The sequence below is a fragment of the Maridesulfovibrio frigidus DSM 17176 genome, assembly GCF_000711735.1.
Classification (GTDB): domain Bacteria; phylum Desulfobacterota; class Desulfovibrionia; order Desulfovibrionales; family Desulfovibrionaceae; genus Maridesulfovibrio; species Maridesulfovibrio frigidus.
In genome coordinates this window covers 115,343-230,685 of the sequence record NZ_JONL01000008.1, presented here as the reverse complement: position 1 = coordinate 230,685, position 115,343 = coordinate 115,343, and the positions used below count along the sequence as shown (strand labels likewise).

General features: G+C 43.4%; 100 protein-coding genes, 1 tRNA gene and 2 other RNA genes (2 of these 103 running past the window's edge). 31 read left to right on the top strand and 72 right to left on the bottom strand.

What is annotated here, in order from left to right:
* From cysS to rfaE2, 8 genes are all read right to left on the bottom strand, one after another.
* A protein-coding gene (gene cysS, locus BR06_RS0115930) for a cysteine--tRNA ligase (RefSeq protein ID WP_031484829.1) crosses the window boundary here: on the bottom strand, positions 1 to 1,057 show its 5' portion. Its footprint begins 401 nt before the window's first position; only the first 1,057 of its 1,458 coding nucleotides appear in the window; it begins with the start codon at positions 1,055 to 1,057; the stop codon falls past the left edge of the window.
* A 94-nt stretch (positions 1,058 to 1,151) separates the two neighbouring features.
* Complete coding sequence (locus BR06_RS0115925; RefSeq protein WP_031484828.1) at positions 1,152 to 2,051, bottom strand: hypothetical protein; 900 nt, start codon at positions 2,049 to 2,051, stop codon at positions 1,152 to 1,154.
* Between the two features lie 2 nt (positions 2,052 to 2,053).
* On the bottom strand, positions 2,054 to 3,313 hold the full coding sequence (gene ispF / locus BR06_RS0115920; protein WP_031484827.1) for a 2-C-methyl-D-erythritol 2,4-cyclodiphosphate synthase: 1,260 nt from the start codon (positions 3,311 to 3,313) through the stop codon (positions 2,054 to 2,056).
* A 78-nt stretch (positions 3,314 to 3,391) separates the two neighbouring features.
* Positions 3,392 to 3,760: RNase P RNA component class A (gene rnpB, locus BR06_RS19880), an RNA gene on the bottom strand.
* A gap of 59 nt (positions 3,761 to 3,819) precedes the next feature.
* Positions 3,820 to 4,740, bottom strand: coding sequence for a zinc ribbon domain-containing protein (locus BR06_RS0115910; protein ID WP_084154205.1), 921 nt, complete (start codon positions 4,738 to 4,740; stop codon positions 3,820 to 3,822).
* Between the two features lie 162 nt (positions 4,741 to 4,902).
* Positions 4,903 to 5,712: a Nif3-like dinuclear metal center hexameric protein gene (locus BR06_RS0115905; RefSeq protein ID WP_031484824.1), complete on the bottom strand. Its 810-nt coding sequence runs from the start codon at positions 5,710 to 5,712 to the stop codon at positions 4,903 to 4,905.
* Positions 5,713 to 5,914: 202 nt separating this feature from the next.
* A tRNA-Ile gene (locus tag BR06_RS0115900) sits at positions 5,915 to 5,990 on the bottom strand.
* 142 nt (positions 5,991 to 6,132) lie between these two features.
* Positions 6,133 to 6,600, bottom strand: coding sequence for a D-glycero-beta-D-manno-heptose 1-phosphate adenylyltransferase (gene rfaE2, locus BR06_RS0115895; protein ID WP_235727744.1), 468 nt, complete (start codon positions 6,598 to 6,600; stop codon positions 6,133 to 6,135).
* Positions 6,601 to 6,799: 199 nt separating this feature from the next.
* Between rfaE2 and BR06_RS0115890 the strand changes: the two genes are divergently transcribed.
* Positions 6,800 to 7,453: a CPBP family intramembrane glutamic endopeptidase gene (locus tag BR06_RS0115890; protein WP_031484820.1), complete on the top strand. Its 654-nt coding sequence runs from the start codon at positions 6,800 to 6,802 to the stop codon at positions 7,451 to 7,453.
* Complete coding sequence (locus tag BR06_RS0115885) at positions 7,454 to 7,780, top strand: hypothetical protein (RefSeq protein ID WP_031484818.1); 327 nt, start codon at positions 7,454 to 7,456, stop codon at positions 7,778 to 7,780.
* Positions 7,781 to 7,950: 170 nt separating this feature from the next.
* Here the strand turns inward: BR06_RS0115885 and BR06_RS0115880 are convergent, their stop codons facing one another.
* The 6 genes from BR06_RS0115880 to BR06_RS0115855 form a co-directional block, all read right to left on the bottom strand.
* On the bottom strand, positions 7,951 to 8,721 hold the full coding sequence (locus tag BR06_RS0115880) for a YkgJ family cysteine cluster protein (RefSeq protein ID WP_156952723.1): 771 nt from the start codon (positions 8,719 to 8,721) through the stop codon (positions 7,951 to 7,953).
* 26 nt (positions 8,722 to 8,747) lie between these two features.
* Complete coding sequence (locus tag BR06_RS0115875; RefSeq protein WP_031484814.1) at positions 8,748 to 10,406, bottom strand: glycosyltransferase; 1,659 nt, start codon at positions 10,404 to 10,406, stop codon at positions 8,748 to 8,750.
* Positions 10,407 to 10,543: 137 nt separating this feature from the next.
* Entirely contained in the window at positions 10,544 to 12,619 is a 2,076-nt protein-coding gene (locus BR06_RS0115870; RefSeq protein ID WP_031484812.1) for a glycosyltransferase, read from the bottom strand.
* Between the two features lie 70 nt (positions 12,620 to 12,689).
* A complete protein-coding gene (locus tag BR06_RS0115865) occupies positions 12,690 to 14,471 on the bottom strand; it encodes an amino acid ABC transporter permease (RefSeq protein ID WP_031484810.1) in 1,782 nt (593 codons plus the stop codon).
* Positions 14,472 to 14,572: 101 nt separating this feature from the next.
* Complete coding sequence (locus tag BR06_RS0115860; RefSeq protein ID WP_031484808.1) at positions 14,573 to 15,394, bottom strand: ABC transporter substrate-binding protein; 822 nt, start codon at positions 15,392 to 15,394, stop codon at positions 14,573 to 14,575.
* Between the two features lie 74 nt (positions 15,395 to 15,468).
* Positions 15,469 to 16,197: an amino acid ABC transporter ATP-binding protein gene (locus tag BR06_RS0115855; protein WP_031484807.1), complete on the bottom strand. Its 729-nt coding sequence runs from the start codon at positions 16,195 to 16,197 to the stop codon at positions 15,469 to 15,471.
* Between the two features lie 460 nt (positions 16,198 to 16,657).
* On the opposite strand from BR06_RS0115855, the gene BR06_RS0115850 reads away from it, so the two are divergent.
* The gene (locus tag BR06_RS0115850; RefSeq protein WP_031484805.1) at positions 16,658 to 18,112 is read left to right on the top strand and encodes a sigma-54 dependent transcriptional regulator; all 1,455 of its coding nucleotides are present in this window, start codon (positions 16,658 to 16,660) and stop codon (positions 18,110 to 18,112) included.
* Between the two features lie 317 nt (positions 18,113 to 18,429).
* Here the strand turns inward: BR06_RS0115850 and serS are convergent, their stop codons facing one another.
* Together serS and BR06_RS0115840 are read right to left on the bottom strand one after the other, a co-directional pair.
* The gene (gene serS, locus BR06_RS0115845) at positions 18,430 to 19,710 is read right to left on the bottom strand and encodes a serine--tRNA ligase (RefSeq protein WP_031484803.1); all 1,281 of its coding nucleotides are present in this window, start codon (positions 19,708 to 19,710) and stop codon (positions 18,430 to 18,432) included.
* 91 nt (positions 19,711 to 19,801) lie between these two features.
* Positions 19,802 to 20,209, bottom strand: a complete 408-nt coding sequence (locus BR06_RS0115840) for a hypothetical protein (RefSeq protein ID WP_235727741.1) — start codon at positions 20,207 to 20,209, stop codon at positions 19,802 to 19,804.
* Positions 20,210 to 20,447: 238 nt separating this feature from the next.
* On the opposite strand from BR06_RS0115840, the gene BR06_RS0115835 reads away from it, so the two are divergent.
* The 4 genes from BR06_RS0115835 to thpR are packed head-to-tail and all read left to right on the top strand — an operon-like array spanning position 20,448 to position 23,550.
* Complete coding sequence (locus BR06_RS0115835) at positions 20,448 to 21,167, top strand: substrate-binding periplasmic protein (RefSeq protein WP_031484799.1); 720 nt, start codon at positions 20,448 to 20,450, stop codon at positions 21,165 to 21,167.
* 57 nt (positions 21,168 to 21,224) lie between these two features.
* Positions 21,225 to 21,701, top strand: coding sequence for a CinA family protein (locus BR06_RS0115830; protein WP_031484797.1), 477 nt, complete (start codon positions 21,225 to 21,227; stop codon positions 21,699 to 21,701).
* Between the two features lie 14 nt (positions 21,702 to 21,715).
* A complete protein-coding gene (locus BR06_RS0115825) occupies positions 21,716 to 22,954 on the top strand; it encodes a carbohydrate porin (RefSeq protein WP_084154201.1) in 1,239 nt (412 codons plus the stop codon).
* 29 nt (positions 22,955 to 22,983) lie between these two features.
* Positions 22,984 to 23,550, top strand: a complete 567-nt coding sequence (thpR, locus tag BR06_RS0115820; RefSeq protein WP_031484793.1) for an RNA 2',3'-cyclic phosphodiesterase — start codon at positions 22,984 to 22,986, stop codon at positions 23,548 to 23,550.
* A gap of 82 nt (positions 23,551 to 23,632) precedes the next feature.
* Here thpR and BR06_RS0115815 read toward each other — a convergent pair whose 3' ends face one another.
* From BR06_RS0115815 to BR06_RS0115805, 3 genes are all read right to left on the bottom strand, one after another.
* Positions 23,633 to 25,000 carry a trypsin-like peptidase domain-containing protein gene (locus BR06_RS0115815; RefSeq protein ID WP_031484792.1) on the bottom strand — a complete coding sequence of 456 codons (1,368 nt, stop codon included), beginning with the start codon at positions 24,998 to 25,000 and terminating at the stop codon, positions 23,633 to 23,635.
* A 12-nt stretch (positions 25,001 to 25,012) separates the two neighbouring features.
* Positions 25,013 to 25,861, bottom strand: a complete 849-nt coding sequence (gene htpX, locus BR06_RS0115810) for a zinc metalloprotease HtpX (RefSeq protein WP_031484790.1) — start codon at positions 25,859 to 25,861, stop codon at positions 25,013 to 25,015.
* Positions 25,862 to 26,020: 159 nt separating this feature from the next.
* Positions 26,021 to 28,339 carry a cache domain-containing protein gene (locus BR06_RS0115805; protein WP_031484788.1) on the bottom strand — a complete coding sequence of 773 codons (2,319 nt, stop codon included), beginning with the start codon at positions 28,337 to 28,339 and terminating at the stop codon, positions 26,021 to 26,023.
* A gap of 254 nt (positions 28,340 to 28,593) precedes the next feature.
* Between BR06_RS0115805 and BR06_RS0115800 the strand changes: the two genes are divergently transcribed.
* A complete protein-coding gene (locus BR06_RS0115800; RefSeq protein ID WP_031484787.1) occupies positions 28,594 to 32,133 on the top strand; it encodes a FecR domain-containing protein in 3,540 nt (1,179 codons plus the stop codon).
* Between the two features lie 95 nt (positions 32,134 to 32,228).
* Here the strand turns inward: BR06_RS0115800 and BR06_RS0115795 are convergent, their stop codons facing one another.
* The 9 genes from BR06_RS0115795 to BR06_RS0115755 form a co-directional block, all read right to left on the bottom strand.
* Positions 32,229 to 32,477: a hypothetical protein gene (locus BR06_RS0115795; RefSeq protein ID WP_031484785.1), complete on the bottom strand. Its 249-nt coding sequence runs from the start codon at positions 32,475 to 32,477 to the stop codon at positions 32,229 to 32,231.
* Positions 32,474 to 32,719, bottom strand: a complete 246-nt coding sequence (locus tag BR06_RS0115790) for a hypothetical protein (protein WP_031484783.1) — start codon at positions 32,717 to 32,719, stop codon at positions 32,474 to 32,476. Before BR06_RS0115790 ends, BR06_RS0115795 begins: the two co-directional genes overlap by 4 nt.
* A gap of 68 nt (positions 32,720 to 32,787) precedes the next feature.
* Positions 32,788 to 34,116 carry a tetratricopeptide repeat protein gene (locus BR06_RS0115785; RefSeq protein WP_031484781.1) on the bottom strand — a complete coding sequence of 443 codons (1,329 nt, stop codon included), beginning with the start codon at positions 34,114 to 34,116 and terminating at the stop codon, positions 32,788 to 32,790.
* 250 nt (positions 34,117 to 34,366) lie between these two features.
* Positions 34,367 to 35,251, bottom strand: coding sequence for a signal peptide peptidase SppA (gene sppA, locus BR06_RS0115780; protein ID WP_034603071.1), 885 nt, complete (start codon positions 35,249 to 35,251; stop codon positions 34,367 to 34,369).
* Positions 35,238 to 36,986, bottom strand: a complete 1,749-nt coding sequence (locus tag BR06_RS0115775; protein ID WP_031484777.1) for a 30S ribosomal protein S1 — start codon at positions 36,984 to 36,986, stop codon at positions 35,238 to 35,240. The genes sppA and BR06_RS0115775 overlap by 14 nt, the downstream gene beginning before the upstream one ends.
* Before the next feature lie 629 nt (positions 36,987 to 37,615).
* Positions 37,616 to 37,765 carry a hypothetical protein gene (locus tag BR06_RS20365; RefSeq protein ID WP_156952722.1) on the bottom strand — a complete coding sequence of 50 codons (150 nt, stop codon included), beginning with the start codon at positions 37,763 to 37,765 and terminating at the stop codon, positions 37,616 to 37,618.
* Between the two features lie 15 nt (positions 37,766 to 37,780).
* The gene (gene phoU / locus BR06_RS0115765; protein WP_031484775.1) at positions 37,781 to 38,461 is read right to left on the bottom strand and encodes a phosphate signaling complex protein PhoU; all 681 of its coding nucleotides are present in this window, start codon (positions 38,459 to 38,461) and stop codon (positions 37,781 to 37,783) included.
* A gap of 113 nt (positions 38,462 to 38,574) precedes the next feature.
* Complete coding sequence (gene pstB / locus BR06_RS0115760; protein WP_031484774.1) at positions 38,575 to 39,336, bottom strand: phosphate ABC transporter ATP-binding protein PstB; 762 nt, start codon at positions 39,334 to 39,336, stop codon at positions 38,575 to 38,577.
* Between the two features lie 300 nt (positions 39,337 to 39,636).
* Positions 39,637 to 40,416: an AMIN domain-containing protein gene (locus tag BR06_RS0115755; RefSeq protein WP_084154199.1), complete on the bottom strand. Its 780-nt coding sequence runs from the start codon at positions 40,414 to 40,416 to the stop codon at positions 39,637 to 39,639.
* A gap of 125 nt (positions 40,417 to 40,541) precedes the next feature.
* On the opposite strand from BR06_RS0115755, the gene BR06_RS0115750 reads away from it, so the two are divergent.
* Positions 40,542 to 41,960, top strand: a complete 1,419-nt coding sequence (locus BR06_RS0115750) for a metallophosphoesterase (RefSeq protein ID WP_031484770.1) — start codon at positions 40,542 to 40,544, stop codon at positions 41,958 to 41,960.
* A 27-nt stretch (positions 41,961 to 41,987) separates the two neighbouring features.
* Here the strand turns inward: BR06_RS0115750 and BR06_RS0115745 are convergent, their stop codons facing one another.
* Positions 41,988 to 44,471 carry a glycogen/starch/alpha-glucan phosphorylase gene (locus BR06_RS0115745; RefSeq protein WP_031484769.1) on the bottom strand — a complete coding sequence of 828 codons (2,484 nt, stop codon included), beginning with the start codon at positions 44,469 to 44,471 and terminating at the stop codon, positions 41,988 to 41,990.
* A 278-nt stretch (positions 44,472 to 44,749) separates the two neighbouring features.
* On the opposite strand from BR06_RS0115745, the gene BR06_RS0115740 reads away from it, so the two are divergent.
* On the top strand, positions 44,750 to 45,151 hold the full coding sequence (locus BR06_RS0115740; RefSeq protein WP_031484767.1) for a MucR family transcriptional regulator: 402 nt from the start codon (positions 44,750 to 44,752) through the stop codon (positions 45,149 to 45,151).
* Between the two features lie 105 nt (positions 45,152 to 45,256).
* Here the strand turns inward: BR06_RS0115740 and BR06_RS0115735 are convergent, their stop codons facing one another.
* The 5 genes from BR06_RS0115735 to ald form a co-directional block, all read right to left on the bottom strand.
* The gene (locus BR06_RS0115735; RefSeq protein ID WP_051677135.1) at positions 45,257 to 46,009 is read right to left on the bottom strand and encodes an OmpA/MotB family protein; all 753 of its coding nucleotides are present in this window, start codon (positions 46,007 to 46,009) and stop codon (positions 45,257 to 45,259) included.
* Positions 46,010 to 46,119: 110 nt separating this feature from the next.
* Complete coding sequence (locus tag BR06_RS19375; protein WP_051677134.1) at positions 46,120 to 47,970, bottom strand: PAS domain-containing sensor histidine kinase; 1,851 nt, start codon at positions 47,968 to 47,970, stop codon at positions 46,120 to 46,122.
* Entirely contained in the window at positions 47,967 to 48,509 is a 543-nt protein-coding gene (locus BR06_RS0115725) for an MASE1 domain-containing protein (protein ID WP_031484762.1), read from the bottom strand. The genes BR06_RS19375 and BR06_RS0115725 overlap by 4 nt, the downstream gene beginning before the upstream one ends.
* A 55-nt stretch (positions 48,510 to 48,564) precedes the next feature.
* Positions 48,565 to 49,965 carry a hybrid sensor histidine kinase/response regulator gene (locus BR06_RS19875; protein WP_051677133.1) on the bottom strand — a complete coding sequence of 467 codons (1,401 nt, stop codon included), beginning with the start codon at positions 49,963 to 49,965 and terminating at the stop codon, positions 48,565 to 48,567.
* Between the two features lie 401 nt (positions 49,966 to 50,366).
* Complete coding sequence (gene ald, locus BR06_RS0115715; RefSeq protein WP_031484759.1) at positions 50,367 to 51,473, bottom strand: alanine dehydrogenase; 1,107 nt, start codon at positions 51,471 to 51,473, stop codon at positions 50,367 to 50,369.
* 364 nt (positions 51,474 to 51,837) lie between these two features.
* Here ald and BR06_RS0115710 point away from each other — a divergent pair, with 364 nt between their 5' ends.
* Positions 51,838 to 52,947, top strand: a complete 1,110-nt coding sequence (locus BR06_RS0115710) for a response regulator (RefSeq protein ID WP_031484757.1) — start codon at positions 51,838 to 51,840, stop codon at positions 52,945 to 52,947.
* Between the two features lie 72 nt (positions 52,948 to 53,019).
* On the opposite strand, the gene BR06_RS0115705 is transcribed toward BR06_RS0115710, so the two are convergent.
* Positions 53,020 to 53,547, bottom strand: coding sequence for a rhodanese-like domain-containing protein (locus BR06_RS0115705; RefSeq protein WP_031484755.1), 528 nt, complete (start codon positions 53,545 to 53,547; stop codon positions 53,020 to 53,022).
* Positions 53,548 to 53,567: 20 nt separating this feature from the next.
* Positions 53,568 to 54,059 carry a MauE/DoxX family redox-associated membrane protein gene (locus tag BR06_RS0115700; protein ID WP_034603070.1) on the bottom strand — a complete coding sequence of 164 codons (492 nt, stop codon included), beginning with the start codon at positions 54,057 to 54,059 and terminating at the stop codon, positions 53,568 to 53,570.
* A 212-nt stretch (positions 54,060 to 54,271) separates the two neighbouring features.
* Here BR06_RS0115700 and BR06_RS0115695 point away from each other — a divergent pair, with 212 nt between their 5' ends.
* Complete coding sequence (locus BR06_RS0115695; protein WP_031484752.1) at positions 54,272 to 55,831, top strand: DEAD/DEAH box helicase; 1,560 nt, start codon at positions 54,272 to 54,274, stop codon at positions 55,829 to 55,831.
* A gap of 24 nt (positions 55,832 to 55,855) precedes the next feature.
* On the top strand, positions 55,856 to 57,046 hold the full coding sequence (locus tag BR06_RS0115690) for a pyridoxal phosphate-dependent aminotransferase (protein ID WP_031484750.1): 1,191 nt from the start codon (positions 55,856 to 55,858) through the stop codon (positions 57,044 to 57,046).
* 343 nt (positions 57,047 to 57,389) lie between these two features.
* Here BR06_RS0115690 and BR06_RS0115680 read toward each other — a convergent pair whose 3' ends face one another.
* Positions 57,390 to 58,103, bottom strand: coding sequence for a M48 family metallopeptidase (locus BR06_RS0115680; protein WP_031484748.1), 714 nt, complete (start codon positions 58,101 to 58,103; stop codon positions 57,390 to 57,392).
* Positions 58,104 to 58,414: 311 nt separating this feature from the next.
* Between BR06_RS0115680 and BR06_RS0115675 the strand changes: the two genes are divergently transcribed.
* A complete protein-coding gene (locus BR06_RS0115675) occupies positions 58,415 to 59,545 on the top strand; it encodes an MFS transporter (RefSeq protein ID WP_034603079.1) in 1,131 nt (376 codons plus the stop codon).
* 115 nt (positions 59,546 to 59,660) lie between these two features.
* Here the strand turns inward: BR06_RS0115675 and BR06_RS0115670 are convergent, their stop codons facing one another.
* Entirely contained in the window at positions 59,661 to 60,257 is a 597-nt protein-coding gene (locus BR06_RS0115670; RefSeq protein WP_031484744.1) for a hypothetical protein, read from the bottom strand.
* A 270-nt stretch (positions 60,258 to 60,527) separates the two neighbouring features.
* Between BR06_RS0115670 and BR06_RS0115665 the strand changes: the two genes are divergently transcribed.
* From BR06_RS0115665 to BR06_RS0115645, 5 genes are all read left to right on the top strand, one after another.
* Positions 60,528 to 60,863: an STAS domain-containing protein gene (locus BR06_RS0115665; protein WP_031484742.1), complete on the top strand. Its 336-nt coding sequence runs from the start codon at positions 60,528 to 60,530 to the stop codon at positions 60,861 to 60,863.
* A gap of 15 nt (positions 60,864 to 60,878) precedes the next feature.
* Positions 60,879 to 61,667, top strand: a complete 789-nt coding sequence (locus BR06_RS0115660; RefSeq protein WP_031484740.1) for a DsbA family protein — start codon at positions 60,879 to 60,881, stop codon at positions 61,665 to 61,667.
* 157 nt (positions 61,668 to 61,824) lie between these two features.
* Positions 61,825 to 62,376 carry a chemotaxis protein CheD gene (locus BR06_RS0115655; protein ID WP_031484738.1) on the top strand — a complete coding sequence of 184 codons (552 nt, stop codon included), beginning with the start codon at positions 61,825 to 61,827 and terminating at the stop codon, positions 62,374 to 62,376.
* A 54-nt stretch (positions 62,377 to 62,430) separates the two neighbouring features.
* Positions 62,431 to 63,225 (top strand): acetolactate decarboxylase, encoded by a 795-nt coding sequence (gene budA / locus BR06_RS0115650; protein WP_031484736.1) that lies wholly within the window; start codon positions 62,431 to 62,433, stop codon positions 63,223 to 63,225.
* A 64-nt stretch (positions 63,226 to 63,289) separates the two neighbouring features.
* Positions 63,290 to 63,601: an Hpt domain-containing protein gene (locus BR06_RS0115645; protein WP_031484734.1), complete on the top strand. Its 312-nt coding sequence runs from the start codon at positions 63,290 to 63,292 to the stop codon at positions 63,599 to 63,601.
* 104 nt (positions 63,602 to 63,705) lie between these two features.
* Here BR06_RS0115645 and uvrA read toward each other — a convergent pair whose 3' ends face one another.
* The 4 genes from uvrA to BR06_RS0115625 all read right to left on the bottom strand — a co-directional run bounded on the left by uvrA (position 63,706) and on the right by BR06_RS0115625 (position 69,834).
* Complete coding sequence (gene uvrA, locus BR06_RS0115640) at positions 63,706 to 66,453, bottom strand: excinuclease ABC subunit UvrA (RefSeq protein WP_031484733.1); 2,748 nt, start codon at positions 66,451 to 66,453, stop codon at positions 63,706 to 63,708.
* Positions 66,454 to 66,684: 231 nt separating this feature from the next.
* Positions 66,685 to 67,863 (bottom strand): hypothetical protein, encoded by a 1,179-nt coding sequence (locus BR06_RS0115635; protein ID WP_031484731.1) that lies wholly within the window; start codon positions 67,861 to 67,863, stop codon positions 66,685 to 66,687.
* The gene (locus BR06_RS0115630; RefSeq protein WP_031484729.1) at positions 67,850 to 68,968 is read right to left on the bottom strand and encodes a polysaccharide deacetylase family protein; all 1,119 of its coding nucleotides are present in this window, start codon (positions 68,966 to 68,968) and stop codon (positions 67,850 to 67,852) included. Before BR06_RS0115630 ends, BR06_RS0115635 begins: the two co-directional genes overlap by 14 nt.
* Before the next feature lie 11 nt (positions 68,969 to 68,979).
* Positions 68,980 to 69,834, bottom strand: a complete 855-nt coding sequence (locus BR06_RS0115625) for an HD-GYP domain-containing protein (protein ID WP_084154195.1) — start codon at positions 69,832 to 69,834, stop codon at positions 68,980 to 68,982.
* A gap of 233 nt (positions 69,835 to 70,067) precedes the next feature.
* On the opposite strand from BR06_RS0115625, the gene queC reads away from it, so the two are divergent.
* From queC to BR06_RS0115605, 4 genes are all read left to right on the top strand, one after another.
* Positions 70,068 to 70,772, top strand: coding sequence for a 7-cyano-7-deazaguanine synthase QueC (gene queC / locus BR06_RS0115620; RefSeq protein WP_031484725.1), 705 nt, complete (start codon positions 70,068 to 70,070; stop codon positions 70,770 to 70,772).
* Positions 70,772 to 71,410, top strand: coding sequence for a 7-carboxy-7-deazaguanine synthase (gene queE / locus BR06_RS0115615; RefSeq protein ID WP_031484723.1), 639 nt, complete (start codon positions 70,772 to 70,774; stop codon positions 71,408 to 71,410). The genes queC and queE overlap by 1 nt, the downstream gene beginning before the upstream one ends.
* Before the next feature lie 9 nt (positions 71,411 to 71,419).
* Positions 71,420 to 71,776, top strand: a complete 357-nt coding sequence (gene queD / locus BR06_RS0115610; protein WP_031484721.1) for a 6-carboxytetrahydropterin synthase QueD — start codon at positions 71,420 to 71,422, stop codon at positions 71,774 to 71,776.
* Positions 71,777 to 71,958: 182 nt separating this feature from the next.
* The gene (locus BR06_RS0115605; RefSeq protein WP_031484719.1) at positions 71,959 to 73,146 is read left to right on the top strand and encodes an iron-containing alcohol dehydrogenase; all 1,188 of its coding nucleotides are present in this window, start codon (positions 71,959 to 71,961) and stop codon (positions 73,144 to 73,146) included.
* Positions 73,147 to 73,416: 270 nt separating this feature from the next.
* Here the strand turns inward: BR06_RS0115605 and BR06_RS0115595 are convergent, their stop codons facing one another.
* The 5 genes from BR06_RS0115595 to BR06_RS0115575 all read right to left on the bottom strand — a co-directional run bounded on the left by BR06_RS0115595 (position 73,417) and on the right by BR06_RS0115575 (position 79,192).
* The gene (locus BR06_RS0115595) at positions 73,417 to 73,911 is read right to left on the bottom strand and encodes a hypothetical protein (RefSeq protein WP_051677132.1); all 495 of its coding nucleotides are present in this window, start codon (positions 73,909 to 73,911) and stop codon (positions 73,417 to 73,419) included.
* A 63-nt stretch (positions 73,912 to 73,974) separates the two neighbouring features.
* Positions 73,975 to 75,867, bottom strand: coding sequence for an RHS repeat domain-containing protein (locus BR06_RS0115590; RefSeq protein WP_051677131.1), 1,893 nt, complete (start codon positions 75,865 to 75,867; stop codon positions 73,975 to 73,977).
* Between the two features lie 236 nt (positions 75,868 to 76,103).
* The gene (folD, locus tag BR06_RS0115585) at positions 76,104 to 76,961 is read right to left on the bottom strand and encodes a bifunctional methylenetetrahydrofolate dehydrogenase/methenyltetrahydrofolate cyclohydrolase FolD (protein WP_031484712.1); all 858 of its coding nucleotides are present in this window, start codon (positions 76,959 to 76,961) and stop codon (positions 76,104 to 76,106) included.
* A 109-nt stretch (positions 76,962 to 77,070) separates the two neighbouring features.
* Positions 77,071 to 78,363: a phosphopyruvate hydratase gene (gene eno, locus BR06_RS0115580; RefSeq protein ID WP_031484710.1), complete on the bottom strand. Its 1,293-nt coding sequence runs from the start codon at positions 78,361 to 78,363 to the stop codon at positions 77,071 to 77,073.
* 43 nt (positions 78,364 to 78,406) lie between these two features.
* Positions 78,407 to 79,192, bottom strand: a complete 786-nt coding sequence (locus BR06_RS0115575) for a type III pantothenate kinase (RefSeq protein ID WP_031484709.1) — start codon at positions 79,190 to 79,192, stop codon at positions 78,407 to 78,409.
* A gap of 431 nt (positions 79,193 to 79,623) precedes the next feature.
* Between BR06_RS0115575 and BR06_RS0115570 the strand changes: the two genes are divergently transcribed.
* The 4 genes from BR06_RS0115570 to BR06_RS0115555 all read left to right on the top strand — a co-directional run bounded on the left by BR06_RS0115570 (position 79,624) and on the right by BR06_RS0115555 (position 83,319).
* On the top strand, positions 79,624 to 80,256 hold the full coding sequence (locus BR06_RS0115570) for a MerR family transcriptional regulator (protein WP_031484707.1): 633 nt from the start codon (positions 79,624 to 79,626) through the stop codon (positions 80,254 to 80,256).
* 124 nt (positions 80,257 to 80,380) lie between these two features.
* Positions 80,381 to 82,279 carry a molecular chaperone HtpG gene (htpG, locus tag BR06_RS0115565; protein ID WP_031484704.1) on the top strand — a complete coding sequence of 633 codons (1,899 nt, stop codon included), beginning with the start codon at positions 80,381 to 80,383 and terminating at the stop codon, positions 82,277 to 82,279.
* A gap of 224 nt (positions 82,280 to 82,503) precedes the next feature.
* Positions 82,504 to 82,863, top strand: coding sequence for an Hpt domain-containing protein (locus BR06_RS0115560; protein ID WP_031484702.1), 360 nt, complete (start codon positions 82,504 to 82,506; stop codon positions 82,861 to 82,863).
* Between the two features lie 90 nt (positions 82,864 to 82,953).
* Positions 82,954 to 83,319, top strand: coding sequence for a response regulator (locus BR06_RS0115555; protein WP_031484700.1), 366 nt, complete (start codon positions 82,954 to 82,956; stop codon positions 83,317 to 83,319).
* Between the two features lie 25 nt (positions 83,320 to 83,344).
* On the opposite strand, the gene BR06_RS0115550 is transcribed toward BR06_RS0115555, so the two are convergent.
* The 7 genes from BR06_RS0115550 to BR06_RS0115520 form a co-directional block, all read right to left on the bottom strand.
* Positions 83,345 to 83,971 carry a LysE family translocator gene (locus BR06_RS0115550; RefSeq protein WP_031484698.1) on the bottom strand — a complete coding sequence of 209 codons (627 nt, stop codon included), beginning with the start codon at positions 83,969 to 83,971 and terminating at the stop codon, positions 83,345 to 83,347.
* Positions 83,972 to 84,106: 135 nt separating this feature from the next.
* Positions 84,107 to 84,604, bottom strand: coding sequence for a 5-(carboxyamino)imidazole ribonucleotide mutase (gene purE, locus BR06_RS0115545; RefSeq protein WP_031484696.1), 498 nt, complete (start codon positions 84,602 to 84,604; stop codon positions 84,107 to 84,109).
* Positions 84,604 to 85,872 carry a phosphoribosylamine--glycine ligase gene (gene purD, locus BR06_RS0115540; RefSeq protein WP_031484694.1) on the bottom strand — a complete coding sequence of 423 codons (1,269 nt, stop codon included), beginning with the start codon at positions 85,870 to 85,872 and terminating at the stop codon, positions 84,604 to 84,606. The genes purE and purD overlap by 1 nt, the downstream gene beginning before the upstream one ends.
* A 139-nt stretch (positions 85,873 to 86,011) precedes the next feature.
* Positions 86,012 to 87,688 (bottom strand): methyl-accepting chemotaxis protein, encoded by a 1,677-nt coding sequence (locus tag BR06_RS0115535; RefSeq protein ID WP_031484693.1) that lies wholly within the window; start codon positions 87,686 to 87,688, stop codon positions 86,012 to 86,014.
* 23 nt (positions 87,689 to 87,711) lie between these two features.
* On the bottom strand, positions 87,712 to 90,258 hold the full coding sequence (locus BR06_RS0115530) for a [protein-PII] uridylyltransferase family protein (protein ID WP_031484692.1): 2,547 nt from the start codon (positions 90,256 to 90,258) through the stop codon (positions 87,712 to 87,714).
* Positions 90,258 to 90,596, bottom strand: coding sequence for a P-II family nitrogen regulator (locus BR06_RS0115525; protein ID WP_031484691.1), 339 nt, complete (start codon positions 90,594 to 90,596; stop codon positions 90,258 to 90,260). The genes BR06_RS0115530 and BR06_RS0115525 overlap by 1 nt, the downstream gene beginning before the upstream one ends.
* A gap of 23 nt (positions 90,597 to 90,619) precedes the next feature.
* Positions 90,620 to 91,822, bottom strand: a complete 1,203-nt coding sequence (locus BR06_RS0115520; RefSeq protein WP_031484689.1) for an ammonium transporter — start codon at positions 91,820 to 91,822, stop codon at positions 90,620 to 90,622.
* Between the two features lie 647 nt (positions 91,823 to 92,469).
* On the opposite strand from BR06_RS0115520, the gene BR06_RS0115515 reads away from it, so the two are divergent.
* Positions 92,470 to 93,375, top strand: coding sequence for a metal ABC transporter solute-binding protein, Zn/Mn family (locus BR06_RS0115515; protein WP_031484688.1), 906 nt, complete (start codon positions 92,470 to 92,472; stop codon positions 93,373 to 93,375).
* 236 nt (positions 93,376 to 93,611) lie between these two features.
* On the opposite strand, the gene BR06_RS0115510 is transcribed toward BR06_RS0115515, so the two are convergent.
* Entirely contained in the window at positions 93,612 to 93,845 is a 234-nt protein-coding gene (locus BR06_RS0115510) for a hypothetical protein (protein ID WP_031484687.1), read from the bottom strand.
* A gap of 324 nt (positions 93,846 to 94,169) precedes the next feature.
* On the opposite strand from BR06_RS0115510, the gene BR06_RS0115505 reads away from it, so the two are divergent.
* From BR06_RS0115505 to BR06_RS0115495, 3 genes are all read left to right on the top strand, one after another.
* Positions 94,170 to 95,717: a sigma-54-dependent Fis family transcriptional regulator gene (locus BR06_RS0115505; protein WP_031484685.1), complete on the top strand. Its 1,548-nt coding sequence runs from the start codon at positions 94,170 to 94,172 to the stop codon at positions 95,715 to 95,717.
* 293 nt (positions 95,718 to 96,010) lie between these two features.
* Positions 96,011 to 97,675 (top strand): hydantoinase/oxoprolinase family protein, encoded by a 1,665-nt coding sequence (locus BR06_RS0115500; RefSeq protein WP_031484684.1) that lies wholly within the window; start codon positions 96,011 to 96,013, stop codon positions 97,673 to 97,675.
* A gap of 12 nt (positions 97,676 to 97,687) precedes the next feature.
* On the top strand, positions 97,688 to 99,007 hold the full coding sequence (locus BR06_RS0115495) for a histone deacetylase family protein (RefSeq protein WP_031484682.1): 1,320 nt from the start codon (positions 97,688 to 97,690) through the stop codon (positions 99,005 to 99,007).
* Positions 99,008 to 99,141: 134 nt separating this feature from the next.
* On the opposite strand, the gene BR06_RS0115490 is transcribed toward BR06_RS0115495, so the two are convergent.
* From BR06_RS0115490 to BR06_RS0115415, 17 genes are all read right to left on the bottom strand, one after another.
* Positions 99,142 to 100,719, bottom strand: a complete 1,578-nt coding sequence (locus tag BR06_RS0115490; protein ID WP_031484680.1) for a methyl-accepting chemotaxis protein — start codon at positions 100,717 to 100,719, stop codon at positions 99,142 to 99,144.
* A 291-nt stretch (positions 100,720 to 101,010) separates the two neighbouring features.
* Positions 101,011 to 102,318 (bottom strand): mechanosensitive ion channel family protein, encoded by a 1,308-nt coding sequence (locus tag BR06_RS0115485; protein WP_051677130.1) that lies wholly within the window; start codon positions 102,316 to 102,318, stop codon positions 101,011 to 101,013.
* A 22-nt stretch (positions 102,319 to 102,340) separates the two neighbouring features.
* Positions 102,341 to 103,156 carry a 4-hydroxybenzoate octaprenyltransferase gene (locus BR06_RS0115480; RefSeq protein WP_051677138.1) on the bottom strand — a complete coding sequence of 272 codons (816 nt, stop codon included), beginning with the start codon at positions 103,154 to 103,156 and terminating at the stop codon, positions 102,341 to 102,343.
* A 99-nt stretch (positions 103,157 to 103,255) separates the two neighbouring features.
* Complete coding sequence (locus tag BR06_RS0115475) at positions 103,256 to 103,699, bottom strand: DMT family transporter (protein WP_031484674.1); 444 nt, start codon at positions 103,697 to 103,699, stop codon at positions 103,256 to 103,258.
* Between the two features lie 157 nt (positions 103,700 to 103,856).
* Complete coding sequence (tyrS, locus tag BR06_RS0115470) at positions 103,857 to 105,125, bottom strand: tyrosine--tRNA ligase (RefSeq protein ID WP_031484672.1); 1,269 nt, start codon at positions 105,123 to 105,125, stop codon at positions 103,857 to 103,859.
* Between the two features lie 63 nt (positions 105,126 to 105,188).
* A complete protein-coding gene (locus BR06_RS0115465; protein ID WP_031484671.1) occupies positions 105,189 to 105,980 on the bottom strand; it encodes a TIGR00282 family metallophosphoesterase in 792 nt (263 codons plus the stop codon).
* Positions 105,981 to 106,081: 101 nt separating this feature from the next.
* Complete coding sequence (rny, locus tag BR06_RS0115460) at positions 106,082 to 107,638, bottom strand: ribonuclease Y (protein WP_031484669.1); 1,557 nt, start codon at positions 107,636 to 107,638, stop codon at positions 106,082 to 106,084.
* A 192-nt stretch (positions 107,639 to 107,830) separates the two neighbouring features.
* Positions 107,831 to 108,013, bottom strand: a non-coding RNA gene (ssrS, locus tag BR06_RS20165) — 6S RNA.
* Between the two features lie 39 nt (positions 108,014 to 108,052).
* Positions 108,053 to 108,301 (bottom strand): cell division protein ZapA, encoded by a 249-nt coding sequence (locus BR06_RS0115455; RefSeq protein ID WP_031484667.1) that lies wholly within the window; start codon positions 108,299 to 108,301, stop codon positions 108,053 to 108,055.
* 94 nt (positions 108,302 to 108,395) lie between these two features.
* A complete protein-coding gene (locus BR06_RS20570; protein ID WP_169738254.1) occupies positions 108,396 to 108,572 on the bottom strand; it encodes a hypothetical protein in 177 nt (58 codons plus the stop codon).
* 31 nt (positions 108,573 to 108,603) lie between these two features.
* Positions 108,604 to 109,986, bottom strand: coding sequence for a bifunctional UDP-N-acetylglucosamine diphosphorylase/glucosamine-1-phosphate N-acetyltransferase GlmU (glmU, locus tag BR06_RS0115445; protein ID WP_031484665.1), 1,383 nt, complete (start codon positions 109,984 to 109,986; stop codon positions 108,604 to 108,606).
* Positions 109,987 to 110,344: 358 nt separating this feature from the next.
* A complete protein-coding gene (locus BR06_RS0115440) occupies positions 110,345 to 110,749 on the bottom strand; it encodes a F0F1 ATP synthase subunit epsilon (RefSeq protein WP_031484663.1) in 405 nt (134 codons plus the stop codon).
* A 14-nt stretch (positions 110,750 to 110,763) separates the two neighbouring features.
* On the bottom strand, positions 110,764 to 112,167 hold the full coding sequence (gene atpD / locus BR06_RS0115435) for a F0F1 ATP synthase subunit beta (protein ID WP_031484662.1): 1,404 nt from the start codon (positions 112,165 to 112,167) through the stop codon (positions 110,764 to 110,766).
* A gap of 21 nt (positions 112,168 to 112,188) precedes the next feature.
* Positions 112,189 to 113,067, bottom strand: a complete 879-nt coding sequence (locus BR06_RS0115430; protein WP_031484660.1) for a F0F1 ATP synthase subunit gamma — start codon at positions 113,065 to 113,067, stop codon at positions 112,189 to 112,191.
* A 15-nt stretch (positions 113,068 to 113,082) separates the two neighbouring features.
* Positions 113,083 to 114,591: a F0F1 ATP synthase subunit alpha gene (gene atpA / locus BR06_RS0115425; protein WP_031484658.1), complete on the bottom strand. Its 1,509-nt coding sequence runs from the start codon at positions 114,589 to 114,591 to the stop codon at positions 113,083 to 113,085.
* Between the two features lie 4 nt (positions 114,592 to 114,595).
* Positions 114,596 to 115,147 carry an ATP synthase F1 subunit delta gene (gene atpH, locus BR06_RS0115420; RefSeq protein WP_031484656.1) on the bottom strand — a complete coding sequence of 184 codons (552 nt, stop codon included), beginning with the start codon at positions 115,145 to 115,147 and terminating at the stop codon, positions 114,596 to 114,598.
* On the bottom strand, positions 115,144 to 115,343 hold the final stretch of the coding sequence (locus tag BR06_RS0115415) for an ATP synthase F0 subunit B (RefSeq protein ID WP_407637431.1). Its footprint extends 373 nt past the window's final position; only the last 200 of its 573 coding nucleotides appear in the window; its start codon lies beyond the right edge, outside the window; it ends in the stop codon at positions 115,144 to 115,146. Before BR06_RS0115415 ends, atpH begins: the two co-directional genes overlap by 4 nt.

Here is a 115,343-nt window from a genome sequence, read left to right as displayed (position 1 = left end):
CTTTCTCAGCTTCATCAAGTTCAGCAAGAACTTCTTCAGGAAGAGCGGCTTTAGACCACTTCGCTTTTCCAAGTGACTCTTCCATCTGCTGCATAGCGGAATAAACGCGGCGAATACCCTTTTCAGCTTCTTCAAGGGCTTCAAATGAGAAATCGAGCGGACTACGGTAATGCATTGTTAGCAAGAAATAACGCAGCGTTTCCGGTAGAAATTTAGCAATAATATCTCTGATGGTAAAAAAGTTACCAAGAGATTTTGACATTTTCTCGGAATTGATCTGAACAAAACCATTGTGCACCCAAAAACGGGCCATTGGTTTTCCTGTGGCAGCTTCACTTTGCGCAATTTCATTTTCATGATGGGGAAAACTCAAATCCTGCCCGCCACCATGAATATCAAATGGCAATGACAAGTATTTTTCGCTCATGGCGGAACATTCAAGGTGCCAGCCGGGACGTCCCTGTCCCCAAGGACTTTCCCATGAAGGCTCACCTGGCTTAGCAGATTTCCAAAGAGCGAAATCAAGAGGATCTTCTTTTTCTTCACCCGGCTTGATACGTGCTCCGGACTGAAGATCTTCAATGTTTCTACCAGAAAGCTTTCCATATCCTTCAAAAGAACGGACCTTGAAGTAAACATCACCAGAAGGAGTCGAGTACGCATGCCCCTTATTAATAAGGAGCTCAGTCAAAGTCAGCATTTCAGGAATATGCTCTGTACACTTAGGTTCAATGTCCGCCCGCAAAATATTAAGCCTGTCCATATCAACGTAAAATTCGCCGATAAACTTTTCTGCAAGATCGGCAGGAGAAACGCCGGACTCATTTGCGCGATTGATAATTTTATCATCAATATCGGTAAAGTTGCGGACAAATGTCACATCATACCCTTTGTATCTCAGGTAACGCACCAGAACGTCAAAAACAACAGATGACCGAGCATGCCCGATATGGCACAGATCATAAGCAGTGATTCCACATGCATACAAACTGACCTTGTTACCGTCTTTTGGAACAAATTCCTGCTTCTTGCGTTCAAGTGTATTATAGAGGCGCATAGCAACTCCTTTCTCTATTTCTTAATCTAATATTTTAATTTATATGACTTTCTTATTTATAAAATACAATTAAAGTCACAAACAATTAGCAGTACTAATTCAACTGGGCAGGTTTAGCATGGGCTGTTACACCGTATAAACTCAGCAGTTCTTCAAAACTATTTCCCATGAACAGATAAAGCAATGAAACCGGATCTGCCGGATCGACTTTCACCTGTATATTGTCAGGATTCGCAATAAACTCAATCAGCTCACCGTAAAAATCTTCAGCATGACCATTTCCAAGACTTCTGGATTCCTGCATTTTGAGTTGCAGATTTTCAAGGACCCCTTCCAGATAAGTTTCTGAGGTCATCTTCGCTGAAAATGCAGAAAATTCGATCATCCGCGAAATTAAAGAATTGTCGTGTAAAACAAAATCACCGTTCAAAACTTTAACTCCGATTAAACCGCTTAACCCCGGACTGTCCAGCTTAACATCACTTAGATTGAAACCAACGTTAAGCTTACAAATATCTTTCCCATCAAAATCAAGCTTGCGGACCGAAATTAGTTTAGCAGCCTCTTCATAAATATAGTCGGCAGATAGATCAAAACGTAAGTTATTGTATCCCATCTTACCAAAATCACGCGAGAGAGTTCCTAAATTCATAAAATCAACAGGAACGTTTATTCCTTTCACATCTCCCTCGAAATAGTGCGGAATAGCATGCTTATCATCAAATCTTTTTATTACAACGAACTCAGCCGAACAAGTACCACCAACCGCAAAGTCGAGCTGGACATTCCAAACCATAATATTCTGATTCAACGGATTAACCAAAGCGCGGTCAAAGGATATTTCAACTGCATTCGAATATTTTTCAGTAAATTCTTTAACTTTCTGCTGTGAATAATCCTGTAAAACAAAATAACCTACAACTCCGGCAATTATAATCACCGAAACAAATACAACTAGCCATCTCAGAAATGAACCACCGCGCTTGCCACTCATGATTAACCTTTCTTAATTCTCTTAAGTCCAGTCACCGCAGCAACAGCCTTAATGCCTTTCTTTTCTCCGGTAAAGCCGAGCCTCTCTTCAGTGGTGGCCTTCACATTAATCTGCGATTTATCAAGCCCCATAAGAGCGGCAATATTCTTTTGGATAAGATTTCTATGCGGTGAAAGTTTTGGAACCTGCGCAATAACGGTCAAATCGACATGAACAATTTCAACTCCAGCTTCTTCAGCCTGAGACAAAACTTCTGTGACAATGATACCACTCGCCATGTTTTCACAGGCAGCACTCGTATCAGGAAAATGAAATCCAATATCCCCGCCGCCAAAAAGACCTAAAATGGCATCCGCTAAAGCATGCAAAAGAACATCGCCATCAGAGTGAGCTATAACTTGCGGCCCTCCGGCAATAGGCACTCCGCCCAAAACCATGGGACGTCCGGGACCGTACTTATGAACATCATATCCCCATCCGACACACGGAACAGGCTGAGCATTTTCTTCGATACGTTTTAAGTCTTCTGGATTTGTGATCTTCACGTTGGTTTCCTCTCCGGCGCAAATGTGAACCTTTACTTTTGATGATTCCATTCCCGCGATATTATCTGCATACTCATCAGCCCCGCGAAGTTCACTTCCAAGCATTTCTACCATAGAAGCATCGTCGGTTACATCCCATCCTTTCTCGTCTGCCATTTTGTGGGCAGCAAGCAAAATAGGAAGATAAAAGCCCTGCGGAGTTTGCACAGCACGAAGATTTGATCTGACCAAAGTCTGTTTGACGGTATCGCCCTCAACTTCTTTAATCGTATCAGTAACTTCTACAGCCGGAATAACTGCCGGAATTCCACTAACTAAAGTATCAATAATATTTGTAACAAGAGGCCCGGAGGCGAAAGGACGAGCTGAATCATGAACGAGGGTATGCGTGCATTTAGCGGGTAAAACGCTAAGCCCGTTAAAAACGGAATCCTGCCTGCGTGCTCCACCAGCTACAACCTTAAAAGGAAGTCCAAGCGAATCTGCGCCATCAAGATCAGCAACAACTGTTTTCATTTCTTCCACCTGATCCGGCGGAAAAACAAAAACAATCCCTGAAATTTTGGGAGTATGTGAAAAGGTAATTGCGGAATGCCAGAAGAGCGGAAAGCCCTTCCATAAAAGAAACTGTTTTTTTACCCCGCCGACAGATGCGGCAAGGCGTGTACCACTGCCTGCGGCTAAGATAACAGCCCAGACTTCGGAGGATGTGCTCATAAATATCCCTGCAACCGCACTCCTCCCGCGACCGCAGGAAAAACAAAATCATGGCCGGGGGAAGAGTTAAAATAATAAAGATGGAGTCGGACTATAAGCCGGGTCTTGTACTAGGTCGAAACCAAGTGACCATCATTCCTCTAGGATGCACGTTACCATACACCTCAAGCAACCTACCCGAAAGTATCGGCCGGGCCGGCCTCAAACACTTTCCTATTTGGTCTTGCTCCGGACGGGGTTTACCTAGCCGGACATGTCACCATGCCCGCTGGTGGGCTCTTACTCCACCGTTTCACCCTTACTCCAGTGACAAGTCATCGGAGCGGTCTATTCTCTGTGGCACTTTTCCCGGAATCGCTTCCGCTGGGAGTTACCCAGCGCCCTGCCCTACGGAGCCCGGACTTTCCTCCCCGATATAAATATCGCGGCGATGATCCGTCCAACTCCATCAAAAAAAAGAAGGGAGCATAAACTCCCCTCAACTTTACTTAACTATCAAATTATCTTTATTCAGCTTTAGGCTCTTCAGCTTTAGCCGTCTTTACTATTACTTCAGGAGAAGCCTCAGGCTCAACTACAGGAGCTTCTGCATCCTTTTTAGCTGCGGCCTTTTTCTTAGGAGCGGCTTTTTTTGCTGCGGCCTTTTTAGGCGCTGCTTTTTTAGCTGCTGCTTTCTTCTTAGGAGCTTTTTTAGGCTTAACTGGTTCTGGCTCAGGCTCTACTTCAACCCAGTAAGTCAAACGCTGACAGTTAGGACAGCTGATAATCTGCTTTCCTTCCTGTAAACTATTGTAAACCTGTGGAGGAATCATGATATTACAACCGGTACAAACTGCTTCCATAACTGGAACAATAACCGGATGAGCAAGGCGTGAGCGGATAAATTCATATCTGCCGAGAATAGGAGCAGGAACAACTAGTCCACACTTTCCTCTCTGCCTGTTCAGCTTATCAAGCTTAGTCTGAGCACTTGTGAGCTTAGCTTTAAGACCAACGCGTTTTTCATCAAGCTCAGTATTGAGAGCGTCGATCTTCTCGTTGGTTTCCACAAGCATTTCGTTCTGACGAGTAGTCTCTTCAAGAACGGTAATTTTTTCTTCTTCGCGAAGTCTATTAAGCTTTTCGAGGCTATCCATTTCACGCATCATTGCATGATATTCTTTGGTGGTGCCAACAAGCATCAGCTTGCTTTTGCTCTTTTTGACTTTTACGCCATCTTCTTCAATTTCAAATTCAAGTTTTTTCTGTTGCTCTTGAAGAAGTACAAGCTTCTCTTCGAGCTGCTCTTTACGCTTTTCAAGCGAAGCATGGCGAGATTCAAGATCTGCCACATCTTTGGGAGCCTGGTCGATTTCTACTTCAAGGAGAAGAATGTCGTCATCAACCTTCTGCAAAACTTTAAGCTGTTCAACTTGTTTTTCATACATTATGGGGTCCCCTTTTGCGAATGATTCCTACAAATCTACGCCGCATCGATGTTCGGAAACTTATTGACCGACTATGCCGATCTGTCCCGTAATAAAAACACATTCAAGTTCCGTAAGGCCTATACGAAACCCGTAATTTATCTGTCGCTATAGCAGTCCCGCTTAGGACTTCAGAACACCTTTCCCTTGCAAATAATAAGCAAAGGGATTGCGTCCAGTAAAAAATCTTACTTCAAATCCGCCTTTCGACTCCTGCTCAAGAACAACAGCAAAGCGGCGCATCATCTCTTCTTCTAGAGAAAAATGCCCCACATCGAGGACGGCTCCAACGCTTTCCTGCGCCGGATGATACTTAACATCGCCAGTGATAAAGACATCAGCGCCCTGCGCAAAAGCCTTATTCATAAACGATGTTCCTGAACCGGGACACATGGCTACTCTGCTGACCGTTTCGGGTTCCGAACCGCAAAGCGCGATAACTCCGCAACCAGTAGTCTGAGCCACCTGCCTAACAAAAACTTCGTATGACATAGCATACTCAAGATCACCAATACAGCCATACCCCAGTATTTCACCAGAATCATTCTCTGCAACAGGATCAAGCACCCGCAGACCTCTAAGCCCAAGCTCACGCCCAAGCCATGAAACAACACCGCCAAACTGCACATCAAGTGATGTATGTGCCGCGCACAGTGTTGCATCTGCGCATAAAATCTGTTTCATCACATCACGAAACCAATCAAGTTCGGCAGGTAGCTTAGGTTCAATAGCCAAGGGATGATGAGTCAGAATCACTTCTGCGTCCCACTCCAAAGCACTGGACACAACCTGCGGCAGAGGATCAAGAGCCACTGCTACTTTTTTGACTTCTTTCTCAGGCCCGGCAATTTGCACACCACAGTTATCCCATGCTGCTGCGAAGCGTGAGGGTGCAAGCGTTTCAATAAGACTGATTACATTCGATGTTTTCATAAAATCACCGTATACTCTCGCCGTTACTAATAATTTGCACTTTCAGGATGAAAGAATCTCTCAACTACTTACCATAAAATATCAATTTCAGAGAAAAGAAGATGCTCCCGCGGGGCTACCCCTTGGGAGCACAGAATCTTTCTTGAATAGAAAGTCGTAAAATTCTGGATTGTTTTTGAGAAGAATCCATATGATATTTTGATGGTGGGCCAACCAGGATTCGAACCTGGGACCATCCGGTTATGAGCCGGGGGCTCTACCAACTGAGCTATTGGCCCTTTATTCCAAGAGAGTCGAGCTAAATAGCCCAACTATGACAACCTTGTCAAGCGTTCAAAAAAAATATTAACCGAAAAACCGCTAAGCAAACTACTACCACAACTACTGAAATACTTAAACAAGATACTTACAGGGCAAATTCTATTCAATCTCATTATCTCTGATGAAACGGATTACAGAAGTAGTTGAATACCCGGGAAGCAACGGGAGACTAAGAACAACGCCGCCGCGCCCTTCTACAATATCGCGCCCGACAATGTTATCAACGGTCCAGTCTCCACCTTTAACGAGCACATCAGGCTGAACTTTGCTGATTAATTCAAGCGGAGTATCTTCATCAAAAAATATTACATAATCAATGCTGGCAAGCCCCGCAAGCACGAAAGCCCTCTGTTTTTGAGAAACCACAGGTCTCTTTTCACCCTTGATTGACCGCACAGATTTGTCACTATTCAGCCCGAGAACAAGAATATCACCCTGCTCCTTAGCACGCGCAAGAAGGTCCACATGTCCGGCATGAAGAATATCAAAACACCCATTGGTAAAGACTATTTTACCATTTATAGTAGCATCAGATCTTATCTTTTCAAATTCATCAGCTAGGAGTATCTTTGGGCTGGTCAATTCAGTATTTAATGTTTCGGACAAAGCAATGTCTCCAATTCTAGTCTAATAAACTTATATTTAGCTTGTAATATAGAATTAAATTTAACAATAATTCACAATTACCAATTCACTGACTTCAAACATCCGTAGATGCAAGGCCGATATTAATCAGCTTCCCGAACTTGGCAAGGAGAAATTTCCCGTGAATTTCAAAAATAAAATAACTTTATTTATACTAGCAGCACTTCCGTTCTACCTTAACGACTTCTCCAATATATTCGTAAAGGATGAAGTCACATGGATCACGCTAGATTATTCATTAAAATTGATCCCGCTCGCCTTTTTGCTATGCATGATCAAGGCAGGTAATCTCAGCTTTAAAGACCTTGGCATAACCACCCTCTCTCCCAAAAGATTCGCGTTCTGGACCTTTTCCATCACGGCTCTAGGGCTTTGCCTCGATGAACCAGGGTTTTCGATCTGGGGAAAAATTTTACCATCCATCAACCTCGGCTCCATCCCAATCGGACAGGACTCTCCGTACTTCCTGCTTGATATGACCGTGGGATTAGCTCTCGTTGCCATAGCAGAAGAAGTCATATTCCGCGGACTGGCCTTCACTGCGCTAAAAGAGAAAGGATACTCCCCATCAACCGTGTTCATCATTTCCGGCATAACATTCGGTTTGATTCACTGGTCTGCCGGCCCTGTTGCTATAGTGGCAACGGCCATCACAGGTTCGGGACTCATGGTCTGTATGTGGAAAACTAGGTCGATACTGCCGACCATTGTCGCACATTATATAATTAACTATCTTTCATTCTCAGGGATGGCTGTAAAATTTTGGGGAATATAAATGTGTAAAATCATCCTTGCGGCAATTCTGACTTTATTAATGTCTGCACAAACTGGATTATGCGAAAACCTCTGCGATCAAATATATAATTCAGATCTTTACCATCTCTGTTCTAACGAGCCTGAATTGATCAAAGATGCAGACCTGCGCAATCTCAGCATGGGTCAATGCAATTTAATAAAGAATGAAAATATGTATTACTACTGCAAAGGGGATAAGGGACAGATCATAGATAGAAACTGGCGAGCACTTGCTGACGGGAATTGCCACTTAATTTCAGGGAATCAGGGGTTGTTTTATTATTGTAAGAAGAAGAAACAGGAATAAATTTATCGCTTCACCACGGGAGAGCACAACTATCCCTACCATTTCCTTCAACATATAATGGTGTACCAAAACGCACCATAAGAAATCAGCATTAAACAAAAAACCCCGATAACAGCCAAAGCCATTATCGGGGTAATCAAAACCAATTCTACTTTAAATATATATAAAAGCTAAACTTTAGGCTTCAAATTCTCAGATGAACCGAGAACTATCAGCTCTACCCAGTCAAAGGCGAACTCAAGACAAGCATCTTCATCACTGAGGATAGCGGCCTGTCTTTCTTCTGATACATCCAGCCTTGAAAAGACGTTCATATCTTTGATAAAGTTCATAAAATTATCTATCTGATAAAGTGCGAGGAACACCATGTTCAGCTTCTTCTCGTCAAGCACAACTCCTGCTTTACGTGCGCGAGTCATAATGCGCATGTAGCGATCGTTTATTTCGTTGTACTCTTCGAGACCCTGATCTTTCAGCCATTCACTGCTGGTCCATTCTTTTTTTTCTTTAAAACCGTCACAGTGTGGTTCCTGCACAACAAAGAGCTGCTCGAGCATTCCACCTTCACTATCCATCTGTGAAGCTCTACCGAGCGGGTAAGTACGGCAAGCACCCGGCCTATTTTCATAAACAGTACACCCCTCGTCACAGACGAACGGACAACTGCGCTTTGCATTATCAAGCATGCGGAGCTTCGCCATTGGGAAGCCAGCGCCTGAGGTGCTGGAAACATCAACATGATTGTGAATGAACTTCTTACTGTCGTGATTAAGCCCTTTACGGAGTCTCAATACATCATAAGGAGTCAGCATCATGTGCAAATTGCCACAACAGGCATTGAAACATGAAACTCCTGGGTAACAGGAAAACGCAAATGTTTTTCCTTCTTCAAGCTCAGGCAAACTATTCAAAAAATCTTCGGTGGTATCTTGTCTGGACATCATTTCTCCATATCTTTTTCCGGCAATCAACTTGTAAGAAAGCCCTTTTCTGCCAGATATTTAAGCTTTTTTTCAATATCCTGCTGAAGAAGCCTTTCTTCGTCAGCCATAATACTTAAAATTTCACTCCGCGGATGCATAGCCTGCATTTTATACTTATTTCCCAGTGCATTACCTTCTTGAGAAATAGAAACCCGGCTAGCTGCTCCGGTGTTTTTACGGTGCAATATCCGCAAATGACCTTGGTACACAGCGAACTCGCCTTTAAGGCAATTTCGCAGATCGTGCTCCATATCGTCATACTGAGACGGAGAAAGGAACAGGGAAAAGCCTCCGTTGTCAAGAAGCTTCTCAGTTCTAAACATATGGCAGCACCCTGTCACAGACGCACAAGGACGTATGTAATCGAAAAATCCACCATCAAGCAGCTGATGGTGTAAACCTGAAACCTTGAACGGGTTAGGGGCAAGTTTGCTTAAATCAACTTCCGGCCCGTCACCCTCTTCACCAGAGGGCTGAATAAGATGCAGATCAACGGACTGCATTACTGCGGGGGAAATATGGTCTACGACTTTACAGCCCCAAGCTCCGGCATCAGGATATTCTTCAACCGCCGCCCCGAAACGCAAAAGCCAATCAGGATCGACTTCCACATCGTCATCAAGATAAATAGCAAAGTCACTTGCTTTCACTTTCGGCTCATTCATCAACCAGTTACGAGCTGCCGCCGCGCCAACATTTACAGGCAAATCAATGCGGACCATCCGCTCACCAAATTCACTTTGCCAGCGATCAACCACTTCGGAAGTTCCGTCGCTTGAGCCATTATCAAGCATAAAAATTTTAGCATCCCCTAATTCGGAACGATGCAGGGAGCCGAGCGTACCATCCAGCTCTTCATCTTTATTGAAAGAATATAAAAGGATCGCGACTTTTCCATCTAGCGGAATAAATTTATCATCAAGCCCAACGGCTAGATCGTAAAGACGCAGAGTTTCCGAGCTTCTCCACGGCTGAATCATAACAGAGCCGGAAAGCAGGCTTACGGCTAGATCCTTATCTCCGAGCGCGAGCACAATAGACGCAGCCAAGTGCGCAAAGTTTTCAATGCCGAAAGGTTCAGACGCTATCCGCAAAAGTTTAAATGCTTCAAGCGGGTCACCATCCATGAAGGTGAAGAATGCTTTTGATACGGTAATTGCCGGCGTGAGCTGCGCGCTAAATTCTGCGGAAAGTACTTGGAGACCGAATTCAAAATCTGAATTGGCTCCCGCATAAATGAGGCCCTGCTGAACCCAAAACAAATTAGACGGTTCCTTTTCAATGGAGGACAAAATATATGAGCGTATTTTAAGATTATCCCGCTTTGCTATAATCCGTAAGAAATATGAGAGATTAGCGGGACAATTCCAATTTGCGGCAACAACGGTAATACACTGCGCAACAGGAGCAGGAAAAAGAGGAAGAAGAGCTTCGATATTTAAAAGCTGCTGTGCGCTATTTCCATCAAGTGGATTTGCGGCATATGCGGAAAGTAATATTTCCACAGCTAACTGAGGATCAGATTCCAAACAGTTAATTCCGATCTCAAACAGATGCTTCCCGCCAACGGAACCTAAAAGTAACCGTGAACGGGCGGACATATCCATTTCAGACCAATATTCTTCGATGGGGGAGACATTCATTATTTACGTACCATTCCTCGCTTATTAAGAACTGCACGTCCAATATTTCATAAAGACAATACAGCCTTACGGTTTCGTAAAAGCGAGATCATATGTAGCACGCATCGGAGAAGTGTCCAAATAGTTACTAAGCAGATCTAATCGTCCAAAAGAGCGTCAATTTCAAGCGGCCCTCTTTTGGGTGCATCTTTGGTAAGAGAGCTGTAAACGCCCAGCAGTGAGCGGGATTTTGAAGAACTACTCATAAGATTACGGACAATTTTACGGTTCAGCCTACCCATATTTTTACGCAGATCACCATCGTCGATCAGCTTTTTAATCGATGCAGAAATCGCGGACACATCTTCAACGGGACAAAGGAACCCGTTAAGTCCGTCACGAATCAGCTCGGACGTTCCTCCCGCATCAGTACAAACTGTTGCAAGCCCGGCATCGAAAGCTTCAATAAGGGTATTGGGCATGGATTCCTGACGAGAACTCATCACGTAAATATGTGAAGCGGCAAGTATACGCACAGCTTCATCGTGGCTGACATAGCCGGGACATTCTATGCGTTCAAGCGTGGACGGAGAAGCAATATCTTTATACGCGGATAAGTCTTCCAATCCGACAGCAATAAATCTTACTCCCTCGCAAGGATCCTGCGACAGCAAAGATTCTACGGCCTTGATAAAAACGTCAGGACCTTTTGCGTGTCCCGAATTGCCAACATAGGTCACAGTTGTTGCAACTGCGCGGCGCGGCTTACGACCGCCACCAGCAAATGAGTTATAAACAACGTGCGCGCGTTTGGCCGGAACACCATGCTTCAAAAGGACTTCACGACATTTTTCGGAATTACAAATATATCCATTACCGATGAGCGAAAAAAGTGGGGCCAGAGGATTGGGCTTATAGATCACGCCTCTGTTGAAAAATAGTTTGAAACTTTTCCCACTGAGAAGAGAGAGTCCTTTCGCAATGCATGAAATTTTAACGGCGCGGTTGTGATAAGTGTGAACCACATCGACCTTTTTCTCAGCAATAATTTTGGAAAGAAAATTTGCTGCTGTAAAAAGGTTCTTGAAATCTTCTAATACGACAACTTCCGCGCCAGCCTTCTCCAGCTCAGGAATAAGGCCGGACTCGGGAGGCAGAACGGCTACAACTTCTACTCCGGCAGCGCGCATGGCTTTCGCACTGTTAATAAGCTGCCTGCTGCCTCCGGACAATTTGCCGGTATCTGTTATATATAGAACGCGCGCAATGTCATTTTTCTTGCTGAAAAATTTGAAGCACGCCATAGCAGGAGCTTCATTGCCGTACATAAGCAAACGCTTGCGAATCCACGCAGCATCTTTACTCGAGCCAACTCCTATGCGGTTGATATGCATAGGATCGGTTCCGATCATATTTGCTGAGCGCTCAAGAGTGAATGTGCCGGAAAAACCGCATAAAGATGCTTCCTGCATGGATATGGAATCAAAATGTCCCCAAGGCCAGCAGAAAAATTGACGTCTTGCGCCATTAATTTTTTTGATTTTTTCAAGACAGGTGCTAAAATCTTTGCGACAGAATTCTCTTCTTTCTTCATCAGTGCGTCTTTTAAAAAGCACACGCCCTTTTTTAAATATAGGCCAGAATCCATTATACGCGAACGCACTGCCATTTTCATAAACGGGAAGTTTTGCATTGAATTTGCGATAGATCCCCCAGGTGGACCAGTGGGAACCTGCTGAGTAATTGCCCCGAGAGCGGAAATCTTTGAAACAACCCTGATGGTTGCGGGTATGAGCATAAACTTCCATCCCCTTGTCATGGACAAGAGATTTAAGTTCAGCTTCATTCATGAATTGTGAGGTATCTTTTTCTGATAAAGCTTTGATGAAAGATTCACGCATGGGCAGAATCTCAGGAACATCAGGTTTTGAGCGGATATTTCCCTCGCCGATGAAATCACTGATAGCAAAGAATACGCCTTTCATCCCACGCTCTTCAAGCATAGGCACGACAGTCAACCAATTGCTGATGTGACAATCGTCAAAGGTGAGGACTACGTACTTCTTATCGAGCTTACGTCGCCCCATGCATATTTCATAAAGATGATTAGCGGAGATGGTTTGAAATCCCATTTCAGCAATGACATCTAAATGTGCAGCAAAGGTTTCGGGGGAATGGCCATCTTCTTCACAGACAGCGTGATAACAGAAAACAGGAATACTCTTACCAAACATGAGCCTTCTCCGGACGCTTCAATTCAGAATCCTTCCCCGTACGCAAAAAGCACAAGAGGAAGGAAGTCAATTACATCTGCAGTCGGAAAGTGTCCGTTGACAACTTCCGTTCAAGGCGTCTTGCCACGATGCTCATCATGTAGCAACAAATAAAATACAATGCTGCCACTGTAGTATAAATCTCAAAAGGATAAATCATCAGTCTGTTATTAAGTCCCTGAGCCACAAATGTAAGCTCGAGAACACCAATAACGAAGGCCAGTGAGGAATCTTTAAAGATTGCGATAAACTGCCCGACAATGGCGGGAAGCATCTGCTTAAGCGCCTGCGGAAGGATAATTTTGCGCATGGCCTGTAAGTATGTCAGCCCGGTACTTACAGCTGCTTCAAGCTGTCCCGGAGGAATATTCTGAATACCGCTTCGTACTATTTCAGCAAGATATGCACCGGTAAACACAGTCAGAGCAATGGTTGCACTCCAGAATACATTTAGGAATGCGCCAGTTAAAATCGGAATAAAGAAGTAAATCCAGAAGATAACCATGATCAGCGGGTTACCGCGAATCAATTCAATATATAAGGTACTTGGAATAAAGAACAATTTATTCTTGGAAGTTCTACCGACACCTACAATGAGGCCGATAAAGAAACTGACCGAGATAGCGATAACTGACATAATAATAGAGAATGACAAACCACCAAGTCCCCATAAAACCTCATCAGGTCCGCCCTGCGGGAAACGCCAGTAAATCATTGTGCCGATATTATCCCAGATAACCTGAAAGTTAAACTTGGAAAGACCGACTCCAGCCATAACTATTAAGAACAGCAAAAATGCGAGAAATGTTCCTTTCCACGCTAAAGAGAAAACCTTCGCAATATTAGCAAGCAAAGCTTTTCTAGCGGCCTGTGCGGTTGTAAGATTGAAACCTTCAGTGCGTCTGCGGAAACAATTCCTGCTAAGCATAGAAAGAAGTGCAAGAGGAGCGAGGAAAGGCCAGAAGAAGATATCGGCGAGAAGATGCCCGATTGTTCTATTCTTTTTAGGTATGATCTGGAGTTTAAGATTCACCAGATTAAGTATCCCGGCAATAGTCAGGGAAAGTGAAAGATATACAACTGTAGCAGCGGTAGTTGCTTCGAATCCCTTAAAAGTAAGGGATTCAATTTGCTGAGAAGCCCAGCAAAGCTCTGCGACACCTACGACCATAGCAAGTGATGAGTTCTTCATATTGTTCAAGAACTCACTTCCGAGTGGTGGAATGATTGCTCTGAAAGCAAGAGGTAGAACAATTTTACTAAGTGCCTGAAACGGCGTTAGGCCGGATGAATAGGCAGCTTCAAGAAGTCCTTTCGGAATAGACTGAATACCAGCACGAATAACCTCAGCCATAAATGCGCTGGTGTAAACACCAAGCCCTACGGTGGCAGAGATCATTTCGTAATTGTAATCGAAAAGTTTGTAACGAAGCTCTTCCGGCAAAGCCATTGGAAGTGCGAAGTACCAGAAGAAAAGCTGAATCAAGAGCGGTGTATTTCTGAAAAATTCAACATAAGCAGAAGCGAAATAATTAATTGGCTTGAACTGAGATAAACGCCCAAGACCGAATAAAATCCCCAGTCCAAGTGCAATGGCAGAACTGATCAGGGATATGGTGATGGTATTTCCCAGTCCGGTGATAAGCATATCACCCAGTACAATGCCGTAGGACGCGTCTTTTACATAAAGAACAGTCCAGTCAAACTTATAGCCGAAGTCAAAAACCCAGCCGAAATAATATACAAGCAGAGCGGTTACAGCTGCAAGGCAAAAATACTGTACCCATGCTTTTTCAAGATAATGGTTGATCATTGCTGAATTTTCTCATTGATTCAATTTTATTAAAAATGACGGGACCGACACTATGTATCGATCCCGTCTGATCTCGCTATTACGTGAGACTGATGAACCTGCTAAGGCCAGAGTTCAATCTTTTCAGTCATTGGGAAGTAGTACTTAGTATCAGGTCCGTACCATTTGTCATAAATCTTCTGGTAAGTTCCGTCGATCCAAAGATCCTGGATTGCAAAGTTAACAGCATCACGCCACTTTGAATCGTCCTGTGGAAGACCGATACCGTAAGGCTCGTTGGAGAAGAATTCACCTACGAGTTCAAACTTGCCGGGAATCTGTGCAGCATATCCGAGAAGGATTGTGGAATCAGTGGACCATGCATCAACACGTCCCATCTGGAGAGCCTGAAAACACTCAGATTCTTTCTGGAAGGAGATAACTTTCGGTGCTGGATCGCCAAGCTTCTTAAGAGCAGCTTTAACGTTGAGCTCTGAAGTTGTGCCCTGCATGGTAGCAATTCTTTTGCCTACGAAATCTTTAAGGGAAGTGAACTTGCCTTTAGGAGCAAGCATCTTCTGTCCGTCGAAGAAGTAAGTGATAGAAAAGTCAATGGACTCATCACGTGAACGTTTGTGAGTCATATTGGAAACTGACATATCGATACGACCCTGCTGCAAGAACCCGATACGAGTTTTGTTGCTGACAGGAACTTTATCAAGTTTAACGCCGAGTTTTTTAGCGATTGCTGCTGCGATATCAACGTCAAATCCAACCCATTCTTTCTTTTCATTGTAGAAAGCACCGGGGATGGAGTCTGTCATGATACCAGTACGGACAACTTTGTCCTTCATTACTTTATCATAAGTTGCGCCAGCAAAAGCGGATGCTGCGAAAGCCATAACCAAAGAGGCCGCGAGGGCCAGAGTCACTAATCTTTTCATCTTTTTCTCCTGCTTGAAATATAAAAACAAAGATATAAAAAGTGCGGTCACCGACAATTGGAAACCGCTTTCATCTAATGTGAGAGAATTTTGCTGAGGAAGAGTTTTGAACGATCATGCTGCGGATTGTTAAAAAACTCATCCGGCGTGTTTTCTTCAATTAAAGACCCTTCGTCCATAAATATTACCCTGTCGGCAACTTCACGGGCAAAACCCATTTCATGTGTAACACAAACCATGGTCATCCCTTCGCGGGCAAGAGCTTTCATTACATCCAGAACTTCATTGATCATTTCTGGATCAAGCGCGGAAGTTGGCTCATCGAAAAGCATGATATTTGGACGCATGGCCAGACCGCGCGCAATGGCGACACGCTGCTGCTGTCCGCCAGAAAGCTGTGAAGGGTAATCGTTAGCTTTATCAGGTATATTAACCTTGGAAAGCAATTCCATTCCCAGTTCTTCGGCATCCCTATGTTTCATATTGCGGACCATAGTCGGCGCCAGCATTACGTTTTCCAGGACTGTCATGTGCGGATACAGGTTGAACGACTGAAAAACGAATCCAATCTCTGCGCGAAGCAAAGGCAGGTTCACCCTCGGGCCGTTAACATCAACCCCTTCTACAATTATCTCGCCTTCCTGAATTGGTTCAAGACGATTAATACAACGGATCATGGTGCTTTTACCAGAACCGGAAGGGCCACAGACTACAACTACCTCACCCTGCTTGATATGAATATCAAGATCACGAAGGGCGTGGTAATCACCGTAATATTTATTGACGTTGTTAAACTTTATCACTTTTGTATAACCTGTTGAAAAAATTGTTCTGAAACTGAGCCTGACGAATTATCAAATGGTTAAATTTTCAGCAAGTATTCACTTATTTTAATTTAACACTATTTTTTTTGCATTTTGCAGAGTTTAAAAGCTACAAATTCATCATTACGGCAAAATAAGCCTATTTTTTACTGCAATCCATCAATTACTACATAAACGAAGATTTCGTTAATCGGAATTTAATTCAATTTATTTGCGTTTTCATTAGAATACTACCGTTTTATCAGCAAGATAGAAGAAAGGGAAAAATATTAATTTAACTTAACATTCAATCTCACACCTCAAACATGGCTATTTTAAAGGGTCAAAAAGACATTAACAGCAACTATACACTCTCTTCAAACTAAATTTTAATCACTTTTATCAATTTCTATATTATATTGGAGTTGAAAAGGTTTCCACTTACAGCTATGAAATCAACATGCCTGATAATACTTTACTATTCATAGCCGAACCCCAATCCGTAACTTCTGTCTTTTCACCCCTAAAAGAAGCAGGATTTCAGGCTGGCCTTGCCGACAACCTTGCCGGAGCCATAAACTTTATTAAAAAATCTAAGCCGTGTCTGATTTTTACCAGACCGATTATGCAAGGATATTCAGCTCAAGCCTTATTAGCTGAAGCTGTTAATATAGAAAATTTTCCACCTGTAGTGATTTTTTCCCGTAACGGATCAGCCGACGAAGCTCAAAAATTCCTTGAGCTTGGAGCTAGAGACTATTGGCTCGAGCCTCTTTCATGGGACAAGATTCAATTAATGCTCCCTGAAAAGCGTCACCCGGACCAGCCTCTTCCAGAAGAAGTCACTTCCAAAGCTCCTTCAGAAGGAACGCAAGGACGCTATCAAGTCATCGGTAACCATCCGGCAATGCTCAGGGTCCTCGGCCTCGCAAAGCAAGTTGCTAAATCAAAAGCGACGGTTCTTATCTCCGGTGAATCTGGAACAGGTAAAGAAATGTTTGCCAGATTCCTGCATCATCATTCAGACAGAAACGACAAAGCCTTTGTCGCCATTAACTGTGCCGCCCTTCCCGAACATCTTCTTGAATCTGAACTTTTCGGGCACGAAAAAGGATCATTCACAGGCGCAATAGGCCGTAAACTAGGTAAATTTGAACTCGCCAGTGGCGGAACCATTCTGCTGGATGAAATAACCGAAATGGAACTAGGCCTTCAAGCTAAGCTTTTACGAGTGTTGCAAGAAGGGGAAATTGACCGCGTTGGCGGAGTTGAAACCGTAAAGGTTGATGTAAGAGTTCTGGCTACGACCAACCGCAATATTGAAGGTGCCGTTAAAGACGGTACGTTCAGGCAGGATTTATTCTACAGACTAAACGTCATCCCGCTAAAATTGCCTGCCCTCGGTCAACGCGGTGACGACATCATGCTGCTCGCACAATTTTTCGTCGAGAAATATTCCAGCGAATACAGCCTACCGCCCCTCGCATTTTCAGGTGAAGCTAAAACTTGGCTCCTTGGATACGAATGGCCCGGAAATGTCCGCGAACTACAGAATCTTATGGAAAGAGCGGTTCTCCTTGCAGGCGCAGGCCCTATCGAGTCCAAACATTTCTTAAATGATCCCGAAGCGTGGATGCCGGATGAACAATTCCAGCCAGCAGATCCATCAGGCGCTCCCCTCTCTCCTGCGGGTTCCGATCCAAATATTGATTCCGCACCGACTAGCGGAACGGCTCCAGTCCCAAATACAAATTTCGATGTGATGCCTATTTCAGAGATGGAAAAACATCTCATCGTAAAAAGTCTCGATAAAACCAGCGGCAACAGAACCAAAGCCGCAGATTTGCTCGGAATATCCGTGCGAACCCTGCGCAACAAACTTAATGAATACAAGAAACAAGGACTTGATTTATAAGGCTTGGTTTGAGGATTGGGCGGTTATTGTTATGCCTCCGGCGGCTTAAAACCTTTTGGGAAAAGGTTTGTTCCACTGTCCGCATCCCTAAGATTAGCTAAAGGCAGCTCACCTAAGGGCTGAGGCTAAGAATTCCAAAACTTTTTAGTTGGGGTGGGCTAGGTTTATAAGATATGAAAGTTGCTGTTTAATAAGAAACGCCCCTTTGATTGCTCAAAGGGGCGTTTTATTTTGGAATTTTTGTGCTTCGTATTTAGAAGAGGCGTGGGGTTTCGCTATTTAGACGTTTGAAGCTTTCGCGTTGGCATTTTGTCCTTTTAGCTCTCAGCCGTAATAACTTCTAAGCCGCCCATATATGGGCGTAGAGCTTCTGGAATTACTATTGAGCCGTCTGCTTGCTGATAGTTTTCAACTACAGCAACGAAAGTACGACCTACCGCTAAACCAGACCCATTAAGAGTATGCACGAATTGTGCTTTCTTAACGCCCTTGGACTTGAACTTAATGTTTGCTCTGCGAGCCTGAAAGTCTCCGCAGTTTGAAACAGATGAGATTTCGCGGTACTGATCCTGACCGGGAAGCCAAACTTCCAGATCGTAAGTTTTCGTTGATCCAAATCCCATATCTCCAGTACAAAGAGTAATTACTCTGTAATGTAGATTGAGTCTCTTAAGGATTTCTTCTGCATGAGAAGTCATCAACTCAAGTTCATCGAAAGATTTATCAGGATGAGCAAAACGTACCATTTCCACTTTATGGAACTGGTGCTGACGAATTAAACCTTTTGTATCTTTACCGTACGATCCAGCTTCAGAACGAAAACATGGAGTAGCGGCGCAATACGCAACTGAAAGCTCAGTTTCATCAAGGACTTCATCTCTATGAAGATTCGTTAGCGGGACTTCTGCTGTTGGAATCAAGAAATATTCTGAATCCTCAAGCTTAAATAAGTCTTCTGCAAACTTAGGTAGCTGTCCTGTTCCATATAATGAATCGCGATTAACAATATATGGTGGAATGATTTCAGTATAGCCGTGCTCTATTGTCTGAATGTCGACCATGAATGAAGTCAACGCTCTTTCAAGCCTTGCACCCCATTTACGCAGAACAGCAAAACGAGCTCCTGTGAGTTTAGCTGCGCGTTCAAAATCAACGCCGCCAAGTTCAACAGCAAGATCCCAATGCTCGCGTGGCTCAAAGTCCATTACAGGCTTCTCGCCCCACACTCTTGTAACAGGATTATCAGCTTCACTTGAGCCGAGTGGTACTGAATCATCCGGAATATTAGGAACAGATACGAGCCAATCATGTTCTGCGGCTTCAATATCTTTTAAATCTTCATCAAGAGCTTTGATCTTACCTGAAAGCTCACCCATACGGGCAATAATTTCATCAGCGCTTCCGCCTTCGCGTTTGATCTTAGCAATATCACCGGACGTGGTGTTTCGTTCGGCCTTCAGCACCTCAACTTCCTGAAGAAGTTCTCTGCGCTGCCCATCAAGCCTTTCAAACTCTTTAACATCCAGCTTTGAATTTCTTTTTTCAAGGCTTTCACGGACTACGTCCAAATTATTACGAACAAATTTTAAATCGAGCATTTAGTTCTCCTCATATAAATCATTGCCCCTGCTGTAACCAATGTCGGCACACTAATAAAGGGGATTTTTAATCAAGTTCTGACAAAAACATTTAAAGATCATCTATTCCCATCAATTTATTGGAGTGAACGCACCAAATATTTACGCAAAGTCCAACAAATAAAAGCAAGGACATCATGCTCCCAAACCAGCATGCGGCAAACACAAAAACAAAGCCGGAAACAAGACCAAATATTTGCAATCCCTTTTTCCAGCCCCACGGAGAAGCAAGCCACATCCGTTCTGTATCAAGGATTTTTTCAACATGTTCAAAAGGGGGTGTCGGATCGGGAAGCTTTCTTAGGGACCCGATAAAACCACCAGCCGCAATCAAAAATATAAATATCGAATGTTCCCATAGTGCCAATAAAAACGCACAAAATGACAACACCTCCAGAATCCAGTTCCAGTGGCCCTGATGGCGCTCCCAATAAAAATCAATACATTTTCTTAATTTCATTGATCTACTTAACACCAATTTAAAAATAAAAAGCCAATCTAAAAACAACCCGCACATAAAATAACAGAAACAGTCTCAATTAAGTATGCCCTATCACTTTCCATAGCAAGTATATGATGATTCCAGTTCCTGACCAGTTACCATTTACTTTTCAATATGTCTTTTGTATGCAATGTATTAGCATAAGGAAAAGAAAAAACAGCCACTTTGTTAAGCATAAACTGGAGATCCTTCAAAGATGCGCTATCTAGTATTACTTATCATCTTAAACTTCCTATTCACAATGCCTGCTGTTGCTGGAACTACAAGCATGTCGTTTACTACGGGCGATCCCCTAAATGACAACAGAACTAAAGCAATGGAAGAACTGCTCACAATATGTTTCGAGCGGATGGGCATAAAAATTGATGTCATGCCGATGCCATCTGAGAGATCTCTTTATAACGCCAATGCGGGCACTCAGGATGGAAACTTTCTGCGCACTGAAGGAATTTCCAAATCATATCCAAATCTTATCAAAGTTCCAGAACCATTCTTCGCGAACACGATTGTAGCATTCTCCCATAATAAAAATATCAAAATTGACGGCTGGAAAAGTTTACTACCTTACCGCGTGGCATGGGTTAAAGGTTGGAAAAATTGTGAACGTGAGCTTAGCACAGCCAAATCAGTTACCCAGGTCAGGAATGAAAAAGCGCTATTTTTATTCTTGGAAAAGAAACGGGCTGATGTAGGTGTTTTTGGGTTGCATACAGGCTCAGTGATGCTCAAAAAATTAAACATAACCTCTGTCTACCCTCTATCTCCTGCAATAGTCGTAAGTAATTTATACCTATACGTTAATAAAAAGCATGCCTCCATGATCCCACAAATAGTCAAAACTATTAAAGAAATGAAACTAGACGGGACATTCGGAAAAGTTATAAATAAATTCAATCCAACGCCTCCAATTAAATAGCTGAAACGGCCCCCTTTCCCTCTTTAAATACTGTTCAAATCAGTATAGAGTTACTAAATGAAAAATATCGTACCCCAAATCGGGAATCTTCTTGTCGCTAAAAAGTGGACGATGGCAACCGCCGAATCTTGCACAGGCGGCCTAGTGTCCGCTACTCTAACAGATTTTTCAGGTAGCTCCGCCTGGTTCTCAGGGGCCGTAGTTGCGTATTCTAATGAGGTTAAAATGTCGCTTCTTCACGTCCCTAAACCTATCATAATGAAACATGGAGCTGTCAGTGAACCTACAGTCAGAGAGATGGCTGAGGGGGTATGCAAGACAGTCGGTGTTGACGTGGGAATATCTTTATCGGGAGTTGCAGGGCCTACGGGCGGTACTCCTGAAAAGCCTGTAGGAACCGTTTGGATGGGCTGGCATGTTGGCGGAACTACATATTCAGAAAAATTTTTATTCTCCGGGGACCGGATGAGCGTAAAGCAGCAGAGCCTGCACACTATATTAGAACGTCTCTTAAACATCCTTCAAAAAAGCTGAATCGGTAACCATCCATGACAAGAATTTGCTCCCTTGTACTGTTATTTGTTTTGATACCATCCATATGTCTCGCTTACACATCCAATAATCTCCACAAACAGCTCGACCTGTATGGGCGCGCTCACGAGAGAGAAATCGGATTCATGGATGAGTTCAAAGAGACTTGGAGAGAAGTTCAAAATGCCACCGGCCCCCTAACAGTGGATGGTGACGTACTTGCTTACTGGCAGGGATACTCCGGTGCGACCATTGACGGTGATGACAAAGACAGTAAAAACTATCTCGCGGTTAAGGCTAGGCTACGCGTGAACTGGGACCCTACTGAAAATGGGCATGTATTCATACAAATGCAAGGTGGACGAGCCGACACCTATAACAATCCAGTAAACCGTGGAATGGTTGCAACCCCTCTGAACTCACTGGCATCAAGAACCACTGCGGGCGGTCAAGTTTCAATTTCAGATGTTTTATACACCCAGCATTTCGGGAAAGACAAATATTACGTAACTCTCGGCTGGTCTGAACCCGAAGCCTTTATTGATGAGAACCGCTTTGCCGGTAGTGGGCAGACTCAGTTCACAAATACAATATTCAATAACGAGCCTATTTTTGATACTATAGATGAAAATCACCCCATTATTGCCTTCGGATTCAGCCCTGCAAAAATATTTAAGATGACTCTTCTAGCACAATCGACTAGCAAATCTGTTCTTGAACGGAGTGAACAGAAACAAGGATTTGAGAACCTTACCGATGATCCTTTTCTGGGCGCTCAGTTTACGTACTCACCTTCCTTCGGAAACTTACCGGGGAACTATCGCATTTTCGGCTGGACAAACACCTACACCCAGCCACGGCTTGATGAAAACGGAGAATCCGCGAACTGGGGATTTGCCTTTAACATGGACCAAAATCTAACCGAAGACTTCGGTGTCTTTGCGAGAGTAGGAAAGGGCAACGGAGCTGTTAACAACATCACCTGGAGTTGGTCAGTCGGCACTAACTGGCAGGGCTGTCTTCCCGGTAGGGATGCGGATGTTTGGGGCGTAGCGGCAGGTGGAGTGCAAGGCAACAAGCACACCACCAACAAGGATATGGAGTTACACTATGAAACCTTCTATGAGATTAAATTAAATACTAATTTCTCCATCGTCCCGGATTTAACTTATGTCTCGAATTCTATGGCAAATAATGGTAACGATGACATTGTGTTCGGAATGTTGAAATTTTTCTTTTCTTTTTCCACACCCTGATCATAACTACCCTAACAGGTTGGGATTACATGCAAAATATACGAACATTTATTGCACATCCAGTTCCAGAAGAATGGAAAAACGTGCTTTTAGAAAATGCTGAACTGCTAAATGAAGGATTACAATCCAAAGTTGCGTGGGTAAAACCTGAGAACATGCATTTCACACTAAAATTCTCTGGCGACATTCCAGAGGACGCAATCCCTCGCATAGACCCCGCGCTTAGGGCAATTCAGTTTAATCCATTTGAAATAAGCACAGGGCCAAGCGGTTACTTTCCTTCTCCTACAAAGCCACGAGTTATCTGGGCCGGCCTTGACTGCGGTTCCAAAGAAATATGCGACAATGCTCTTGCTATTGACAGTGCTCTTGCGTCCTTAGGATTTGCGAAAAACACCAAACCTTATCACGCCCATTTGACCCTCGGCAGAGTGAAAAAGCTGGCAAAAGACAACTGGGCGGCATTATCAGAAAAGATAAGTAATCTGGCTCTTCCAACTACTACCATCAGTGAGTTCGCTCTATACCAAAGCGAGCTGACACCTGCCGGCCCCATTTACACAAAACTTAAAACGTACACGGGCCGTCTGGATTAATTGACGGCATCCCCCCTCTACAAAAGTAAAAGCTCACATATTTAACGTATGTGAGCTTTTTTATGTTTAATGTTCGTCTATATTACGACTTCAGCTTAACATGATAGTAGTTTCTACCGCGCTGAATTTTCATGAGCACATTTCCGTTCAGACGATATCGCAAAAATGAATCGAGAAAATCCTGCTGTGAATTAATCTGACGATTTCCAACCTGATGAATCTTGTCACCGGCCTTAAGGCCTAGTGTCGCAGCGGGACTATTTGATTTCACTTCTGAAACAAGCATTGCACGACCACGGCTATCCCTCTCTGTGGCTATGCCCCATTTGGACCATGCAAAGTTTTTTACCTGCTGAGATTCAAGAGATTCAGGACGCACTTTTACTTTTATTTTCTTATTTCTGTGCAAGACCTCAAGGACAACATCACTACCCCTAGTCTGTGAGCGCAAAATAGAAACGTATCCGTCCTTATCCTCAATCTCTATTCCGTTCATGGAAAGAATAACATCACCCGGAGTAAGTCCAGCTTTCTCAGCCGGCATACCTCGATAAATGTCACTCACAAGCAAACCGGAAACACGGGGAAGGCCGAAATAATTAGCGGAACTTTGATCAAGATCCTGTCCGCTAAGCCCAAGCCATACCGGTGAGACCTTGCCTGAAGCCAAAAGCTCCTTAACTACCCGCTTCGCCCTATTAATAGGAATGGCAAACCCAATCCCTTCCGCACGGGCCTGCATAGCAGTATTGATGCCGATCAGCTCACCCAAAATATTTAATAACGGCCCACCACTATTACCGGGATTAATTGCTGCATCGGTTTGAATAAAATCAGTGAAAGAGCCATCATTAGATTTAACCGTCCGTTTCAAAGCGGACACGACTCCGGTTGTAACGGTGTGCGTGTAACCGAAAGGATTACCAATCGCTATAACGGTTTCCCCGATGTAAATATCAGAGGAATCTCCCATCTTAACCTGCGGCAAACCTCTAGCGCCTTTTATTTTCAAAACAGCCAGATCGAAATCGGCATCAGAGCCAATAATTTCAGCATCAAATTCTTCACCGTTAATCATTCTGACTTTAATTTCACTACCACCCGCCAGCACATGAGCATTGGTAAGTACAAACCCTTTGCTGCCGTTGATAATAACACCCGAACCGGTACTGGTTGAACGAAACTTGCGCTTCTGCATACCGGACCCGCCATCAAAAAACTGCTCGAAAGGATCTCCGCCCCTGAACAATTGCGCAAAAGGGGAAACCCCGCGCTCGACAATTCGAGTAACTGTAATATTAACAACTGCGGGCGAAGTATTCTGCACCGCCCGAACAACAGGAGTAACTCGCAAGTTCTCCCCTCCGGCACTTAGTGCGGGCAAAGCGGACACTGCAAGAACAGCAAAAACACAAAGAAGCTGTGATATATTTCTAATGACTAGATTCATAATTAACTGGGATTAAAGGTTACGGGACATCTCCATCAACCGCGCAATACGCTCTTCTGTCGAAGGATGTGTGCTGAACCATTTTGACATACTCGCACCGCTGAATGGGTTGACGATAAACATATTCTCGGTTGCGGGATTTGCGTCCATAGGAATATTGCGGACTGTTGCATCCAGCTTATAAAGAGCTGAAGCAAGAGCCTTAGGATCACGGGAAATTCTAGCTCCTGTGGAATCAGCCAGATATTCTCTGGAGCGCGAAATTGCCATCTGAATTACAGATGCGGCAATAGGTGCGATAATAGCGAGCGCTATTGCGGCTATCGGGCTTGGACCGTCTTCATCATCACTGCCGAATCCGAAAAGAGTTGCCCACTGCAACATATTTGCAATCATCATAATTGCCCCGGCAAGGACAGCCGCAACGGACTGAATCAAAATGTCACGATTAGCAATATGACCGATTTCATGAGCAATAACTCCGCGCAATTCTTCCGGAGTAAGAATGCGCATAATACCACTTGTGATCGCAACCACCGCATTCTCAGGATTTCGGCCTGTGGCAAAAGCATTAGGAGAATCTTGATCTATTACATAGAGCCTAGGAGCCGGAACGCCAGCATTGGCGGCAAGCTCCTGAACCATCTCAAAAACTTGCGGAGCATCGTTCCGTGAAAGCTGTCTGGCTTTATACATTTTAAGCACAATCTTATCTGAGTACCAATAACTTCCCACATTCATAAACATAGCAATTCCGAAGGCAAGAATAAGCCCTGTGCGTCCGCCCATCATTCCACCGAGAAAAAGAATAATCGCGGTAAGAGAAGCGAGCAGGAAAAATGTTTTAATCTGACTGGTCATAAAATAGATCCCTCACTGATTTTATATAAACATAACCGCCGCATATTTCGTTTTGAAAGTGCAGCAAAATTTCCACAAAAGTAAATACCGCGCTGAAAAACGCGGTATTTAAAAGATATTTATTAATACCAAACCGTCAAGAGCAGAAAACCAATCAAATTATTCTGCCACGATATCCAAAGGAAGCTTAATAATGAAAGCTGTCCCTTCGCCCGCTACACTGGTGCACGAGATCGAACCGCCAAGACGGCTGGTCACTAAGTTGTAAACAATACTCATACCCAGACCGGTTCCACCTCTTCCTCTGCGAGTAGTAAAGAACGGCTCAAATATCTTAGCAACATTTTCACTACTCATTCCTTTACCATCATCACTATAACCCAACTGAACATAATCAGCTGCAACCTCGGCCCGTATGGATATATTCCCAGCCTCAACTCCATCAAACCCGTGTATCAAAGAATTGATTATCAAGTTCGAAAAAATCTGCATAAATGCACCGGGCCATGTGTTTAACACAAGATCATCAGGGCAGAATATATTTATTTTATGCTGCGTTCTTTTGTACTTGGAGCGTAAACTTAGCAATATTTCGTCGAGATAAGCGTGCAAATTAATTTTACGTCTATGCCCGGAAGTCTGGTCAACGGCAACCTGCTTAAAGTTACCTATCAGTTCAGCGGCCCGATGCAAATTGACCATGCTGGACGAAGTTGCCTCTTGAGCAATCGACATGAACTTATCCAAATCAGATTTGCGAAGTTCACCATTGTTAATTTTTCCAACAATCCCATTCAAACGCTCTTCCATATAGCTGATACTTGTTACGCTAATACCAATGGGAGTATTAATTTCATGCGCAACACCGGCAACGAGATCACCTAGCGCAGCCATTTTTTCAGATTGAATCAACTGATTTTGAGCATTTTCCAATCTATCCAGAGACTCCCGCAGCTCACTGGTTCTCTCTTCAACCTTATCTTCAAGTTCCGCATTTAGATCTCGCAATTGATCCTGAACCATTTTGAGTTCGGTAATATCGCGTCCTTCAGCAATCAGATAAAGTATATTCCCCTGTACCCCTAAAGCAGGCTTCAGCGAAAAGTCTATGTACCGAACCTCTCCCTCTGCGGGGCGAGTCGCAATTTGTCTACGAATAGTCTGTCCGTCAGCTGCCCGCCGGATTCCATCCTGAAGCATTGGAATTAAAGCCTTAGGCTCCTGCCACCATGGCCCTTCCCAAAATGGCTTTCCGAGCACTTCCTCACCTTCAACTCTCCAGAGAGCAAGAGCAGCGGCATTAGCCTCAAGAAGGGTCCCATCAATAGAGAGTACACCCATAAATTGCATGGACTGGTCAAACACGCCCTTGAACATTGCTTCGCTTATGGCAAGTTGTTTTTCAGCCTTTTTCAAGGCAGTAATATCATGCCCCTCGAGTATCAAAAAAAGGACTTCTCCTCCCGCATTAAAGACAGGCTTTATGGAAAAATCGACAGTAACTTTATTTCCGGATGTATCAAAATGAGTAGCAACATCATGGCTGATTTCACCATGTGCTGAATTTTTAATAAACTCTTTCAGTCTGGACTGAATAGCCACAGAATGATCCCACCATGGCGTATCCCAACAGTATTCTCCAATAATCTCATCAGCAGCCACATCTACTAAATCAAGTGCGGTCTGATTCACCATCCAAACAACACCCTCAGGGCTAAGAACTCCCACCATCTGAAAACTATTTTTAAAAACTCCTTCAAAAAGTGCCTCAGTCTCTTCAAGCAACTCTCCGGCTTTTCTACTTTGAACTATTGAGTACACTGAAAGGAGTAAAATCACTGCGAGTATAGCCAAAGTTAACATGACCAGCGTTCTATTCTGAGCTTCTACCTCAGCATCAACATCCTCAAGATAAAGCCCTGTCCCGATTATCCAGCCCCAAGGTTCAAACCTTTTAACAAATGAAAGTTTCGCATACTCAGTCCCCGGCTTATCTTTCCACTGCCAATAATATTTCACATAACCTTCGCCATTTTTTTCCGTAATATCTCTCATGTTTTCAAAGAGGCGATTACCTTTCAAGTCTACGAAGTTTTTTAAATCTTTCCCATCGAGCTCGGGTCTATAAGGATGCATAACCATACGGGGTGTATAATCTGTAATCCAGAAATAGTCTTTATTTTGAGGACCGAAGCGCAATGAATACAAAATTTCAGAGCCTCTCTTCTTAGCCTCTTTAGTTGAAATAAGCCCCTCTCGCTCCTGTGCACGGATATGCCCCAGCATGCTAGTTGCAACCTGCGTCATGTAACGCATAGAATCCTTCTTCTGATCTATCATTGCTTCGCGAACTGCCGGCATATGCACAAGAAACAGAACAATACAAAAAAGTATCATAGAAGTAATAGTAGGAATGGCAATCCTGAGCCATACAGGGATCGATTTCCCCGAAGATATACCATTTTTCAAAAGCTCCATTACTTCCTCCAAGCTAAAAACATATCAATATAATTTCAAATTCTATTATGACTCTACACTAAATTCTTGCTCTTATACAAGCAACAAGACAGGCAGAGCATAATGGTTTCTTAGATAAATGTGCCTAAAATAACCCTCCGTAAATATTTTTTTAATACTGTAAAAGAATGACTTCCATCATTTTAAATGATAAATATAATAGCTTAGTTTAGTAAATAATCGAAATATTTTAATTTTCCCCGCGGAGTCCCTATATGCCTGAATCTCAAAATAGCCCTACTGAAATCGGTGTCATTACCGGCTTAACAGGAGAAGCTTACGCAGAATCTGATTCAGGTTCTCGCGTTCTTGAACCAGGTAGCCCTATATTCCAAGGGGAGCATTTAGTCACAGGCCCTGAAGGCAACATCGAGGTAAGATTCATCGATGACACGCTGCTATCTCAGGGTGGCAATTCCCGCATCACTCTTGACGACTACGTTTATGATACAACCGACACCTCGGCATCTGAGCTTCTGCTAGATATTACAGAAGGAACATTTCGCGTAGTTACAGGTAAAATAGCCGAACAAAACCCTGAAAGATTTAAAGTTGGATCCCCGCTTGCCACCATCGGTATTCGCGGCACAATTACCGTCCATGAAGTCAAGCCCGGCGGCATTGAAAAGCACGGGGTCGAAGAAATTCACAGCGGTAAAGCTCTCATAGTTCAAAGTAATATTGATGGCGCAATTCGCCAGATAGCAAATCCGCTCGGTATGGTTGACGTATCGCCATCCGGATCACTTAGCCCTGTTCGTCCTATTTCCCCTCAGGAGTTAAGCTCCTTCCGAGAAATAGCTCCTGCCAACATCAGAGAAGAACAGGAAATCATCCAAGAGCGCCAAGAAGAAGATGAAGACTCCCCCGATGAAGATCAGGACGACGCACCACAAGAAGGTGATGGCGAAGGCGAAGGTGAAGCCCTCCCTGAAGATGTAGCACCCGGTGGTGGAGAACCAGAAGGCGGCGAAAGTGGCCTGCAAGGCGCACAAGGAGTGATGCCCGGACAAGTCGGTGAACCTCCAGTTGGGCCACCTGTAGGAGTTGGACCAGAAAATGGGAGAGGCGGACCAGAGTTCGCTCCACCACCAGAATCTCCTATTGATGAGCCTCCACCAAGACCTGACGATCCTCCGTTAGATCCTGATCCAGATCCGGAGCCAGAGACTGTAATATTCACTATCGATGACGATGACGATGACGATAGTGCTGGCGATGATGACATCACATACAACACCATCACTGGAACCTCTGAGTCAGATAACCTCACAGGAACTTCCGGTGCAGACAAAATGCTCGGACTCGGCGCAAGTGATAAACTTTACGGCGAAGAAGGTGACGACTCCCTTAGTGGGGGAGATGGCGACGACCTCCTGAGTGGTGGATCCGGAGCTGACACCCTTACAGGTGATGCCGGAAAAGATACCCTCACAGGTGATGACGGGAACGATAGTCTATATGGTGGAACAGATGATGACATACTTTACGGTAAAGACGGCAACGACGCGTTATACGGTGAAGACGGAGCGGACACTCTAAACGGCGGACTCGGAGATGACACGCTCGACGGTGGAACTTCCGGCACAGACATAGATTTCGCATCCTACTCAGACGCAACAGCAAGCGTGACCGTAAACCTTGCTACGAATACCGCAACAGGCGCAGACGGCAACGATGTCCTAAACAACATAGAAGGCATCATCGGCTCCAATTCTGATGACAACCTCACGGGTGACGGCAACGCCAACTGGTTTGAAGGCTTAAACGGAAACGACACCATTGATGGTGGTGATGGTTCTGACTGGATACAGTACGAAAATGCTTCCTGCGATATCCAAGTAACGCTCAGTGACGCTGGAGGTACAGCCACTGGTGCGGCAGGAACAGACATACTTTCCAATATTGAAAATGTTATCGGGTCAAGCTACAATGATATTATTATCGGTTCTGCCTCTCAGGCCAACACACTTATGGGTGGAAGCGGGAACGACACTATTACGGGTTTGGGCGGAAGCAACTCAATCGCGGGTGGTAGCGGTACAGATACAATTTCTTTTGCAGACCCCAGCGCAAGCGTAGGGGTAAGCGTTAGTGTAGATGTTGCCGTAGGAGCTGGCTCAGCAACCCATGATGGTGGCGTTGACACTTTTTCCGGCATCGAAAGTTTCATAGGTACTGCTTACAATGATACATTCACAGGAAGCGATGGGGCCGAAACCTTTTTCGGGGGCGACGGGAACAATACGATTTATGGGGGCGACGGAACAGACACAATTTCTTTTGCAGATCCCGACGCAACAGTAGGAGTAAGCCTTAGTGTGGATGTGGCAGAAGGAGCCGGCTCGGCTACCCATGATGGTGGAGTTGACACATTTACCGGCATCGAAAGCTTCATAGGCTCTGATTTAGGAGACACATTCACAGGTAGCACTGGTAATGAAACTTTCAGCGGGGGAAAAGGAATTAACACCATCACTGGTGGAGGCGGGAACGACACTGTTTCATACGCTGATGCCGCCGCAGGGATTGTTGTCGGCTTGGGAGATGGGGTAGGAGAACATGATGGCTACACAGATGTACTCTCAGACATAGATAATGTTTACGGTTCAACTAAAGATGATACCATTGACGGAGATGGCCAAGCCAACTCAATAAGTGGTAACAGTGGAAATGACATCCTTGACGGTGGACTCGGCGACGACTTCCTTTATGGTAACGGTGGTGACGACACCATTTTAGCAGGAGAAGGAGGCGACTCCATAGATGGTGGATCTGGAACAGATACGCTTTCATTTGCTTCTGCTGCTGAAGCAATAACCCTCACCTTCGCTTCCTCTGGATCAGGAAATGCAACTCACGGTTCGGTCATAGGAAGATATGAAAATTTTATCAGCATTGAAAAAATAATCGGATCAAACAACGGTGACTCACTCACAGGGAGCACCGGAAACGAACATTTCGAAGTTGGGCAAGGCGAAAACTCCATTATTGGTGGCGAAGGAACAGACACGCTCTCTTATATACACTCGTTAACCCCTGTAACCATCAATGGTACAGCTGGGGCGAATGGCACAGATGGCACAGTTGTTCACGACGGAGTCACCGATACATTTTCAGGTTTTGAAGTCTTCGAAGGCTCTGCCGGCGCAGACATGATAACGGGTGGAACTGGTGCTGAAACTTTTATCGGAACCATGGGGAATGACACTTACGTTGGCGGGGGGGGAGATGACGTCTTGAGTTACGCTTCACTTGGTGAACTTTTGACAATCAATATGCAGGACGGCACAGTCGACCTTTCTGGAGGATCCCCATTCCATGATGTTTTCTCAAGCATAGACTACGTCATAGGTTCATCTGTAGCTGATAATTTTGGCGGCAAAACTTCCGGAGCTGAGACAATTCAAGGAGGCGGTGGTAACGACACTATGGTCCTTTATGACACAACAAATTCAGTCCTCGTGTACAGTTCTAAAAGTGACGGAGGCGACACAATAACAAATTTCAACTCCGCCGAAGATGACTTTAAATTCAGCGGTGATGACTTTAGCAGCTCAGCTGGATTCAAGACCATTTCAGAAACATACGATGGAACCAATGGCTCTTCTGAAGACACCAGTGCTTATTTCGTATTTGATAATGTCGGTAAGGCTCTATGGTATGATTCCAACGGGACTGAAGATGGTGGAAACACTCTTATTGCAACCATTGACTCTGGTGATGATGTTACTCTCTCTGACATCACATTCTAAAAGCAATTATAGTACCCCAGTCGCATACAAACTAAAGAAAAGCCCCCTTAGATTATAAATCTAAGGGGGCTAAAAAATTACCAATCACATAACATCTAATCGAAGCCATCATCCATGTACTGGCTTTCAATCATATTCTTACAATTAACGATTTCAGCCTTTATATTCCTAAGCTCGATCAATAAATTTCTCTGCTTGTCGATAGCTGAATCGAGTCTATTTCTAAGTCCGACTTCTTCAATCTGAAAGGCCTTAAGCTGATCTGTATGCCAAGAAGTGATCATGTTGTTGATAATCAGCGCAAGAATCATAATTCCGCCGGAAAGAACAAGAAATAAGATCATATCTCATCCCTCATATCGGTAAGCTCTTCCTTAAGTTCTTCAAGATGTTCACGTTCAAGAGCAATATCTTCTTGAATCTGCCTTGTTCCAATCACAAGCCTCTTAACACGGAATTCAACCTGATCACGAAAGTTATCAAGCTGCATTCTGCGTCTGGATATATGTCCGCTCACATTCATAAAGCGTCCATAAATAATCATGAAGATTATAAATCCTAAGACAAGTACTGAAATCGAATACATCTATAAAAATCCTGACTTTTAAAAATCGTATAAAAACTAACGAAGCTCAAACACAAAGTTACTTTTTTTTAAGTACCTGCTTTCTTAAGCAACTTTTTAAGCTGAACATCATCAGCAAAAACAGTTAAAGCTTCACCGATGATAGTACGTGCATCATCACTCAAGCCTACTTTAAGAAATATTGCTGCAATGTTCCGGGCCACAGCAGGAGAGGCTTTATGAATATCTCCATCAATATTAATGGCTCTTTTGAATGACTGAGCACACTTAGCATACTCTTTACCATCAGTATAAGCCAATCCTATATTATAATATAAGCCAGCTTCTTTGGGAGCCACTCGAAGGGCTTCCTGGTAATTAGAGACTGCATTTTCCCACTTCCCCTGCTTGCGCATAGCAATCCCAAGACGGTTATAGGTCTCAAGATCTTCCGAACTAAGACTAGCTGATTTAACCGATAGAAGTTTGGTATAATACTTTTCAGCCATCGAAGGAGATACATCAAATAACGATTCCGCGATCCCACTCATAACTTGAGAAAGATAGCTATGAGCTTCTTTAACAGCACACTTGCATGCCTGATCAAAGAAAACTTCTGCGTCTTCGAGTTCCTCGCGATCAAGATGGACGCGCCCTATCTCACATTTGCGCTCAGTATTTAAAGGGCTGATTCGATCAAGCTTCTTTAGGTAAACCAGATACTGCTCGTCGTCATTCTCTTTATAAAACGCAGCTAGCTTCTTGATAGGCTCCATGAAAACAGTAGACTGCTCATGCGCCTGCATAAAGGACTTAAGGGCTTCATCTCTGCGCCCAAGTCCGCTGAGGGCGTCGCCGATCAACATCAAAGCAGCAGGACTTCCTGGCTTCATTTCCAAGATTTTGTCACCAACAAGCATCACTTTTTCAAGGTCTCCCTTGCGGAGTAACTCCTTACCAACCTGCACAAGCTGATTCAGCTTGCCCTGCGGTTTGATAGTAAAAGCCAGCTTCTGAACTAAGCTGTCGACTGAAACAGGCTTGGTAATAATATTACTTGCGCCAATCTCATGTAAAAGAATGAGCTCTTCTTTACTTATCTCACCAGTTAAAACGACCATTTTTACATCAGGAAAAAGTCTTCTGATATTCAGGACAAAATCAGCAGAAGGTTTACCTTTTAGCAACCTTTCCACAAAGACTATCACAGAACCGCCTTCATCCACTTTTTCTTTAATCTCCCGCATAGCAGGAGCCTGCTCCTGAAAAGCCGACAAGCAGTCTCGCCGAATTGCCAGAATTTTGTATAAAGTCCCTCGAAGGAGCTTATAAAAACCGGGTTCATCGCTTAAAAGAACTATATAACCTGAACGTGCTTCAAAATATTCACGAACAATCTTATCGTAACGAGTTTCCACAAAACCCTCTCTTTCTTATCTAAACACTCACATTTACTATCAGCATCATTAATTATCAGCTCTCTGCAAGCTAAGCGAGCACTGTCCACCGTATAGGCCACAATAGATTCTATACCATTAAGGCTAGGTTCGCACGAAACGAGCGGGATGCACAAGTGCTACTTTCTTGATTTTAGAGGTAAAAATAAATTAAACCTATTACCTGTGTACAAATATTTAAACAGAATCGGACGAGTGAAATCTGCATAGATCAATAAGATAGAATAAAACCATCCCCACCAAATGAACCGGAAGGAATAATTCCCAGAGAACCAAGTATTTCTTTGAGCAACGGCTCATCTTTTTCAGGGCCCTCTATGAATGGTACATCGCCTTCAATATTACATAGAGCCTTCAAAACAGTCACGCTGTCTTCAAATCCACCGAGTCTATCTACAAGACCAAGCTCTTTTGCCTCACGGCCGGACATAGCCCTACCGTCAGCAATTTTTTCGACATCTTTATGGTCAAGTTTACGGGCCGCGGCAACGTCATCTACAAACATGTTATGCATGTCCATAATTAAGTGCTGAAGATACTTGCGCTGCTCTTCTGTCAGCTCAGAATACGGTGATCCTGCGCCCTTCAGATTTCCGCTCGTAATAATGATCGGTTTAATGCCAATTTTATCCATGAGCTGTTTAAAACTTGCGTACTCAGCTTTAACCCCGATACTGCCGGTGATTGATCCAGAGTTGGCAATAATCTGAGTAGCCGGAGCCGCAGCGTAATAGCCTCCTGAAGCCGCAACAGTTCCAAACGAGGCAACGATAGGCTTAACTTCCGCAAACCGCTTTACCGCAAGGTATAGTTCTTGTGACGGTGCAATGGTGCCGCCAGGAGAGTTAATCCTTAAAAGAACGCCCTTAACTGATTTATCTCTACGCAATTCTCGTAAAAACTTCACCGTGGGCAAAGAGTCTGTAATAGTTCCCTGTATATTAACTACACCGATCATATCGGATCCCAGCATGCGGTCTGCTTTTCCATTAAAAAAGGCTGTGATCCCCCATAGGAGGACCACAGCCATTAAAAGCAGGCTGAACCCGAATAAAAACGGATGCCTTACAGAGAAACTATGCCTAGGATTCGTCATCCTCAGACTCAGCAGCTTTCGCTTCGGTTGCATCTACAAGCTTCTGCCTGAGGAGTTCACCCAAAGTGTTGCCGGAATCAGCAGGACCAGAACGGAATTCTTTTGGCTTATGCTTTTCGCCATCTTCTTTCAGCTGTTTGATGGACAGACCTAGTCTGCGTTCATCAGCGCTAACGTGGATAACTTTAGCCTGAATGGTAACGCCTTCTTTAAACATCTCAGAAGGATTCTTGATCTTCTTATGAGAGATTTCAGAAACGTGAACCAAACCTTCAATACCTTCTTCAACCTCAACAAAGAGACCGAAGTCAGTGATATTGGTGATAAGTCCTTCAAGGGTACAGCCGACTGGGTACTTAGAAGGTACCTGAGACCATGGGTCATCGGAGAGCTGCTTTACGCCGAGGGTGAACTTTTCGTTTTCTTTATCAACAGTGAGGACTTTCGCCTGAACGGCATCGCCAACACTGTAAACTTCTGAAGGGTGACGTACTTTTCTTGTCCAGGAGATATCAGAAACGTGAATGAGTCCGTCAATACCGTCTTCGATACCGATGAATACACCAAATTCAGTGATATTCTTGATCTGACCTTCGAGAACTGTTCCTTCAGGGAACTTCTCTGCAACAACATCCCAAGGATTAGGCTTAACTTGCTTCATACCAAGAGAGATGCGTTTCTTGTCAGGATCAACACCCAAAACAATAACGTCAACTTCGTCACCAACACGAACCATCTGTGAAGGATGACGGAGTTTGCGGGTCCAGGACATTTCAGAGATATGAACAAGTCCTTCAACTCCAGCTTCAAGCTCAACGAAAGCACCGTAATCAGCTAGGTTAGTAACCTTGCCAGAGAACTTGGAACCTTCAGGGTACTTGCCGGAGATGTCTTCCCATGGATCAGGAACGAGCTGTTTGAGTCCGAGAGAGACTTTCTGTCCTTCCTGGTCAAAATTCAGTACTTTAAGCTCAAGTTCATCACCAAGTGCGACCATTTCTTTAGGATGCTTAATACGCTTCCAAGACATGTCGGTAATATGGAGAAGTCCGTCAAGACCGCCGAGATCGATAAACACACCGTATTCAGTGATGTTCTTAACCTTACCGATAATAGTCTGCTCTTCTTCAAGAGTTTCGAGCAACTTGGAACGCATTTCATTACGCTGTTCTTCGAGAAGAACACGTCTTGAAACGATTACGTTGCTACGACGGCGGTTGATCTTAAGGATCTTAAATTCGTATGTCTGATCTACCAGTGCGTCCATATCTGGAACGGGGCGGAGATCAACGTGTGAGCCAGGTAGGAATGCTTCAACACCGTCGAGATCGACTGTGTAACCACCTTTAATACGGCGTACGATTCTACCTTCAACAATGCCTTCGCTTTCCTGCATTTCTTCGAGTTTGTCGAAGAGCTGCATACGTTTGGCTTTGTCACGGGAAAGATGGATAGTGCCTTCGTTTTCGTTTTTGTTTGAAACATAAACGTCAACTTTGTCACCGACCTTTACGGTCATTTCGCCATCTACATCCAAAAATTCGGAAGCAGCAATCTGTCCTTCAGATTTGAAGTTAACATCAATAAGAACGAAGTCCTTATCAACCTTAACAACTTCACCTAGTACAATACTACCTTCGTCCAAGTTTCCGAAATCGGCATTTAGATAATCTTCAAGGGCAGCCTCGAAGTCCATATCCATTTCCATTTCAGAGTTCATTTCATTATTTTCCATAAGTTACCTCCAACAACAATGTCCCCGGACAATTTTTGGCATATTTTATAATGGGGAAGTACATTGAAATCAATTTGAGCATGCGTTCCGAGGCAGCCGATACACAAATTAACCATTGACAATGAAGTCATACTTCATCCCTATGCCCTGAAAGTGAACCTCAAGTTTCGAGTCCAATTATCAACAACGTTTTGTTCGCTGCTGGCAACTATTACAGACTTTTCCTCTTGAGATTAAGAGAACTGCTTCTATCTTAAAATTTAATATATGTAAACCAAATTTAGGGTTTGTTCAAATTCAAAATAGGAATAGTTGAGCCCAAAAACTCTTCTACAAAGCAACCTTGCCATAAATTATATTTCAAATGTTACCTGCAATATTTTTAACCAGCTTCTTTATCAGTATATATTAATCAAACCTTTTTTCAATTCAATTTGACAAGTGCGATAATATTAGAAAAAATCTACAATTAAGAGATCTACACTATGAAATAATGAGTTAGATTTTAAACGATTGAAGAGGTAATATGGAAATAGGTTCTGCAGTTGGCTTAAAGTAAACTCATCTGTGTACAAAATACTCGGCTATACCGAAACGGAGCTTATGTCCAAGACATTTCAGGACAGAACTCATCCGGATTTGATGAGGATCTGGGCCACGTGCAGCAGAAGCTCAATGGCTACATCAATGCCCACCAGATGGAAAATGAAGATAAGAAGTTTTTCCATACTTACCAGAACAAAAAAAAGGCCGGAATAATTCCGGCCTTTTTTACTCATCAAGCTAAATACACTTTACACCAGAGAATAGTTATCCAAGCAGTCATGCTTAACATTTATGCCCTGAGTAATAAAAATCACTGATTCCGCGATATTAGTCGCTTGGTCAGCCACTCTCTCAAGATGATTAGAAGCCATAATTAAATGAACGCCCCTTTCTACAAGCCGCGTTTCATGAACCATATCTTCAATCAATCCCTTTAAAATTCTCACATTCAAACTATCGGCACTATTATCCATGCCGCAAACTTTTCCAGCAAGAACAGGGTCTTCATCCGCGAAAGACTTTACGGCTTGAGCCACCATTTCGTTCGCAATCTCAGTCATCTGCTCAAGCTTTTTATTATAAGGTAAAGCAGGTCTTGTACTCAAAAATACGGCGCGCTGAGCTAAATTAACAGCTTCATCTCCGATTCTTTCAAGATTACTGCTTATACGCATGGCTCCAACAATGAACCGTAAGTCTCTTGCCATAGGCTGATCCAAAGCCAATAGACCGATATTAAATTTATCAAGCTCACATTCGAGCTCGTTAATTTTTATATCATTCATTATGACTTCTTCTGCCAGTTCCACATTATTCTCAAGAAGAGCTTTTACCGCATTATGAAGTGCGGCCTCAGCCATGCTCGACATGCGTAGAATCTGAACTTTCAAATCGTCCATCTTTTTGGTGAAATGTCCACGCTGCTCCATACTATATCTCCTCACACTGACTTTAAGTTCAAAAACGGACATAATTTGCCCGACGATATGTGACCTTTAGATCTCCGCCACACTTACGGGATCCGGCAAATAATCTTATCTATTTAACCGAAACGTCCGGTGATATAATCCTCAGTCTGCTTGTTCTTGGGCTTGGTGAACATTGTCTCAGTGTTGCCGGTTTCAATAAGGCGGCCCATATAAAAGAAAGCCGTTCGATCTGAAACCCTCGCAGCCTGCTGCATGCTGTGGGTAACAATAATTATCGTAAACTTCTTCTTCAATTCATGAATCAAATCTTCAATCTTTTGAGTCGCAATAGGATCCAGAGCCGAAGCAGGTTCATCCATCAGCAAAATTTCAGGTTCGACAGCCAAAGCCCTTGCAATACAAAGCCTCTGCTGCTGACCGCCGGAAAGACCAAGTGCTGAAGCATGAAGCCTATCCTTGACCTCATCCCAGAGCGCACTGCCCTTTAAACTCTCTTCCACCTTTACAGCCAGATACTCTTTATCCTTAATGCCGTTGACGCGAAGTCCATAAGCAACATTTTCGAATATGGATTTCGGGAAAGGATTTGGTTTCTGAAAAACCATTCCCACACGACGTCGCAAAGTAACAACATCAAGCCCCTGAGCATATATATCTTCATTATCAAGGGTAAGATCACCCTCGACTTTAGTGCCGGGAATAAGATCATTCATTCTATTTAGACAGCGTAAGAAAGTACTTTTACCACAGCCGGAAGGCCCGATAAGCGCGGTAACTCTATTCTCCGCAAAATCCATGGAGATCCCTTCAAGAGCTTTGAAGTCTCCATAGTAAAAATCAAGATTTCTGGAAGCGATTTTAACAGCTTGCCCCATTGGACACTCTCCATAAGGATTTACATAATCTCGCGCGTTTTTTTGAAACCCAATCAAGAACATCATGAAAAGGTTTCACTGTACTGGCCAAATGTGAATCTTATGTGACAGCGCGATAAGAAGTAACTATCCGTCATGAGTTACAGCCCAATGACTCATTTGTTACATTTCAGTTACGCAGATATTATGGAGAAGCTATGGAGAGAAAAGAAAGAAGAAAAGCAGAAGAAATAAGAATGAATAACAAAGGAAGAATGCCTAGGGCCTGCTAAGTGCTAAGCAAGCCTCAAAGCTCTTAAGCTAAAGCTTTATTTTAAGCTCTACACCGTCAGCAGTTTTTTTAATTTCAGGGGCAATTCGGGCCGCGACGCCACTCTTATTGATGTACAAAACCAGTCTCAATCTATCAGCCTGTTCACCGAGAACTATTTTTTCAACGGAGCAATTATCCAGACGATAAATTGATTTCGCAAAATTTTCCCACTGCCCGCGGACATCTATAACCAACTTTCTGGGACTGCTGACATTAAACCAAGTAACCCTGTCCGCTTGCTTAGAAAGAGATAGCTTTAAAGTAACGTATTCGTCAGTGCATTTAACGCTAAGAGCGCGAACCTTCCCGATTACACTTTTGGCTTTAACTACCTTTTCAGGGCTTTCAGTAACAGCTATCGCCGCAACTTTTTTTACTTCTGAGACTTTCACGACCTGTGAACTTCCTGCACCGGAAACAGCAGGACTCACGGCAGCAACATCTTCAACCTGGATATCTTCTTCAGCAATCTTGGCAACAACAGGAACATTACCAGCATTATCATTTACAGCATCTACGCCGGAAGAAACCTCTGTACTAGTAGAATTAGACCCTTCAGCAATCACAACGTCCTCTTCTGAAGAAGATAGAGGTAGAACAATATTACTCACTGGCTTTCGAACCACGGAACTTGAGGTTTCGTTTGTGGTAGAACTAAATTCAGCAATATAAGAATCAAAGGTTCCCATATAGTACAAAGCAGAAGCTGCTGAGCTGAGTATAACCATAAATATCAGAAATATAGTAAGAGAGCGTAAAGACATCATTATCCTTTTAAGTTTCAATGCTTAATTTAATTACCGAAATGCAATGTATGAAATTTTTGCACTGAAAGCAAAGCTAAACACCATGCAATCTTGACTAGCACAGGGATTCAGGGTTCAATCACGGTGTGAATAAAACTCCCTACCATATCCGACTACTATGTACTGTTGTAATACTTTTACTGCTTACTCCTCTTCTGCTGGGCGCAGACAGCGGGTGCGGAGCTGCCACCCCGTATAATCATGTGCTTGTCATCAGCGATGTACATTTCGATCCCTTTGATGATCCCACAATTTTTAATGATCTAGTAAATGCTAATGCAGCAGATTGGAATGCGATATTTGCGAAATCCACAGCCACAGACCTGCCGGGATATGGATCAGAAACCAACTATCCGCTATTATCAAAAGCTCTGAACTCAGCGGCATCTATGCAAAAGAATCCTTCGCTGATCATCTTACCAGGGGATATTCTGCGACACCACTTCGCCTCAACCTTTAATGAGTTATTCGGAGCAGGGGTTACTTCCAGCGACCGCAATGGATTTATTCTCAAGACATTAAAATTTTTCATTCTGCAAGTGCAAGAACATTATCCAAACACCCCAGTACTGTTTACCCTTGGCAATAACGACTCATATCAGGGAAATTACCTACTCGATGCGGGAGGGGAATTTCTCTCGGAAACAGCTGACATGTTCTACACTGATTTCCTCAAATCTCAGGCTGATTCCAGTGCATATTCTACCACCTACAAAGCGGGAGGATATTACACAGCTACTTTTGGAAGAGACGACATTATATTCATCAACCTCACTTCCATACTTTTTTCTAAGAATCGTCCCACCCCAGTACTCGGAGATGCAGCCTATACACAGCTCGACTGGCTAGAGTCACAGCTCCTTGCGGCTAGACAAGCTGGGAAAAGAGCCTTCATCGTAACTCATATTCCCCCAGGAACGGATGTTTACGGCACAGTAAAGCAGTATATGAAATCAAGCGGAGCAATATCTGACGTAGCCCCAATGTGGCACGCGGATTACCAAACCCGCTTCATGAGTATAGCTGACACCTATGAAGATGTGCTCGAAGTCGCCTTCAGCGGCCACACACACCTTGATGAGTTCAGGCTTATATTTGATGCAGCACGTACCCGCAATGGGGACCCAATACTGACCTGCCAATCCATAAGTCCTATATTCTACAATAATCCCGGATATAAACTGTTCACGCTAAATGCTACAAATTGGGAACTTATAGACTATAAGGCCTACACGCTTGATCTTACGGATCAAAATGCTGATTTTAAAATAGCATATAGCTTCCAAGATCAATATGTAGTAGGCGCACCAACCTCAAAAGGTATGACAGATCTATTTACAAGCTTTGGAGTCAGCTCATCGGCAAAAGACGATTACATAGCCAACTATTACTCAGACAGCGAGCATAACGCTATAAATGACACAAACTGGCCTTCATACCGTATGAGCGCAGGCTACATTCGCCCAGCTCTATACAAAGCGGCCGTTAATGCGAGCATACCTTAATTAGGTTTGGTAAATTTTATAAAATAGCTATTCATCTTCACCCTTCATAGGATGAACTCCCCAAATACTTGTGGCATAATCCATGATAGCTCTATCACTTGAAAAATGGCCTGATCCGGCAGTGTTTAAAATAGACTTTTTAATCCATTCTTTACGGTCAAGCCAAACTTTTTCAAGCGCGTCCTGTTCATCAATATACGCCCTATAGTCAGCCAAAGTCATATATTGATCGCCACCTTCAAACAGAGAATCCAGAATAGGAGCGAAAAGCCCGCGATCACCCTCTGAGAAAGTGCCATCACCAAGCAAATGCAGGACCTCTGCCAGCTCTTGATCTCCAGCTACAACATCACCCGGAGAATAGCCGTCGCGTTTACTTCTTTCAACTTCATCGGCATCCATACCAAATATAAAGATATTCTCCCGACCTACTTCTTCCATAATCTCAATATTCGCACCGTCCAAAGTTCCGATGGTCAAAGCACCATTAAGCGCAAATTTCATATTACCGGTTCCAGATGCTTCAGTTCCTGCCAGTGATATCTGTTCTGAAACATCAGTAGCAGGAATAATAAATTCAGCTTGTGAAACACGATAGTTCGGCAAAAATGCAATACGAAGTTTATGGTTAACGGAGCTATCCGAATTAATCACAGCCCCGACCGAATTAATTAAACGAATAATTCTTTTTGCAAGAAAGTATCCGGGCGCGGCCTTACCTGCAAAAATCTTAAGACGCGGAACAGCAACACTTGAAGGGTCTTTCTTGAGTCGGCAATACAAAGTAATTGCGTGCAATACATTAAGCACTTGTCTCTTATACTCATGAATTCTCTTAACCTGAACATCATACATCCAGTCAGCGGGGAGATACAGCCCGTACTCTTTACGAGCATACTCAACCAACCTTTTCTTCGCCTGCAAGCGACAATCATACCATTTATCCTGAAACGAACTGTCTTCCGCCAGCGATTCAAGTTTGCGAAGCTGAGACAAATCTGTAACCCAATCCGGACCAATTTTATCTGTGATCAACTCAGAAAGAGGAATGTTGCATTGCTTGAGCCATCTGCGCGGAGTAATTCCGTTCGTCACTGAAGTGAATCTATTCGGGAACATCTCTACGAAATCGTAAAAAATATTCTTCTTGATAAGCTCACCGTGCAATGTGGACACACCATTAACAGTGAAACTTCCTACAACTGCGAGCCACGCCATACGGACCTGAGGATATTCTCCTTCCTCAATAATAGACATACGCGCCAACCTGTCACCATCACCGGGGAAACGGCTTTCAACATCATCCAGAAAGCGCCTATTAATTTCAAAAATGATTGATACATGACGCGGAAGAACCTTACGCATCATTTCAAGCGACCATTTTTCGAGAGCTTCAGGCATTACGGTATGATTCGTATAAGCTAAAGTCCGTCGGCAAATTCTCCATGCATGATCCCAATTGAGCATATGCTCATCAATCAGTATTCTCATCAGCTCTGGAATTGCGATTGCAGGATGCGTTTCATTCAGATGAACCACAGCCCTGTTCGGCAGTTCTGAAAAATCGAGTTTTAATTTTTTAAATCTACGAAGCATATCCTGAATTGTCGCAGATACGAAAAAATACTGCTGCACAAGTCTAAGCTCGCGCCCTTCACTGAGCCTATCACTGGGATAAAGTACTTTGGAGATGGTTTCGGTTTTAACAGCATCTTCCATTGAGCGGATATAATCGCCACTATTAAATAAATCGAGGTTGAACCGCCTTGCAGGCTGAGCCTCCCAGAGCCTCATATTAATGACATTTCCATTTTTATAGCCGGGAATCAGCATATCCACGGGCATAGCCATTACTTTCGCACTATCAGCCCAGCGGTGCCTTATAGATCCATCGTCATGGGTGTACTGTTCTTCTTTACCGTAAAGCCCGATGGTAAATACAAACCCCCTTCTGCGGAATTCCCATGGATTCCCGACATGGAGCCAATCATCCGGCAGCTCAACCTGTTCTCCATTTTCAATAGCCTGCTTAAAAATACCGTATTCATAACGTATCCCGTAACCATATCCGGAAATCCCAAGCGTAGCCATTGAATCGAGGAAACATGAAGCTAACCTGCCTAAGCCGCCATTGCCTAGCCCGGCATCAGCTTCGGCACTTTCTACCTCTTCTAATGTGACACCAAACGTATCGAGGGCCTCTGCGGTCTCTTTCTCAACACCAAGGTTTATGGCGTTGCTTGTAAGCGATTTACCAACCAGAAATTCGAGTGAAAGATAGTAAACACTTTTTGCACTGCTGTTATAGTAAGATCTCTGCGTTCGTATCCAGTTACCTACCAGCCTATCACGCAAGGAATAAGCTAAAGATTGATAAAGTGAATGTTTATCTGTCCTTCCATAATCTCTGCCAAGATCTGAAAGATGATGTTGGCAAATACTTTCAACCAATGATTCGGGATTAAGCTCTCCCATATTCTTTAAAACTTTATCAAAGTCTTTTGTAGGCATGATGCAACCTCGCCAGTTTCAATGTATTCTATCCCAAGCAACTTATTTTACTTAAAATCACACTATAAACTTGCATATCATAAGCCGAATTAATTTTCCAAACAAACCTCATTTGATTCTGCACTTTTTTAACATTCCACTTCACCTTTATATCCATGTGATGTTACAAATGTAGTCTATAAAAAACTAATAAGTCTTCAACATCATACTTTTAATGAAGCAACTCAAATCTGAATTGTTACACAGAGCAGAAGCAAAACAAACAGTGGGGAGGTAAAATGGAAGACAATTTAAAGGCAGCTCTAGAAATTGTTAAAGCTCAAGCAAGTGTGCGGACTATGACAGAAGACGAGATAACCTCTATGGTTCGAACTCTTTCAGCCGGAATAAAAACAATAAGTGAAGGATTGCTGGAAGATTCCCCTGTAAAGCAGATTGCACCGGTCGACCCTAAAAAAGCTATCAGAGAAAAAACCATTATTTGCCTTGAATCAGGAAAACCTTTTAAAGTTATTACCAAACGGCATCTCGCTAAGTTCGATATAACCCCTGAAGAATATCGGGAAAAGTGGGGCTACGCAAAAAAAACACCGCTGGTATGTAAATCTCTTCAGCGCGAACGCCGCAAGAAAATGAAAGAAATGAAGTTATGGGAAAAGCGTAAAAAGCAGGAAGATTAGAACTTACAAAGAGCTGCAATTGTAAAAGCCCGGAATTGCACCTGCTTAAACAGGACAATTCCGGGCTTTATTATGAAATTTTCTCACAGACTTAAAGTGACCAAACTACCATTCATCTGACGGAGGCTGGTAATAGTATTCAACCCTGCGATTAAGAGCTCTGTTTCGATTCGATGTATTAGGAACCAAAGGTTTCGTGCCCGCATATCCTACAGCTTTAACTCTGGTTGGAGAAACGCCGGATTTTTCCAAAATATATCGTAGACAGGATGCTGCCCGGGCCGCAGAAAGTTCCCAATTAGATGCATAGACATTATTCTTTGTTGCCCGGTCATCGGTATGCCCTCTGACAACAAGATTAAAATTTTTAGTCTTCATTAAGTTCGATATTTTATTAAGCACTTTGTGAATTCGAGGATCAAGAAGTGCAGTTCCTGGCTTAAATATCGCACGGGAAGGCACGCGCACAAGCACCCCTTGCTGATCAGAATTAACAGACATAAGCTTGGAAACTTTACCAGCATTAATGAACGCTCTGATATCCAATTCTAAGGCCGCCATATCTTTCTTTGCGGACTTTTTTAAAGAACTGGCTGAAAAAGGGCTTTCTGAATAAGCGACCTTGCGTCCACTTTTGTCCATGGTCTGGACACCAAAAGCTTCTGTCATCGACCCTTTCAACTTTTCAAAGTTAGCAATATCCTGATTTGCAAACGATAAGAGAAGAACAAAGAAACAAAGTAAAAGAGTAACCATATCCGCAAATGTCGCCATCCACGGAGGAAGTCCCTCTTCAGGGGGAGGGGTAACAGGAGGCTTCCCCATTATATATATAATTTCTTCTTCTTTCTTAGCCACAACCTATCTCCATGAATTCAATAAAGGAGCACGTAACAAGCTGCACTAATAACCATGAACATGCTACTCTGTAAATCCAAAGAGTTCAAATCGTCCGTCATTTATAGCCATCATGCCACTTTTACGCATTCATCGGAAACAGCCTCCTGCAACTGAGGAGAATCGCCGATAGGCAGCTTTACTATAAACCGCGCCCAGCTCCCGGGCTTTGAATGAGCTTCCATGATCCCCTTGTGCTGGTCAGCTATGACAAAATATGAAACCGAAAGCCCCAACCCGCTTCCCTGTCCCAATTTTTTGGTAGAATAAAATGGTTCAAAAATTCTTTTAAGTACATCTTCATCCATACCTGGACCATTATCTTCAACCTCAACTACAGCCATGTTCTCTTCCCTTCGTACACGAAGAACGAATTTTGGGTGAGCACCGCGATAATCTTTCATCACCATGTATTGAGCACCGTTCTTAAGCAAATTAAAGAAAACCTGCTGAATGTCGCTGCTTTCACAATATACTTCAGGGACTTCTGCATCATATTCTCGCACGATTTCTATCTTGCGAAAATCGTAATGCCTTTTAAAGTCATAGTCGTTTGTGGCAAGTTCCAAAGTTTCATCGAGCATTGAAGCTAGATTATGCTTTCCAAAATTATCGTCCTCTTTGTGACTAAACCGGGCCATATTACCAATTATTTTGGCCGCACGGTTGCTTGAAGAATAAATTCCATCGAGCATCCTCGGCACATCTCTTTTCTCTAAATACTCTCGCACCTTATTAAGTGAAACTTCACATTCCGAAGCAACGGTCTTATTTTTCTCGAGTTCACCGAAAACACGGTTATTGATATTTTGAGCATGCCCGAGAATTGCAGCAAGAGGGTTGTTAATCTCGTGAGCCATCCCGGCAGCCAAACCTCCGATAGACATCATCTTTTCATTCTGGATCATTGCCTGTTCCATTTTGATAAGTTCAGTCACATCATCAATCAGAATTACAGCTCCCTCTACTCCATTCGCAATTAAAGGATATATTGTTACATCCTCATAGCAAACCCCAGTAACCGAATGGCGCATCTTTCTCTGTTCACGTCTAGTTGTCTTTGATTTGATGCTTTCAAGGATTCCTTGCATATCATCTTCCATCTGAGGAAAAACCTGAATCAGCATCTTTCCTTGTACAACTTCAGCCGAAAGACCTGTAACCTTTGCGGCCATTTTATTCCACAAAGTAACATTGCCATCTCCGTCAACACCTACAAGCACAGATGGCATTGAATCTACTATACTAGAAAGATAATTGCGGAGTTTACTTAGCTCGGACTCCTGGCTATTGCGCTCTGTTAAATCTCTAAATACAAGAACAACGCCCGCAACCTCTCCATCATCATCTATAATAGGAGAAGCTGAATCAGCTATTTCATACTCCTGCCCATTTCTTGAAACAAGCACAGCATTTCTCGGAAAACTCTGACTTTCCTTCCGAAGAATAACCCCTTCAATAGGGCTTGTGCAGACAGCTCTTGTCTTAGAGTCAACAACCTTTACAACATCCGCAAAGCAAAGCCCCTCAGCATCGGCAAAAGGCCACCCCGTCATCCTTTCTGCAACAGGGTTCATACGAACAACATACCCGTCCGAATCTGTTGAAATTACGGCCTCTCCGATAGAATCAAATGTAGTGCTGAGATTTTTCTCACTTTGCCGCGCATGTTCTTCTGATCGTTCAAGCTTAGCATACATCAGGGAACCAAAACTTCCACTGAGCACCAAAACACAGGTAAACATAACTCTTATAAAGAGTTCATGAGGCTCATCTATTGGCAAAAAAAATGAAAAAAATGTTTTTCCATGAGAGTTAAACCAGAGAAACTCAACAATAGCATCACTCATCCAAAGGCAGGCTGCAATGAAGGCAAAAACTGCCAACATATCCTTCCCAGAAAATTCCGATCTCGTGGTCATACCAGCCTCCGGCTCTCGGCCCAGATCAAGTAAGGGAGTGCAAATAGTAATGTCCCCAGCGAATGGGCCATACCCCATCTAACCATGAAAGAAAGAGCCATACCTGAAGATAGTTCTCCAAAAAAGAGCAGACTCCCGATTCCACCTAGAGAAGCAACAAAAGGAACAAATATAAGGCCGATCAAAAACACTATAATAAAATCACGTAAGCTCTTTATCTTCAGCTCCCGTGAAATCCTTTTCTTAATAAGAATAGCCCCTAAAACAGGCCCGAGAGTGTTTGCAACTGAAATGCTCGCGGCAAGCTTCAAAGCTACTCCCAACGTGAAATAATCTGCCAACACAACTCCGACAGCAATACCCACAGCCACCGACCATCCACGATACAATGCTACAATCAAAGCAAGTGCTGCAGCAGGCCATATTGGCATAGGCATAATTCCAACGCTGCTGAAAAGTAACCAGTTCAAATAAGTAATGAACCAGTATCCAAGAGCAACAGCTCCGTTTTCGCAAACAAATTTTAGGATTCCCACCATACCTTGAACTCCTGCACAGACTGATTTTACCCCAAGGATTAGTTGTACATCAATTTTATACAACTGGCACCGAAAAAGAAGAAGTAAGCCCCTCGCACTTATTATTCTCCAACCAGATATCACCACCGTGAGCCTCAACAATTTTCTTAGAAATAGTAAGACCAAGCCCGGTCTTATGTGTTCCTTCAGGAAGTCCGGGACCTTGATCCTTTACAGAAACAACAAGACCATCGCTGCTTGATATTAACTTAATCACAACTGTCGATCCAGAAGGTGAATACTCGAGCGCATTGGCTACTAAATTATTTACCACCTGTAAAAAACGCTGGGCATCAACTTTTATGGACGGAGCGTTGTCGATATCGAGCCTTGTTTCAAGCTCTATCCCTTTATCCCGAGCGCTAAAGCGGTGAAGACTTAAACTCCGTAAAATAAGCTCAGAAATTTTATATTCAGCCTTAACAAGATTAAGTTTACCCTGCTCAATGGCTGAAATATCAAGCAGGTCACCGACCAACATATTCATGTCTTTGCTCTCTTTATAAATAACATCGAGCATTTCAAGATGCTCACCGTTCAAATCAGAGTTTAATTCTCGGCGTAGCAAAGTTGAAATAGCACTAATTCCACCGATAGGTGTCTTCAGATCGTGAGCCATCATACCTAAAAACGTGCTCTTAAATTCGCTGAGACCCTTTAATTTCTGAACGTGATCAAGGGACTCAAGATTAATTCTAACCCGTGTAATAAGCTCTTCTGCTTCAAAAGGCTTACTGAGGAAATCGCTTGCACCAGACTTCAAAAATTTGGACGTCAACGCTTTGTTTTCAACATGGGACATCCCTATAATCGCCAATTCTTCGCGAGAGAATCTCATCCTCAAGCGTTTAACCAGCTCAAGACCATCCATTTCAGGCATTTCATAATCAGTTATAACCATTGATAAATCAGGATTGTCTTCGACTATCTGAAGAGCTTCTAAACCATTGCAGGCTGATAACACTTCCAGCTTGCTCGAAGCAAGCCTAGAAGAAACCATTGTGCGAACCGATTTAGAATCATCCACAACGAGGATTTTTTTGCCGACATTGGACTGCAACCATTTAAGAAGAGAAGCTATATTAGAAATTGCATGGCGATCTTTTACTACGAAATCTAATATGTTCTTTGAAAAGGCTTTGGATCTAACTAAATCATCAAGGTTGGAGGTAAAAATTACACTCGGTAAATCATAGCTCATTGCAAGATCTACGATCTCATTTTCAAGAGCATCCGGTAATAGTAAGTCCAGGATAGCCAGAAAAATATCCTCGGACCTTTCTTCCATAATTTTTTCAGCAGCTTTATAGCTTTCTGCGACTAGAGCACTAATCCCCAGAGTCTCTTCAATTTCAACTTTTAATTGCTGACCGATTGAGACACTGTCTTCAACAATCAGAACTGTAGTTTTACGCAAAAAATTCACTCCTGCAAATTAGCAATAAAAGAATTGTACTACTCCCTGTGGAAAAGCCCTAAACAACAATCACTTTATTACAAGCAATGCCTTATTTTTACACATTTTGGCTACAAAAATATATTAAATTTTAAATAATATGCAAAAAAAAGAAAACAACTGCATTTCTCTCGGGGGCCATCAACAGTCACAAGAGAAACGCTAGAGAACTCAGTCTCAAGACATGTCCCAGATTTATGTAAACATATCATCAGCAAAAAGCGCAGTAAACGCCTACTAACAAATTTGAGTTATAAATTCTTCTATACGAATCAAATAAAAACGGGGTGAAAGCTAAAGCCTTCACCCCGTAACTCCGATTACTCCCGAAGGAGCACGGAAAATATCTCTATTAGAATCGACTATGCAAGAGCCTCATCACGAGTAATTGTTTCCAGCCCCAAAGCTTCACCGACTTCAGCACAAGTGAGCTTACCATTCATGGTATTCAGGCCAAGCTTCAACGATTCGTTAGCGCGTAGAGCATCAACACCTTTATCTGCCAACTGAATCGCATATGTAAGTGTCTGATTTACAAGAGCGAAAGTAGATGTCCTTGGAACAGCACCCGGCATGTTCGCCACACCGTAATGAATCACTCCATCCACAACGTAGGTAGGGTCAGTGTGTGTAGTTGCCTTAATAGTCTCAACACAACCACCCTGATCAACAGCAACATCTACAATAACTGCGCCTTCTTTCATGGTGGAAAGCATATCGCGCGTAACCAAATTAGGAGCCTTTGCGCCGGGAATAAGCACTGCGCCAATAACAAGGTCAGCCTCGATTACCGCAGCACGAATATTAGGCTCGGTAGAAGTAATTGTAGTAACTCTGCCGTTAAAAATATCATCGAGGTACTGAAGACGTGAATGACTAACATCAAAGATGGTAACTCTAGCGCCCATACCCACTGCTATTTTAGCAGCATTAGTTCCGACAACACCACCACCAAGAATCATTACGTTTGCAGGAGCAACCCCGGGAACTCCACCAAGAAGAACACCGCGTCCGCCTTTAGGTTTCTCAAGGTGTAGAGCACCTTCCTGAGAAGCCATTCTACCAGCAACTTCGCTCATAGGTGTTAGTAAAGGAAGTGAACGATCAGGGAGCTGAACTGTTTCATAAGCTACGCCGGTTGTGCCGCTTTTCAGAAGAGCTTTAGTCAGCGCTTCGTCAGCAGCAAGATGTAGATATGTGAAAAGAAGAAGATCATCACGAAGATACTTATATTCAGATGCAATAGGCTCTTTAACCTTAATTACCATTTCTGCAGCCCATGCTTCGCCAACAGTGACCATTTTAGCACCGGCAGCAACATACTCTTCGTCTGGAAGACCACTACCGACACCGGCACCGTTTTCAACGACAACAGCATGACCACGACGGACAAGAGTTTCTACTGCACCAGGAGTCATAGAGACTCTATTTTCCATTGTTTTAACTTCTTTTGGAATACCTATAAGCATTTCATTAACTCCCTCAAATATAAGTTACGATAAAACATCATACACTCTGCCCCCAAAGCCAGCATACACCAATAAGCATTTTAACTAACAGGATAAATAAGAATCAATAATATCTAAAACTCTTCGAGCTTTATTGATGTCTTATTTACGTGTAGACTTACTATTCGGCTATGAAAAGCCCTAAACATCAAAAAAGCCCTTCGTAGGAACTTAGTATCTACCTCGGCTAAGAGTTTTTTGGCAATACAGAAACAAGAATAATGTACATTTTCAAAAATTATTAAAGACTTTTATTCTGTAATATTTGTTATATTAAGAATAGCACAATCGAAAGACATAAATTACCCGCAGAGGATTCAGCAAATTGACAATATCACCAAATTTTGTACCACGCATACTTGTCATTGATGACGAACCTTTCAATCTTGAGTTCCTAGAGATGGTTTTGCGCCAGCATGGCTATAGAGTCAGCCTCGCAAATAGCGGTAAAATGGGTATGAAACTAGCGGAAAGCCTGCAACCGGACCTGATTCTGCTCGACATAATGATGCCCGGAGAAACGGGGTTCGAATGTGCAACAATCCTGCGCTTATCTCCAGAAACATCTGAAATACCAATAATTTTTCTAACAGCACTGGACGACCCAAAAAGCTCTCTCAAAGGGTTTGATGCAGGAGCCGTTGATTTCATAACAAAGCCTTTTGAGTACAGAGAAGTTCTCAACAGAATCAGACTCCATTTAAGAGTCGCGCGAAATGACAAGCTTATGCTGCACTACAACGCACTTATTTTAAAGGACATCACCCCTGAGTTCAAAGAAGACACCACCTCCTTCGACAAGAGCAGCTTCACTTTTCCAGAAGAGCCGAGAGAATCAGGATCATATTTATACGAAACCGTCGCACTTCCGAATAGATCCGAAAGCCACCTGCTACTTAATTTCTCCTCGCCCCAACTAGATAAAGAAGCGACAAATATTATACGCGCAGCTTTATCCCTATACTCAGGTCCTCTCTACAGACCCTCTGAGACTTTCCGAAGTGTCGGAGTCGCACTTCTTAAGCATCGCAATTCAAAAGGGCAGGACTCTATCAGAGTTGATGGCATACATATGCAAATAGACCGCGGAACAGACTCAATGACGGTGGTAAATGCAGGATCACTTCCAGCAATACTTATTCCAGTTGACGGCGTAACAACTTTTATTGAGCCCCAAAGCGGAGCGCTTGGAGACCTGGGAAAGGGGTTGCTCCCTTGCTCATCTTTTGAAATGAAAAAAGGCAGCAGGCTTTTTATATATAGTAGAGAAATGCTTTCTTCCTTCAAATCGAGCGGAGAAGGCATTAAACAATTAAAAAAAGCTTGTGAGCTTTCTGATGCGAGCAACCTAAAAGCAACATGCCAAGCGGTAGGAAAGGCATTGCTAAAAGATACTTCAGTGCCAGACGGGATACTCGTAGCCATCGAGGCTTAGCTTTTTAGCAAAAAAAATAGCCCCGGCACTTAATGCGCCAGGGCTATAAAACAATTCAGATTAGAAGGACTGCTATTTAACAGATCCTACAGGGTTCTTAGCGCCCTTCCATGCAAAAATACCGCCGGGGTACCTTTTCACATTCGTGTAACCAAGCTTTTTGGCCCATGCAGCACCGTTATGACTGCGGGTACATTTTACAAATCCGCAATAGATAACGATTTCTTTATCTTTATCAGGCCCAAGCAATTCAATGAACTGCTCCTGAGTTTTACCATCAGTAGCTTTCACGTCCCACTTCACCATATCCGGAATAGGGAAAAGGAACTGCTTAGCACCTGGAACATGCTCCTTTTTGTAGCTATCTTCATACGGCATAGTATCGATAACAAGCACATCCTTTTTACTATCGAGCAGAGATTTCAACTCAGTAGTTGAAATCACATCGTAATTACCACGCTGAACTTCACGGGTAAGCTTGATAGCGCCTGTTTCTTTTACCACTTCCTGCTCAAACTTATCGCTGCCGAGGCAGCCAACCATAATAAACATAAGCGCACTTAAAATAGCAATCGACAAAACACTTTTCATAAACCTCATTAGAACTCCCCAAAAAATTATTATTTTGAAAAAATAGCAAAAAACGATCTTGGACTATAATTATTCGCAGCCCTTAACCAATAAAGGGAAACGCAACCCGCAAGCAAAACTAAATCTCTGAAAAAGGCTTCACGCAATGAATGATATGCCTCTGCCTCTGGATCGCCGGGAGCAAAACATCCGCAATCAACATCAAGCCCCATGTTAATCCCGTGAGCCAAAACTCCCATGAAAACAATCAGTAACAATAAATAAATCGAAAGTGATCCTTTCACGTCCCACACTAAGGCCGCCGCAATTAAAATTTCTGCAACAGGAAGACCAATAGCAGCAAAAGAAGTCAGAGAATCCGGCAACAAACCATATCCGCTGATAACCGTGGCAAAACCCTGAGTATCAAAAAGTTTTGATGCTCCTGCATAAAAGAATACAGATGCAAGAGTCAGCCTTATAACCAGATATGACCACCCAGCTGCCAAACTTTTAATATTTTGATTTTGCGTTTTTGCCATTCTCAGTCCCCTTAGTGTCAAAAAAGAAACATAATTAAGTCGTGTTACACACACTGACGGGTTAAGATCAAATCGTTATATTGAATCCAACCAACCTTGTATTATAGAACAAAGCTATACCTCTCATTTGTCGCCAAAATACCCTTTGCAAAAACATAGTGTTCCGGCTTATGGATAAAAGGTTACATCATAAATATTATAGGATAAAATACATGACAAATTCAAATGAAGACCAACCTACGGGCGAAGATTTAACGAATGACTATGCCCACCAAGAACCTGATAAAGTGGTCGAGCCAGATGAAGCTCTTAAAGAAATCGCAATAGATCAACTTCCGAATTCAATAAAAGAAGCCTTAGGAAAAACTGGATGGGACAGCCTCACTCCTGTTCAAGCGAAATCTCTTCCGTACCAGCTGGATAGAATAGACCTGATGGTTCAGGCAAGAACCGGTAGCGGTAAAACAGGCGCATTTGTCCTGCCAATGCTGGAAAAACTTGACCCAAGACTTAACCGCACACAGGCATTAGTGCTTGTTCCTACTCGCGAACTAGCCAGTCAGGTTGAGCGTGAAGCGAAAATAATTTTCGAAGGATCAGGACTCAGAGTCCTCTCCGTATATGGTGGAGTCGGGTACGGCAGACAGAAAGATAAACTCGAAGAAGGCGCTCACCTAGTTGTAGGGACCCCGGGCAGAATACTTGACCACCTGATGAGAAGAACCTTTTCTCTGAAAGATATTAGAACTCTCATATTTGATGAAGCGGATCGCATGCTCTCCATCGGTTTTTACCCGGACATGCAACAGGTAAAATCATACCTGCCCAACCGTCCTGTCAGCACATACATGTTCTCAGCAACTTTCCCAGAGCACGTACTACGCCTCTCAAAAGAGTTCATGCACAATCCGCAGCTTCTCAGCCTGAGCAGTAAAAATGTACATGTAACTCAAATTGAGCACGCATATTACGAAGTTCCTGCCATGGGCCGCGAGAGACAGCTAATGCGCGTACTGGAGATGGAAAACCCAACCTCCGCCATCATTTTCTGTAACACCAAAGCGAACGTAAATTTCGTTACCGCTGTTCTGAATAACTTCGGATTCAATGCCGGAGAAATATCTTCCGACCTTTCACAGAACAAACGCGAAACAATTCTAGGGGACCTCAGGTCTGGCAAAATCAAGTTTCTCGTGGCAACGGACATCGCCGGACGCGGAATTGACGTACCTGACCTCTCTCACGTTATTTTGTACGAACCACCTGAAGATAAAGAATCTTACATCCACAGGGCCGGGCGCACAGGACGAGCCGGATCATCAGGCATCGCTATTTCTCTCGTAGATGTAATCCAAAAACTGGAACTTCAGAGAATTGCAACCACGTACAACATCAACTTCGATTGCCGTACATTACCAGACGACAAAGAAGTTCTAGCTACCATAAATGAGAGACTCACCACTATTCTGGAAGCGCAGTACCGCTCAAAAACCATCCTTGAAAAAGAACGCATCAGCCGTTACAAGGATCTGGTTCGCCAGCTTGCAGATGATGACGAGCAAACTATTTTAGTGGGCATGCTTATGGATGAACTTTATCAGAACTCACTCCACGCACGCCCTCCGCAGCCACCATCTGAAAATCAGGGCGGCGGAAATAGACCACGCAGCAGTCAACCGAACCACGGTGGCAGACCCAGAAATCAGTCTGGTGGGCAGAACCGTGGAAGGAAACCGCAGGGTGGTAATTCCGGCGGAAACCGTAAATATTAACAAAAAGTATTCGGAGAATTGAATATGAAATTGCTTTCAAGTCAGGTGGAAGGATATATTGAACGCTCTTCTTGGATTCGTAAAATGTTCGAAACAGGAATTGAGCTAAAAAAAGAATTTGGCGCAGACGCAGTATGTGACTTTTCGCTAGGAAATCCCGACGTGCCAGCTCCGGCGGCAATTGCTGAAGGATTAAGAGAACTTGCAGGATGCGCAGGCGAACCCTTCGCATTCGGCTATATGCCTAACTTCGGTTACCCTAGTTTGCGGGAAAAACTGGCGAAGACGGTATCGGAAGAACAAGGCGTTCCCGTTGCAGGAAGTGATATCATCGTTACCTGCGGAGCGGCTGGAGCAATCAACGCTCTTTACCGCGCCATTCTCGAGCCGGGTGACGAGATTTTATGTCCCGCGCCATTCTTCGTAGAGTATGGATTCTATGCTCAGAACTCTGGCGGAGAGCTGGTGACAGTTCCTTCCAAGCCACTGACATTTGAGCTTGATCTGGACGCAATTGAAAAAGCAATCACAGATAAAACCCGTGTAATGCTGATCAATTCCCCGAACAATCCAACAGGCGTTGTCTACACAAAAGACGAACTTGTTAAGCTCACAGATATTCTCAAAAAAGCAAATGCTGGCCGCGAAAGACCAATCTTTTTGGTTGCAGACGAGCCATACAGATTCCTAGCATTCGATGGTGTTGAAGTGCCGTCCATTCTTCCGCTGTACCCGTACAGCGTAGTGGTCAGCTCCTTCTCAAAGAACCTATCACTTGCAGGCGAAAGAGTAGGCTATGCGCTGGTCAATCCAGAAATGCCGGAAAAAGAAGTGCTCCTATCAGGACTTGTGCTTACAAACCGCATTCTAGGATTTGTAAACGCGCCTGCTGTAGGGCAGAAACTTTTAGAAAAAGCTCTCGGCTCACAGGTAGATAAAAACATCTACTTAGAAAGACGCGATGCAATGGCAAAAGTTTTGGATGCAGCCGGATATTCATACACACTCCCTAAAGGAGCATTCTACTTCTTCCCGGAAGCACCGGGCGGAGACGATGTAAAATTCTGCGCAACTTTACAAGAAGAAAAGATTCTAGCAGTACCGGGAACAGGCTTCGGCTTCCCAGGCTACTTCAGACTGGCCTTCTGCGTAGGCGTAGATGTCATTGAACGCTCAGATAAAGGATTCGAAAAAGCTATCGCTCCATTCAAATAGATCCAGCGGGATCAACAAGTCTCAGAGCGAGACAACCGATATCAATAAAAAAAGGGAAACCATAGCGGTTTCCCTTTTTTACGTTCTCTATCAAAATATTTGACATTATAGCCAACACCACCTAGAAGCACATTTCCCTGCTCATACCACCTTCTAGTATTACTCCTTCAGACTATCTCTAGACTAAGCAATATGAACAAACCATGTTCAAAAGTAAGTTCGCTATATAAGTACCTTACACTCTTTACGCACACCTGTGGAAAACTAAAAAGAACTTATGTTCTTAACTCTTCCTTTCACCCTAAGCAGGAGTTCGAAGGGGTGTCTGCTCTCCTAATTTAAATCAAAAATTAATCCAACCAGGCACAAGCGGACTTGCAGCTCCAAGCTCTTTCTCTAACGCTTGAAAGTCAGGCTCTACCTGTTTCACTAGCTGCCAATACTTACCGGAATGATTAAGATGGACAGTGTGACATAGCTCATGAATCAGAACATAGCGCACCAGTCTGTAGGGCAAAAACATAAGCTTCATATTTAAATTTATATTGCCGTTGGATGAGCAACTTCCCCATCTCTTGCGCTGCGAACGAATGAACAATCTTTTGTATGGCATGCCAAGTTCTTTTGAAATTTTAGCCAACTCAGCAGATAAAAATGCGCGAGCCTGTCCGCGAACGAACTTAGTCAGAGCTGCTATATCCTCCTGCACAGTCCAGTCTGCACCACTAAGCATAAGCTTATCGACATTTTTGCGCACTCGTAAACCGGACTTTCTAGTCCGTGTTCTACGGATAAATATTACCATTTCTGATGCAACAAAAATCAAACTGTCGGGCAATATCAATTTAGGTGGAGTCAGGGAAAACCCTTTCTCTTCAAGCTGTTTGGTCGCGGACAATATCCACTCCCGCCTTTTTTCCAAGAAACCCGGAACCTTAGATTCACTTACACCTTTAGGCAAAACAATCTCTAGACCTTTGTCCGGAATAAGCTTGATTATTACATTTTTTGCACGCGCACTTATACGCACAGAATATGGAGGAGGAAAATCAGCCATTACAATTTTACACCTTGGTTAAAACCGCTCTCATTAAAAAACTCATGGCCCTGCAAAATCAAACCATCTCAAAATAAAACACCAATAAGAACAACTACCAGATCAAGAAACTATAAAAATAAACCTATAAAAGGGTACCAGAATTGCCTTCCTTAATAGATTAAGCAAGTGGATATGCGCTTAATAGAATCAAAGTTTTACTTGTATTGCAAATCCTTCAAGCCTAGTATCCGCACTTCAATTTAGGAAAAACCCCAAACCCATCCAGCAAGGACCCTCACGTGACTAAGCCCGCACTCAATTCCCGCAAAATGTATATTTTTCTACTCGTTCTGACCATAGCCACGGCCATAGGATTTCAGGGCTGGAGAACTCTTCTAAATAACTTCGCAGTTGATGTCGCGGGTCTGGATGGCGGAGAATTCGGAGCACTGGGCTCGATCAGAGAAATTCCGGGCTTCCTCGCATTATTTGTAATTTATTTTCTATTAATTATTAAAGAGCATAAACTAGCCGCTCTTTCTGTTATTGTAATGGGGTTAGGAATTGCCATCACGGGCTTTTTGCCCAGCTTTATGGGAATAGCTCTAACCACTATCATCATGTCCTTTGGGTTTCATTACTATGAAACGCTGAATCAGTCTTTGACCCTACAATATTTTGGATTCACCGAAGCTCCTGTTGTTATGGGCAGACTAAAAAGCTTAGGCGCCGCAACCAACATAGCTGTGGGTCTATTAATTTTTGCTTTAGCCGGGACACTCGACTATAAAGCAATGTTTTTAATAGTTGGAGCCATTGCAGTACTAGCAGGGATATATTGCTTTTTTCAAGATCCATCATCAAAAGAAATTCCGCTCCAGCACAAAAAAATGATCCTTAAAACTAAGTACTGGCTTTTTTACGCTTTGACTTTCATGGCGGGCGCGCGCAGACAGATTTTTGTTGCTTTTGCAGTATTCTTACTAGTTAAAAAATTCAACTATACAGTGCAAGACATCACTGTTTTGTTCGTACTTAATAACATTATCAACTATTTCGCCAATCCAATAATTGCTAGAGCTGTTAATAAATACGGCGAAAGAAAGGTTCTCAGTTTTGAGTACTTCAGTTTAGTTCTTATTTTCACTGCATACGCGTTCACCGACAGCCCAATCGTCGGCGGAATCCTGTACATTCTAGACAATATTTTCTTCAATTTCGCCATGGCAATCCGCACCTTTTTCCAGAAAATTGCAGACAAAAAGGACATTGCCCCAAGCATGGCTGTAGGATTCACAATAAACCACATTGCAGCAGTTGCCATTCCCGTACTGGCAGGAATAGCATGGATGCAGGACTACAGAATAGTATTCCTAGGAGCAGCCGCACTATCTGCAATTTCGCTAATCCTCGTCCAGTTTATTGACCGTGAACTTAAAATGAAAATGCAATCTCACTAAAAATGGTCGAACAGGAATCATAACCTCATGCCGCAACTATTTACGGACAATTAAAAACAAAAAAAGGGCCACTCAAAATGAGTGACCCTTTTCTGTTCTTATTATTCAATAGAAGCTAACTGTTCTTTCCGAACCTTCGACGAATAATACCTACAAGACCAAGTCCTCCGCCCATTAACAGGATTGCTCCCGGAATAGGAGTAGGTGCGGTATCAGCAACTCTGGTCACAGTAACATCGCTTAAATCTATTCTGCTGCTTTCCCCGTTCGCTCCAAAAGCTATTTCGTATAGTTGGGAGATCTCTGTTCCAACCTGTATATCACTCAGACCGGCAGTCCAGCTATTTACATAAAGATTAGAGTCTTCGTTCCCGGTTTGAAAATAGATAGACTGACCAAAATCACGGCCCCAATTATACTGTTCAGCGTCTGCGCCACTCAAAACACCTTGGAACAGTGAAGTATAAACAGCTCCGGGTATTGCATAAGTTCCACCCCTCACGTCAGTGAAAGAGCCACCTATTTCAGTATCAACGGCAACTACATAATTGAGAGTATCTCCAATCTGGACTCCGGAGGAACCAACCAGTCCGGCATTATCAAACACAGAATTAACTGTACCTTGTAAAGTAAGATACACAGAAGAGGCAGAAGCATATGCAGGCACGATCAAAACGACCAATAAAACTAATATTCTTAAATAGTTCTTCATAATATATTTCTCCCTATTATTCTCTAAATACTTATTCTTAGGGAGTAGATATGTAACCTCTCAAACTAAGTCAAATACATTTGTGAATATTAAAAAAACATATCGCCATAGTAACAAAATAGATGCCAAAAAAAAATTTAGAAACTAATTTGACTAACATACAAAGATTGACTGAACATCACTTTACGAATTACAAAATCAAAGAAATTGATTCTTTAAGAAAACTTTTCCCAGTCATCCACTTCTGTTTATGATGCACAAGGATTTTATATGGAACTTAATCAAAAAAAAGTAGAAAATGCTACTATAGTTAGAATGGAAGGAAGGCTAGACGCGCTGACTTCCCCCAATTTCGAAGATGCAATCTGCAAACTGATTAAAGACGGAGAGATAAGGCTCGTCTTTGATTTAGGTGACTTAGAATACATCTCGAGCGCAGGGTTAAGAGCGATTCTATCAACAGCCAAAAGGCTGAAAGCAGAAGACGGCGCAATTGCCTTCGCAAATATCACGGGTATGATAAGCGAAGTCTTCGAAATATCAGGATTCGGCTCAATGTTTAATATTTACAGCTCAGCTTTAACAGCTGCTAATAAAATTTCATAACCCAGAGGATTTGCTATGATCCGCCTTCTTATTTCTATTTTAGCGGTTACTATTCTTTTGCCGAGCCAAGTCCATGCGAAGACTAAATCAGAATCGGAAACTCAGCTTCAAAAAGAAATCAAAGAAGTATTAATCAAAAATCCAGAGCTAATTATTGGCGCATTTAAAGGCCATGAAGATAAACTTTATGACCTTATGCAAGTCGGTCTTGAAAAAAAGAACAAAGATAAAATACGCAACAGACAGATTGCACAGGTAAATAATCCTAATATCCCCGCAACCGTCCCTAACCGTCCTGTATGGGGAGCCACAAGCGGCGACATTTCCATATTTGCGTACTCAGATTTTCAATCTGCAACCTGTTCAAAAGCAGACGCGACTATACAAAAGCTGCTCAAATCTGACCCCAAAATAAGCTACCGCTATAGACATAATCCGCAAGGTTTCCACAAAATGTCGCGCCCGGCAGCCTTATATTATGAGGCCATAGTTTTACAAAACTTTCAAAAAGCAATCGCTTTTAACAAACTAGCACTCGCTAAAAGGTCCAAAATAAAAAAGCATGGACTAAAGGAACTAGATGCTATCGCTTTGAAAGTCGGAGCAAACGTTACTAGGATTCATATAGACATCAAATCACCCAAAGTTATAAAGACCGTAAATCGTGACATCAAAGAAGCTAAGTCTTTTGGGTTCACTGCATCCCCGGTCTTTGTTGTTAATGGTGTTACCATCACCGGGGCGGCCCCCATTGAAGAATTTCAAGAAGTAATTAAAATAATACGCGATCATAATTTAAAATAAATTTTCTTTTGCACCACACTACAATTTTATAATATATCTACGCCGCATAGCCAGCTAAGTACACCTTGAAAATCATTGCACGAAGGACTTGGAAGTAATTGCTATAATACTTCAGTAGGATTAAGATATTTTTGATATTCGAGGATAGAAACAAATAATGAGCTCATTAAAACCAGACATACCTCATGTATTCCTTCATACAGGAGATGCATTCCTTGGAGTAAGCCCCACAATCGTTTCGACAGTATTAGGGTCGTGCGTTGCAATAACTATGTTCTCTCCAAAACTTAAACAAGGATGCATTTGCCACGCATTTCTTCCCTCAAGAAATGAAATAAGTCCTGACAAAAAAATTTCACTTCAAATTTGCCGATATGTAGACACAGCTGTAGACTACTTGCTAGAGTGTATGCTTCGGATTGGCGCAAAAAAGAACCACTTGGAAGTCAAACTTTTCGGCGGCTCCCAAGGGTTGATCGCAAACCGCGTTCGCGCTCCGCAATACATGGCAGTGGGCGATAGAAACGTCACTATGGCTAAAAAATGTCTTAAAGAGAAAGGTTTACACCCAATAGCTGCTGATGTTGGCGGAAATGTTGGAAGGAAAATTTTATATGCAACTCACACGGGAGATCTCTGGCTAAAAAGGCTTGATAGGCAAACCTTCGACTTAGATAATAAAGCCCCGATGCCAAAGCGGCGAAAATAGAAAACACAACCTAAACTTCCCGTAAAGTTAAAATAGGTTAAAAAGCAGGCTAAAATGAAAAAGTTATATAAACTGTTATCTCTTGCCATCTTTTCTCTAATCCTTCTCACAGCCTTCACTCCTGCCAGTGCAAGTGAAACCATTTACCAATATTCGACCATAGACTCACTGCTACTTGGTATTTATGACGGAGATCTAACCGTTAAAGAGCTTAAATCTCATGGTGATTTCGGGATAGGCACATTTAACGGTCTCAACGGTGAAATGGTTTTTCTAGATAATGAAGTTTATCAAGTAAAAGTAGACGGCAAAGCAGCTCCTGTCGAAGACTCTACAAGAATTCCATTTGCAGACGCCCTGACTTTCAAAACAGATTCCATTCTGAGAATTGATTCAGTTACTTCTCTGGAGGATCTTAATAATAAAGTAACGGAAGCTCTTCCTTCTGCGAATATTTTCTTTGCGATACGGATAGACGGTAGGTTTAGCATGATGAGAACAAGAAGCGTTCCCGGTCAGCAAAAGCCATACCCCCCGCTTGTGGAAGTTGTAAAAAAACAAGGCATCTTTAAATTTACTGAAATTGAAGGGTCCCTCATAGGGATTAAAAGTCCTTCTTTTGTCAAAGGAATCGGAGTCCCGGGTTTCCACTGGCACTTTATAACTAAAGACCGCACTGCTGGAGGCCACGTTCTCGGCTGTAAATTTAAAAATGCGGTTGCAAAGGTTGGATCTTACAGTAACTTTTCACTACAGCTTCCCAAGACCAAAAGTTTCTTAGACGCTGACTTAAATAAAGATAAAGAAAAAGAATTAATAAAAGTGGAAAAAGATTCAATAAAAGATTAATAATAAGAGGACAACACTGTCCCATTCTCGGGAAATAAGCTTTTTTTAATTTGGGGGAAATATCATGAGTAATAAAATCGCAGTTAAAGTTGATGAAGACCTTGAAGACATTATGCCTCGGTATCTCGAAATTAGACTGAAAGAACTAGTCGAGCTTGAAACCGCTATTCAAGATAAAGATTTCGACCAGATCAGAATGCTGGGCCATAAATTAAAAGGAACTGGAGCCGCATACGGTTTCGAAGAGCTATCAAGACTCGGCAATATTATTGAAGAGCAAGCTGTTGAAAAAATCATGGATAAAGTACCTGAAAGCACAGCCCAAGTGCGCAACTATCTGGAAAACGTAGAAATTGAATACGTTGAAATGGATTAATTCTCAGTTCAAACCATTTTTCGCCCATAAAAAAATCTCCGTACACGCTTCGAAAAGAAGTTGTACGGAGATTTTTACTTTAATAGCTTTCGCGTAAAAAACCGCTATGCGATAAACTGCCCCGTAACCGAGTTGGGGTTATCAATTATCTCTTCCGGAGTTCCTTTAGCGACAATCTGCCCGCCGGATTCTCCACCGCCCGGACCTAAATCGAAAACATAATCCGCAGCACGAATGACATCAGTATTGTGTTCAATAACAATAACCGTTGCCCCCTTTTCTACCAGTTGCTGTAAGACTTTAATGAGCTTGCCAACTTCGTGCATGTGAAGTCCTGTGGTCGGCTCGTCAAGAATATACAGAGTTCCCGGCAAGCGCCTTTTACCAAGCTCACGTGAAATTTTAATCCGCTGAGCCTCACCACCGGAAAGAGTCGTACCCGGCTGACCAAGCTGTAGATATTCTAGCCCAACCTGCTCCAAAACCGCGAGCCTGCGATTAAGTGTCGGGTGATTTTCAAAAAAAACCTTCGCCTGGCGAACCGTCATATGGAGAACATCAGAAATGTTGCTCCCCTTATAATCCACTTCTAAAGTCTGGCTATTGTAACGCTTACCCTTGCAGACATCACAAGTAACGTAAACATCGGGCAGAAAATGCATTTCAACCCGAATCTGCCCATCGCCTTTACACGCCTCGCAGCGTCCGCCACGTACGTTGAAACTAAATCTACCGGGCTTGTAGCCTCTCTTCTTCGATTCCTTAGTTGCGGCAAAAATATTTCTGATATCGTCAAAAATTTTAGTATAAGTCGCGGGATTTGAACGGGGAGTTCGCCCGATTGGTGACTGATCGATTGAAATTACTTTTTCGATCTTATCAATCCCATCAATACCGGAAATTTTTCCCGGCTGATCAACTTTTACACCGCGCGAAAGAGCAAGATGCTTGTACATAGAATCCACAACAAGCGAACTTTTCCCAGAGCCGGACACACCAGTAAAGCAACAAAGAATTCCCAGCGGAATATCAACATCTAAATTCTTTAGATTATGAGTGTTAACCCCGCGAAGCTTTATCCAGTCCGTTGGAACACGCCGTTTTTCGGGCTTATCAAGTGAAAGCTCTCCGCGCAGGTATTTAGCGGTAAGCGACTGAGATTTCCCGAGCAAATCATCTACACTGCCCTGAAAAACTATCTCGCCGCCCAGCATTCCTGAACCGGGCCCAAGCTCAATGACATGATCCGCATTTCGAATTGTAGCCTCGTCATGTTCAACCACGAGCACTGTATTTCCGCGAGATTGGAGCGAACGTAAGGTAGCCAGCAATCTTTCGTTATCTCGTGGATGCAAGCCGATAGATGGCTCATCAAGCACGTACGTTACACCAACAAGGCCGGAGCCAAGCTGTCCAGCAAGACGTATGCGTTGAGCTTCACCACCCGAAAGGGTCGCCATATTACGCCCGAGGTTAAGGTAGTCCAGTCCGACATTAACCATAAACCCGATGCGATGAATCAGCTCTTTAAGGAGTGGTTCTGCAATCAAAGAATCATGTCCCTTGAACTCAAGAGTCTCAATCCAGCTCAAAGCTCTGTGAATAGACATAGAGCAAAAATCTGAAATACTTTCACCTTCCACCTTAACAGCCAGCGATTCCGGACGAAGACGCGCACCACCACAAGCCGGACAGGAGGTGTTCTGCCTGAAACGTGAAAGCTCATCACGCCAGATGCGACCTAAATCTCTACCCGCTTCGAGCTGATTAACAATGCCTTCCCAGTCAAGTTCCTTATCACCGTAAAAAAGAGCCTTATGCGCTTTTTCAGAAAATTCACTGATCGGTGTATCTATTTTAAAACCATACTTTTTGCCTAGAGCGCGAAACTCAGGTTCATAGCGTCCAAACATTTGCGGAGATTTCCAAGGGATAACCGCGCCCGATTTCAAAGACAGCCCCTTGTTAGGAGCAAGGAGATCAGGCTCATAATATTCAACGCTACCAAGGCCGGAACAAGTAGGACACGCACCCTGCGGGCTATTGAAAGAAAAAAGTTGCGGAGACAGACGCGGCATACTGATCTTACATGTAGAACAGGTAGACATGGTGGAAAGGTAAATATCCTCGCCGCCCACAATAGAAATTATAATAGCTTCATCCCCATACCGAAGCGCAAGCTCAAGCGAATCACCAAGCCTTTTTTTAATATCACCTTTGATAACTAGGCGATCAACCACAAGATCAATGGTGTGTTTGCGATGCTTCTCAAGTTCCGGAACATCATCAATAGAAGTCATTTCACCATTAACTCTTACCCGGACAAAACCCTCACGCTTAAGCTTGGCAAAAAGGTCTTTATGGGTGCCTTTCTGATGATCAATCATGGGCGCAAGAAGCATGAACTTGGTACCATCATCAAGCGACATGATGCGATCCAGAATCTCATCAGAAGTCTGAGCTTCAATAGCTTTGCCACATTTTGGACAGTGAAATTTTCCAAGCCGCGCATAAAACACACGTAAAAAATCATAAATCTCAGTAACAGTTCCGACAGTTGAACGAGGGTTTCGTGAAGTGGACCCTTGCTCAAGCGAAATGGCAGGTGATAGACCCTCAATTTTATCAACTTTAGGCTTATCAAGCTGAGGCAGAAACTGCCGCGCATAAGCTGACAGAGACTCTACATAACGCCTTTGCCCCTCGGCATAGACAATATCGAAAGAGAGTGTTGATTTACCTGAGCCAGAAGGGCCGCAGACAACAACAAGCTGATCGCGGGGAATATCAAGATATAAATCTTTAAGATTATGGTGCTTTGCGCCTTCAATATGAATCGTTTTATTCTGCATATATTTCTCACTGTCCCTGCATCAAAGCAGGAAGAAAACTTTCAAATTTTCGGATATTATTTGTTGCATTAATGGCGAGTTGAGAAAATAAGCACTTTCATACCAATGGCAACCTAAATAGGAATCATTATTAAATAATAGTCTATCACAATTAGAGCAGTTACTTAGCTCAGCGAAATCACTTAATAAAGTTAACTCAAATAATGAACTCAAATAAATTGCCCATAATAATTATGCATGACTCAAAATATGATCTTCAATAAATTTTTCTAGGAAAGGATGCATAGAGTAGAACATCAAACCCATATCATTTCTATTTTCATAAAGCGGGGTTTTGGTACGCGATAAAATCTCAATTGAGTCAACAGCTCGCAGATTCAAATCCCACCGAACTAGCTGCTTAACGTCACTGATTGAGGAGCACTTTTTCGCTTCTTCATCATAATTATAAACACTTACAACCCCGCCACTATCGACACTTTCCTCGACAAGATGAGTCGTTGCAGCAACCGGAAACCCCAAAAGTAGCGAATATTCAATAGTTGACCTCCCACGAACAAACGGGAGCAACGCCCAATGGTCATTAATCAGCCCATTTTTAAGACTGCCAATCACATTATTTTTTATAATAAAACCCAACTTATGAAATCCGATATCTAGGTTTTGGTTCTCAAGTATTTTGCCGATCTCAGGAGAATCATATGCAAAATTGAGTTTAGTAAATTTGAACTTGATGTGCTTAAACATGCAAAATAGCTTAAAGAAAAGTCTGTTCTTAAACACAAAATTTACGAGTTTATCAGGATGAAAAGGAATAAAATAGCACCGAACGTCGAACCCTTTTTCCAGCAAATCTGCCCTTATTCGTTTGAAAAAGGTAGGACTACCAAAAAGGGCTACACGCTGAGAACTGTCCACTTCTTCACTCCTGACGGACCTGAGCTTGCTCTCAAAGTTGTGTAAATGTTTTTTCACCTCTTCCCGGTCACAAAGTGGAAAGCTGTGATGGTTGCCGGGATAGATATTGCTGAAAAATGTATCCTGCATTAAAAGCATGTACTTCTCAAAACTGGCAGGCTCATTATAGAAAAACAAAAATTCATTAAAGTAGCGGACATCATTTGAATAAAGATATCCAATTGTCAAAAATATAATAATCCGTTCATCCTGTGAGCTTGAGAGCTCAGCATTTCTCTTAAAGTGGAGTTTGAACAGCAAATCATCGAAGATTCTGAAATCCTCTTTAAACGAAGAAACAACTTTACCCCAATCAAGCTCGTCGCTTTCAATAAGGTATGGAAATTCCAGCGAGCCGCAGCCTTCTGCGCCAGTATCAAAATTATGGATAAACGCTCTCACCTTCGCAATAGTGTCAGCACTACCGCGTAAATGCTCTTTACTTATGGACATCTTTGGACCTCGCTAGACTTGGATTTTCCTGCAATTCCCTACCATATCCACTTAAGTCACCAAACTCGGCCTCAGATTCATACTTCTCGGCTATATATGCAATGAAACGTTCAATATCTTCATAATAATTAGCATATTGTTTCGTGTGGCTTTCGATCAGAATAGGAATCCTCTCAAGCTCATAACCCCGCAACCTTTCGATAACCACATCAAATGATTTCTTAAGATACGAAAAAGGCTGGCTGCCGATTTTCAAATGAGTCTGATAAGGACGCATCCCCAATGAAAAATCATTTTTGCCGGACAAGGGTTTCAGCCCCTTAATTTCAGCTGGAACGGGCTTACCATTGGTCAATGAGAATCCACGTTTGCAACGCGCTCTTTCTAAAATATGATTAAGTACATACTTTGAAAAAGTTAATAAATCCGGAGAATAAGATTGCAAAGGGATTACCGCAAGACTACTGCGATCGGCAGCAAGCTTTGTGACATCCTTTCGAGAGGCATAGTAAGGGAGGCATTTTTCTTCCATGCCGGAATAATCAACGGACTGCCCTTCAATTTTAATCCCGGCACGCATACCCATTACAATATTAATTCCGGCATTTTCAAGCACAGACAGGATATGCTCAGAAGGTTGCAGCCCCCACGATCCAGCTTTGAAAGCGCAAACTTTATACGCGGGATGCACAGGGCGCAAAAGATTTTCCAGATATTGAACACCCGCTTTAACCAGCTCGGCCTGCTCCTCAGGGAGAAGGCGACCAATATTCCATACATCAGTCAGATGGTGAAATCCATTTTTGTATACAGAATTAACCCACTGCGAATGTAGATGTAGCTGAACATCAAAACCCCTTTCCGCCATCAGCAGAACGGTTTCATCCCATAGCTTAGACTGAATTCTAACTTCAGAATGAACGAGGTGCTTCTTCATAGTAAGTTGATGAGCAACATCAACCATGAAAGTTACTTTAGCTCCATACTTATCAGCAATATTCATAAGGGATAAAGCTGGCAGATATTGCAATTCAGCAACATTTCCTAGCCCATTACCCATTACTTCAAAGTCGTCCTCAATAAGGACTAAAAATTTCTTTTTCATACAATACGAACCTATAAATCGGAGGATTTTGGATCAGGCAAGTAACTGCAAGCAGGCTTAGAAAGCCCCTCTTTATCTGTACAGGTGGAAAATTCCTCCTCAACAACCTCAAGTCCATTTTCTTCTATCTCTTTAATGAAAATTTCGACGAGTTCAGGATCAAGCGATGGCCCCGCCAGCTTTCTAAGAATACCAAAGGCTTTATCAAGAGACTTGGCCTCCTGATACGAGCGCGTAGTGGTGAGCGCATCAAAAACATCTACTATACTTAAAATTCGTGCGCCCATAGGAATCTCATCACCTTTGAGTGCATTCGGGTAGCCTGTCCCATCCAGCCTTTCATGGTGACTCCGTACATAATCCAAGGCTGGACCTAGAAACTTTAGCCCCCTCAGCATCCGGAAACCGGATTCAGGGTGCTGCCTTATTTCAGCAAGCATCTCATCATCTACACGGACATCTTCATTGAAAAACAGCTTATCGCTAAAGCCGATCTTACCTATATCATGGAGAATTCCAGCAAGCCCGACCGTCCAGACATCCTCTTCGGAAAACCCTGCACTGAGCGCCAGTCTGTGCGCATAGCGCCCGACCCGTTCACCATGTCCACGAGTATATTTATCACGCAGACTAAGCCCGCGTGCAGTAGCCTTAACAGTATTGACAATATTACTCTTCAAGTCATCATACGCCTGCTCAAGAGCAAACTCTCTGCCCTCAATCTTAACCATCATAAGCCCGACGGATTCCGCAATTTCACGAACATAGGGATCATAACCGTCTTTGGTCAGTTCCATAATATCATTGGAATAATTACCCCCAGAAATATCTTGAATACAGGCCAAAAGCTCAGTTAGACCATCCATTATTACGTACTCCCTATTGAAAATTTGTTTATTTTATTTAGTTATATAATGCGACACCGAATAAATAGCAAAAAACAACTTCACCTGAAACCCTGTAGCTGAATAATGGAATTCTCTTTTGACGGATTGAAGCTGATAGAGATATAAAGAATGCTGACCGGATAAAGCTTCTCATCAAACATGGGTGGACACGAAATTTGACCTATAAACATTTAAGCTAGAGAGATTTTTCGATGAATGAATCCGCACTTGTTATCTTTTCAGGCGGACAAGACTCCACCACATGTCTTGCCTGGGCTCTTGATCGCTTTAATGACGTTATGACCATTGGGTTCAGCTATGGACAACGGCATCACGTTGAGATGGATTGCCGGAAAAATATTTTGCAAGATATTGGAAAGCTGAACCCTCAGTGGAAAAACAATCTTAAGCATGACGAAGTCCTGAATATCGGCCTCTTTAATGAAATAGGCGGAACTGCCCTCACTGAAGATGTAGAAATTAGTATGGGAAAAAACGGTCTGCCTACGACATTTGTTCCCGGTCGTAATCTTGTTTTTTTAACTGCGGCAGCAGCATACGCATACAGACAGGGAATTCGTCATATAATACTCGGCGTATGTGAAACAGATTTCTCAGGTTATCCTGATTGCCGTGATGACACAATTAAAGCCATGCAGGTTGCACTCAATTTAGGCATGGAATCACGTTTTGTCATTCACACTCCATTAATGTGGATAGATAAAGCCGCCACATGGGATTTATCCCATAAAATAGGCGGGACTCCGTTCGTTGATTTCATCCGCGAACAGACCCACACATGCTATTTAGGGGACAGAACAAATCTTCACCCATGGGGATATGGATGTGGAGACTGCCCTGCATGTGAACTGCGAGCCAATGGCTGGGAACAGTTTGTAAAAAAGGGCACCAAATAATGAGTTTTAATGTAAATGAAATTTTCTACTCCCTGCAAGGAGAAGGACATCACACAGGCAGACCAGCTGTTTTCTGTCGTTTTTCAGGGTGCAATCTCTGGACGGGGCAGGATGTGGACCGCACTAAAGCGATATGTCAGTTTTGTGATACAAATTTCATTACCGCCGCTGAATCCGGCGGGACATTTGAAACGGCTTCCGAACTGATTACCGCAATTCTTTCATACTTTCCCGATTACAAGAATCAGGACTATAAACCCTATGTTATCCTGACCGGAGGAGAGCCGGCTCTTCAAATTACGCAGGAATTAATTTCAGGTTTGAAAGAAAACGGCTTGGAAGTCGGTATAGAAACAAACGGAACCAAGCCTCTTCCCAAAGATATTGATTGGGTAACGGTAAGTCCCAAAGCCGGAACAAAACTGGCTATAACTTCAGGGAATGAGTTGAAATTGGTTTGGCCGCAAGAAAGTATTCTTCTTGCTGATTTTGAAGATCTTAACTTCGAGCACCTCTATATCCAACCCAGGGGCGGAGCCGACAGTTCAAAGTCAACCGAGCTGGCGATAGAAATCTGTCTAAAAAATCCAGTTTGGAAGCTAAGCCTTCAAACTCATAAATTAATTGGAATTCAATAAGGAGCTAACATGAAGATATATGTTTCCATGACTTTTGACTCAGCTCACCGTCTACCGAATGTGCCTGAAGGACATAGATGCAGCAATTTGCACGGACACACATTTGTGACTGAAATTCATGTTACCGGTGATACAGGCGAACACACAGGCTGGGTCTGTGACTTCGGGGATATTAAAGCCCTTGCAAAACCACTTATTAATCAGCTGGACCACCATTACCTTAACGACATTGAAGGTCTGGAAAATCCCACCAGCGAAAATATTGCTATGTGGATCTGGAATAAACTGAGACCGCAACTTCCGAACCTTTTTAAAGTGGTCGTAAAGGAAAGCCCCACGTCTGCGGCTATTTACAAAGGGGAATAAACTTAACCTCGACATGAATCGCCAACTTAATCAGTCTTTAAAGAAGCCCCTTGTCTCAACAATTCGAGAAAGGGGCTTTTCTTCCCCCCCCTTCGCAAAATCACAATCCAGAGCTTTCTTTGAATGGTGCTTTTCGGATCGAAACAGAGTAACATTCCTCAAAACTTAAAAAGGAGAACACAGTGAATACTTCATTCAATTATTTCATCCCGACAAATATTATATTCGGTGCCGGACGTGTAAAAGAACTGGCAACAGTTACTCTACCCGGAACGAAGGCCCTAATAGTCATAAGTTCCGGTACATCAATGAAAAAATTTGGCTACCTCGATAAAGTAGTCGATGCGCTGAAAGCACAGAAAGTCGAAGCCGTAATCTTCAATAAAATCTTACCTAACCCGATTGTAGATCACGTCAAAGAAGGCGCGCAGATGGCCAGAGACAACGGTTGTGATTTCATAGTAGGCCTAGGCGGCGGTAGTTCCATTGATGCCGCAAAAAGCATCGCAATCATGGTTAACAACCCGGGCGAATACTGGGATTACATCGCAGGTGGAACAGGCAAAGCACAGCCTGTCACTGAAAAAGTACTCCCGCTCATTGCTATTCCAACAACTGCGGGAACAGGCACAGAAGCTGATCCGTGGACAGTTATCACCAACATGGAAACTCAGGAAAAAATCGGATTCGGTATCCCTGAAACTTTCCCTGTAATATCTATAGTAGATCCCGAACTGATGCTAAGCGTGCCCGCGCACCTAACAGCATACCAAGGCATGGATGCTTTCTTCCACGCGGCAGAAGGTTACCTAGCCACGGTCAACCAGCCCGCAAGTGATCTGTTCGCGCTCGATTCGGTCAGGCTCATCACAGAGAATCTTGCCGCCGCAGTTAAAGACGGAACCAACATGGAAGCTCGCACCGCGCTAGCATGGGCCAGCACTCAGTCCGGCATGGTGGAATCCACCTCCTGCTGTATTTCGCAGCATTCAATGGAACACGCACTTAGCGCGTTTGATCCTGCTGTACCGCACGGCGCAGGACTGATCTTGCTGAGCGTGTCATACTTCACATTCATGGCGCAGAAAGCTCCGGAACGTTTCCCCGCACTGGCACAGGCTATGGGTGTAGATGTCAGCAAGCTTCCTGAAAGCGAACGCCCAATGGCATTCATCACCGCTCTAAAACAGCTTATCAAAGACATTGATTGTGATGAGCTGAATCTTAATGATTTCAAACTAGATAAATCACAGGCCGGCGCACTTGCAGATAACGCAATGACCGCCATGGGATTCTTGTTCACTCTTGATCCTTACCAGATGAATAAGGATGAGGTTGTTGGGATTTTTGAGAGTGCTTTTGATGCGTAGGGGTTAGGTCGGGTTGGTTTTAAGAGAAGATTGGTTTATTGGTTTTAATTAAGAATCCCCTCTTTCGTTTGTTCGAAGGAGGGGATTTTTATAGCGTAATAATAAAATAACCAGACTAACTTGGCGGGAGGCACACCAAGCAGGCTCTTCATACATATCTTCCTAATTATTACATGGCAGAGCCATAGTAGCGATAGCCGAAGTGCTCTAAACTCTCGCGTTTAGGGTCAATCATGCCGTAATTTATAAAATAATCACTAGAAATATATTCTATTTCATGCTGTCATTGGGAACTATAGTACAGTATGTTTTGCCAGAGTATTTAGCTAAAAACTCCATAGGGATAGTAACTTCTAATTCAAGAGCTAGGTCTTTTTGAGCTTTAGGAAAGGGCAAATAAAATTCAAGAATAGCTACAGATGAGTTTTCACCTTTAACAATAACTTGTCTTCTCTGTGGTTGAGCGGTTGTCCCTTCTTTAAGAATCTGACCTTGAGATATGAATTTATATTTTAGTGTACCTGCTTCATACCTCAAGTCATCAAAAGCGTATCTGTCCGGCAGAGAAATGTATAATGCGTAGCGAGTTTTATATTTGAAATGTATTGGAATTGTAATTTTTTCCCCTTTTTTAAGAACATCAAGCGGAGCACGAAATATTTCCGCATAAAATTCTTGTGGAAAGATGTAAGACTGAAAATAATTACTTGAATACACCATAAATATCCCCGCGAGCATAGCACCAATGATTAATATATATTTCATTATAGATCTCACAAAAAAGGGGAGGGGCCCTCCCCTTTTTTTATTTCTTTAAGGGTTAAATTATTATCGTTGCTTGTCTCCGCGTTCAAGTTCAGAGTATCTCTTGCGCAATTTGTCTGAATAATCCTGACAATTATTCTTTTTCCCGCCAACACCACATAAATTGTATTCCTCTGAAGTAGTGCTTTTTTGAGAACGCCTCATACGTTTATCATCATAATGTTTGTCTTCTAGCTTATACCCTTCGGTTGTTTCTTTGTTCCCGAGGCCTTCCTTGAACAACCCAATATTATCCCCACTCCCATCCTCATAGAATCCATGCTCGTGTTTTAACTCAAGGTTCTTTTTATCCAGAACTTCGTTAATTTTATCTTTGTTAGCACCAATCACATGTGATGATACTTTACCGATAGGGGTTGCTTCTATGACTTTTTTCATAGCCGCCGTAGCAATTTTTCCAGTTTTACTTTCTTTAGAGCTAAGTCCCTCTAATTTTCTCTTTCCAAATCTAAATAACCCCGTCCGATCTACAAAGTTAATAGGGTCATCCAAACAGTACCCATAAACATCAATATCCCCGCCAGCGAAACCAATCGTATCTGGAGTTATGAACCGCCCAATGGCAGAATCATATTCACGATAACCGAAATGGATAAGGCCCGTATCTTTATCGTGCAATCCAGCGGAAAAACCTAAGTATAAATCATGATCGTGATTACTATTCTGAATCTTCCTACCGAAAGAATCATATAGGACTTCCTGTAAACTATTTCCTACCATGTCGGCAACAGTAAAAATACTACCCAGCTGATCAGTCGCTAGCAAGTAAACTTCTTCGTCTTTAGCCATCGCAATGGGGTCGCCATCTTCGTTATATTGAAAACGGGTCATGCCTGTCGAATCTTCAACCGCCGCCAAAGTGGTCAAATCAGTCCACTGATAACGCTGGTAAAGTTTGTCGTTTATGAGCTTTTCGGTGCGCAATCCGTTTTCATCAAAGCGATATTCGATGAGCGTTCCGTCCGGCAAGGTAACTTCACAAAGCTGTCCGGTTTCAAGATAGTTGTAACGAGTAATCTGTCCTGACTCGTTTTTTTCAACCAAATCACCATCGCTGTTGTAGCGATATGTTGTGGTTCCAGCCTGAACAAGCTGTCCAATCTGGTTGTAGGTGTAGTTGCTAAGTTTTCCACCCGTAACATGGGATTGAGTGCGCTGCCCCTGATTGTTGTACGCATACACCTCAACGGCCTTGCCCGAGTAGTAAGCCGTAATGAGTCTTCCCTCGGAATCATACTTATAGTTGAGTTCGTGCTGACTTTCTGTAGACGCAAATGCTTTGTTTACGATTCTTCCTGTTTCGTTGCGCTCAGTGGATAGTGCTGCAAAGACTTCATTTGTTTCTGGTGACGTGAATTTTACGAGCTGGTCCTTTGCTCCACGCAGATCAACTGAATCCCGCTGCATTTCGTCATGAATTGACTGCCCTGTACCGGATTGCGGCCCAGAGTTATGTCGAGTCTGCTGGTTCTGTTGCCTTTGCTGACTCTGTTGTCTCATAAGCTGTTCACGCTCAGAAGAGACTTGTTGACCGTAGCTTGTTTTAGCCAAACCTTGCGTAAGTGGATGACTGGGGTTTTCGGACATGAAATTGGCATGTGCGAATCTTTTTATTTCCTTGTACTGATCGCGCTCTTGTTCGTAGCTTCGCTTCTGCTGATCCCATCTGCTTTTGACATCTGGCTTCATCATTGACGGATACATACGATCGGAATGTGAAAACTCCGACTGATCAAATCTTGGTTCTTCGAACCTTGCCCCATTTGCTCTGGAAACCAGCTCATACATGTTCTCAAGCTGCATTTCAGGCGGTTCGTTCTTGCCGTACATTCTTAGTGATAAAGACAAATCATCCCATTTCTTTTCCTGTAATACGTAGTTCGAAAATTCTGACATAGTTTAAATCTCCATGTTAAAGTTTTTTTGAAGGTTGGCCAAACAGAAATTGTTTAGACCTTTTTTCCTCCATTCAAACTCCAGAATAATCGATAAACCGGACCTGAAACAGCCGAGTCAGGTCCGGCTGTGAAAAAAATGTGTAAACACCATAAAAAAATCCCCCCCCCCTTGATTCAACAAGAGAGGGGGGATTCCAAATTCTATATTCCAAATAAAAACCGAATCTATTTTACTTAAGCAACATGCTCCCGAAAAGCCTGAACAGTATTGATAAGCAACTGTGCGATAGTCATAGGCCCTACTCCGCCGGGAACTGGTGTCATTGCACTAGCAACATCTTCAAGTCCCGCGTAATCACAATCACCAACCAAACCTTCGTCTGTGCGGTTAATACCTACATCAATAACTACTGCGCCGGGCTTCACCATATCTCTGGTGATAAACTTCGGCATGCCGATGGCGGCGAATACGAAATCTGCGCTCTTAACTTCTTCTGCTAAATTTGCGGTGCGTGAATGACACACAGTCACGGTGGCGTTTGCGAAATCACCGTACTGCATCAGCATCATGGCTAGTGGCTTACCTACGATATTTGAACGGCCTACTACTACGGCTTTTTTGCCGGAAGTTGGTAGATTGTAGCGCTCTAACAGGGTCATGATTCCAGCGGGTGTGCAGGAACGGAAACCGGGCAATCCTAGCATTAACTTACCGACATTCATTGGGTGAAAGCCGTCAACATCTTTAGCGGGATCAATAAGTTCTAGACAGCGCTGGCTGTTGAGTCCTTTTGGAAGAGGAAGCTGGAGCAGGATACCGTCAACGGAATCGTCACCATTAAGCTTATTGATCAGGTCTTCAAGTTCCTGCTGAGAAACTCCGCCATCGATGTGATGCGCGAAAGAAACAATCCCTGATTTTTCACAGGCGATTTTCTTATTGCGAACATAAACTTCTGATGCTGGATCTTCTCCGACAAGAATGACGGCCAAACCGGGCGCTCTGCCATATTGTTCTTTAAGGGAATCAACTTCAATCTTAAGCTCGCCGCGAATGGTGAGCGCTGTTTCTTTTCCATTAAGTATATTCATAGTGCTTTCTCCGTGCTGAGTTGTTTTAGACACTGCCTTCATATAATACAAAGGGCCGGAACGCAATTGCGCTCCGGCCCCGTGAATAATCTATAAACAGCAGCTCGTCTTAGCTTTCTGGGAAGAATGCTTCGCGAAGAGCTGGTCCGAAGTAAATGCCTTCGTCTTCAAGATCTTCTTCGATGCGGAGAAGCTGATTGTACTTAGCAAGTCTGTCACTACGGCACAAAGAACCGGACTTAATCTGTCCAGTGTTTAGACCAACAGCGAGATCAGCAATGAAGTGATCGCTGGTTTCACCAGAACGATGAGAAACAACGGTGGTGTAACCAGCCTGCTTAGCAAGCTCAATGGTATCGAGGGTTTCAGTCACAGTTCCGATCTGATTAAGTTTAATCAGAATGGAGTTACAAACTGCACGCTCGATGCCTTCTGCAAGGATTTCAGGATTAGTAACGAAAACATCGTCACCTACAAGCTGAACGCGCTCACCAAGTACTTCGGTGTGACGCTCCCAGCCTTCCCAGTCGCCTTCTGCAAGTCCATCTTCGATGGAAATAAGCGGGAAGCGATCGCAGAAATCAGAGTAGAATTCAGTAAGTTCATCAGAAGTGAATTCTTTGCCTTCGCCTTTCAGCACGTACTTACCGTCTTTGTAGAATTCGGAAGCAGCAGCGTCAATTGCAAGAGCGATATCACGGCCCGGAGTGTATCCAGCCTTTTCGATTGCTTTAATGATGTATTCAAAAGCTTCAGCGTGGGAATCAAGATCCGGCGCGAATCCACCTTCATCACCGACAGCGGTATTAAGACCGTCTGCAGCGAGAATGGATTTGAGTGCGTGGAAAGTTTCTGCGCCCATGCGAAGAGCTTCTGCGAAAGTTTCAGCGCCGAGAGGCACAATCATGAATTCCTGAATATCGAGATTGTTCGGTGCGTGCTCTCCACCGTTGATGATATTCATCAATGGAACAGGCAGAAGTTTAGCATTTACGCCGCCAAGGTACTGGTAGAGTGGAATCCCTAACAGATTTGCAGCAGCTCTTGCTACAGCCATGGAAACGCCTAGCATTGCATTAGCGCCGAGTCTTTCTTTGTTCTCGGTTCCATCAAGATCAATAAGGAAGTTATCAATGGAAACCTGACGAAGAGCATCCTGTCCAACAAGTGCTTCCGCAATTTCTTCACGAACGTTAGCAACAGCTACCTGTACGCCTTTTCCGCCGTAACGGTTCTCATCTCCATCACGAAGTTCTAACGCTTCGCGAACACCGGTAGATGCACCGGAAGGAACTGCAGCACGGCCAGTTGCGCCAGATTCAAGAACCACTTCAACTTCAATTGTGGGGTTACCTCTGGAATCAAGAATTTCTCTAGCCCAGACAGCTACGATAGTGCTCATGCTTTTCTCCTTAAAAATTGATAAAACTTTCTAGTTGCGCCCATTATTCTTTCACGCCAAACCATGCCATGCGAAGCCCGTCCAAAAGGAGTGTAGGCTCCACGCGGTTAATGGCCCGACAAACTTCAGCGATCTTTGTAGCAAAGCCGCCAGTGGCAATGAGTTCGACCTCACCGCCCAAAGTACCACTTAATCTTTCACTCAGCCCTTCAACCATGGCGGCAAATCCGAAAATAAGCCCCTGATTCAGGCTGTCCGCGGTGCTTTTACCAGGCCGTATGACCGTGGTTTCAAGCTCAAGAGTAATATGTGGAAGCTTTGCTGTGCCAGAGGAAAGCGCCTTTGTAGACGACAATACTCCGGGACAAATCAAGCCACCCATATATGCATTACCAACGACGCAATCAAATGTTGTCGCCGTACCGAAATCAACCACAATCAAATTCTCACTATCACTAATAAGGCGCCCCGAAAAGGCCGTAACAAGCCTATCCGCTCCGACTTCCCATGGCCGCTCATAATGATTTTCGATGCTCAGCTTAATATCATCAGGTGCAAAGCTAAGCTCGCAGGAAAAAAATCTTTTAACGGCAGACTTCAAAATCGGGTTCATAGGCGGCACAACAGAAGAAACGGCACCTCCGATAATCTCGTCCGGAGAATATCCCGCAACTTTACATATTTCTAGAAGCCTAAGCCCCCAGGAGTCAGCAGTCCCACCGGGATCTGTTGGCAAAACGAAAGATGGCCCAATTTCCGAACGTGTCGAAAAACCGATCTTAGTGTTAGTATTTCCAACGTCGAAAAGTAAAATAACTTCATGTTTCAAAAAAGTCTCCGAAATTGAACAAAATTTGTATCACAATGCGGCCTGAGAGCTCTGTTCCAACTGCGCACTTTTAACTTTTTCACCGAAAATGACAACCGGCGTCAAAACAACCGTTGCAGCATTAAGATGTACTAGTCCTTACCACATTCCTGAAAAACTAAAAACATATAGCTGTAACTTTATTGCGACAACTTCATGCACTAGTCACGAGTAGCTTGACTGCGCGTACTTCATTCCAGTGCAGTAATCAATAAGAGATCTCTTAAGACGGTACGTTATAGGCAATTATATCTGCCCATATTGTTCAACTTAAGACTCATGAGAAAGCTTTATTGATAGAGTATATTGACTTGAATACAAATAAAAACTAACTAAAAGGTGTCATTTAAATCATATCCATTTCAATACTACAAGCATTGCGGAGCGCAACTGTGACGGACAAAAAACTTCTCTCCATTGCAGAGATTTCCCGCTTACTAGAAGTCCCGGAATCAACTCTTCATTATTGGAAAAACCGTTTCGCGCAGTACCTTCCAAGTACAGGCCGAAATCGTCAAAAAAGATTTAAGCCAGAAGCGGTAGAAATGTTCTCACTCATAGCAGCAATGCTTAAGCAAGGACACACCACCGAAGATGTGATGGCTGAACTATCTAAAAAATATCCAGTTAATGTCGCAATTGAACAGATTATGCCAGAAGGTTCTGAGCAAGCAGTTCCCATGCAATCCGCAACAGTCGGCATTGAGCCTGCGGTTCAAATTGCCGCAGCAATGGGCGCAGAAATAGCAAAGTCTATTAATGAGGGATTAAAAGGACTATTTGCAAGTCTTCCTCCAGCTTCCATCGGGGTAGACCCGGCCATATCTGAGGAAATCAGGTGCGGCATTGAAAAGACAACTAAAGATTTAAATGAGCAGGGTGAGAACATTCAAACCCTCAAATCAGAGAACACCGAACTCAAAGATAAGCTATCTATAATGGAAGCAGAGCTCGTAAGACTGCGCAAAGATAGACGAGAACTTGAAAAGTACCTTCTTGACAAGCTGAAAGCCGTAACTAAATAGCTTACTAGAAAGCCACAATTACGCCGGAATCACGGCGAAGGCTTCCCCTTTATTCACACCATATATTACCTTCCGGTTGTCACTATGACAGCCGGAGGGAATTTAATTTTTTGGAGAAAAACGAATGACTGAACAGACAGAAAAATTTGAATTTAAGGCTGAAATTAACCAGCTTCTCGACATCCTCGTCCACTCTCTCTACACCAACCGCGAAATTTTCATGAGAGAGCTAGTATCAAACGCTTCTGATGCTCTTGATAAAATGCGTTTTGAAACAACCCGCGATCCTGAACTTGATGACGACATCGAACCGCAGATCAGTATTTCCTACAATGAAGAAGCTAAGACGATCACAATAGCTGACACCGGAATAGGCATGACGAAAGAAGAAGTCATGGCAAATATCGGAACAATCGCACATTCCGGCTCTGCTGAGTTCATCAAGCAGGCAGTTGATTCCAAAGAAAATCTGGACAGCCTCATTGGTCGTTTCGGAGTTGGCTTTTACTCCGCTTACATGGTTTCAGACAAAGTTGTTGTCCGCACAAAATCTTTCAAGAAAGATGCTCCTGCTATTCAGTGGACTTCTGATGGTAAGACCAACTATGAATTGACCATTCTTGATGAAGAAATGGCTCACGGAACTTCCATTGAAGTGTTCCTCAAAGACGACATGGTTGAGCGTTTCGGTTCCGAAGATAAGCTTAAAGGAATCATTTCCAAGCACTCAAATTTCGTTTCTTTCCCAATCATGATTCAGGACGAAAGGGTCAACACCGTAACAGCTCTCTGGCGTGAACCTAAGTTCCAGATCAAACAGGAACAGTACGAAGAATTCTACAAATTCCTCACCTACGATTCACAGCCACCTATCAGCAATCTTCATTTCTCCGTTGATGCTCCGGTTCAGTTCAACAGCCTTCTTTTCGTGCCTGAAAAAGATCTCGATATCTTCGGCATGGATCGCGACAACTGGGGAATCGACCTTTACGTCCGCAGAGTACTCATCGAGCGCCAGAATAAGAATCTGCTCCCTGAATACCTCAGTTTCATCAAAGGTGTCGTAGATACCGAAGACCTACCGCTGAATATTTCCCGTGAGACACTACAGGACAACCTGCTCATCGGTAAAATCCGTTCAACAATGACCAAGCAGGTTCTCGGACAGCTTGAAAAAATCGCAACAGACGATCCAGAAACATACGCAAAATTCTGGAAAGCGCACGCTAAGATTTTCAAAGCAGGTCATCAGGATTTCTTGAACAAAGATAAATACGCAAATCTTCTCCGCTTTGATTCATCCAAAGCTGAAGCCGATACTCTCGTATCATTTGATGATTACATCGAGCGCGTAAAAGAAGACCAGAAAGAAATATACTATGCATTCGTTGCCAGCCGTGAAGCTGCCAACCTAAACCCGCATCTTGAAATCTTCCGCAATAAAGATATCGAAGTTATGTACCTTTACGAACCAATTGATGAGTTCGTCATGGAAGGGCTTCGTGAGCACAAAGAATTCAAGCTTATAGCCGCTGAATATGCTGACCTCGAAAACCTCGATAAGTTTGAATCAGCTAAAAAAGAAAATGAAGCTACTCCGCTAAATGAAGAAGAAACAAAAGACATGGACGCTCTAGCAGCGAAGATGAAAGAAGTACTTGGCGATGAAGTAGCTGAAGTTATCATTTCTGAAAGACTCAGCGACAGCCCATGCCGCCTGATCAGCCCTTCCGGAGGAATGACATCCTCCATGGAAAAGATCATGAAAGTCATGCACAAGGATACTTCAATCCCAACCAAGACTATGGAAATCAATGCTGATCATCCTCTTCTCCGTTCAATGCTGAACATTTTCAAAGTCAACGCAGACGATGAGTTCATTGAACTATCCTCCAGGCAGTTGCTTGAATCAGCACTTCTACTTGAAGGCTACCTGAACGATCCTCACGCGCTTGTAGGCAGAATCCAGAATCTGCTAACGAAAGCGGGCGGATGGTACGCAGAGCTAGAAAAGAAAGACTAGCCTTTACCACACAATCACAAAAAAAGACTCCGTTTGCAAACTAGCAAACGGAGTCTTTTTTATGATATTTATTAAATATGATATTTTTTGCGATTTTCAGCAATCAATGTTAAGCCCAAATAACTACTATACTATTATTTAAAGAGGGATATCGAATAATTGAAGAATGGCAGATCTTACGATCTAAGTTAGTATTGTTTTATTAATAAATAGAGAGGTCTTCAATGAATTTTAAAGACTATGCTGATCGTTTTGAGCTTGATAAAGCATTAGAAAGATTTTGCGGAGACAAAGAACTGCTCTGTGAAGCTATCGCCATATACAAAGAAGAAGCAAAAAAACACCTCGAAAAAATTGAAATGCTCCTTCAAACAGGCGATCTGCAAAAAGCTTCGCTTCATGCCCACACCTTAAAAGGTGAATCTGGAACAGTCGGAGCCGCCGCCGCACAATTTGCAAGTGATAAATTGGAAAAAGCGACTAAAAATAACGAACTAAAGAACTCGCAAGAGCTCTATGAAAAAGTCACTGAAGAAGCAAACTTGGCCTTTAAATTTCTTCCCGAAACAATAGAACAAATTTAATGTAATATTTTTTAGGACCATCTTTCAAGTTGATAGCGAGACCGGAACCTATACTTATTAATTTACAAATGAAGACACAAAGAAGTAGTGATGAAAAAGATTCTTATAATTGATGATGACCCTAAGATGCGGGACCTGCTCAAACACTATTTGAAGAAAGAGCAAGCAACTATTCTATTCGCCCCCGACGGCGAAGAAGGTATACAGTTGTTTGCAGACCATGAGATCGACCTTGTAATATTAGACATTTTCATGCCCAATATGGATGGAATTCAAACCATTATAGAAATAAAGCAGAAAAAAACAGATAGCAAAATTATAGTTATTTCTGGTGGTGGGGAACATACCGGACTTGAATATATTAAACAGGCCAAAGCTCTAGGCGCAAAAGAAGCCCTGGTTAAACCATTCACTAAAGCTGATTTCCTGAAAACTGTTCATGGAATGATGAGCTGACACATCTGATTTAAATTACTTCAAACTACCTGCGCGAACACGCAAGCCCCAGCCCAAGGCCGACAAAAGATGTTCCAAGAACCTTATTCATATACCTGCCGGCAAAAGATTCTTTAATGAGCCCTGTAACCTTCTCTCCGCCAGTTGCATAAATCATCATACAGCCGAACGCTATAAGCGTAAGCAAGCCTAAGAGCATTGCAAAGTGCTGAATCCCAGCATACTGAACGCTGATAAATTGCGGAAAAAGCGCGCTGAAAAAAACAATCGCTTTCGGATTACCAGCAGCAACCCAAAATCCCTGCATGAATAATTTCTGAGAAGAAACAATTTCTCCATTGGCGGATTTTTGAGCGTTAACCTTAAACTCGCCGGAAAAGATCATTTTTATTCCTATCCAGACAAGATAAGCCGCCCCCGTATACTTAACCACCATGAACGCTGTTTCTGAAGCCGCCAAAAGAGCGCCAAGCCCCGCGATGGAAATCACAGCCTGTAAAAAAGAAGCTGCGCTATTTCCAAGGGCAGTCGCCATCGTTTTTTTAGCGCCAAACCTCATACCGTGCGACAAAGCCAGTATCATACTCGGCCCAGGTATTATCGATGCAAGAAAAACTGTGACAACATACATAACCCAAAATTCTAGCGACATAGCTGACCTCTCAGAAAACCCTGTTATATATCTTCCAATGTAATTCCCAACAGATATAAAGAAACCGGGCTTGATAAAAATCAAACCCGGCTTTTATTAACTCTAGGAAAACTGAAACAGTTTGTACTATTTCAACTATGCAGATTCAAGTTCTGCCGCAGCTTTTTCTACAGCATCAACAAATCCCTGTCTGGCTTCGATAATTTTAGCGCCGATCTTATCATCATGTAGAGCTAAAATCTGAGCTGCCATCCATGCAGCATTTTTAGCTCCGACTTTATCAAGAGCAAGAGTTCCAACTGGAAATCCCGGAGGCATCTGAACAGTTGCCAGAAGCGCATCCATTCCACCTAAAGCGGAACCGCAAATAGGCACGCCAAGCACAGGCTTAATAGTTTTAGCAGCAACGGCACCAGCAAGGTGAGCTGCAAGTCCGGCGGCACAGATAAAAATCTGGCAACCTTTAGCTTCTAGATCCTTCACAAGATTAGCAGTCCTTTCAGGAGTGCGATGTGCGGAAGAAACCGTGAAAACATGTGGAATATCTAATTTGGTAAGCAAGTCAGAACAAGGCTGCATTGTGTCCCTGTCTGAAATTGACCCCATAAAAATGGCTACTTTTGCTGCGCTCATTATTTAAGTCCTTTATTTCCGATATCGCGGCGGAAGTACGCGTCCTTAAAGGAAAGTTTTTCTACAGCTTCGTAAGCTTTCGCCTGAGCTATAGAAAGGTCGCTCCCTAGAGCGGTTACGCCCAGTACACGGCCTCCGTTAGTAAGAGTTTTCCCATCCTGATATGTTGTACCAGCTTGGAAAACCTTAACACCTTCAACCTGCTCAGCTTCTTCAAAGCCAGTAATTTCCATGCCCTTTTCGTAAGGACCGGGGTAACCGCCAGCAGCCATAACAACACACATGGTTGTTTCTGACTTAAGCTTAACGTCCACCTCAGAAATTCTACCCTCAACACAGGCAAGCATTATTTCGGCAAGATCACTATCAAGACGCATAAGTAGCGGCTGACATTCAGGATCACCGAAACGCACGTTATATTCTAAAACTGAAGGTCCATCAGGTGTGTACATAAGTCCAGCGTAAAGGATACCTACGAAAGGCTCTCCTCTGTCTGCCAGAAGCTTAAGCACAGGCTTGATACACAGTTCAGCTGTTTCTTCGTATTTTTCGCGAGGCAAAATCGGAGCAGGACTATATGCGCCCATACCACCGGTATTTGGCCCAGTATCTCCTTCACCCACAGCTTTGTGGTCCTGAGCGGAAGGAAGGAGCGCGTAATCTTCACCTGAGCAGAATGCCAAGAAAGAAGCTTCTTCACCTTGAAGCGCTTCTTCAACAACAACTCTTTCTCCGGCAGATCCGAAATCTTTTCTTATCATCATTGATTCGAGGGCTTCGATTGCTTCTTCAACTGTAGAAGCAACTACAACACCCTTACCTGCTGCAAGTCCGTCAGCCTTGATAACAATAGGAGCGCCCTTGCTTTCAACAAAAGTTTTAGCACGTGCAAATTCATCAAAGACCTGAAATGGTGCAGTAGGCACGCCGGAATCACGCATAACCATCTTAGAAAAAGCTTTGCTGCCTTCAAGATTTGCGGAATATGCTCCCGGACCGAAACATGGAATGCCCTCTTTAGACAGAGCTTCCTTTATACCTAAAACAAGAGGTAATTCAGGACCTGCGACAACAAGGTCTATTTTATTTTCTTTAGCAAATTTAACCAGACCGGGTAAATCATCGTCTTTGATCGGAACGTTTGTGCCTTCAAGACGAGTTCCCCCGTTTCCCGGTGCAATAAAAATTTCAGAAACCTTCGGGCTCTGCCCAAGTTTCCAAGATAAAGCGTGTTCCCTTCCACCTGAACCGACTATAAGTACTTTCATGATTTTCCTCTCCACTGATTAAACTAAAGCTGACTTAGATAAATATAGCGATTTTGGCAAGAAAAGCATCACAATCTACAAAAAAACGGAGCAACAAAATTGCAGGAGCAAATGATTTAAAATAAAATCATTCCTGCTGTTATCCGGAAATTCTGACATCTGCGGCAATCACCCCGAGCACATTTCCTTCAGGACTGAGGAAAGGGCCTGACACAGTAATACAATTCTGCCCTGAAGCAGAAGATTGATATACGTCTGAAATATAGAGGGTTTTATCTTCGAGGGGCCCAGTAAACCAAGCACGTCCAGCCCAATTTGACCCACATGAGGAGCTATCCTCTTCATACCCCTGAACCTGTCCGGAAATATTGCTGATGGTCTGAACACCGTGATGATCCGTAATGTACACGAGTTCAAGAAATGAGTGTTCCCGCACATATTTTCTCACGGCCCGTTCCTGCAATTCGCGATCACGAGACTGCACGTCCTTTGATGTGGCAAGTAAACTGATAACTTCCTGTACCTTACCGTTACCGACTAACTGAAACACTCCGATCATATCATCAAGGTCAGAGATACGTCTACCTAGGGCACCTACAGAATCAGATGCTCCGGACATAGCTTCGCCTGTTTCGTCTGAAATAGAATGAACTTCTGTAACGCCTTCCCGCACATCACTGCTAGCCTCGGCCTGCTGAATGGCTTCTTCGGCAATTTTACGAACCCGTACAGAACTCTTTCCGGCAAGAGAAACGATATCAACAAGAGCCTCCCCTGACTGAGTTGCAAGCTGAGAAGCGTCACCCGCCAGACCTGCGATGGTATCAACTCCAGCAATGGTGTCCTCTACATGCTGCTGTATTCTACCTATTTCAGTTCCGACATCACGGGTAGCTTCCATAGTTTTTTCAGCCAAATTACGAACCTCATCCGCCACCACGGCAAATCCGCGCCCCGCATCACCAGCTCGCGCGGCTTCAATTGCAGCGTTCAAGGCAAGAAGATTTGTCTGATCCGCAATATCTGAAATAACATTCATAATATTGCCAATGCCATCAGCCTGCACTCCGAGTCCTGCAACAAGCCCGTTAAGCTCGTTAGAATTTTCAAGAACAGATCCGATGGATTCAATCGTCTTCTTAAGAACAACTTCCCCGGACTGCGCCTGCTCAGCTGCGCTTTCTGCATCATCAGCAGCAGTTTCAGCGCGAGTTGCAGACTGAGCAATGGAAACATCAATCTGCTCCATGGAAGTAACAACCGAAGACAATAACCCCTGCTGCTTTTCCGCCCCGTCCCGAGCGCGCAAGGAGGCATCACCAAGAAGAGTTGACTCGCTGCGGAGTCCCTCAACTGCGGCCTCAAGAGTTTTTGCCGCAGAAAGGAGCCCCTTACAACGGGCCTGCTCCGCATGCGCTCTGGCATCATCGGCCAGGTGATATGCTTTTTCTTTCTTCTCCTTCTGAACACGCACATCATTTTCGGCTGTTTCAAGCTTGGCAGTTAATGACTTAACATGTTCCCCAAGCCCCACAGATTCAGGAAAATTCTTATGAACTTCTGAGAGATCACATTCCAAAGGGCGGCCGCCGTAAACTGACTCCATCCATTGATTTCCGAGTTCGCAATCTTTTGCTCCGCGAAGTGAAATAACAAAATCGACCACCAATATAGTTGCAAGCCCCCCCACGAAAAGTGAAAGCAAAGGAATAGTGCTGCTACCTGCAAAAGGTTCAGGGAGAAAAATAAGAAGCAAACAAATTGCAACAAAGACCAAAGCGTCAACGAGCATATGGATTATCATTCTAGGAAACATCACTAACTCCTTAAAAAACCTTATTAAGAGTCGGAAACAGCAAATTCGAGTGCTCCGACAAGCTCCTTCACATGTTCACGATCTTCAATCTTTCCCCAGCCCGAATTTTCCACATGAAAAACATCAAAAACACTGTTTCCCGTTGTAGAAATTCTCGCCATGCGCAAATCAATATTCATGCGTGAAAAAGTTGTTGCAATATCATAGAGAATTCCGGAACGATCCTGCGTCTTAACTTCAAAAATTGTATAAGATTCACTGGAATCGTTATCGACTGAAATCTGTGTTGAAACCTTTGCAGAGTTTGACTTGGCGAAAAGTGAATTCCTTTTTTTATGCAAACGGTAATCAAGCGAGAGCCTGCCAGTCATGGCGTACATAATGGACCGTTCAACCCGCGCCCATAAATCCTCCGGAATTGATTCGGCGGGAGGAGTTTTAACAGTGAAAATATTCACAGCTGTTCCATCACTCCATGAAAAGATCTCCGCGGACAAAATATTGATTGAGTGAAGAGCGAGCACTCCCGTTTGAGAAGCGAATAAGAAATTCTGATCACGTGAAATAATTACCAGCCTTGTTCGACCATCTTCAATTTCCGCAACATCTACTATATTAAGCCCCTTACCCCCCTTACCACTGGGCTTGCGAATAAGATCCTTTTCATATGCCCCGTTAAACCTACGGACGAGCTGCATGTGCGAAACTATTTCGTCTGGCTCTTCATTTAAAATATACCTGTCCGGCATCGCGCTGAGCATTGTATCAATCAGCTCTTCACCCAGTACATCTGAAGCTAGAGCTTTAACCTTTTCAAGGGTGGTTGCGATTTTCAGAGAACTATCTACTTCAAGCAAATCGCCTTCAGTCAAGACATGGTTCAAGCCGTTATATAGTTCCCTTAGCAGAGATTCACTCCATGAATTCCAGACTCTCGGGCCTGTTGCCATGGAATCGGCCATAGAAAGAATAAAGAGAAGCCGAAGCCTTCTAGGGGTTCCAACCTTGCGCCCAATCTCAAGAAGCGAATCCACATCACTCAAATCAATGCGGCGAGCCGCTTTCACCAGCACCAGATGGGACCGAATCAAAAAAAGGATGTCTTCGTTAAATTCAGATGGAAAATTTGTCTGTGAGAGGATCTTTGCAGTAATTTCTGCGCCCCGCTCACTATGCTCTCTACCGCCTTTTCCTATGTCATGAAAAAAGGCCGCTAAAACCAAAATATCTAGATCCGCATCAGTTAAAAATTTATCATTAAACTTGTCCTCTAAATTGTCAGGCGATTCAAACTCTTCCCTGAAAATATCGCAGCATTTATGAACGGTGAGTAGGGAATGCCTGCCCGGAGGATATTTATGATAACCGTCGTAAGGAACAAGTGCTGCTAATTTTGAAAAGGCAGGAATAAAGGAGCCGATCAATCCGCTATCAAGCATTTCAAGAGATGCTCTCCAGCCGAAAGGTCCCTTAAAAATTTTTACTAAAGAACCTAAGGCATCGCTAATAGAAATATCGGAGATATCATCAAGAGCAGCTACAGCGCGGCGAGTATCACGGGTCAGGGGATCTCCGCTATGAGATTTTATTTCAAAAAGATTTAAAGCAGATTTCAAAGTAACCAGGCCATCTGAACTAATGAAGTTCAGTGAATCGCGAAGGAAAGTTTCCCTATACAATGAATTGCCGAGAGACCTCACGCGAACCATTGCCGCATGCAGTTCATTTAGCAAATCCTGACCGCGCTTTGCTGGAGAATACCCTTTCACGCCGCAAAGTGACGCGACATCGGCAAGCCGCTCAATATCCAAACGGTCCACCTTACGACCTGAGACTAAATGCAACGCGGAGCGTACTCTTATTAAAAGAGCTTCATCTTTAAGCAGATTTTCAAGATCATCATCACTCAGCGGGAAATAGTTCCCCTTAATACTTGCACACCAGTGAACGAACTGAACATCTCTAAGAGTCCCCCATCCATTCTTAAGATCAGGCTCAAGAACAACAGAGTCCATACCGACTCCGATAGCGCTGCGGTTATCCCATATTGTTTTGCAAAATGAATCGCCTGCAGCAGGAATAACCTTCTCTTTAAATTTGACGGCAAGAGTCTCGAAAGGAATTTCACTACCCGCTACAAAACGTAGATCAAGCAATGAACCAAGCACTTTGAAATCGTCTTTCGCAAGTTTAATATTCTGTTGAACACTGCGGACGCCATGGCCAACTTCAAATTTCAAATCCCACAACGGATGAAAAAGAAAAGCCGCCAAATCTTCCAAGTTAAGTTTTTTAGGAGAATCAATCAGTAGCAATACGTCCAAATCAGAAAAAGGAGAGAGCTTTCCTCGCCCATACCCCCCGACGGCAACGACGGAAATACCCGCAAAGCCCGGCAGGAGTCCTTCACCTATAGCCTCCTCCAGCCTTGCTCTAAAATATTCATCTACAAGAAGAGACATGCGCTGGGAAAAGTCTTGCGGCATGCTCTTAGAGCATGCCGCAAGGAGAATTTCACGCCCTGCATGAAGGGATTCAACCGAAGTGAGCGGTCCGGACAAAGATGTCATTAGATTGCTTCAGTTCCCGTTTCACCCGTACGTATACGGACAACTTCTTCAACAGGCGTTACGAATATCTTTCCATCACCGACTTTACCGGTCAGTGCCGAATTACGAACAGCTTCAAGAACTTCAGGTACTCGTTCTGCTTCAACAACTATTTCGATTTTAGTCTTGGCGATAAAATCAACCTGATATTCTGCGCCGCGGTATACTTCTTTATGACCGCCCTGACGCCCGAAACCTTTTACCTCGGTAACTGTCATTCCTTTCAAACCCAAATCAGCGATAGCTTCCTTTACATCATCAATCTTGAAAGGTCTTACGATAACTTCTATTTTCTTCATTATATTATCCTCTTAAATAACTTTTAGAGCTGGTAACCAGCTTCACTATGTTCTGCAACGTCAAGACCTACAACTTCTTCTTCTTCTGTCACACGTAATCCACACGTAGCATCGATTACTTTAAGAAGTACCCAACTGACAACAAAACAGTAGCCCCATGTGCAAATTACTGACTCAAGCTGAATCCAAAGCTGTTCAGGATTTCCGTAGAAAAGACCTTCAGCGCCGACACTTGCAAAAAGACCTGTAGCAAGTGCGCCCCATGTTCCACCGAGACCGTGAATGCCTACGACATCAAGTGAGTCATCATATTTAAATTTAGCTTTGAGCAAGATCCCGCCGTAACAAATGATCCCACCACCGAAACCAATAAGGATAGCAGCCATAGGTGTTACAAAACCAGCCGCAGGAGTAATAGCAACCAGACCAGCGACAGCACCGGATGCTGCACCAAGAGTTGTTGGCTTACCACCGTGAAGACCTTCAACAAGAAGCCATCCGAGAAGTCCAGCTGCTGCTGCAAGGTGAGTTGTTACGAATGCATTTACGGCAACACCGTTAGCAGCAAGAGCGCTACCTGCGTTGAAACCGAACCATCCGAACCACAGTATGCCAGCTCCGAGAAGAGTCATAGGCAGGTTATGAGGAATAAAAGACTGTTTGCCGTATCCTTTGCGTTTTCCGATTACCAGACAAGCGGCAAGAGCTGCTGCTCCGGAACTCATGTGAACAACCGCGCCACCAGCAAAGTCAAGCGCGCCTCTTTCACCCATCCAGCCGCCGCCCCAAACCCAGTGACACATTGGTGCGTAAACAACAATTATCCACAAACTTGAGAATATTAATAGTGATTTAAATTTCATGCGTTCAGCAAAAGCTCCAGTGATAAGAGCGGGAGTGATTACAGCAAACATACCCTGGAACACCATAAAGAGTAGGTGCGGAAGATTGTCAGCAGGACTGTTAAGTGTATCCATGCCGACACCATCAAGAGCAAAAAAGTTCATTCCACCGATAATGCCGCCAATATCATCTCCAAAGGCCAGCGTATAACCAATTACTGCCCAAATGATTGAAACAAGACCGAGCATAACAAAACTCTGCATGATAGTTCCGAGCACGTTTTTACTACGCGCCATGCCAGCATAAAAAAGTGCAAGACCCGGAGTCATAAACATAACTAGGGCTGCACAAATAAGTATAAACGAGGTATCCGCTGCATTCATTTTAAATTCTCCCATTCATCAAGACTTTTACTATTTTTTACATTTGTGTCTTCCGACCTAGCCAGAACACTCTTTTTTTTGCAATTTTGCAAAAACTGCCCCTCAAATGCGTACTTTCATATACTATCAAGCACACTTCGTGCCATAATTTGTAGATTGCTACAAATTTGCAGGAAGAAAAACGACAATTATACATATTTGGCACTAGAATCACATACAAACTAGCTACAAAAATGAATATAAACATTTTAAAGTAATAAAGAAGTGCAATTATTTCGCGATCCGCAATACACTAGATGCAAACCAAAGCTATAAAAATGAGCTTACCCACAAGACATACATATTTTAACAGCTCCCAAACTCAGAAGTTAAAGAGTCCTATTGCGCGGAAACCCCTTGCCACCACTGAAGCTGTGGAATTTGCCAATTATGCACGAAACAAAACCACACGAAGAGGGTATGTTTTACAATTTTAGCAATACCCAACAATTCCCATTTGTATCATTATATATAGCTTCTCTTCAAAAAAGATAAATCCAGCACACCGAGAAAAGCACCCCATAAAACTTAAAACATTGACAATGCGGACAAAGATCTCCAACTATAAACCTAATTGAAATCTAATCTCATTCGAATGGAGCTCAAAAATGAACGTACGCAAACTACAATTTCTATTAATGACAACAATCCTGCTTTGCGCATCAATATCGCAAGCCGCACCGCTACAGGTCACCGTATCAATTATTCCACAAGCATATTTTATAAAGAAAATTGGGGGAGATCTGGTCGAAGTAAATGTAATGGTAAAACCAGGAAGCAGCCCTGCCATATACGAACCACAGCCGAGGCAAATGGCGAAGCTGAGCAAAGCAGAGATTTATTTTGCCATAGGAGTTCCGTTTGAGCAGGCATGGTTGCCAAGATTCGAAGCGGCAAATCCGAAATTAAATGTAATAAACCTTGCCGATTCAGTGGTCAGACATCCCATGCAAACACACCTGCACGACACCGATAAGCACCACGAAGACGAAGTTGAGCACACAAAAGAACGTAACGACAATTTCCTTGCCGATCCGCACGTATGGCTGTCTCCACCTCTCGTCAGAGTTATAAGCATGCAGATAAGAGACTCTCTTATAGATGCCGATCCCAAGAACGGCGACACCTACAGAGCCAATTACTATAGTTTTGCAGAAGAAATAGACAGGCTGGACAAAGAATTGATTGGAATTTTCAAGACAAGCAAAAAGCACATAAGCTTTATGACCTACCACCCGTCATGGGGATATTTCGCAAGAGCCTATGGATTGAACCAGATCCCCATTGAATTGGAAGGTAAAGAACCTAGCCCGAAGCAGATGAGAAAAATTATTGATTTTGCAAGAGAAGAGTCGGTATCGGCAATATTTATTCAGCCTCAATTTTCACGAAAGAGTGCACAGACAATTGCATCGTCAGTGAATGCAAAAGTACTTATCGCGGACCCTCTGGATGGCAACTGGGCGGAAAATCTGAGAAAAACAGCAGAAACCTTCCGCCAAAACTCACGTTAAGATGCGAAAGAAGGAATTCAGAATGAGGTATGGAAAAGGGGATATAAAAAAGGATTGAACTGCGAAATGATTACTACTTTGAAAGTTACCTAAAAAGACTCGAAACTATGGAAAAATTAGCAAGTATAAGACTTACATCCTGTGAGAATCAACTTGCTAGTCTAAAAAAAATAACCTCGAGCCTCTTTAAATAACCCGACCAAAGGGATGGTCGATCAACTGAACTTAAAGAACAACTAAAAGCTGAGCACCCCAAGTACAGTGATGGCAAAAGCAACAGGAGCACGAAAAAGGAAAAAACCTTTTGCGGGAGTAGGCATTTCAGCAGCAATCTTTGAGCGCAATTCTTTAAATTTTTTATTCAATGCACGATTCTGCATTGTTCTGCCCAGCCTTGCCTGCCGAGATTGACCACGAAGTTCTACCATCTCCTGCTTATGAAAAGCTATAAGACCATTAATACTAACCATAAGACTCTCTCCATCTTAATATTATAAAATATACTAACCAGATTTATTTGAGGAATTGTGAACCGGGAAACCCGAAGGGGTCGGGGAGGTGGAGTGGGTCCCCCGGTCCATACTTGACAAACAAGCTAATCCTAACAAAGCACCATTCGTGCCAAAACGGCGCAATCACTTAAAACCACTGACAGACAGCGACATTAAGCCCATCCAGCTACTTTAGACATATTATAATTCCGACATCCACACGTTGACCACTCATCATTTTCACGATATATCATAAATATGACCAAATAAAAAAATGATAACCCAGCTCAAAAGCAGATAATTATGACACTATCAATCGACGACTATAAAGCTCTATCGCAAGAACTTGACCCTAAAAAACTACAGAGAACCATTCTCGCACTCCTTCTCAAACTTCAGAACGTTGAGCGTGGATCTCTTTGGATTGAAAAAAACAACATGTACGAGTGCGTCGAAGCGATGGGCCACCAAAGCGAAGAACTTAAGGGAGTTAAGCTCTCGCCTAACAAGAAATCAATTGTTGGCTGGGTTATTAAAAACGGCAAAATGACCACAGCCAAAGCAGGGGCTGATGCCAGGCACAACAGTCAATTTGAAGACAAATTTAAAGTTAAAAGTAAGCACATATTATGCTTCCCCCTTTTGCTGAAAGGAAAAGAAGTTTACGGAGCAGTTCAAGTAATTGACACAAGCTCCGCAGGAGACAACTTAAATTTAGCGCCAGATTATCTGAAGATGCTACAGGAAATGGTTGATATAAGCTCTCTTGCCCTTCGCAATTCATTGGAATTCCAAAAGCAACAGCGTAAATATGCACAGCTCAGTCGGACTCTCAGCAGTATTCGCGGCAAAACCTCAATTGTCGGCAAAAGTGCATCTATTAACAAAGCTCTTAAACTCGTCAGCAACTATGCAGCCACAAACTACCCAGTCCTTGTCTATGGAGAATCAGGCACGGGTAAGGAACTTTTTGCGGAAGAAATTCACGCCCAAAGCTCTCGTGCCAATAAGCCTTTTTTAACCCAGAACTGCAGTGCTATTCCTGAAAATCTTCTTGAAAGTGAGCTTTTCGGCTATGTAAAAGGTGCTTTCACGGGAGCAAACACAAATAAGTTAGGATTATTTGAAGCCGCTGACGGAGGTACTGTCTTTCTAGATGAAATTGGGGACATGGACATAAACCTTCAAGCAAAAGTTCTGCGAGTTCTGCAGGAAAGTGAAATTAAACCACTTGGCGGAACTGAAACTAAAAAAATCAATATTCGCATCATTTCAGCAACCAACCGCAAACTGGAAGAAGACGTGCGCTCAGGGCGTTTCAGAGAAGACTTATATTACAGGTTAAACGTCCTTCCACTGAAGCTCCCGTGCTTAGATGAACGCAAAGAAGACATTCCTCTTCTCACAGAATATTTTTTAGCAAGAGAAGCTTCTTACAGTCATATGCTACCCAAAAAGCTCGATCCTAAAGCAATGATTGCCATGAAAACCCACAAATGGCCGGGAAATATCCGTGAACTGGAAAACTCAGTCAAACAGTTTCAAGCACTTGTTCCAGGCGATACCATTTTACTTTCAGACCTACCAAGACACATTGGCTTTCCCATAGCAAAAGCACAAAACAATATACCGCTTTCTGAAAAAACAGGAGCGAGCAGAATAAAATCAGAAAATATACTGCCGGAGGATCTCACCACTTTTACATGGAAAGAGATGGAAGCGTCATACGTCATGAAACTTCTCGAAAAATATAAATGGAATGTAAGTCAGGCAGCCCGCGCCGCAGGAATAAACAGATCAACATTCGACTCAAGAATGAAAAAATTGGGGATAAACAAGCAGGTAAATTAGGAACTTAAAAGCCCTATATTTCGACAAAAAGGTTCCTTTAAAATATTCTCAGCCTGCTTATTAAAAACTGTGTACCGCTTACGTGAAGCTTCATACCGTTTACAGTAAAACATCTGGACGGCAGAGCTTTTGAAGTGTTAATTATACGGAGGATTTAAACTCCGCGAATCCGGCTATTACCCTTCCAGTAAGTGACCTCCGGTTAGCTCAGTTTAAATATTTTTAGATATGGCTGATATTTTGAACTTCCCATACTTATTCATGGGAGAATTTCCACTTCAAGGATTTATCTGATGCTCCTTCTTGGAATCGATGTAGGCGGAACTCATACTGACGCGGTGGCCTTAGGCCCAAAAGGAATTGAAGCTCAAGTCAAGGTTGCGACCAACCATGAAGATCTGCTTTCCTCCATCAAAAGCGCACTTAGCGAAATAGTTAAAACGGCTGACCCATCTCGCATCAAACAGCTCAATCTAAGCACAACTCTTTCTACAAACGCGATTGTTGAAGGACGGTTCGAAGATGTTGGTGTTATTGTTTCTGCCGGCCCAGGGCTGGACCCGCACTCTTTCATGATCTGCAAAGACTTTCACGTTATTCCCGGTTCACTTGATCACCGTGGTTCTGAAACTAAGCAGCTCAACAACTTATCCCTTGAAGAAGCTATTTCATCCTGCCGAAAATCAGGAGTCCAAGTATATGCGGCCATAACAAAATTCTCACCCCGTAATCCTGCTCACGAGAAAGAAATGGAGCTTGCAATTGGAGACAATGCGGACTTCATCACTCTGGGACATCAAATTACGGGGCGCTTAAATTTCCCGAGACGCATAGCAACAGCTTATTATAACTGCGCGGTCTGGAGGGTTTTTAACAAATTCGCAGACGCTATTTCTGGAACGCTAGAAGAAATGGGACTTGGCCATATTAAAGTAAATATTCTTAAGGCAGATGGCGGAACTATGCCTCTGCCACTATCAAGAAGAGTTCCAGTGCAATCCATTTTCTCTGGACCAGCTGCATCCGTAATGGGCATAATTGCACTATGCAAAATCACCCATGATTCCATCATTTACGACATTGGCGGAACAACCACTGATATTGCTATTTTTGTGGGCGGAACTCCGCTTATCGAACAGGAAGGAATTAATATAGGATCACATCCAACCCTTGTTCGCGCTCTGAAAGTCCACTCCATAGGAGTTGGTGGCGACTCGGCCATTTCAATTCTGGAAGGAACCGTTCGAGTTGGGCCGGCTAGATTAGGTCCATCCATCGCGTTCGGGGGAGAAATTCCAACACTTACCGATGCATTAATCTGGAAAGATTCCTGCGACTGTGGAAATATCGGTAAATCCAAAGCAGGATTTGCAGCATTCGCTTCCAAAATAGACTTGAACCCGGATGAGCTGGCTGACAAGGCAATTGAGAATGCAATTGACAAAATTCACGATTCTACACGCGAATTAGTTGAAGAGATCAACCAACAGCCCGTTTATACAATCCACGAACTACTGGAAAACAGACGTATTGTACCCAGAAAAATTTATATAATGGGTGGCCCTGCCAAAGCAATAAAGATGGATATATTCCGTAAGTTCAGGCTTTCAACGGAAGTCCCTGAAAATTACGATGTTGCAAATGCCATCGGTGCAGCTTTGACCAGAACTACTACTGAAATAGAACTTTTCGCCGACACCGAGCGCGGAGTGATGTTTATCCCTTCACTCGGTTACAGAGAGAATGTTCCCCGCACCTACGACCTCGAAGCGGCCGAAAAAGATGCAATGAATCATCTCCTTGCACATCTCGGAGAAATGAGAGTTGCGGCAGACGGAGACAATGCGCTGATTACGGCATCATCTTCATTCAATATGGTTAACGGGGACACCACTGTCGGCAGAAATATCAGAGTTAAATGCCAGATCAAACCCGGCGTTGTCCGGACATATTCATAATACGGAGTCCTTATGCTCAAGGCTGAAAACAGTCTGGGAATCATATTTTTCCCCGCCTACGACTGGGCGATATCACCTACCCACCCTGAAAGAGAGGAAAGGCTCCTTTACACGCAAGATCAACTGCGCGAGGAAGGCCTTTTTGATATCGAAGGAATCCGTGAATATAAACCAGAGGTAGCAGAAACAGAGGACATCGAACGAGTCCATTTCTGCTTCCCAGAAGCGGAAGCCATTGCTACCCGCTCGCATTATATTTCCACGGGCGGCGCAATCAAAGCTGCCGAACTTGTCATGCAAGGTGAGCGTGACAGAGCCTTTGCCCTAGTGCGTCCCCCCGGACATCATGCCATGAAAACGGTTCTGGGGTCTCGCGGTTTTTGCGCTGTTAATGTTGAAGCTATTATGTGCGAACATATCCGTGAAAAGTACGGTCAAAAACGTATTGCCATCATTGATACGGACTGCCATCACGGCGACGGCACACAGGATGTATACTGGCACGATCCAGACACGCTATTCATTTCCATGCATCAGGACGGGCGTACGATCTTCCCCGGCACAGGCTTTCCAAAGGATGCAGGTGGCCCGAAAGCCTTAGGTAAGAATATTAATATTCCGCTCCCCCCCGGCACGTCAGACGCCGGATTCATGATGGTCATGGAACGCATTGTCATGCCCATACTTGAAGATTTCAAGCCGGATCTCATCATTAATTCTGCGGGTCAGGATAACCACTTCACCGACCCCATCACCAATATGAATTTCTCAGCGCAAGGTTATGCAGCTCTTACAAAAATGCTTAAACCTCACATTGCAGTGCTCGAAGGCGGATATGCAATTCAGGGTGCTCTGCCTTATGTAAATCTAGGAATCAGCCTTGCTCTTGCAGGGGTTGATTATTCCCATGTCTGTGAACCGGGCTGGAACCCCGAGACGCTAAAAGAATCAGATGAAATTATGAGCTATATAGAAACTCTTTGCGGAAGCATACCCGACATTTACTTTAATCCTCCAGAGAAAAGTAATGAAGGGATCATAAATGGCGACTGGTCCGTAAGACATCGAAACATTTTCTACGACACAGAAGGTTTCACTGAATCACAAACGGAATCTTTACTGCTGTGTAACGACTGTCGAGGATTGCTCAAGGTACAGACGCAAAAAGAGAATGGACCGATGGGCTTCGGAATAGAAATCCCCATAGGGGCATGCGATAAGTGCCGAAATACTGGATATTCAATTTTAGAAGAAGCACAGGTTAAAAGCAAGTTCCGCTATATGCAGATGATTAATCGCAGAGAAAAAGAATACATGCGCTACGGATTTTAAAAAAAAGAAATGTAGAAACCTAAGGATTGAAGGTTCCTTGGTTGTCATTAAAACAAATAAAGGGGTTCTTTTTAAAGAACCCCTTTTTATATGGAAAGCTTAAAATCCCCTAAGACCAAGGGAAGCCGTAGAACCTAGTGCATTTCTTTAATAATATTTGATAGCGTGCCTGCAAGCTGAGACAGCTTGGAAATGGCGCCAGTAGATTCTATCATGGCTTGCTCTGTTTCACCGGATATGCGGCTTACTTCGGCAGTAGACTGGTTTATTTCTTCACTCGCAGCCGATTGTTGCTCTGCAGCTGCTGCAATGGAACGTACACGGTCCGCGGTAGATTCTGAAACGGACACGATTTGCGCAAGTGCTTCACCAGATTGCCCAGCCATTTCAGTACTTTTTTCAACTGAAACTACCGCAACTTCCATAGCTTTAACATTCGCTTTCGCACCCTTCTGAATACCAGTAACAGCCACATGCACTTCAGCAGTAGCCTGCACTGTTTTTTCGGCAAGTTTACGCACCTCATCGGCAACAACAGCAAACCCGCGTCCTGCGTCTCCTGCCCGCGCAGCCTCAATCGCCGCATTCAGAGCCAATAAGTTAGTCTGATCAGCAATGTCTTCAATAACTCCAAGCACCCTGCCAATTCCCTCAGAGTGCTTATCAAGTTCTTGCATAGCCTCTTTCAAAGAAACCGCCTGCACGGCAACTTCGTCAATTGATTCGACAACGTCAGTGACTATAAGGGCTCCGCGCTCCGCGCTTTCCCGAGCATGATCAGCATCATTTGCAGCTTCCTGAGCATGACGCGCGACTTCTAAAACGGTAGCAGTCATCTCTTCCATTGCAGTTGCAGTTTCAGTAGAAAACTCAACCTGTACAACAGCGCCGCGTCTGGCTTCAGAGACTAAACCTTCAAGCTGAGTGGCAGCCTCACCTAAATCATGGGAAACCACGCCAGCCTTCTCAGCAGCATCAGCAATGCGCGCATTTTGACTGAGAATATGGGCCTCGCGCTGCTTAAGCTCGGTGGTATTTACGTATAAACAACACCCGCCAATCACTTTTCCCTGCACATCATGCAGAGGAAAAAGATTCGCTAAAATATTAATATCACTCCCGTCAGAATGCTTAAACACAGCTTCACGATTCATAGCACTAACATCATCATCCATACATGTTCCAATAAGAGACTTACGGTCATCATTATAGAAAATCTGAGAAATCATGCGCCCATGAAATGATTCAGGCTCAGCTGAAGAACCTACCATTTCGAGACACTGACGGTTAAGAAATGTAATCTTCTCACCCTCTGCAACAATACAACAAGGCATAGGAAGACCTTCAAGAATACTCATGCTGAAACCGAGGCGCTGCTTATAATTATCCGCCAGCTCAGTTACAGCAGTCCGTAATTCAATAAGACCAGGAGAAGTGCACTTCTCAGCCCCTGAATAATCGCCCTCAAGAATGCGTGATGTATAGGATGTAATACTGGAAACAGGCTTCTTAATGTACGCATTAAACATACAGATCAAAGATATTCCAAAAAAAATAAACAACGAAATCATAAAAATTGCTAGAGACTTGATCGCCCACGGCTCATTTCCGTACTTCAGTGCGAAAAAGCCACACACTCCACAGGCAATGAAAATAGCCCCAGAATAGATCCAAATTACTGAACGTAAAAACTTTTTAACATCATCAATCATAACAGTTCCCCTTGAAAAGTCGTTAAACCTATTTCTGAACCTGCTTACAAAACAGTTTGCAGTAATTGTGGTAATAAACTCCAAGCCGAAACACCTTTCTGCCGTTAGACAGAGTAACCTCGCACTTCGCAACTAACTATTTTACTAACATATGTCGACACGTTTTAGTAACATAATATTTAAAATGCACATCCAACAAGTAAGCCCGCAAAGATTATCTTTTAAAAAAAGAATCTTTACGGGCTATTACATATCTTTTTAACGGACTTACCTAGTCAGAACTAAAACAAACTATTTCTCAGGAAGATTCTTGATATAAATCTCCTGCTGCGGGAATGGGAATTCAATACCATTCGCGTTAAACGAGTCCCAAATTGCGAGCATCGTATCCGACTTAACTCTTCCAGTCCCTTTTTCAGGATCACCAATCCAAATTCTGAGCTCGAAATCGACAGAACTGGCACCGTATCCAGTCATTCTACATGCAGGAGCAGGACTTTCAAGAACGCCTGTGACCGTCTTTGCTGCGACCTCACTTAAAGCCATGGCCTTACGGACATCCGAGGAATATGCAATCCCGAATGGAATTCTTAGACGGACCGAACTGTCACCATATGTCCAGTTAATAACCTGTCCAGTGATGAGCGAATCATTAGGAATAAGATATTCTTTTTTATCAAAGGTCTCCATCGAAATAAAACGAGCATTCAAAGATTTTATCTTGCCGCGCGCATTGCCAACTTCGATAATATCGCCGGGTTTGATAGACCGCTCAAGTAGCAGTATTACACCACATACGAGATTAGAAATAACCTTCTGCAACCCAAAACCAACACCGACACCGACAGCCCCAGAGAAGATTGTTAACCCTGTGAAATCTACTCCGATTCCTTTAAGACCCAGATAAATAGCCAGTGTCATAAGGCCTAATTTAGACCCTTTGGACAAAAGAACTTGTAAAGAAGGCGATAAAGTTTTTGACTGTTCAATTTTAGATTGAGCTATTTTATTCACAAAACTTGCGACCTGAATTAAAGCAATAAGAAGTATTATTCCTTTAAAAATAACAAGTATGGACAAATTCTTTTGATTGTATACAAATCCAACAGTATCTAGAAAAGCTACAGTTTTACCGAGCATTCCGAATACATTTAGAGCGGCCATAGTCCATGCTGTCGCTGAAATAAATTTTGCCCAAAACTGATTCATTACCAGACTTGATGCAATTTTAATTAATACCCAAGCAGCAGTCAAAGAGCCTGCAATGATAAGCAGGTCAGGCCGATACTCCTTTGGAAACATTACATAAACTGACAACTTGAAAAGTAGTACAGTAAAGACTAGCCAAACTTGTTCCAGAACAGTTTTAATGAATAAGCTTTCACGAACAACTGTCGGGAACTTTCCTTTGATACCGGTTTCAATCTTGGGGGTGACTTTTTTATGAAATAATCTGCCTAATATGAATATCAAAGGAATAAGTATGAGTTCTTCCGCTCCACTTATGGAGAAAAAATCCCTTACGACAGATTCTTTAAAAGCAATAAGCCACTTTAATAAATCTTCCCTGAAAAACTTTTCAATAACAGAAACATCCATAAACATTCACCCCGCAATACTTTTAGAGAGCTAATACAGTTCCTACGAACAGCAATACTGAGATAACACCGTTTAGAGCAAAAAAGGCCATATTTACACGACTCATGTCATCTGCTGAAATAACTTGGTGTTCAAATATCAAGATCCCACCTACGATAGCAGTTGTAATGAAATATATCCAGCCAAGTCCGGCAGCAAGACCGCCTAATAAAAAGAAAATAGCAGTGTTGATATGGCAAAAAGTAGAAATTGTGAGCGCCTTTTCTAGCCCAAGACATGCAGGAACAGAATATAACTCACGTCCTCGATCGAATTTTCTATCCTGAGTGGCGTATAAAATGTCAAATCCGGCAACCCAGAAAAGAACCCCGAAGAAAAATAAAATGGCAGGCAAAGTAAACTGAGGATCAACACATAGCCAGCCCGCAAGTGGCGCAAGTCCCAAAACAGAGCCGAGTACAAAGTGACAAAGCTTCGTAAATCGTTTGGTTAATGAGTAAAACGCGGACCACGCAAGAGCAAAGTAAGAAAGTTCATGGCAAAGCTCATTCATATTGTAGCAGGCAACAACGAAAATAACCGCGCAAACCACGATAAATCCGAAAGTAAATGTAGCTGACAATTCGCCTGTAACTAACGGCCTTGTTCGGGTTCTAGGATTTTCACTATCAATATTAATATCTACAAGTCGGTTAAATGCCATCGCAAAGGACCTGACCGCGACCATTGCAACTGTCAGCAATAAAAAAGGAGTAAGGTCTGGCCATCCATCGGAGGCAAGAAAAAGCCCCATGTAAGCGAATGGCAAGGCAAAAATTGAATGCTCGATTTTAATCATCCGGCAAACAAGAACCGTATTTTCCCATAAAGATTTAAGGCGATTACTTAATAGTTCCAGCAAAATTAGACTCCTTTTCAGTAACTCTTCACTATATATTCAAAATCTCTCAACCATAACAGCACCAATTACAACCAACACAACTCCTGCAACACGCATAGGAGAAGCTTCTCGAACGGCATAGCCTATGAGGCCGTAGTGGTCCAGAAAAATGGACGCCGCCATCTGCCCCGCTACCATCCAGCACATCATTGTTCCCGCACCAAGGACGGGAGCAACTATTACAGCCGATGCTACAAAAAAAGCACCCATAAAACCACCCGTCCACATCCACCAAGGTCCTTTCATAACAACAGATGTTGAAGGAACAGGAATCCGCATAACAACGGCATAAACCATCAGAGCGATGGTACCGACTGCAAAAGAAATCGTTGCGGCAAGAACAGGATCCCCGACAAAACCCTTCAATCGGAGATTAATACCAGCCTGAGTCGGAGCTAAGGCCCCAAACATCATTGCTATAGATATAAAAAATAACCGCATGACATCTCCTAATCTGAAAGGCATAATTCAAATCAAATAAGCTATTAGTAGAACACGTTTATCTCATCGTATTTCAAGGTCTAGCGAGTGTGAATAAAATAAAAACCCGGAAAGCCTAAACTTACCGGGTATTTAATAAAAAACTTTAATCTATGAACTACTTGCGAATTACAAGTCCGTAATTCTTTTTACCCTTACGGATAAGCATTGCTTCCCCGCCTATAAAATCGGTATCAACAGGAGCGTAATCATAATCATCGACGCGCTCATTATTAATATAGAGTCCACCAGCTTTAATATCTTTGCGCGCCTGGCCTTTAGACTTTGACAACCCCAGATCCATAAGAATCTGTGCCAGATCTGGAATATCAGCGGCTTCATATTCAACACCCGGAGCAGCTTCCATAGCTTCGCGCAAGGTTGCAGAGTCGACAGACTTGATATCTCCACCGCCAAAGAGAGCAACTGTTGCGGCTTCAACTTTTGCAAGCTCTTCTTTGCCATGAATCATGATTGTGGTTTCTTCGGCAAGCCGCTTATGAGCTATGCGTTTGTATGGTGCTTCTTCATGCGCCTTTTCAAGCTCAGCAATTTCTTCTTCTGTAAGGAAAGTGAAAAACTTCAAGAAATTAATTACATCTCTATCATCTGAATTAATCCAAAACTGATAGAATGCATAAGGTGAAGTCATTTCGGCATTTAAGAAAATCGCGCCCTTTTCACTTTTACCGAATTTCTTCCCAGACGCAGTGGTAATAAGAGGGAAAGTAAGTGCAAACCCTTCGCCAGCTGCTTTACGGCGAATAAGTTCACAACCTGCAGTAATGTTGCCCCATTGGTCACCACCACCAATCTGAAGCTGACATTCTTTCTCTTTATATAAATGGTAAAAATCGTATCCTTGAAGAAGCATGTAACTGAATTCTGTGTAGGAGATACCAACATCTTCACGGCCAAAACGACCTTTGACAGATTCTTTTGCGAGCATCCAGTTTACAGTAAAATGCTTACCTACATCACGGAGCATATCGAGAAATGAAATTTCTTTGGTCCAATCATAGTTGTTAACAACTTCGGCTTTCTCACCAGTATTGTGCTCGCAAAAACCTTCAATCTGAGCTTTGATATTAGCAGACTGAGCTTCAATCTGTTCAATACTTACAAACTCGCGTTCTTTGTCCTTACCACTCGGATCACCAACTCTTCCAGTTGCTCCGCCGAGAAGGAATAATGGATTGTGTCCCGCTTTTTTCATGCGGACGAGGCAAAGAAGAGGTACGAGATTACCAATGTGCAGGCTGTCGGCTGTTGGATCAAAGCCGCAATACATGTATCTTCCAGGAGTTGAAAGATAATCACGCACTTTACCTTCGTCCGAAACCTGATGAATTAACCCACGCCATTTTAGATCATCATAAATATTCATTTTTACCTCTTTAATATTTTCATAGTTGCTCTACCAAAGAGCAAATTTCAGCATAAATGAAACTTAGCAGTCATGCATATGATCGGACTTCCAAGTTTCAATAGAAATAGTTTTACCTGTAGTTTCATCTACATCAAGAATAACGCCCTGTAATTGAACAGCGCCTCCAGCAACCCGCCACTTTTGCGGCAGGCCAGTAACAAATCTCTTAATCACTGGATCTGGAGCAAGTCCGAGACACGAATCAATAGGACCGCACATTCCTGCATCGGTAATATAACCGCACCCATCAGCAAAGATGCGAGCATCATTAGTCTGAACATGTGTATGTGTGCCTAAAACAGCAGAAACTCTGCCGTCAAGGTACCTGCCAAGGCACTGTTTTTCAGAAGTCGCCTCAGCATGGAAATCTACTAATCTAACTTTTATATCTTCTGGTATTTCTTCAAGAATCTTATCGGCACCGCGAAAAGGACACTCGCACGCACTCATAAAAGTTCGACCTTGAAGGTTTATGATCGCAACAGATAAACCTTCATAAATCTCAAAGGATGTCCATCCTCTCCCGGGCGATCCTTCCGCGACATTGGCGGGACGCACAATGCGGTCACATGCGCTCAGATAAGAGTATATATCTTTAAATTTCCATATATGGTTGCCGGAAGTAAGAACATCAATTCCAGAACCGAGAATCTCTTTTGCATTCTTAACCGAAAGACCAACACCGGAAGACGCATTTTCTCCATTGGCCACAATAAGATCAAGACTGAGCTTCTCACGAAGGTCAGTCATTTTTTTTGCAACACCCTTTCTACCGGGTCTGCCGAATATGTCACCAAGAAATAGAATCCGCACTGCGTTCACCTAGCGGTCAAAATGAAATTTGTGGAGGAGAAAAAAAGCGGGGAGGAAGGTCGGCCCGGAGGGACAGACCCTCCGGGCCGCTATAAACTCACTTATTTAGCATAACCTACGGAACGGCGTTCGCGAATTACGGTTACACGAATCTGACCTGGATAAGTCATATTATTTTCAATCTTTGTAGCAATGTCTTTACAGAGCATATGGGTATTGTCATCGGTGACCTTTTCAGCATCGACCATAACCCTAATTTCGCGACCAGCCTGAATAGCATAGGCCTTAGCAACTCCGTCAAAACCAGTTGCGACATTTTCCAGTTCTTCAAGGCGCTTCACATAGTTTTCGAGAAGCTCTTTTCTTGCGCCTGGACGTGCGCCGGAAAGGCTATCAGCAGCCTGTACAAGCGTTGCTAAGATAGACTGAGGAGGAATGTCTTCGTGATGAGCCTGGATAGCGTGGATAATCTCTTTAGTTTCTCCATGCTTCTTAGCAAGATCAGCACCGATCACAGCATGTGGACCTTCGATTTCATGGTCAACAGCCTTACCTATATCATGAAGTAAACCAGCACGCTTAGCAGCCTTCTCATCCATGCCAAGCTCAGCAGCCATAATGCCGCAGAGGAAAGCAACTTCGAGAGAATGCTGAAGCACGTTCTGAGAATAACTTGTTCTGTACTGTAATTGCCCGAGAAGTTTTACAATCTCAGGATGAATGCCGTGAACTCCTACATCAAATGTAGCCTGTTCACCGATTTCACGAAGTTTAACGTCCATTTCCTGCTCTACTTTACCAACAACATCTTCGATGCGTGCAGGATGGATACGTCCATCGTGAATAAGTCTTTCAAGAGCCTGTTTCGCAATTTCGCGACGAAGAGGGCTGTATGCGGAAAGAACTACAGTTTCAGGAGTATCATCAATAATGAGGTCAACACCTGTAGCTGCTTCAAGCGCTCTGATATTTCTACCTTCACGGCCAATGATACGTCCTTTCATATCTTCCGATGGAAGCTGAACGGCTGTAACGGTCTGCTCATTAATGTAGTCACCAGAATAACGCTGAATCGCGAGGGCCAAAATCTTACGGGCCTTGCGATTTCCTTCTTCTTTTGCTTCCATTTCAATGGCACGAACCATTTTACCAGCTTCGTGACGAGTCCGGCTTTCTATTTCTGTCATGAGCTTTTCGCGAGCTTCTTCAACTGTAAGTCCTGAAACTTCTTGAAGTTTACGCTCATGCTCATCTTTTCTTCTTTCAAGTCCTTCACGGAGATCTTCGAGCTTCTTTTCCTGCTTGATCATGCGCTTTTCAAGAGCTACAACTTCTGACTCTTTGCTTGCGACTTTCTCAAGTTTTTTCTCAAGGCGCTCTTCTTTTTCTAAGAGACGGTCCGCTTGTTTTTTCAAACCGCGTTCCATTTCTTTAAATTCATTTTCTTGTTCTTTTTTAAGAGCATAGACTTCATCCTGCGCTTGAAGTCTAAGTTCTTTTTTCATTGCTTCGGCTTCTTTACGAGCCTCATGCACTATTCTATCAGCCAGACCCTGTGAATCAGCTATACGCTTAGAATTCACATAACGGTGCAGGGCATATCCGCCTGCGGCACCTAGGGCCATTCCAAATATAATCAGAAAAAAATCCCCAATCATGCCATTCTCCTTTTATGTTGACAGGCCCTCTAAGACCTGATTTTTCACTACCGATCAACTAACGATCAGAGGTAACAATCTTCAATGGAGAATAGAAAAGAGACGGAGGCTTTACATAGAGGAGTTGTGCGGATTAAACAGTTTTACAGCAATTAATTAGATCAATTACTATAAAAATGAGGTTCCCTGTGAAGGGACCCCGGAGATGCCGTGTTGCCTTATGAGTTAGAACCTAGTCTAACAGGTGGGCGCCGCACTCGAAGTATTAGGCTTCCCGGTCAAGCCGGGCTTGCTCACCACTCCGATGATACATGCTCCCTTTCTTAATATATTGGTTCAGAAACTATAGGGCAATCACGAACTCCCCAGGGAAATATATCTATATCCAATTGTGACCACTTATGCGATCACAAATCACTTCTCTAATAGCGCGTTAATCTTCTCTTCCATCATTTCGAGCTTGCGGGTGTTTACAAGGTAGTCATCAGCAAGACTAAGGGCTAAACAAGTAAGCAGCTTTTCCCTGCTCACATCTTTTCCGCCCCGAGTAAGTTCACCGAACCGGTCTTCAAGCACATCCTTTGCGGCTTCTATTCTTACTTTGTCCGCATCAGTCTTGAATGATATTTCAAGCCCGAGAACCGGTATCGTATAACGAGGCATATCTATATGACTACCATCATCCTCTGAATTTTATTAAATCTACCTGTCAGCTACAGAAATACTATCTCATATATCTGACAAATTAACAAAACTCTTATTCGAGATTTCCTTCAACTTTACCCAGAAGAGTCTCAATGCGACTGCGAACTTCGTCTTTGCGCAGCTTTTCCTGTTCAATTTCTTCTAAAAGAAATGCATTCTCTTCTTCGAGTTGCTTAATTTTAACCAGCATTTTATCGAAACGTTCTTCCAATTGTGCGATTATTTCCATTCTGCTAACCTAATACCTTATCTTTACAAAATCAAGACTTCTGAGAAGTCCGGGAAATGTTAACTTGCCTTGACCGGGCTACACCCAAGTCGCCGTCACTTACATCTTTAGTAATCGTCGATCCAGCGGCAATCAGCACGCCTTCTCCAACAGTTACAGGCGCAACCAACGCAGTGTTACTACCTATAAAAGAGTTCGCACCAATAATGGTTTTGAACTTATTCTTTCCGTCATAATTACAGGTAATTGTCCCTGCCCCTATATTTGTTCCAGCTCCGATTTCGCTATCTCCTAGATAGGACAGATGACTGGCTTTCGCTCCTTTACCAAGAACAGCCTTTTTCACCTCAACGAAATTTCCGATCTTAGATCCTTCTTCGAGGATGGCCCCGGGACGAAGTCGCCCATACGGTCCAACACTACATTCAGGACCGACCTTAGCATCTTCTAAATGGCTATATGCCTTAATTTCCGCATTTTCGGAAACAATACTATCCAGAATTCTCACATGAGATTGAACTACTGCTCCGGAAGCAATTGTGGTTTTACCGTAGAGTTCACATGGACCGGTAAGTTCTGCCCCAGGCTCAATTTGAACTAGCGGACCAATAACTGCGGACTCCCAATTATGGATTATTACGCCGGAGCGCAACCATTTTTCTGAAATTCTCATTCGAAGAGTTGATTCTGCTTTTGCAAGCTCATACGGACTGTTAATCCCCATAAGATCGACGGAGTCTCCGCAATCAACAGCTGTGACTGCCATATCACACTGGGCAGCAAGATCTACTAAATCAGTAATGTAATACTCGCCACTCTTATTTTCATTTGTAATCTTGCCGAGCAACGCATCAACAGTTGAAATTTTAAGGCAATATATTCCGGCATTAACTTCACCAGTGACAGGCCCATAAATGGACTCGTCATAATCTTTTGCCTCAACAATCGCAGATACCTGCCCCGCTTTGTTCCGAATCACGCGCCCAAACTGACAAGGGTCTTTAGGGGTGATAGTTACAAAGGATAAATCAGCACCATCTTCTTTGACAGCCTCAAGAAAATCGCTGACGGCTTTTGAACTGACGAGCGGAGTGTCTCCGTTGATCACGAGACAATATTCCAAACCGGATGCCTTAATTTGGTCCCACCCCTGCTGTAAAGCGTGGCCGGTTCCAAGCTGCTCCTTTTGGAGAACAAACTTATCCTTCATTTCTGGGTAAGCTTCTTCAACATATTCAGAGCCAAAGCCAACTATCGTAAATATATCATCACCGATGGATGGACGCAAAGCGTTGTATACATAATAGAGCATAGATTCACCTAAAAGTGTCTTAAGAACTTTAGGCTTCTCAGAATGCATCCGTGTTCCTTTTCCTCCTGCAAGGACAAGGGCACAAGCAAATGAATCGTGCATTATATTTTCTCCGTGTTTATTACTTGCAAGGTGATATCAGTTTGCCTTGGCAGAGTAAATGAACAAAGATTTAAAATCGAAAATAATCAATTTTAAAATACCACATAAAAAACTTAGCTGTTTTATAAAAAATTTCAGCTATAAACACATGATTTTGTATATTAAAACTGCAAAAATACAACTATCAACTTTCATGTACTATAGCAATCAGATGTACAGATAACACCCGATTTGAGAACATATTCAAGAAATATAACTTAACGAAAAAAGGAGCAGACTGTTAAACAGTCTGCTCCTGAGTAGCCAAGGGGCTTTTGATGCTGAAACGAAACTCTTGCGAGTTTATATTTCGCGCATACTAGGCGGCATCTTTGCAGCTAAGGCGAGAGATTGCTCTGTGAAGAGCAGCCTGCGCGCGAGCTGATTCGATGCGATCCTTTGCTTTTTCCATACGGGCTTTCGCTTTATCCTGAGCTTTCTGAGCTCGAGCGATATCGATCTCAACGGCCTTTTCAGCAACTTCGGCAAGTATAGTCACTTTATTGTTTCCGACTTCAGCAAAGCCGCCGGATACGAATACATAGTGAGTGCGGTTACCATCATTGTAATGAAGGTTACCAATACCGAGAGCTGAAAGGAAGGGTATATGATTGGCCATTATACCAAACTCACCCTCAATCCCAGGTGCGCCGACGTAGTCGACTTCCTGAGAAAGGACCTTGCGATCAGGAGTAACGATTTCCAAAAGGAGCTTACTAGCCATAATCGCGTCCTATGCTATTTGTTTTTCTCTTTTTCGATGGCTTCTTCGATTCCGCCAACCATGTAGAAAGAGTTTTCAGCCATATCATCGTATTCGCCGTCAAGAATTCCGCGGAATGCTTTAACAGTCTCATCGAGCTTTACGTAAACACCAGGAGTACCGGTGAAAACTTCAGCTACGTGGAAAGGCTGTGAAAGGAAACGCTGGATGCGACGAGCACGAGCAACAGTCTGCTTATCTTCATCTGACAATTCGTCCATTCCGAGAATGGCGATGATGTCCTGAAGATCTTTGTATTTCTGCAGAACCATCTGAACTTCACGAGCTGTAGAGTAATGCTCGGCACCGAGGATATTCGGGTCGAGAATACGAGAAGTGGAGTCAAGAGGGTCAACAGCAGGGTAAATACCAAGCTCTGCAATCTGACGAGATAGAACTAATGTTCCATCAAGATGCGAGAAGGTAGTAGCTGGAGCAGGGTCAGTAAGGTCATCCGCTGGTACGTATACAGCCTGAACAGAGGTAATAGAACCTTTTGTTGTGGAAGTAATACGTTCCTGAAGACCACCAAGGTCAGTACCAAGAGTAGGCTGGTAACCAACAGCTGAAGGCATACGTCCAAGAAGTGCGGACACTTCTGAACCAGCCTGTGTGAAGCGGAAGATGTTATCAACGAACAGAAGTACGTCTTCACCTTCAACATCACGGAAGTATTCAGCGATGGTGAGAGCTGTTAGAGCAACACGAGCACGTGCTCCTGGAGGTTCGTTCATCTGGCCGTATACGAGAGCTGATTTCTCAAGAACACCAGCGTCTTTCATTTCATGATAGAGGTCATTACCTTCACGAGTACGCTCACCAACACCAGCGAAGCAAGATTTACCACCGTGCTGTTTCGCAATGTTGTTAATCATTTCCATGAGGATAACTGTTTTACCAACACCAGCTCCGCCGAAGAGACCCATTTTTCCGCCCTTAGGGAAAGGAACAAGAAGGTCAACAACTTTGATGCCGGTTTCTAGCAATTCAACTTTAGTTGAAAGCTCGGTAAATGCTGGAGCAGGACGGTGAATTGGCATTTCAATGTCAGTTGCGATCGGGCCAAGTTCATCCACTGGGCGACCAACAACGTTCAAGATACGACCAAGTACAGCGTCACCAACAGGTACAGTGATTGCGATACCTAGAGCGGTAACGTCCATTCCACGAACAAGACCTTCAGTCGCATCCATAGCAATGGTACGAACAACGTTATTACCGAGATGCTGTGCGACTTCACAAATGAGGTCAGGAGCGTCAGTGTTGTTCGGGTTGTCAATCTGTACTGCTGTCAGAATATTGGGCAACTGCCCTTCAGGGAATTCGACGTCAACAACCGCGCCGATAACCTGAGTAATTTTTCCTATAACTTTACTCATCCGAGTAACCCCCTAATATTATCATTTCAACGCTTCCGCGCCGCCGACAATGTCCATAAGATCCGCAGTAATAGCGGCCTGCCTTGTTTTATTGTAAAGCAAAGTTAACGCATCAGACATATCATCGCATGCCCTTGTTGCATTATCCATTGCGGCCATACGTGCAGCGTGTTCGCTGGTAGACGTATCAAGAAGGCCACGATATACTTGTACTTTCACAAAGCGAGGTAGAAGTTCCGCAAGAAGACCTTCAACAGAAGGTTCGTAGATGTATTCGCCTTTAGCTTCGCTATCAACATCAACTTCAGCAGCAACGTCCGCGGACATTGGCATAAGCTTCAGAGTTGTTGGAGGCTGGGAGCCAACACTTACAAACTTTCCGAAAACGAGGTAAACTTCGTCAAGATCTTCTGCGAGGTAGGCATCAATAACTTTGTTGCCTACAGTGGACGCCAAGTTGAAGTCAAATGAGCCCATTTCGTCAGCGTATGCTTCAACGAGTTCGTACTCACTCTTCTTAACTGCTTCACGGCCTTTCTTACCTACGCAGTAGAACTTTACAGTTAAACCTTCAGCCTTCTTTTCTGCGGCCAATTTCAAGGCCGAGTTTATCATATTGGTATTAAAACTACCGCAAAGTCCGCGATCAGAAGTTGCAAGCAAGATGCCTACAGACTTGATCTCGTCATGGACTTCAAGCAGAGGGTGAACATTAGAGTCTACCCCGGCTGCTAGATCAGCAAGCATTTCATAGAACTTGTCTGCGTAAGGGCGGAAGCGGTCAATTCTAGATTGAGCTCCACGCAACTTAGCGGACGCGACCATGTTCATAGCTTTAGTGATCTGCTTTGTCTTTTTAATACTGACTATTTGATTCTGGACATCCTTAAGAGAAGCCATCAGTACCTCCCAGGATTAAGCTGTGAAGCCTTTTTTAAACTCTTCAAGAGCAGCCTTCAGCTTGCCTTCGAGCTCATCATCAAGAGCCTTTTTAGTCTTAATGCCTTCCATGATTTCTGGTTTGGCACTAGCTACGAACTCTAGGAGTTCTTCTTCGAACTTACGAACAGCTGTTACAGGAATTTCGTCCATGTGGCCGCGAGTACCGGCGTACAAGGAGACAACCTGCTGAGCATCGTTCATAGGCTGGAACTGAGGCTGCTTGAGAAGCTCAACCATGCGAGCACCACGATTCAGTTTCTGCTGAGTCGCTTTATCAAGGTCGGAACCAAATGCAGCAAACGCTGCAAGTTCACGGTACTGAGCAAGGTCAAGACGGAGTGTACCGGCAACCTGCTTCATAGCCTTAGTCTGAGCTGCACCACCAACACGGGAAACGGACAGACCTACGTTAATAGCTGGACGAATACCGGAGTTGAACAAGTTAGGCTCTAGGTAAACCTGACCATCAGTAATAGAAATTACGTTAGTCGGGATATATGCGGAGACGTCACCAGCCTGAGTTTCAATGATAGGCAATGCTGTCAAAGAACCTGCACCAAGGCTGTCGTTTACTTTACAAGAACGCTCGAGAAGACGCGAATGTAAGTAGAAAACGTCACCAGGGAATGCTTCACGACCTGGAGGACGACGAAGCAAGAGAGACATCTGTCTGTATGCAACAGCCTGCTTAGATAGATCATCATAAGCGATAAGTGCGTGATTACCACCGTCACGGTAGTATTCAGCCATTGTAGCGCCTGTGTATGCAGAAATAAACTGCAAAGGTGCTGGCTCAGATGCTGTAGCAGAAATGATTGTAGTGTATTCCATTGCGCCGTGCTTACGGAGAATGTCAGCAACGAGTGCAACCGCTGCTTTCTTCTGTCCGATAGCTACGTAGAAACAATGAATTCCAGACTCTTTCTGAGCGAGGATAGCATCAAGACAAACCGCGGTCTTACCAACCTGACGGTCACCAATGATGAGTTCGCGCTGTCCACGTCCAACAGGAGTCATTGCGTCGATAGCCTTGAGGCCTGTGTACATTGGTTCATGTACTGACTTACGAGCAATAATACCAGGAGCTTTAAGCTCAACTGGGCGAGTTTCAGTAGAATCGATTGGTCCGAGTCCATCAATTGGCTGACCGAGTGGGTTGACTACGCGTCCCATAACAGCCGGTCCAACAGGAACGGAGAAAAGCTTGCCAGTACGTTTTACTGGGTCGCCTTCTTTAATTTCAGTATCGTCTCCAAGGAGAGCAACACCAACGTTATCTTCTTCAAGGTTAAGAACCATGCCCATGAGGCCGCCAGGAAACTCGAGGAGTTCCATAGCCATTGCGTTCTCAACACCGTGTACACGAGCGATACCATCACCAACTGAGAGAACGGTACCTGTTTCGCTCATTTCGACCTTAGATTCATAATTCTGAATCTGATCTTCAATGATTTTGCTGATTTCTTCCGCTTTAATCTGCATGGCCCTACACACCCCTTTTAATCTGTTCTTTCATCATTTGCAGCTGAGCGCGAATGCTTGCATCAAGAACTTTATCTCCAACCTGAAGAACGACTCCGCCAAGGATGTCATTGTTCATAGCAAACTCAAGTTCGAGCTTGCATTTAAGTTGAGTTTCGAGACGTTCTTTGATTTCAACCTGACGCTTATCTGTCAGCTTGATCGCAGTCACGAGTTTACCCCGGACGACACCTTGGATAGTATCTAGCATTCCTGAATAGTCACTTGCTATTTCAGGAAGGCAGTCGAGCCTACCCTTGTCGGCCAAAAGGTTGCAAAAGTTTTTAACCACAGGTCCTGCCGAAATCTTTTCCAGCAGTTTATCAAGTACGGCTTTCTTTTCGTCCGCACTGAAAACTGGATTCTGAAAGAGCCTCAGGGCCTCCGGGGAATCTTCCAGGATCTGGGATAAATCGGCTAGTGCCTTACCGTACGCCGCGAGATCTGCTTCTCCCTGCTTCTGGCCAACAGAGAACAGTGCCTTAGCATATCTGCGTGAGACTATGTTCCCGGTCAATTTAGCACCACCTTTGTTAAGTATTCATCCACAAGATTCTCATGCTGAGCTTTGGTTAGTTTGCTTTTAACAATCTTCTCAGCGGCTTCAATGACTTTATCAGCCATTTCTTCACGCATTTCGTCGAGTGCTACAACAAATTCCTGCTCAGCTGAGACTTTCGCCTGAGCTTTTAACTGCTCAGCGTTTAGTTCTG

What these genes read in the sequence shown, in the direction of transcription:
- queE (WP_031484723.1), top strand. Translation starts at nt 70,772, where the DNA reads ATGAGTTTTAATGTAAATGAAATTTTCTACTCCCTGCAAGGAGAAGGA.
- BR06_RS0115830 (WP_031484797.1), top strand. Translation starts at nt 21,225, where the DNA reads ATGAAAAATATCGTACCCCAAATCGGGAATCTTCTTGTCGCTAAAAAG.
- BR06_RS0115645 (WP_031484734.1), top strand. Translation starts at nt 63,290, where the DNA reads ATGAGTAATAAAATCGCAGTTAAAGTTGATGAAGACCTTGAAGACATT.
- thpR (WP_031484793.1), top strand. Translation starts at nt 22,984, where the DNA reads ATGCAAAATATACGAACATTTATTGCACATCCAGTTCCAGAAGAATGG.
- BR06_RS0115655 (WP_031484738.1), top strand. Translation starts at nt 61,825, where the DNA reads ATGAGCTCATTAAAACCAGACATACCTCATGTATTCCTTCATACAGGA.
- eno (WP_031484710.1), bottom strand. Translation starts at nt 78,363, where the DNA reads ATGAGCACTATCGTAGCTGTCTGGGCTAGAGAAATTCTTGATTCCAGA.
- BR06_RS0115865 (WP_031484810.1), bottom strand. Translation starts at nt 14,471, where the DNA reads ATGATCAACCATTATCTTGAAAAAGCATGGGTACAGTATTTTTGCCTT.
- phoU (WP_031484775.1), bottom strand. Translation starts at nt 38,461, where the DNA reads ATGGAGCAGCGTGGACATTTCACCAAAAAGATGGACGATTTGAAAGTT.
- BR06_RS0115660 (WP_031484740.1), top strand. Translation starts at nt 60,879, where the DNA reads ATGATCCGCCTTCTTATTTCTATTTTAGCGGTTACTATTCTTTTGCCG.
- BR06_RS0115695 (WP_031484752.1), top strand. Translation starts at nt 54,272, where the DNA reads ATGACAAATTCAAATGAAGACCAACCTACGGGCGAAGATTTAACGAAT.
- BR06_RS0115905 (WP_031484824.1), bottom strand. Translation starts at nt 5,712, where the DNA reads ATGAAAACATCGAATGTAATCAGTCTTATTGAAACGCTTGCACCCTCA.
- BR06_RS0115485 (WP_051677130.1), bottom strand. Translation starts at nt 102,318, where the DNA reads ATGGATGTTTCTGTTATTGAAAAGTTTTTCAGGGAAGATTTATTAAAG.
- BR06_RS0115850 (WP_031484805.1), top strand. Translation starts at nt 16,658, where the DNA reads ATGCCTGATAATACTTTACTATTCATAGCCGAACCCCAATCCGTAACT.
- serS (WP_031484803.1), bottom strand. Translation starts at nt 19,710, where the DNA reads ATGCTCGATTTAAAATTTGTTCGTAATAATTTGGACGTAGTCCGTGAA.
- htpG (WP_031484704.1), top strand. Translation starts at nt 80,381, where the DNA reads ATGACTGAACAGACAGAAAAATTTGAATTTAAGGCTGAAATTAACCAG.
- BR06_RS0115675 (WP_034603079.1), top strand. Translation starts at nt 58,415, where the DNA reads ATGTATATTTTTCTACTCGTTCTGACCATAGCCACGGCCATAGGATTT.
- BR06_RS0115440 (WP_031484663.1), bottom strand. Translation starts at nt 110,749, where the DNA reads ATGGCTAGTAAGCTCCTTTTGGAAATCGTTACTCCTGATCGCAAGGTC.
- queC (WP_031484725.1), top strand. Translation starts at nt 70,068, where the DNA reads ATGAATGAATCCGCACTTGTTATCTTTTCAGGCGGACAAGACTCCACC.
- uvrA (WP_031484733.1), bottom strand. Translation starts at nt 66,453, where the DNA reads ATGCAGAATAAAACGATTCATATTGAAGGCGCAAAGCACCATAATCTT.
- ald (WP_031484759.1), bottom strand. Translation starts at nt 51,473, where the DNA reads ATGCTTATAGGTATTCCAAAAGAAGTTAAAACAATGGAAAATAGAGTC.
- BR06_RS0115475 (WP_031484674.1), bottom strand. Translation starts at nt 103,699, where the DNA reads ATGCGGTTATTTTTTATATCTATAGCAATGATGTTTGGGGCCTTAGCT.
- BR06_RS0115665 (WP_031484742.1), top strand. Translation starts at nt 60,528, where the DNA reads ATGGAACTTAATCAAAAAAAAGTAGAAAATGCTACTATAGTTAGAATG.
- BR06_RS0115635 (WP_031484731.1), bottom strand. Translation starts at nt 67,863, where the DNA reads ATGTCCATAAGTAAAGAGCATTTACGCGGTAGTGCTGACACTATTGCG.
- BR06_RS0115880 (WP_156952723.1), bottom strand. Translation starts at nt 8,721, where the DNA reads ATGTCCAGACAAGATACCACCGAAGATTTTTTGAATAGTTTGCCTGAG.
- ispF (WP_031484827.1), bottom strand. Translation starts at nt 3,313, where the DNA reads ATGAGCACATCCTCCGAAGTCTGGGCTGTTATCTTAGCCGCAGGCAGT.
- BR06_RS0115775 (WP_031484777.1), bottom strand. Translation starts at nt 36,986, where the DNA reads ATGGAAAATAATGAAATGAACTCTGAAATGGAAATGGATATGGACTTC.
- tyrS (WP_031484672.1), bottom strand. Translation starts at nt 105,125, where the DNA reads ATGAATATTTATGATGATCTAAAATGGCGTGGGTTAATTCATCAGGTT.
- BR06_RS0115925 (WP_031484828.1), bottom strand. Translation starts at nt 2,051, where the DNA reads ATGAGTGGCAAGCGCGGTGGTTCATTTCTGAGATGGCTAGTTGTATTT.
- BR06_RS0115825 (WP_084154201.1), top strand. Translation starts at nt 21,716, where the DNA reads ATGACAAGAATTTGCTCCCTTGTACTGTTATTTGTTTTGATACCATCC.
- BR06_RS0115910 (WP_084154205.1), bottom strand. Translation starts at nt 4,740, where the DNA reads ATGTATGAAAAACAAGTTGAACAGCTTAAAGTTTTGCAGAAGGTTGAT.
- BR06_RS0115790 (WP_031484783.1), bottom strand. Translation starts at nt 32,719, where the DNA reads ATGTATTCGATTTCAGTACTTGTCTTAGGATTTATAATCTTCATGATT.
- rny (WP_031484669.1), bottom strand. Translation starts at nt 107,638, where the DNA reads ATGATTGGGGATTTTTTTCTGATTATATTTGGAATGGCCCTAGGTGCC.
- atpA (WP_031484658.1), bottom strand. Translation starts at nt 114,591, where the DNA reads ATGCAGATTAAAGCGGAAGAAATCAGCAAAATCATTGAAGATCAGATT.
- BR06_RS0115815 (WP_031484792.1), bottom strand. Translation starts at nt 25,000, where the DNA reads ATGAATCTAGTCATTAGAAATATATCACAGCTTCTTTGTGTTTTTGCT.
- BR06_RS0115755 (WP_084154199.1), bottom strand. Translation starts at nt 40,416, where the DNA reads ATGATGTCTTTACGCTCTCTTACTATATTTCTGATATTTATGGTTATA.
- BR06_RS0115885 (WP_031484818.1), top strand. Translation starts at nt 7,454, where the DNA reads ATGTGTAAAATCATCCTTGCGGCAATTCTGACTTTATTAATGTCTGCA.
- BR06_RS0115800 (WP_031484787.1), top strand. Translation starts at nt 28,594, where the DNA reads ATGCCTGAATCTCAAAATAGCCCTACTGAAATCGGTGTCATTACCGGC.
- BR06_RS0115530 (WP_031484692.1), bottom strand. Translation starts at nt 90,258, where the DNA reads ATGACATCTTTGTCCGGACCGCTCACTTCGGTTGAATCCCTTCATGCA.
- sppA (WP_034603071.1), bottom strand. Translation starts at nt 35,251, where the DNA reads ATGACGAATCCTAGGCATAGTTTCTCTGTAAGGCATCCGTTTTTATTC.
- BR06_RS0115700 (WP_034603070.1), bottom strand. Translation starts at nt 54,059, where the DNA reads ATGGCAAAAACGCAAAATCAAAATATTAAAAGTTTGGCAGCTGGGTGG.
- BR06_RS0115480 (WP_051677138.1), bottom strand. Translation starts at nt 103,156, where the DNA reads ATGATTAAAATCGAGCATTCAATTTTTGCCTTGCCATTCGCTTACATG.
- BR06_RS0115505 (WP_031484685.1), top strand. Translation starts at nt 94,170, where the DNA reads ATGACACTATCAATCGACGACTATAAAGCTCTATCGCAAGAACTTGAC.
- BR06_RS0115555 (WP_031484700.1), top strand. Translation starts at nt 82,954, where the DNA reads ATGAAAAAGATTCTTATAATTGATGATGACCCTAAGATGCGGGACCTG.
- BR06_RS0115860 (WP_031484808.1), bottom strand. Translation starts at nt 15,394, where the DNA reads ATGAAAAGATTAGTGACTCTGGCCCTCGCGGCCTCTTTGGTTATGGCT.
- BR06_RS0115515 (WP_031484688.1), top strand. Translation starts at nt 92,470, where the DNA reads ATGAACGTACGCAAACTACAATTTCTATTAATGACAACAATCCTGCTT.
- BR06_RS0115455 (WP_031484667.1), bottom strand. Translation starts at nt 108,301, where the DNA reads ATGCCTCGTTATACGATACCGGTTCTCGGGCTTGAAATATCATTCAAG.
- folD (WP_031484712.1), bottom strand. Translation starts at nt 76,961, where the DNA reads ATGAATATACTTAATGGAAAAGAAACAGCGCTCACCATTCGCGGCGAG.
- BR06_RS0115840 (WP_235727741.1), bottom strand. Translation starts at nt 20,209, where the DNA reads ATGAAATTAAGAAAATGTATTGATTTTTATTGGGAGCGCCATCAGGGC.
- BR06_RS0115595 (WP_051677132.1), bottom strand. Translation starts at nt 73,911, where the DNA reads ATGAAATATATATTAATCATTGGTGCTATGCTCGCGGGGATATTTATG.
- BR06_RS0115680 (WP_031484748.1), bottom strand. Translation starts at nt 58,103, where the DNA reads ATGGCTGATTTTCCTCCTCCATATTCTGTGCGTATAAGTGCGCGTGCA.
- atpD (WP_031484662.1), bottom strand. Translation starts at nt 112,167, where the DNA reads ATGAGTAAAGTTATAGGAAAAATTACTCAGGTTATCGGCGCGGTTGTT.
- BR06_RS0115690 (WP_031484750.1), top strand. Translation starts at nt 55,856, where the DNA reads ATGAAATTGCTTTCAAGTCAGGTGGAAGGATATATTGAACGCTCTTCT.
- pstB (WP_031484774.1), bottom strand. Translation starts at nt 39,336, where the DNA reads ATGGGGCAAGCTGTTAAAATCGCTTCCAGAAATCTTGATTTTTACTAT.
- BR06_RS0115625 (WP_084154195.1), bottom strand. Translation starts at nt 69,834, where the DNA reads ATGGATGGTCTAACTGAGCTTTTGGCCTGTATTCAAGATATTTCTGGG.
- BR06_RS0115805 (WP_031484788.1), bottom strand. Translation starts at nt 28,339, where the DNA reads ATGGAGCTTTTGAAAAATGGTATATCTTCGGGGAAATCGATCCCTGTA.
- BR06_RS0115875 (WP_031484814.1), bottom strand. Translation starts at nt 10,406, where the DNA reads ATGAATGTCTCCCCCATCGAAGAATATTGGTCTGAAATGGATATGTCC.
- BR06_RS0115725 (WP_031484762.1), bottom strand. Translation starts at nt 48,509, where the DNA reads ATGGTGGGAATCCTAAAATTTGTTTGCGAAAACGGAGCTGTTGCTCTT.
- queD (WP_031484721.1), top strand. Translation starts at nt 71,420, where the DNA reads ATGAAGATATATGTTTCCATGACTTTTGACTCAGCTCACCGTCTACCG.
- BR06_RS0115705 (WP_031484755.1), bottom strand. Translation starts at nt 53,547, where the DNA reads ATGAGGTTTATGAAAAGTGTTTTGTCGATTGCTATTTTAAGTGCGCTT.
- BR06_RS0115795 (WP_031484785.1), bottom strand. Translation starts at nt 32,477, where the DNA reads ATGATCTTATTTCTTGTTCTTTCCGGCGGAATTATGATTCTTGCGCTG.
- glmU (WP_031484665.1), bottom strand. Translation starts at nt 109,986, where the DNA reads ATGCACGATTCATTTGCTTGTGCCCTTGTCCTTGCAGGAGGAAAAGGA.
- BR06_RS0115630 (WP_031484729.1), bottom strand. Translation starts at nt 68,968, where the DNA reads ATGAAAAAGAAATTTTTAGTCCTTATTGAGGACGACTTTGAAGTAATG.
- BR06_RS0115590 (WP_051677131.1), bottom strand. Translation starts at nt 75,867, where the DNA reads ATGTCAGAATTTTCGAACTACGTATTACAGGAAAAGAAATGGGATGAT.
- BR06_RS0115560 (WP_031484702.1), top strand. Translation starts at nt 82,504, where the DNA reads ATGAATTTTAAAGACTATGCTGATCGTTTTGAGCTTGATAAAGCATTA.
- BR06_RS20570 (WP_169738254.1), bottom strand. Translation starts at nt 108,572, where the DNA reads ATGGAAATAATCGCACAATTGGAAGAACGTTTCGATAAAATGCTGGTT.
- budA (WP_031484736.1), top strand. Translation starts at nt 62,431, where the DNA reads ATGAAAAAGTTATATAAACTGTTATCTCTTGCCATCTTTTCTCTAATC.
- BR06_RS0115740 (WP_031484767.1), top strand. Translation starts at nt 44,750, where the DNA reads ATGGAAGACAATTTAAAGGCAGCTCTAGAAATTGTTAAAGCTCAAGCA.
- BR06_RS0115495 (WP_031484682.1), top strand. Translation starts at nt 97,688, where the DNA reads ATGCTCAAGGCTGAAAACAGTCTGGGAATCATATTTTTCCCCGCCTAC.
- BR06_RS20365 (WP_156952722.1), bottom strand. Translation starts at nt 37,765, where the DNA reads ATGAGTAAAAAAGGCCGGAATTATTCCGGCCTTTTTTTTGTTCTGGTA.
- BR06_RS0115500 (WP_031484684.1), top strand. Translation starts at nt 96,011, where the DNA reads ATGCTCCTTCTTGGAATCGATGTAGGCGGAACTCATACTGACGCGGTG.
- BR06_RS19375 (WP_051677134.1), bottom strand. Translation starts at nt 47,970, where the DNA reads ATGACCACGAGATCGGAATTTTCTGGGAAGGATATGTTGGCAGTTTTT.
- BR06_RS0115670 (WP_031484744.1), bottom strand. Translation starts at nt 60,257, where the DNA reads ATGAAGAACTATTTAAGAATATTAGTTTTATTGGTCGTTTTGATCGTG.
- BR06_RS0115510 (WP_031484687.1), bottom strand. Translation starts at nt 93,845, where the DNA reads ATGGTTAGTATTAATGGTCTTATAGCTTTTCATAAGCAGGAGATGGTA.
- BR06_RS0115535 (WP_031484693.1), bottom strand. Translation starts at nt 87,688, where the DNA reads ATGTTTCCTAGAATGATAATCCATATGCTCGTTGACGCTTTGGTCTTT.
- BR06_RS0115520 (WP_031484689.1), bottom strand. Translation starts at nt 91,822, where the DNA reads ATGAATGCAGCGGATACCTCGTTTATACTTATTTGTGCAGCCCTAGTT.
- BR06_RS0115870 (WP_031484812.1), bottom strand. Translation starts at nt 12,619, where the DNA reads ATGTTTGGTAAGAGTATTCCTGTTTTCTGTTATCACGCTGTCTGTGAA.
- BR06_RS0115550 (WP_031484698.1), bottom strand. Translation starts at nt 83,971, where the DNA reads ATGTCGCTAGAATTTTGGGTTATGTATGTTGTCACAGTTTTTCTTGCA.
- BR06_RS0115835 (WP_031484799.1), top strand. Translation starts at nt 20,448, where the DNA reads ATGCGCTATCTAGTATTACTTATCATCTTAAACTTCCTATTCACAATG.
- purE (WP_031484696.1), bottom strand. Translation starts at nt 84,604, where the DNA reads ATGAGCGCAGCAAAAGTAGCCATTTTTATGGGGTCAATTTCAGACAGG.
- BR06_RS0115745 (WP_031484769.1), bottom strand. Translation starts at nt 44,471, where the DNA reads ATGCCTACAAAAGACTTTGATAAAGTTTTAAAGAATATGGGAGAGCTT.
- purD (WP_031484694.1), bottom strand. Translation starts at nt 85,872, where the DNA reads ATGAAAGTACTTATAGTCGGTTCAGGTGGAAGGGAACACGCTTTATCT.
- htpX (WP_031484790.1), bottom strand. Translation starts at nt 25,861, where the DNA reads ATGACCAGTCAGATTAAAACATTTTTCCTGCTCGCTTCTCTTACCGCG.
- BR06_RS0115430 (WP_031484660.1), bottom strand. Translation starts at nt 113,067, where the DNA reads ATGGCTTCTCTTAAGGATGTCCAGAATCAAATAGTCAGTATTAAAAAG.
- BR06_RS0115525 (WP_031484691.1), bottom strand. Translation starts at nt 90,596, where the DNA reads ATGAAGAAAATAGAAGTTATCGTAAGACCTTTCAAGATTGATGATGTA.
- BR06_RS0115490 (WP_031484680.1), bottom strand. Translation starts at nt 100,719, where the DNA reads ATGATTGATGATGTTAAAAAGTTTTTACGTTCAGTAATTTGGATCTAT.